Raw genomic sequence first — 112467 nt, 5'->3', positions numbered from 1 at the left:
TGGGGCCCTGGAGATCGGCGAGAATGCCGATCGGCCGGCCGACCTTTGCCTCGACACCGCGAATCGTCTCCACCAGCGCGTGGAGGCGCGGGTGGTCGGTGTGGCTCATGTTGATGCGGAAAACGTCGGCGCCGGCGGTGTAAAGCTTTTCGATCGTTTGCGGATCCGAGGAGGATGGCCCGAGTGTGGCCAGAATCTTGACCCGCCTGTCACGCTTCATTGTCCGCCAGTCCCCCCTTGAACGGGCTCTGTCAGCTGGACGGTCCAGCTGCTCTGCTCGCCCGTGTCGATCTCGAAAAATCCGGTGCGCTCGAAACCGCGCGCGACGCAGTCGTCGATGCCCGAAATGGTGAATTCCTTTTCGCGGGTGCACATGAAGGCGCGACCGCCCCATTCCCCGAACTGATCGTAATCCACCGCATAGATGTAATAGAAACGTGACACCAGCGAGCCGGCGACGAGCGTTTCGCACGAATTCGCCGGAAGGTTCCACCAGCCCTCGGTCACCCAGGACGAATCCTCGCGATATCCGATCGCGACGCCCACCTGGCTTTCCGTCTTGTTGCACAGGCGCAGTTCAGCCTGCGCCGGGCTTGCCGTGAACAGGCCGAGCATGAGTGTTGCAAGCGCTGCGACGCCGCCTGGCGTAAAACCCCATCGGACCATGCGTGTCGCCGTGGTGCGCCGTTGCCTTTCGGCTTTTTTCATCATTCGATTACTCGTGCCACGACCATGCGCGTCATCTTATGGCCGACAGCCTTCCGGCTTGTCAATGATGACGGCTCTGAAGTCATTGACGTTGGTATAGGTGGGCCCCGGTCTCAGCAGGTCGCCGAGGTGGTCGAAAAAGCCCGTGCTGTCGTTTCTCGCCAGAAATGCGGCGGCATCATGACCCGCCGCCCGGGCACGCGCCAGCGTCCCGGGATCGACGAAGGCACCTGCGGGATCGTCGGCCGCGCCGGACCCGCCGTCGGTGCCGTCCGTGTCGCCAGCGAGTGCAGCGATTCCGGGCGCGCCGTCAAGCGCGATGGCCAGCGCCAGGGCATATTCCTGGTTGGGGCCGCCGCGCCCGTCGCCGCCGATCGTGACGGTGAGTTCGCCGCCCGACAGGAGCACCGCGCGGCGACCCTCGCTCGCAAGTTGCCGCGCCCGCCGTGCGTGATTCGCGGCGACGTCGCGCGCCTCGCCCTCGAGACTGTCGCCAAGCAGCACCGGCTCAAAGCCGCGTGCCCGGGCGATCGCGCTTGCCGCCTCCAGCGACAGGGCCGGCCGCGCGACGATTTCGAACCGGGTTCCCTCGAAAAGCGCGTCGCCGGGCTTCGGCGTCTCGTTGGCGGGGTCGGCAAGTGCCGCGTGGATCGCCGCCGGGGCGTCGGCGGCGTAGCGGGCGACGAGGGCGCGGGCATCGGCAAGGGTCGTAGGGTCCGGCAGGGTCGGGCCGGAAGCGATGGCGACCGCATCGTCACGCGGCACGTCGGAGACGGCGAGCGTGGTCATGGCGACAGCGGCGGGCCGTGCGGCGGCGAGCCTGCCGCCCTTGATCCGCGACAGGTGGCGGCGCACCGTGTTGATCTCGTCGATGGTGGCGCCCGAGCGCAGCAGAGCACGGGTCACCGCCTGCTTGTCGGCGAGCGAGACGCCCTCGACCGGAGCGATCCAGTTGGCCGAGCCGCCGCCGGACAGAAGCACGACGACATGGTCGCGCGGCTCGGCGCCGGCGACGAGATCGAGGGTGCGCCGGGTGGCATCGATGCCGGCCTGGTCGGGCACCGGATGGCCTGCCTCGACGACTTCGATCATCCGGGTCGGGCGGGCATAGCCGTGCCGGGTGACGCACAGACCGCGCAACCGGTCCGGACCGAGGCCGTGGCGATCCATGTAGACGCGTTCGGCGACCTCGATCATCGCGCCGCCCGCCTTGCCGGCGGCCAGCAGCAGGATGCGGCCGCCGTCGACAGGCGCGGGCAGGCGGGGCGGCAGGCAGGTTTCCGCGCGCGCCGCGTCGACGGCCGCCGTGAACATGTCTGCCAGGGTGCCCCGCAGGGCAGCGGCGTCGGTCATCGCGGTTCCTTCCGTGTCAGGTGTCGTCGCCGGCTTCGGGCGCCGGGCTGTTCTCGATCGTGCCGCCCCTGGCCGGATTGCTCCGGGTCGGGCTGCTCACCGCGACCCCGGCATTGGAGCGGGGGCGGGCGATGTAGATGCCGGCGAGGATCACCGCGCCGCCGGCTCCTTGCGCGAGGCTGACGTTCTCGCCGAGGAAAAGATAGCCCATGGTGGCCGCCGCCACCGCCTCCAGGAAGATGACGAGGGCGGAAAAACCTGCCGACAGCGTGCCGAGCGCGTAGGCAAGCAGCCCCTGGCCGGCGGCATGGCTGAAGACGCCGAGCGCCACCAGCATGGCGATGCCTTTCAGCGAGGAGGGGAAGAGCGTCTCTTCCAGTATCAGCGCCGCGACAAGCAGGACAGCCGCCGTTACCAGCGAACTGCGGTAGACGAGCAGGCCCGGGGTCATGCCGGCGACGCCCCGGCGGGCGAAGCGCATGGCGATGAAGTAGCTGCCGAAGAAGAGCGAGGTGACGAGGCCGTAGAAATCGCCGTCGAGCCGTTCGGGCGCAAGCGCGAAACTGCTGCCGACCAGCATGGTCGCGCCGGACAGGCACACGGCAAGGCCGAGCGCCATGGCGCGGGTGACCGGCTCCTTGAGCAGCGCGCCGGAGGCGAGCATCACCCAGAACGGGGCAAGGGTGGCGAGCAGTGTGGCGTTGGCCGCCGTGGTGTTCATGATCGCCAGGTGCCAGAAGAAGAGATCGCCGGCAAAGAGCACGCCGGCAGCGAGCGTCGCCCGGTTCCAGCGGGGCGGCGCGACATCGCGGCCGCGCTCCAGCCGGGCCCACACGGCAAGGACCGGCAGCGCCAGCGCGGCGCGCCAGAAGGCGCTGGCGAAGGGGCCGACATCGGCATGGCGGACGAAGACGGGCGAGATGCCCATGGCGATCGCGCCGGCGATCAGCGCGACGAGGGCAACCAGCATGCGCCGGTCCGGCGTGGCGGCAAGGGGAGGCGTGGCGGTGGTCATGCGGAGAGCGTCTTTCAGGGTATGCGAAACCCGGCTGCCCGCGTCCGGGCCGCCTGGAAGTCAGGCAGACTAAGGTCAGGCCGGGACGGTGTCTCTTTCAAATGCCTGATAGATGATATCTCCGCAGACGATCAATATGCGGTTGAAAGGCGCTCGCGGATGTGGTGCACAGACGGGCTGCGCCGCGACGTCGCTCGCCCGCTTCCGTCATGCCTCACCTGCCGGTATCCAGATGACCGAGACCAGCCCGACCCCGCCCCTGCCGTTTGCGCCGCCGCCTGCCTCGCCTTCGCCCGACACGACGCCGTTCGAACGGTTCGCCGGCGACCGGTCGAAGGGGCTGCTGCTGTTGTGCGACCACGCCAGCAATGCGCTGCCGGCCCGCTACGGCTCGCTCGGCCTTCCCGACAGCGAGTTCCGTCGTCACATCGCCTATGACATCGGCGTGCGGGAGCTGACCCTGATGCTGGCGCAGGCTTTCGGCGTGCCGGCCCTGATGACGACCTATTCGCGGCTCTTGATCGACCCGAACCGGGGCGAGGACGACCCGACCCTGGTGATGCGGCTTTCCGATGGTGCCGTGGTGCCGGGCAACGCGGACCATGACGCGGCCGAGCGGGCGCACCGGCTGGCGACCTATCACAGGCCTTACCACGATGCGATCACGGACGAGATCGACGCGGCGATAGCCGATGGCCATCCGCCCGCCATACTGTCGATCCACAGCTACACGGCAGTGTGGCGCGGGGTGCCGCGGCCCTGGCACGCGGGCGTGCTGTGGGACAGCGATCCGCGTTTCGCCCTGCCCCTGCTGGCCGGCCTGATGGACGATCCGGATCTGGTCGTCGGCGACAACGAGCCCTATGACGGGGCCTTGAAGAATGATTGCATGTACCGGCATGGTACGGCGCGCGGCCTGGCCCACGCGCTGCTGGAGGTGCGGCAGGACCTGATCGCGGACCCGGCCGGGGTGACGGCCTGGGCGGAGCGGCTGGTTCCGTTGCTGGCGCGCATCCTGGCGAACGGCGAGGGACTGAACGAGATCCGCCACCATGGATCGCGCTGCGAGTGAGACGGATACGACGGACCGGAACAGGCGCATTGCCGCCGGCCGAGACGAGGAGAGACGACATGGCCGAACTGGACGAGGCAACCCGGACGGAACTGGAGGCGGCGGCATTTCGCCGGCTGGTCTCGCATCTGCGCAACCGCACGGACGTGCAGAACATCGACATGATGAACCTGGCCGGCTTCTGCCGGAACTGCCTGTCGAACTGGTACAAGGACGCGGCCGACGCGCGCGGCCTCGATCTCGACAAGGAAGCGGCGCGCGAGATCGTCTACGGCATGCCCTATGCCCAGTGGAAGGCCGCCCACCAGAGCGAGGCGAGCCCGGCGCAGACGGCCGCCTTCGAGAAGGCGAAGCCGCACGAGTGAGCCGCAAGGCGGCCGGTGCCTGTGAATGATGTTCTTTTTTCGTTCACAGCGCTTGCAAGCCGGCGCGTTTCCGCGCAAGGAAAACACCGACCAGATCTGCGGCGCGCCTTGCGCGTGTCGCGATACCCCCCCACCCCGTCCTGACCCCAGTTGAGGAGAACACGATAATGTCCGATCCAGGCGGCGTCGCCGGCGATCAGCTGCGCGCTTTCGTCGAGCGCATCGAGCGGCTCGAGGAAGAGAAGAAGGTCATTTCCGACGACATCAAGGATGTCTACGCGGAGGCCAAGGGCACCGGGTTCGACGTGAAGATCCTGCGCAAGATCATCTCGTTGCGCAAGAAGCAGCCGCATGAGCGCGAGGAGGAGGACGCGATCCTCGACCTGTACATGCATGCGCTGGGCATGGCCGGGCCTGCCAACGACGCCTGAGCGACGTCGATCACCACCACGGAAACGAAAAACGGCGCGCCCTCGGGTGCGCCGTTCTTGTTTGCGGCAGGCGGGGTTCGCCGGGATGTGTAGTTAACAAGATATGAACGTGTCTTTCATTTGAGGTTCAATCGGAAGCTGTTTTTGTGGCCCCGCTGAAGGCTCCTCACGATTGAGGATCGCTAGCAGGGAGAACCACGATGAACACAGTTTCCCGCAGAGGCGCCCTGGGCGTTGTGCTGGCCGGCGCACTGATCGCCGGCGCTGTTGGCTCGGGTTATGTCTCGATTGCCTCCGCCGACATCACCACGCGAACTCACTACAGATGCTACAATCATACCCTCCGTGTTTCGCCGGGGGGGTGGGTGAGCCACTATCAGACGGCCGTGAACAATTGCAATGCGCACCGCCGGGGCTACCCGAATCACCGTCTTGAGGTTCAGTCCCAAACGTACTGAGAGACGACGCACGGACATGGCTCTTTTCAAGTCGTTTCCTGGTATGCAGAATATAAAAGGCCGCGCGCCGATCCAACGGCGCGCGGCCTTTTCGTTGTTCTGATCAATTTTCTGTCCGCAAAACGTTGACTGCGGTCAGATCGCCTTGACGATGCCCTCGGTCATCTTCTTGGCATCGCCGAACAGCATCATCGTCTTGTCGAGGAAGAACAGCTCGTTCTGGATGCCGGCATAGCCGGAGCCCATGCCGCGCTTGACGAAGAGGACGGTGCCGGCCTTGTCGACGTCGAGGATCGGCATGCCGTAGATCGGCGATTGCGGATCGTCACGGGCGGCCGGGTTGGTGACGTCGTTGGCGCCGATGACGTAGACGACGTCGGCCTGGGCGAACTCCGAGTTGATGTCCTCCAGCTCGAACACCTCGTCATAGGGCACCTGGGCCTCGGCGAGGAGCACGTTCATGTGGCCCGGCATGCGGCCGGCGACCGGATGGATGGCGTATTTGACCTCGACGCCTTCCTCCTTGAGCACGTCGGCAAGCTCGCGCAGCGCGTGCTGCGCCTGCGCCACCGCCATGCCGTAGCCCGGCACGATGATGACCTTGCTGGCGTTCTTCATGATGAAGGCGGCATCCTCGGCCGAACCCTGCTTGACCGGACGCTCCTCCGCGCCGCCGCCGCCGACCGCCGCGGTCTCGCCGCCGAAGCCGCCGAGAATGACGGAGATGAAGGACCGGTTCATGCCCTTGCACATGATGTAGGACAGGATCGCGCCCGACGAGCCGACCAGCGCGCCGACGACGATCAGCGCCATGTTGCCCAGCGTGAAGCCGATGCCGGCCGCCGCCCAGCCCGAATAGGAGTTGAGCATCGACACGACGACGGGCATGTCGGCACCGCCGATCGGGATGATGATCAGGCCGCCGAAGACGAGCGACAGGATGACGATCATCCAGAAGACCGTGTGGCTTTCCGTCGCGACGAAGACGGCGATCAGCAGCACGATCAGGGCGGCGAGGCCGCCATTGATGACGTGGCGCATGGGCAGCATGATCGGCGCGCCGGACATGCGTCCGTCGAGCTTGGCGAAGGCGATGACCGAGCCGGTGAAGGTGATCGCGCCGATGGCGACGCCGAGCGACATCTCCACCAGGCTGGCGCCGTGGATCTGCCCGACCTCGCCGAGACCGAAGGCCTGCGGCGCGTAGAGCGCGCCGGCGGCGACCATCACCGCCGCCATGCCGACCAGCGAGTGGAAGGCGGCGACGAGCTGCGGCATCGCCGTCATCGGCACGCGTTTCGCGGTGACGGCGCCGATGCCGCCGCCGATCGCGAGGCCGCCGACGATCATCAGCAGGCCGCTGCCGCCGGGGGCGGCGACCAGCAGCGTCGTGACGATGGCGATGCCCATGCCGGTCATGCCGTAGAAATTGCCCTGGCGCGAGGTCTCCGGGCTGGAAAGCCCGCGCAGCGCCAGGATGAAGAGAACGGCCGAAACCATGTAGAGGACGGCCGTGACATTGGCGGAAAGCATGTGTCCGGCCTCCTATTTCTGCTTTTTCTTGTACATGGCGAGCATGCGCTGGGTGACGAGGAAGCCGCCAAAGATATTGACGCTCGCCATGACCAGGGCAAGGAAGCCGAAGCCGCGCGCGTAGCCCGCGCCCTCCGCCGCAAGATCCGCGCCGACGGCGAGAAGCGCGCCGACGACGATGACGCTCGAGATGGCGTTGGTGACCGACATCAGCGGCGTGTGCAGGGCCGGCGTCACCGACCAGACCACGTAGTAGCCGACGAAGATCGCCAGCACGAAGATGGCGAACTGGAAGACGAAGGGATCGATCGCCCCGCCGGTGGCGGCGGAAGCCGCGTGGGCGAGGCTGTCGCCCATGCCGCCGGCCAGCTGGTCGGCATAGCCCTGGGCGGCATCGGCCGCCGCCTGGGCCGTGTCGGCCGCGTCACGGGCCGCTTCCGCGGCCGCGCGGGCGCGTTCGAGCGTTTCGGTTGCGTTGAGTTCCGACATCGCGTCCCCCTTATCCGGCTGCCGGCGCGAAGGCCGGATGCACCACCTGGCCGTCACGGGTCAGAACGGTCGCCTTGACCAGTTCGTCCTCCCAGTTGACGGCGATGGCCTTGGCGTCCTTGTCGACCAGGGTCTCGGCGAAGGCGAAGAGGTTCTTCGCGTAGAGCGCCGAGGCCGAGGCGGCGATGCGCCCGGGCATGTTGAGGTGGCCGACGATGCGCACGTCGCCGATCCTGGCGATCTTGCCGGGCTCGGCGCCCTCGACATTGCCGCCGCGCTCCACCGCCAGGTCGACGATGACGGCGCCCGGCTTCATGGCGGCCACCATCTCCTTGCTGATCAGCTTCGGCGCGGGGCGTCCGGGGATCAGCGCGGTGGTGATGACGATGTCCTGCTTGGCAAGATGGGCAGCGACCAGCTCGGCCTGCTTCTTCTTGTACTCGTCGGACATTTCCTTGGCGTAGCCACCGGCGGTCTCGGCCTGCTTGAACTCGTCGTCCTCGACGGCGATGAACTTGGCGCCGAGCGATTCGACCTGTTCCTTGGCGGCCGGACGCACGTCGGTGGCGCTGACCACGGCGCCGAGGCGGCGTGCGGTGGCGATCGCCTGCAGGCCGGCGACGCCGGCGCCCATGACGAAGACGCGGGCGGCGGGAACGGTGCCGGCGGCGGTCATCATCATCGGCATGGCGCGGTCATACTCGGCCGCACCGTCGATGACGGCCTGGTAGCCGGCGAGATTGGCCTGCGAGGACAAAACGTCCATCACCTGCGCACGGGTGATGCGCGGCATGAACTCCATGGCGAAGGCGGCGATGCCGGCCTCGCCCATGGCCCTGACCGCATCCTCGTGGCCGTGCGGATCCATGGTGGCGATGACGATCGCGCCCTTCTTGGTCAGGGCGAGCTCGGCCGTCGACGGGCGGCGCACCTTGAGCACCATGTCGGCGTCGGCAAGGGTCGCCTTGGTGCTGGCGGCGATCTTCGCGCCGGCGGCCTCGTATTCGGCATCGACGATGCGCGACAGGCTTCCCGCGCCCTTCTCGACCGTGACCTCGAAGCCGAGAGCGATGAACCGCTTCACGGTGTCGGGCGTCGCGGCGACGCGTGTTTCTCCTGCCTCGCTCTCGCGGGGCACTGCGAGTTTCATCGGTTGTCTCCTCCCAGGCTTGCAGTCGGTTGTCCGCGAAGGGGACAGGTCAGGCGGTGGTCAGGATCGCGAGGAGCCCGGTGATGCCGAAGACGACGGCCGAGGGGATCCAGCCCTTCTCGCCGGCGAACAGGCCGATGGCAGCCGCCACCATGGTCGCAATGAGGGCCACCCAGCCGAAGAACGTGCCGGCACCGCCGCCGAAGGCGAACAGGGCGAGGCAGAGCATGATGTTGATGACGGCAATGGTGCCGACCTTGGAGAAGTTGATGAAGCCGGCATAGGTGCGCTCGTGCTCGGCGTAGTCCATCGACGGAGCAGTCTGGTCTGCCATGTGTCCCCCTTGCGTGGTCTGACGGGATGTTTGGCCGTACTTATAGCAGAGACGTTCCCACGGGCAACGCGATGTTTTGCGCCGCAAACGCATGCGGGGAGAACGTTATTCCGCCGCCGGCCGCTCTCCGGCAAGACCGGCGAGGGCAAGGGCGGCCGACTGCCGCCCCGCCACCGCCGCGGTGTCGAAGTCCTCGATCTGCTCGTTGAACAGGCGGTAGAAATTGAGCTCCGCGCCCAGATGCAGGAAGACGGCGCCGAGGCCGATGGCGGCGCGGTCCATGAAGACGAACTCGCGCGGCACGGTGACGGGCCCCAGTTCCTTCAGCGCCTTGTGGACGCGGAACGCCTCCTTGCGCCCGTATTCGGCCGGCTTGACGCCGTCGGCGATGGAGCGGACGCGGTCGGAGAGCAGCGGCCCGTAGATGAAGCGCGCCCAGATGTTGAGGATCCCGATCAGCTCCTTCGTCAGCCCCTTGAAGCCCCAGCGCTCATAGGCGGAGACGATGCGCGCCTCGTCCTCCTCCAGAAGGCCGCGATAAAGGTCGACGACGCCCTGGACGAAGCCGGGCGGGAAGATGCGGATGCAGCCATAGTCGAGCAGGTTGATCCCCTGCGGCGCGCCGCCTTCCGAAAACACCGTGTAATTGCCCAGATGCGGGTCGCCGTGGATGATGCCGTAATGGCTGAAGGGATGCCACCAGGCGCGGAACATCACCTCGGCCAGCCGGTTGCGGTCCTCCAGTTCCCGGTCCTTGAAGGCCAGCATCGGCTCGCCCTCGAGCCAGCCCATGGTCAGCAGGCGTCCGGTCGACAGCTCGTCGTGGATCTCCGGCACGCGGATGCGCGGCTCGTTCCGGAAGATGTGCCGGTAGACGGCGGTCTGCGCGGCCTCGCGGACATAGTCGAGCTCCTCGCGCACCCGGTCGCCGATCTCGCGGGCGATCTCGCGTGTGTCGATGGCCGGGCTCATGCGGCGATGCAGCGAAAAGAGCAGGCCGAGCTGTTTCAGGTCGGCCTCCACGGCCGAGGCCATGTCGGGATATTGCAGCTTGCAGGCGAGCGCCGCGCCGTCCTTCGACACGGCCCTGTGCACCTGGCCGAGAGAGGCGGCAGCGGCCGGCTCCTTGTCGAAGCTGGCAAAGCGCGCCTGCCAGTCGCGGCCAAGCTCGGCCGACATGCGGCGCTTGACGAAGGCCCAGCCCATCGGCGGGGCGGCCGACTGGAGCTGCGCCAGTTCGGCCGCATACTCCGGCGGGATCGCGTCGGGGATGGTCGACAGGAGCTGCGCCACCTTCATCAGCGGACCCTTGAGCCCGCCAAGCGCGGCGGCCAGTTCCGCCGCCTGCCTGCCATTGTCGATCTCGTAGCCGAAGACGCGCGAGCCGGCGAGCTTTGCCGCCAGTCCGCTCATGTTTGCGCCGACGCGCGCATAGCGGCCGACGCGGGCGCTGAGGCGGTTCTTTTCGCTGTCGCGGCCAGGAGGCTTGCTCATCGTCTCTCCGAGATAGGGTTTTCGACGCGGGTGCCGCGCGACATCAGATATAGCGGAAGATATAGCGGGTCGGGGCGGCGGCGACAGCGGACCGGTTGTCGCTGGCGCAGGTTCTCAGTCGATGCCGCCCGTGATACCGCCCGTGAAGATTGCAAGCTGGGCCGCGATGGCGTCGCGTTCCGCCGTCAGTCCCTTGTAGGCGAGCTGTGCGCCGTCGAGCGCCAGCAACTGGCGGCGCAGGCCGGCGGCAAGTTCGGCGCCGCGCGGATGGCGGGCGAAGGCGGCGACCGGGTCATGGTGGATCTTGATCGTGAAGAGGATGTCGCCGCTTTCCGGCAGGCGCCGCAGGGTCTGGCGCTCGACCCGCACATGCAGTGCCTCGCGCGTGCCGTCGACGCGGCTGGTGTCGTTGCCGTCGGCGGAGATGCGCTTGGGATAAGGGTGGTGCAGGCCGGCGCCCGAATAGAGCGACCAGTTGAGCCGCCAGCTGGGGCGCTCGACCGCGAGATTGTCGAAGATGCGGGCGACCACCGGTCCCATGCGGCCGTCGTTGAAGCCGGGAACGCTTTCGTGGATCGCGTCCATCGGCTTGCCGAATTTCTCCGCGAGCGACCAGGAGGAGGGGAAGAAGAGGGCCGCGGCGGCAAGCCGGTAGCCGGTCTCGCCCTTGCGCATCAGGACGTGATCCTCCTGCACGAGGCGCGCGGCGAGCGCCAGCGGCACCTCGCAAGGCTCGTCGAGGTCGACGGTCCGTCCCGTCCCGGCGATGGCGATCTGGGTTCCGACGCGACTGTAGAGATCCGGAAAGCGAGCGGGCAGGTGGCCGGCGAGGAGGTCGAGCACCTCGCGCTGGGCATCGACCGTGCCCTCCTCGGCAAGCAGCACCGGGGCCTGTGCCGCGCCACCGAGCAGCCGGTCCTTTTCCGCCAGATGGGCGGCGAGCAGCGCGTCCGGCTCGATCCACTCGGCAGGGTCGAGCGGCATCAGTCCGACCGTGAAGGGGCGGGCCGATCCGTCATAGGGCGTGTGGGGGAAGGGCGGCGAGGCTGAATCGGCGTTATGCCCTGCGTCCACGTTTGCGCCCCGCGCCTTCGTCATGCGTCCAATGCCTCCAGTTCGTCGATGAAGCCGGAGATTACCGACAGGCCCTTCTGCCAGAAGGCGGGATCGGTCGCATCGAGGCCGAACGGGGCGAGCAGCTCCGAATGGTGCTTGGTGCCACCGGCGGAGAGCAGCGCGAAATACTTGTCCTGGAAGCCCGTTTCCGCGTCCTCGTAGACCGCATAGAGCGAGTTCACCAGGCAGTCGCCGAAGGCGTAGGCATAGACATAGAACGGCGAATGGATGAAGTGCGGGATGTAGGTCCAGTAGGTCTCGTAGCCTTCGCCGAGGCGGATCGCCGGCCCGAGGCTTTCGGCCTGCACCGACATCCACAATTCGCACAGCGCGTCGGCGGTCAGTTCGCCCTCACGGCGGGCCGCATGGACCTTGCGCTCGAAACTGTAGAAGGCGATCTGCCGGACGACGGTGTTGATCATGTCCTCGACCTTGCCGGCGAGCAGGATCTTGCGTTTCTCCGGCGTTTCGGCGCGCTCCAACAGGGCCTTGAAGGTCAGCATCTCGCCAAAGACGCTGGCGGTCTCGGCAAGGGTCAGGGGCGTCGGCGCCATCAGCGCGCCGTTGGGTGCGGCGAGCACCTGATGGACGCCGTGGCCGAGCTCGTGGGCAAGCGTCATCACGTCGCGGGTGCGGCCCTGATAGTTGAGCAGCACGTAAGGGTGGGCGCTGGGCACCGTCGGATGGGCGAAGGCGCCCGGCGCCTTGCCGGGGCGCGACGGTGCGTCGATCCAGTTCTTGTCGAAGAAGTCGCCGGCGATCTCGGCCATCTTCGGCGAGAAGCGGCCATAGGCGCCGAGCACCATCTCGCGGGCCTCGGTCCAGGGGATCGGGCGGGTATCGGCGGAGGGGAGCGGTGCGTTGCGGTCCCAGAAATCGAGCCCGTCGCGCCCGAACCAGCGCGCCTTCATGGCGTAATAGCGATGGGAGAGGGCGGGATAGGCGCCGCGCACGGCCTCGACCAGGGCGTCGACCACTTCGCGCTCGACCCGGTTGGCGAGATGCCGGCTGTCGGCGATGTCCTCGAAGCCGCGCCAGCGGTCGGAGATTTCCTTGTCCTTGGCGAGCGTGTTGGTGATCAGGGTGAAGACCGGCAGGTTGGCCTTGAACGTCTTCGCCAGCGCGGCGGCGGCGGTCTTGCGCTTTTCGCCATCGGCATCCTGGAGCCGGTTCAGGGTCGGCTCCAGCGGCATTTGAGTGCCTTCGACATCGAACCGGAGGCCGGCCATCGTCTCGTCGAACAGCCGGTTCCAGGCGGAGGCGCCGCTGACAGACTTTTCGTGGAAGAGCTGCTCGATACGGTCCTCGAGCTGGTGCGGCCGCATCTTGCGGATGTCGTCGAGCCAGGGCCGGTAGTGGCCGAGCGCGGGATCCTCAGCCGCCGCGTCGAGCACCGCGTCGTCGATGCGGTTGAGCTCGAGCGTGAAGAAGATCAGACGGGTGCTCGCCGTGGTCAGCTTCTCCTGGATGTCGCCATAGAATTTCTGCCGGACCGGGTCGGTCGTATCGCCGGCATAGAAGAGCCCGGCGAAAGAGGCGAGGCGGCCCATCAGGTCGTCGAGCGCTTCCATTTCGCGGATGGCGCCGGCGAGGCTTGCACCGGAGGTGCGCGCCATCTCCTCAAGCCGCCCCTTGTAGCGCTCGGCGAAGACCGCCGCCTCGCTCTCCGCCCTGGCGAGGTCGGCCTTCACCTCAGGACTGTCATGGGCGGGGTACAGATCGGCAAGGTTCCACTCCGGCAACGCGCCGAGCTCGTCCTTGCGGGCGGCCGCGTCGTCGGCGGCGCGGGCGGGCATCGAGGTGAGGGCGGCGGTCATGGGCTCTCCGGCGTTTGTGTGTGGGGATGGCACCGGCAGGCGGCGCGCGATCTTTCCCTCTGGATATTGTGGATCATGCGCCAAGAGCAACGGGCAAAACGGCGATTGCGCCGAATGCGGCGAGCAAATGTGGACGTTTTGTTTACCGCTCCCGGGCTACGGTGCCCCGAATTGAGACAGTTTTCCGAAAGGCGCGCGCACGCATGATCCCGACCAGCGGACGCATCCTCATTGCCGATGACGATCCCGTCCAGCGCCGCCTCGTCGAGGAGGCGGTGAAGCGGTTCGGCTACCGCGCCCGCAGCGTGGAGAACGGTGCGGAGGCGGTGGCGTTGCTGTCATCGCCGGAAGGCGCCGACATCGACCTTTTGATCCTCGACCTGGTGATGCCGGAACTCGACGGCATGGGGGTGATCACCCGGCTGCGGGAGATGAAGAAGGCGGTGCCGATCATCGTCCAGACGGCGCATGCCGGCATCGATGCGGCGGTCAACGCGATTCGCGCCGGGGCGCAGGATTTCGTCGTCAAGCCGGTGTCGCCGGAACGGCTGGAAGTCGCCATCCGCACCTTCATGAAGATGTCGGCGCTGGAAGGCGAGATCGCCCGTATCCACAAGCAGACGAGCGGTACCTTCACCTTCGACGATATCGTCACGCGTTCCGAGGCGATGGAGCGGGTGATCCGCGTCGGCCGGCGCGCCGCCACCTCGCATATCCCGGTGCTGATCGAGGGCGAATCGGGTGTCGGGAAGGAGCTGATCGCCCGGGCGATCCAGGGCACAAGCGAGCGCCGGAGCAAGCCGTTCGTCACGGTCAATTGCGGGGCGATCCCGGAACACCTGGTGGAATCGATCCTGTTCGGCCACGAGAAGGGTGCCTTCACCGGCGCGGTCGACAAGCATGTCGGCAAGTTCCAGGAAGCCCATGGCGGCACGCTGTTCCTCGACGAGGTCGGCGAATTGTCGCTCGACATCCAGGTCAAGCTCTTGCGTGCGCTGCAGGAGGGCGAGATCGACCCGATCGGGGCGCGGCGGCCGGTCAAGGTCGATTTCCGGCTGATCTCGGCGACCAACCGGCGGCTGGTGGACCTGGTCAAGGACGGCGCCTTCCGCGAGGACCTCTATTACCGGCTCAACGTCTTTCCGCTGTGGCTGCCGCCGTTGCGCGACCGGCGCGAGGACATTCCCGATCTCGTGCGGCACTTCCTGGCGCGCTTCGCCGCCGAGGAGGGGCGCTCGCATATCTCGGCGGTGGCGCCCGACGCGGTCGCGATGCTGCAGGCCTATGGCTGGCCGGGCAACATCCGCCAGCTGGAGAACGCCGTCTTCAGGGCCGTCGTCCTGTGCGAGGGCGATCATCTTGTCGCGGCGGACTTTCCCCAGGTGCAGGCAAGCGTGGGCGGCGGCGAGGGGCAGCCGGGCACCGCGCCCGCCCAGACCCGCCCGCCCGCATCCAAGCCGGCTGGCGGAGAGGTGGCGGGCGAAGCGCCCGCGAGCGAAGTGTCCGCCAACGAAATATCCGGCAGCGAAACGCCCACCAGCGAAATGCCTGGCAGCGGGCCTGACCGGGGAGCGGGGCCGCAGGCCGGGTCGCCCTCCGGCGCGGAAGATGCAAGGTCGCGGGACCTTGCCGGCCAGGGCTTTGCCGATGCCGGGCAGGGCGCTCCCTTCGGATACCTGCGGTGCCTCGACGATCACGGCCATATCCGTGCGCTCGACGAAGTGGAGGCCGACATGATCCGCTCGGCCATCGACCACTATGGCGGCCGGATGACCGAAGTCGCGCGCAGGTTGTCGATCGGGCGTTCGACCCTCTACCGCAAGTTGAAGGACTATGGCCTCGATGCAACACAGGACGCGGAGGCGGCCGAGTAGGCCGCCGATCCTGCCGACGTGACTTGCATTGGCCGGCCGGGGACGTCTTGTTAACCTTGCGTGATGGCGAATCCGTGCGGCCGCAGGGCCGGGCGATCCCCGACCCTCTATCCGGAACAGGCGACATGGCCCGCTCGATCTTCTCCCGCCCCCTCGACCATAGCCTTGTCCTGGGCCGCATGCTGGCGCTTGCCGCGATGACGGGCCTTGCGGCATCGCCGGCCGCGGCCACGACGCAGGAGGCAGAAGCCGCCGTGCCGGGGACGGCCGTCGTCGCACCGCTGCCGGCCGGAGCTTTGGAGAGCCTGCTGTCTTCGGGCGAGGCCTTCACGGAGGCCGACCGCGCCGCGCCCTATCTGACCGGCGCCCGCCGGCAGGCGCTCGCCGCCTTCTACAAGGGACGTGGCCAGGAACCGCTGTGGACGCGCGACGACGTGCCGACGCTTGCCGCCCGCCGCCTGATCGCGCGGCTGGGACAAGCCGGTCGCGACGGCCTGAAGGAGGCCGACTACGCGCTTCCCGCCGATCTCGCGCGCACCGCCGGGCGGCTCGATGAAACGCGCGCGGCGCGTTTCGAGGTGCTGCTGTCGGCCGCGCTCATGGCCTATGCCGACCATGCGCAGGCCGGGCGTCTGGAACCGGACAGCCTGTCGAAGAACATCACGCTCGCACCCGAGCGCCCGGACCCGGCAGCGGTCATGGCAGCGCTTGCCGCCGCCGCCGACCCGGTGGCGCGGCTCGACCTCTACAATCCGCAGCATCCGGGCTTCCAGGCCTTGCGCGCCAAGCTCGCCGAACTGACCCGCCCGGGCCTTGCGAGCGAAGCGCCGCCGGTGGTGCCGGAGGGCAAGACGCTGAAGCAGGGCATGCGCGATGCGCGCGTGGTCATCCTGCGCGAGCGCCTCGGCCTGGAGGTCGCGGCGGACGCGAGCGAGGCGGTGGCGGCCGAGGCCGCGAGCGAGACGACCCTGGCCGACGCGGCCGAAGTCGCGGGCGAAGCCGTTGCCGACGCGGCGGAGGAGAACGCTGGCGGGCAGGTCGCAGACGCACAGGTCGCCGGCGCCGACGTCGCCACCGACGCGGTGGCGGATGCGACGGACGAGGACCTTTTCGACGCCGACGTGAAGGCGGCGGTGCTGGCCTTCCAGAGCGACAACGGCCTGCATCCCGACGGGGTCGTGGGGCCGCGCACGCTGCTGGCGCTGAACGCGGTTTCCGACGACGGCATGGCGGTTTCCGACATCGTCGCCAACCTGGAGCGCTGGCGCTGGATGCCGCGCGAGCTCGGCGCCTTCCACATCTTCGTCAACATCCCGGAGTTCAAGGCGCGGCTGTTCCGCGACGGGGCCCAAGTCTACGAGACGCGGGTTGTGGTCGGCAAATCGTCGAACCAGACGCCGGTGTTTTCCGACGTGATGGACCACGTCATCGTCAACCCGTACTGGAACGTGCCCTATTCGATCGCCTCGGAGGAACTGCTGCCCTCGATCGCGGCCGATCCCTCCTATCTGGCGCGCAAGAATTACGAGGTCGTCGCCGGCGGGCGGGTGGTCAATGCCGGCGCGGTCGACTGGGCCAGCGTCAACCTGCGCTCCGTGCGCATCCGTCAGCGCCCTGGCGGGGGCAATGCGCTTGGCCAGATCAAGTTCATGTTCCCCAACCGCCATTCCGTCTACCTGCACGACACGCCGTCGAAGAGCCTGTTCGCCCGTCCGAGCCGGGCCTTCTCGCATGGCTGCGTCCGGGTGCAGGACCCGTTCGACTTCGCCGACGCGCTGCTGCAGCTCGACCCGAACTGGAACGCGGCGAAGCTCAAGGCGATGGTGGGCGGGAGCGAGAAGCGCGTCGACCTGACGAAGTCCGTTCCGGTGCATCTCGCCTATTTCACCGCCTTCGTCGACGAGGCCGGCAAGCTGCAGCGGCGACCGGATATCTACGGCCACAACGCGGTGCTGACCAAGGCGCTGGAGATCGAGGGCTGGCAGGACTGGCAGCGTTTCGCGGTGGCGGCGCCGGTGAAGCGGGCACGGGCGGAAATCCGCCCCCTCGAACCCGTCCGCGAGCGCAGCCCGGCGGACATCCGCGCCGAGCGCCAGCGGATGTTCCAGCTGCGCCAGCGGGCGGCATCGGACTACTGAGCCGGGGCCTGGCAGCCAAGATCAACGCATCGCCGGCAACCGCGTGCAATTCCGCGGTTCCGTTCCCGGTGATTTGAGATACATGTTTGCAAGATCGAATCCCGCGGGGGGCTGCGGTTCGGGTTCGGGTGCTGTGACCGGCGGTGCGTGCGCGGGGACAGGTCCCTGCCGGCCTGTCGGCAACCCCGCGCAACTGAACCGGCGGGGCAGATTCAATGGCCGATGTATCGCGGGCGAAACCGCGCAACCCGATCGCGAAGCTGGCGAGGAGCCTTGCCAAGCGCGTGCGGCGGTTGCGCGAGGGCGGCGATGAGCGGCGTTTCCTCAGCCGGGCGCACGGCATTGTCCATGTCGGTGCGAACAGCGGACAGGAAGCGCCGTCCTATGCCCGGCTCGGCGTGCCGGTGTTCTGGATCGAGCCACTGCCCGACGTTTTCGCAGCGCTTCAGGAGCGCATCTCCAGCTATCGGCTCCAGCAGGCGGTCCGGGCGCTGGTGTCCGACAGCGACGGGGCGGAGGTCGATTTCCACGTGGCGGGCGAATCGTCCTCCATGTTCGCCTTTGCCGAGCACAAGAAGCTCTGGCCCGAGATCGACGCCAGCGGCATCCTGCGACTGACCACGTCGCGTCTCGACACGCTGATGCAGGCCCACGGGCTTTCCTCGCCGCCATACGATGCCCTGGTGATCGACACACAGGGAGCCGAGCTGCTGGTGCTGAAAGGTGCCGGCGACCGGCTGGCGGGCTTTGATCGGATTGTCGCCGAGGCCGCCGATTTCGAGGCCTATCGCGGGGCGACCAATGTCGAGGAACTGACGGCGTTTCTCGCCGGACACGGCTTTCAGCTGCGGCACAAGGCCTCGATGGCAAGCCTCAAGGGCGTCGGCACTTATTACAATCTCTACTTCAAGCGTTCACACTGAGCGGATCCATCACGTCCAGGCGGTCGATTGAAAATGCTGAACAAGCTTGTCGACGAAATGCGGTATTCGGGGCGCTTCGCCTGGGTCAGTGCCAAGAAAACGCTCGGCATATCGCCGAAATCGGACAAGGCGCATCTTTGCGAGCGCATCGTGCGGGGGATCGCACGCGGGCGGATCCATCCCGATAGCGCGTTCACCGCCGGCATTCGCCCGGACGGGCTCGGGGCCGTGATGATCCAGCGGCTCAGCATCCAGGCCGCAGCATCCGATATGGGCTTTGCCTACTATCACAAGCCGTTCGATTTCGTCGGGCACCAGGAGATGGAGCTCGAGGCCTGGGTCCGTCACTGCGAGGCGGAGTTCGATCTCGGACACGGGTTGCCTCAGTCTGCGGAGTGCGAGCTGCCCTACGTCGAGTTCCTCGACTACGCGGTTGACGAAAGGCTCTGGCGGGAGCCGCATCTGATCGGCTTCCGTGAAATGTTCCGCTACTGCAATGCCCGTCCACACCTGATGGACAGCCTGCCCTGGGGAGCCCGCTATCGCGCCAGGGCCCGGATGCATGTTCGATCGGCACCGGACACGTGCCGGGTCGCCGTCCATGTCCGGCGCGGCGACGTCAGCCGCGCGGAGACCACGAAGCGCTTCACGCCCAACGCCGCCATCCTGCGCAGCATCGAGGGCGTCGTGCGGGAGTTGGAGGCATGTGGCCTTGCTCATGAGGTCGAGATCCATAGCAACGGGTCGCCGGAGGAGCTCAGGGAGTTCCTTGATCGCGGCTACCGGATATCCGATGCGCCGGGGGCGATCGAGTCGTTCCGGAGCCTGGTCACCGCCGATGTCCTGGTGATGGCCAAGAGCACCTTCAGCTATGTCGCGGGACTTGCCGCCAGCGGTGTCGTTGTCTATGAGCCGCAAGACTATGCGCGCGTGCCGCGCTGGGTGGAGAGGAACGGCGACGGAACGATCGTCGACGAACAGCTTCGCGAGGCACTCGCCCGGCTCGGTCCGCGGGGCTGATTTCGGAACACGGCCGGGCCGCGCGACCGCCTTTGGGGGCCCATTGGGCGGGGCAGCGCGACGAAAACGCCTGCCACCGGTATTTTTTTCGATATTGATGCGCATTTGCCACGATTTGCGCTCATTTCGGAATACGGTAAAGGCTTCTTAACCTCGGTCCCTTACATCAGTCCATCTGGGGGGCGATGTACGGCGATACCGCCGGCAAACAAGCGAGACTGAACATTGCTCGAGGCATGGTTCTTCCGGCTGCGATATCGCGCGTTGCCAGTGCTGGCGCTTGCGGCGTTTGCCTGCGCGCTGCTGCTGCCGATTTCGATCGCCCCCGCGCTTGCCGAAACCCGGACGCTGAAGCTCTACAACACGCATACGCATGAGCGCGTGTCGATCACCTTCAAGCGCAACGGCCGCTACATCTCCGAGGGGCTGCGCGACCTGAACCGGTTCCTGCGCGACTGGCGGCGCAACGAAATCACCAAGATGGATCCCGAGCTCTTCGATCTTGTCTGGGAGGTCTATCAGGCCGCCGGCACGGGCGAGGCGATCCACGTGGTCTCCGGATACCGCTCGCCGGCCACCAACAACATGCTGCGCAGCCGCTCGCGCGGCGTTGCCAAATCCAGCCAGCATACGCGCGGCCGGGCGATGGACTTCTACATTCCCGGCGTCAGTGTCGCCAAGCTAAGGGCGCTCGGCCTGCGCAAGGAAGTCGGTGGCGTCGGCTTCTACCCGACCTCGCGCTCGCCCTTCGTGCACATGGACACCGGCTCCGTGCGTCACTGGCCTCGCATGACCCGATCGCAGCTTGCCAAGGTCTTCCCGCGCGGCGACACCATTCACGTTCCCACCGACGGCAAGAAGATGCCGGGCTATGCCCAGGCGCTTGCCCGCCACAAGAGCGGCGCCTCCAGCCGGCCGACGGCTGTTGCCAGTGCCTCGTCGCCCTCGCGTCCGCTGCGTCCGGCCGGTGAACTGGCCGAAGGCAATATCCGCGCGCCGCTTCCCGGAAGCACGCGCGGCGGTCCGGGGCTTCTCGCCCGCATCTTCGGCGGCGACGAGGACGAGGGCGAGGATACCGGTGCGTCTCCGACACCGCCCGCTGCCGTCCGGTCCACCGAACGCACGCAAGTGGCCAGCGCAACGCCGGCACCGCCTCCGGTGCCCTCGCAGGCGCCTCCGGGCGTGCGGGCGGCCGAACCGGCCCCGCAGCCTGAAGCCGTACCCGATCCCGTGGTCGTCGCCCAACTGGTGCCGCAGGCCAAGCCCGCCGGGTTCTCGGCGATCGTCGCGGCCGCGACAGCCGGTGCCGTCGCGCCAGGCACGCTCGAGGCGCAGGCCCAGCGTCTTGCCAACGGCCTGCCGCCGGTGGATCAGCCGCCGACGCAGACGGCGTCCGTTCTTGCTCCGGCCCAGCCCGTGGCGGTCGCCTCCGCGCCGCTTGCCAAGCCGGCCGAACTGCGACAGGGCCCGCTCGGCCAGGGGCAGGGGGGGAACGCCGTTCTGGCCTCTATGGTTCCGCGCCCGGCCCCGGCGGACGGGGTTTCCGCCATCGCTGCGGCAACCGGTGCGACCCAACCCTCGGCCAAGCCGCAGTCCGACATCACGGGCGCCACGCTGGCCTATGCACCGGCCGCCGTCGCGGCATCGGCAAGCGCCCCCGTGGGCGTGCCGCAACGTCGCGCCGTTCCGCCCGCAGGAGCCGCCAAGGCGGCGCGCGCCTCCGTTTCCGGCCGCGTGCCTGAGCCGGTTGTCCGCGATCCGCTTGCCCGCTTCGCCGCCTTGCCGGACCGCACCGCGCTGCCTGACCTGATTTCCGGGCGGACAACCACGCGCACGCTGACCTTCGCAAGGCTGCAGCATCCCAACCAGCGCCGACTGGAGCTTCTGCTGGCGCCCGGTGGCCGCGTTTTCGCGAACCGCTTCGGCACCACCCAGAGTGCGGCTTCGCCGCCGCGCGCGGACCGCTTCGAGGGTCCCGCCGTCGTGCTGCTGCCGGTGTTCTCGCTGCAATAGCCAACGGCGCCGGCCTGACCGGGTTGCGTCTGCGGCGAAAGTTGGCCGACAGCGGCATCAAGAGACCAACCAGACACGAAAACGCCGGCACGGACAGAGCTCCGTGCCGGCGTTTTCGTGTCTGGTCGCCCGCGAGCAAGGTGGAAGTCGGGCGGTGATCGGTGGGGCCGGGCAGGTGCCGAGCGGGCCAGGCGCAAGTCGGGCAGGCACTGCCGGAGCCGGTCCAGACCGGCGTTCCGGTGTCCCTTCCCGGTTGCGATCAGCCCCGGTCGAGACGTCCGATGCCGTCGCGGGCGATGCCGTTGGAGGCGTCGATGCCGAGCGCGCGATTGTAGGAACGGCGTGCGTCGTTGTTCTGGCCAAGCGTTTCCAGGGCAACACCGCGATTGGCCCAGGCGACGGCAGAGCGCTTGTCGCGGTTGACCGCATCGGAGAGATCGGAGAGGGCGGCCTTGGGATCGTTCAGCGCCAGATAGGATGTGCCCCGGGCGATATACGGCTCTGCCGCGTTCGGATCGAGGCCGATCGCCGTGGCGAAATTCTCCACCGCCTGCGTGTGGTTGCCCTGCGCCTGATAGATCAGCCCGCGATTGTGAAAGGCGCGCGCATTGCTCGAATCGAGCCGGATCGCCGCGTCGAAATCGGCCAGCGCCAGATCGTTGCGGCCAAGCGCGCGATAGGCATTGCCCCGGCCGACAAGGGCAAGATCGTAGTCGGGCTTGATGCGCAGGGCGGCGCTGTAATCGTTGACGGCGGCCTGCAGGTCGCCCATCCGCCGATAGACCAGCGCCCGGTTGGCGTAGGACTGGTAGGAATTGGGGGCCAGCTGCAGGGCGGTGTTGAAGTCGGCGATGGCATTCTCGAAACGGCCGGCCTGACCATAGGCGATGCCACGGGTGTTGTAGGCGGAGGCATCGCGGGGATTGGCCTCGATCACGGCATTGAGCGAATCGATGTTGGCCGCCGACCCGGCCGAGCGGTCGATGGGGACGCCGGAGGAAAAGCTCGAGGTCTGGCAACCGGAGACCAGCAGGCCGACGGCCATCAGCGCGCCGGCCACGAATGCTTCCGTCCTGGGCTCACGCCGGGATTTCGCCAACATCATCAATGCACGATACCTCGATACTGCGTTTTCAACCGTGTCCTGGACAATGGCATGGCCGGGACGAGGGTTCCACCCGTCGGATACCGGCATGCCGGCGATACGGGGACTTTTGTCCGGGTGAAAGGCAATGCCGGCGCCGAAACCCGGAGGTCGGCAGAGTGCCGGGCGATTCGGGCGGAAACCCGGCGCTGCCCGACATGGCTCACGACCTGGCTCCCGATCCGGCCCCTGCAAGGGGGGCGGACAGGGATACGCCGCTTGTCATGCATCGGCACATACGCCTTCGCCTCCGTGCCGGGCAAGGACCGCGGCAGGAGGCGAAAGACGAAACTCTTGTGGCTGAACGACCGGACCGTGCCGGCCGGGCCGGAAACTACCGGCGCGGAGCCTTGCTCGGCAGAAGGCCTTCGCGCTGGGCGCGCTTGCGCGCCAGCTTGCGGGCGCGGCGAACGGCCTCGGCCTTCTCGCGAGCCTTCTTTTCGGAGGGCTTCTCGTAGTGGCCGCGAAGCTTCATCTCGCGAAAGATGCCTTCGCGCTGCATTTTCTTCTTCAGCGCCTTGAGCGCCTGATCGACATTGTTGTCGCGGACCAGAACCTGCACGCGTCTTTTCCCATCGTGTTTGCACGGGATGCGGGAACTGCATCCTGCGCCGGAGCTATTCAATGTGATGCGGAAGCGAAGTCAGACCGCAATCGAACCCGATTGCCATCCGGAAAGGGGCTGCCACATGCACAAAGACTTGGCTGCGCCGCCCTCACGTCGCTAATCAGGCCGTTGTGTTACCAGAGGCCGTGAGGCTTGTCCACCGGCATAATCCCGTTTGAGGGCATGTTTTCCGCCTGCGGACAGGCCGGTGCGGGGCGGTCCCGGGACTGCCCGGGGCGGATGGCAGCGGGTGCGTGCAGGCATGGCTCGCCCTCTGGACAGGGTTGTGGCGGGCAGCTAGGAATGGCGCGTGCCCGCAGCGGGTCGCGGGAGCATTTTTTGCTCCTTCCGAGCCGTGTGCCGCCAGCCGCTTCCTCGCCTTACGCGGTCCACCAGAAGGCGAAACCCCGTCATTTTGCGGCAGGTCCGTACGTTTCGTGCCGCCGCCCGCAAAAATGTTTCTGGAGTTGGAATGATGAACGGTTCGTTGTCGGCAAGGCCGGCGGGCCGCACGGCCGGCCTTTGGCGCGGCGATGTGCTGCCGACGCTGAAGCTCGGAGCGCCGATTGCCGGCGCGCAGGTGGCCCAGATGGCAATCAACACCACCGACGTGCTGATGATCGGCTGGCTGGGGGCGACGGAACTGGCCGCCGCGGTGCTGGCGTTCAACCTCTTCATCGTCATCTGGCTGTTCGGCATGGGCGTGCTGCAGGCGGTGATCCCGCTTGCCGCGCGTGCGCGCGGCGAAAGGCGCGCGCGCGACCTGCGCCGTGCGGTGAGGATGGGCTTCTGGTTCGTCGCCTTCTACTGCGTGCCGGCCTGGGGGATCATGTGGTTCACGGAGGACCTGCTGGTCGCTCTCGGGCAGGACGCGCGGGTGTCGGAACTGGCGGGCATCTATGCGCGGATCATGATGTTCTCGATGCTGCCGTCGCTGATGACGATGGCGCTGCGCAGCTTCATCACGGTGATGGAGCGGGCACAGATCGTGCTGTGGGCAACGATTGTCGGCGCCGTTCTCAATGCGTTGATCGACTACCTGCTGATCTTCGGCAATCTCGGGTTTCCGCGGCTGGAGCTCGTCGGCGCGGCGGTTGCCTCGGTCGCCACCTCGAGCCTTACCTGTGCCATCCTGGTCGGCTGCGTGCTGCGCGACCGGCAGTTGCGGCGCTACGCGGTGTTCGGCCGGCTGTGGCGCTCCGACTGGTCGAAGCTCGGCGAGATCGTCAGGCTCGGCTGGCCGATCGCGGTGACGCTCCTGGTCGAGGTCGGGCTGTTCTCGGGAACCTCCGTGCTGATGGGCTGGATCGGGACGATCGACCTTGCCGCGCACGGGATCGCGACGCAGCTCGGTTCGCTCACCTTCATGGTGCCGATCGGCATCGGCCAGGCGGCGATGATCCGCATCGGCCTTGCCGCCGGTCGTGGCGACAGGTCGGCGGTCGGCCGGGCCGGCTGGACGGGCTTCGGCCTGGGGCTCGTGTTCATGAGCCTGTGCGCCATCTCGTTCTGGCTGTTTCCGCAGACCCTGGTGGGCCTGTTCCTCGATTTCGACAATCCGGATGCGGCCGAGGTGCTTGCCATCGGGGTCGGCTTCGTCGCCATCGCGGCGCTGTTCCAGGTGTTCGACGGCACCCAGGTGATCGGTTCCAGCCTGCTGCGCGGCCTGTCGGACACGAAGGTGCCGATGGTCATCGCCGTGGTCGGCTACTGGGTCATCGGCATGGGCGCCGCCTACGGGCTCGGCTTCCCGCTCGGCTTCGGCGGCATCGGCATCTGGTGGGGACTGGCGGCCGGGCTTGCCGTGGTCGCCGTGGTGGTGATGTGGCGCTTCGCGCTGCGCGAGAAGCTCGGGCTGATCTGACGAGACACTCTGGCGCCGGCCGGCGGGCGGATGCCTGCCGGCTCCCCTCGGGGGGATGGTGTTTCTCAGGGGCGCAGGAGCCGCAGCCGGTTGACATGGCCCATCTTGCGGCCCGGCCGGCTCTCCGCCTTGCCATAGAGGTGCAGGGATGCGCCCGGTTCGGCAAGGATACGCGCCCAGTCGTCGGCCTCCGCGCCGATCAGGTTCTCCATGGTGACGTCCGAGTGGCGCTCGGCGCTGCCGAGCGGCCAGCCGGCGACCGCGCGGATGTGCTGCTCGAACTGGGAGACCTGGCAGGCCGCTTCCGTCCAGTGGCCGGAATTGTGCACCCGCGGAGCGATCTCGTTGACCAGGATGCGCTGCGGCGCGCCCTCGGGCAGCACGAAGATCTCGACCCCGATCACGCCGACATAGCCGAGCTTCTCGCAGATCGTCTCGGCCATGGCGCGGGCCGCGGCGGCGAGCTCGGCATCGATGCCGGCGGGAACGGTCGAGGTCTTGAGAATGTGGTCGCGGTGGACGTTTTCCGCTACGTCATAGGCCCGCACCGTGCCATCGACGCCGCGCGCCGCGATCACCGAGACCTCACGCTCGAAGGGCACGAAGGCCTCGAGGATGGCCGGCACGCGGCCGAGTCGCGAATGGGCGTCGCGCGCCTCCGCCGCGGAGCGCAGCAGGGTCTGCCCCTTGCCGTCATAGCCGAGCCGCCGCGTCTTCAGGATGCCCTTGCCGCCGAGCCGCTCCAGCGCCGGGGCGACCTCGGTATCGGCATCGATGGCGGCGAAATCGGCGACGGGAATGCCGGCCTCGCGCAAGAAGGTTTTTTCCGACAGGCGGTCCTGGGAGACGGCGAGCGCATCCGCGCCCGGGCGTACCGGTATGCGGGCGGCGAGATGGGCGGCCGTGGGGCCGGGCACGTTCTCGAACTCATAGGTCACGACATCGACGGAGGAGGCGAAGATGTCGAGCGCGGAGGTGTCGTCGTAGCCGGCGATGGTGTGGGTGCTCGCCACCTCGAAGGCCGGGCTCTCGGGATCGGGACACAGGACATGGGTCCTGAGTCCAAGGGGCGCCGCGGCCAGCGCCAGCATGCGACCAAGCTGGCCGCCGCCGAGAATGCCGATCGTGTCGCCGGGCTTCAGGATGCGGGCGTTGGAAGACGTCATGCCGTGCTCTCGTTCCTGGTTGGTCAGGCGTCGTCGACGGGCCGTTCCGCGACGGCGGCGCTCTGGCGCTGGCGCCAGGCATCAAGCCGTCCGGCGAGTTCCGGATCGTTCAAGGCGAGCACGGAAGCGGCAAGCAGCGCCGCGTTGACGGCGCCGGCCCGCCCGATGGCCAGTGTACCGACCGGAATGCCCGCAGGCATCTGGACGATGGACAGCAGGCTGTCCTCGCCCTTCAGGGTGCGGGATTCGATCGGCACGCCGAAAACGGGGAGCGGCGTCATCGAGGCGGCCATTCCCGGCAGGTGGGCGGCGCCGCCGGCACCGGCGATCACCACCTTGAAGCCGGCGTCGCGCGCGCCCCGGGCAAAATCGTAGAGCCGTTGCGGGGTGCGATGGGCCGAAACGATACGCGCGTCATGGGGAACGCCGAGCGCGTCCAGCGTTTCGGCCGCGTGTTTCATGGTGGGCCAGTCCGACTGACTGCCCATGATGATCGCCACCTGCGGTTTGTTGTCGCTCATGCGCGCCCCTGCTTGCCCGTGCCGTACCTGCATGCAAGCCGGCCGGCGTCCTGAAAGGCTCCGCACTATAGGCAGCGCCCTGCCGGGTGCAAGTGCGAAGGAGGGGGAGCCGCCATGCACGGGGTCACCGGCACCGGCGTGTGCCGGCGATCCGGCGGGGGGTCAGGCGATGATGTCGGGAAGCAGACGGTCTTCCAGGGTGGTGATGCGGTCCTTGAGCGCCAGTTTCTTCTTCTTCAGGCGCTGCATCTGAAGGGCGTCCGCCCGGCCGGTGCCGGCCATGGCGTCGATCGCCATGTCGAGGTCGCGGTGTTCCTGCCGCAACCGCGCAAGTTCGATCCGCACGGCCTTTTCGTCGATCTCGCTGCCCATGCCCGCATCCATGCCTTGTACTCCACACTGCCGGTATGAATGCCGGGCCCTGAACACCCGGCGTGGCCGCCGGCACGCCTGTGCCCGGTCGCCGCAACAGGACCCGGCCACCCGATCCCGGCCGAAGCGGGGTCGGCGCGCCCCGGCCCGCCTGCTCCGCGCGGCCCCTGCCGCCGCGCATGAAAACCAGAATACCGCGTGCGCGTCTCCGTTGGTAGACCCTGCGGAACGCCGGGGTGCATTCTCGTGCCGTGGCGGGCCGTGCCGGGCGACCGGGGAGCGGCCGGTCATTTCGTCGCGCCTGCTCAAGAACGGCTCCGGGGCTGTTCGCGGAAGGGACGAAACGAAATGCGAACGCTGCGTAAACCGGGCGGTAACGGCGAATGCGGAACGCTTGCGCGCGGTCCCGGAACCGTTCGACAGACGCTGGCACCTATGTCACACTGATGTCGTCAAACGCGAATAGGCAAGGAGGTTATCCATGTCCCTTCAGTCGCATCTGGTCGAGTTGAAGAAGCGCCACTCGGATCTCGAGAGGAAACTGGAAGAAGCGATGCGCCATCCGAGCGCGGACTCGCTTGAGATCGCAACCCTCAAGCGCCAGAAACTCCATCTCAAGGACGAGATCGAGAGGATCCGAACCAACGAGACTTTGCACTGAAGCTCCGTGCATGACACTTGCCGGCGGGTTCGCCCGCCGGTCGACATCAGAAGCCGCGGCAGTGCCGCGGCTTTTGTCGTTTCCGGGCGGGAGGCGGTCAGATCGCCTTGGCCATCTCGCGCAGCACGAATTTCTGCACCTTGCCGGTCGAGGTCTTCGGCAGTTCGGTGAAGACGACGTGGCGGGGAACCTTGAAGCGGGCGAGGCGCCCTCGGCAGAACTCGATCATCTCCTCGTCCGTGACGCTGGCGCCGGGCCGCAATTCGACGAAGGCGCAAGGGGTCTCGCCCCACTTCTCGTCTGGCCGGGCGACCACGGCGGCGGCCATCACGTCGGGATGGCGGAACAGGGCATCCTCGACCTCGATCGAGGAGATGTTCTCGCCGCCGGAAATGATGATGTCCTTGGAGCGGTCCTTGAGCTGGATGTAGCCGTCCTCGTGCAGGACGCCGAGGTCGCCGGAATGGAACCAGCCGCCGGCAAAGGCCTCGTCGGTCGCCTCAGGGTTCTTCAGATAGCCCTTCATCACCACGTTGCCGCGGAACATCACCTCGCCCAGCGTCTCGCCGTCGGCGGGCACCGGTTGCATCGTCTGCGGATCGAGCACCGTCAGGTCCTCGAGTGCCACGTAGCGCACGCCCTGGCGCGCCTTCAGCGCCGCCTGTTCGGCCGCCGGCCGCTCGTTCCACTCGACCTTCCAGTCGTTGACGACGGCGGGGCCGTAGACCTCGGTCAACCCGTAGAGGTGGGTGACGTTGAAGCCCGCCTCCTTCATCGCGGCGAGCACCGTCTCGGGCGGCGGGGCGGCTGCGGTGAAGAACTCGACGATGCGGCCGGCAAGGTCGCGCTTGTCGGCGTCGGCTGCGTTGAGGATCGTCGACATGACCACCGGCGCGCCGCACAGATGGGTGACGCCCTCGTCGGCAAGGGCGTCCCAGATCGGCTTCTGGCGCACCCAGCGCAGGCAGACATGGGTGCCGGCCACGACCGAGATCGACCAGGGAAAACACCAGCCGTTGCAGTGGAACATCGGCAGGGTCCACAGATAGACCGGGTGCTTTGCCATCGAGGCGGTGAGGATGTTGGCCTGGGCAAGCAGGTAGGCGCCGCGATGGTGGTAGACGACGCCCTTGGGGTTTCCGGTCGTTCCCGATGTGTAGTTGAGCGAGATCGCGTCCCATTCGTCCTCGGGCAGAGACCAAGCGAAATCCGGGTCGCCGGAGGCGACGAAGGCCTCGTAGTCGAGCGTGCCGAGCCGCTCTCCCTCCTGCGGGAACTCCGGATCGTCATAGTCGATGACGAGCGGGGTGACGCTGGCCAGCGCCAGGGCCTCCTTCATGACGGGGGCGAACTCGCGGTCGGTGATGACCAGCTTCGTCTCCGCATGGTCGAGCTGAAAGGCGAGGACGGCGGCGTCGAGGCGGGTGTTGAGCGAATGCAGCACGGCGCCCGTCATCGGCACGCCGTAATGGGCCTCGAGCATCGGCGGGGTGTTGGAGAGCATCACCGTGACCGTGTCGTTCTTGCCGATGCCGCGGGCGGCGAGAGCCGAGGCGAGGCGGCGGGACCGGGCGTAGAATTCCGCGTAGGAGAAGCGCTGGCGACCGTGAACGATGGCGGTCTGGGCGGGGAACACATGGGCGGCCCGCGCCAGGAAGCTCAGGGGGGAGAGCGGCGTGTGGTTGGCCGTCGTCTTGCCGAGATCGCGCATGTAGGGATTGCCGGTTTCGGCCATTCGTTCCTCCGAGTTTCCATTGCGCCGGGGCCGCCGCGCCGGACGACCTTCCGCTGCGATCATCAAAGCTTCAAAGACGGGCGCGATCAACCGCGATGAGACGGGGGAGGGGCACGCTCATGCAAGCAGGTCGGCGAGCCCGTCCCACAGCAGCTTGACGCCGATGATGCCGACCGCGGCATAGGTGATGCGGTAGAAGAGCGCCGGCTTGATCCGGCGGACCGCCCAGGCCCCGGCCAGCGTTGCCAGCGGCGCCAGCGGCAGCAGCACGGCGGAGGTCGCGAGGTTGACCGTGTCGAACTGGCCGAGCGCGGCATAGGGCACCAGCTTGATTGCGTTCATGGTGGTGAAGAAGATCACCGTGGTGCCGGCAAAGCGCACCGGATCGAGCCTGAGCGGCAGCATGTAGATCTGGTAGGGCGGCCCGCCGGCATGGCTGACGAAACTGGTGAAGCCGGCGATCAGCCCCCAGAAGCGGCCGGTCCATGGGCGCTGGGGTTTCGGTTCGGCGCGCGCCGCGCCGCCGCGAAAGGCGTCGAGCGCGAACAGGATGGCGACGAGGCCGATCAGCAGGCGGACATGCGCATCGCTGACATAGGCCGCGGTCAGATAGCCAAGCCCGATGCCGAGAATGGCGGCCGGCAGCAGGATCTTCAGGCTCGCCGTGTCGTATTTGCCGCGATAGGCGAAGAGACCGGCCATGTCCATGGCGACGAGGATGGGCAGCATGATGCCGGCCGCCTGCACCGGGGCAATGACAAGGCTCATCATCGGCACGCCGAGCAGCGACAGCGGCCCGCCGAAGCCGCCCTTGGCGAGACCGACGAGGATCACCGCCGGAATGGCGAAGGCATAGAAGAGAGGATCGGCGATGGGATGCACGGGGCGGGTCTCGCGGAGAGAGGCTTGCAAGGGGGCGGATCGAATGTGACGGAGAGCTGGCTCGGACCGTTGCCGTCGAAGGGGTTTCGGATTTGCGGAAGCGAACCGCCGCCAGCGCCCCCTTTTCCCGCCACGCGGGTGTCGCGTCAAGCTGCCCGCGCGACGTACCCCGGAGGGCCTTGCGGCATTGCCTGCAGTTTTATACGCTATATCTTATAAAGCTAATTAAGTCGCCACAGCGTATAATTTTAATTTATACGCTATATCAAATATTTTTTTGTTATCTGTTGTGGCGTATAAGAGAGGCGGAGGTGCCCATGACCGACCTTGCACGCAGTCCCAAACAGATCGGCAGCGTCCTGCGGCGCGCCCGCAAGAAGCGAGGCATGAGCCAGGCCGATCTGGGCAGCCGGGCCGGCCTGCGGCAAGGCACGGTCTCACTCATCGAAAACGGCAATCCGGGCGTGCGGATCGAAACGCTGCTTGCCGTGCTGGCGGCGCTCGACCTGGAGTTCCGTATAGAGACGCGTGGCGCAGGCGGTGCCAGCGAGGCCGATCTTGAGGATCTGCTGGGCTAATGGCGCGTCGGCGGACATATCCTCCCTTGCGGGTGTATCTGGGCTCGCAACTGGCCGGGCTCCTTCTCAAGGAGCCGGGCGGTGCCGTGTCATTCCGCTACGAAGCCGCCTGGCTGGCGCGGGCCAATGCGATCCCCGTGTCACTGTCGCTGCCTTTGCGTGAGGAGGCCTACCGTGGAGAACCGGTCTCCGCAGTGTTCGAGAACCTGCTGCCCGATTCCGACGTCCTGCGTCGCCGGATCGCCGAAAAAGTGGGTGCGCGAGGTGTGGATGCCTTCAGTCTGCTGACCCGGATCGGACGCGATTGCGTTGGCGCCTTTCAGTTCGTTCCCGACGACGAGGAACGGGTCGACGACGGCGGAATCGACGGGGAAGCCGTCGATGAGGCGGACATCGAGAGGCTCCTGCGGAACCTTGCCCAGGCGCCTCTGGGGATCGAGAGGGACGACTCGTTCCGGATCTCCCTTGCCGGAGCGCAGGAAAAAACCGCTTTGCTCCGGAACGAGGGACGTTGGCTGAAACCTCGCGGCACGACACCGACGACGCATATCTTCAAGACGCAGATCGGTGTGCTGCCCGACGGCATCAATCTGTCCGACAGCGTCGAGAACGAATTCTACTGCCTGAAGCTGGCCGAGGCGTTCGGCCTGCCGGTCGCTGCCGCGGAGATGCAGACGTTCGGCGAGACGAAGACGCTGGTGATCGAGCGGTTCGACCGTCGGTGGACAGGCGAGGGCCGCCTGTTGCGCCTGCCGCAGGAGGATTGCTGTCAGGCCCTGTCGGTTCCCCCGACACTCAAGTATCAGCGCGATGGCGGACCGGGCATGAGCGATGTTCTGGATCTGCTGAGGGCCAGCGATACGCCTCTCGAGGACCAGGAAACGTTTCTCGCGGCACAGCTTTTCTTTTGGGTGATCGGCGCGACGGACGGCCATGCGAAGAACTTCAGCATCTTCCTGATGCCGGGCGGCGCTTTCCACCTCACGCCGCTCTACGACATCCTCACGGTCCAGCCGCTTCTGGACGCGGGCCAGATCAGGCGGCGGCAGATGAGGCTCGCCATGTCGGCCGGCGACAGCCGGCATTATCGGGTTGACGAGATCCATCCCCGCCACTTTCTCCAGACAGCCGGCCGGGCGAATGTGCCCAAGAGCCTCGTGATGCGGACCCTGGAGCGCATAGCGGACATTGGCGAGCGTGCCTTCCGTCAGGTCGAGGAAACACTGCCGGCGGATTTCCCGGAAAGGTTCCATGCCTCGGTGAGGGCCACCGCCATGCCACGCATTGCGGCGATCTCGAGCAGTCTCGGACTGCTCTAGCTGTGAAGCCTCCGGCGGTGCCGCCGGAGAGCGCTCCGCCGCCTGTCCGCCACCTACGCAAAGCTCCCATTCTCCGAATGTCTAGGCCGGCAAGGCTTGCCTTCGTCCTTTCGGTGACGGCAGATACGCAGTCAAGAATGTCCGGCAGGCGGGCGGGGGCCGGAAGGCCCCGGCGAACGGTGCGGGATGACAAGATGCCTGGCAGGCGCGCCCCGATTTGGGGGAGCGCGACGGCACGCGACAGGGAGGAGAATGTCCAGATGGCCAGCCGTTATCACGAGACCTATGAGGCATGGCGGCGCGATCCGGAGGCCTTCTGGGCCGAGGCCGCCGCCGAGATCGACTGGGTGAAGCCCTGGGACAAGGTGTTCGATCCCTCGCTCGGCGGATACGGCCGGTGGTTTGCCGGCGCCCAGTGCAACACCTGCTACAACTGCCTCGACCGGCACGTGGAGCGCGGCCGCCCGGGTCAGCCGGCGATCATCTACGACAGCCCGATCACGGGAGCGCAGGCAAGCTACACCTTCGAGGAGACGCTGGAGCGGGTGAACGCGATGGCCGCGATCCTTGTCGACCACGGCGTTGCCAGGGGCGACCGGGTGATCATCTACATGCCGATGATCCCGGAAGCGGTGATGGCGATGCTGGCCTGCGCCCGCATCGGCGCCGTGCATTCGGTCGTCTTCGGCGGCTTTGCCGCGCGCGAACTGGCAACGCGCATCGACGATGCCACCCCCAAGGCGATCATCGCCGCCTCCTGCGGCATTGAGCCGGGCCGCGTCATCGCCTACAAGCCGCTGCTCGACGCGGCGGTCGAGATGGCCGTGCACAAGCCGGACGCCTGTTTCGTGCTGCAACGGACGCAGGCGCCGGCCGAGCTCACCCGGCCGCAGGATCGGGACCTGGGCGCGCTGATGGACGAGGCGCTGGCGCTGGGGCGCAAGATCGAGTGCGTCCCGGTCGAGGCGACGGATCCGCTCTACATCCTCTACACCTCCGGCACCACCGGCCAGCCGAAAGGCGTCGTGCGCGACAATGGCGGGCACATGGTGGCGCTGAAATGGACCATGGAAAACCACTATGGCGTCGAGCCGGGCGAGGTCTTCTGGGCCGCCTCCGACGTCGGCTGGGTGGTGGGGCACTCCTACATCGTCTATGCGCCGCTGCTGCACGGGGCGACGACCGTCGTGTTCGAGGGCAAGCCGGTGGGCACGCCGGACGCCGGCACGTTCTGGCGGGTGATCGCCGAGCACAATGTCGTTGCCCTGTTCACCGCGCCGACGGCGTTCCGGGCGATCAAGAAGGAGGATCCGGAGGGCAAGCTGATCGGCGATCACGACCTTGCGTCCTTCCGAACGCTGTTCCTTGCCGGGGAGCGCGCCGATCCCGACACGCTCGCCTGGGCGGAGGACAAGCTCGGCGTGCCGGTGGTCGACCACTGGTGGCAGACGGAGACCGGCTGGCCGATCGTCGGCAATCCGGTCGGTCTCGGCATGCTGCCGGTCAAGCACGGCTCGCCGACGGTGCCGATGCCGGGCTACGACGTGCAGGTCCTCGACGATGCCGGCCATCCGCTGCCGGCGGGAACGCTGGGCAACGTGGTGGTGAAGCTGCCGCTGCCGCCGGGCTGCCTGCCGACCTTGTGGAATGCGCCGGAGCGCTTCCACGCAAGCTATCTCGAGGACTTCCCGGGCTACTACAAGACGGCCGATGCGGGGATCATGGACGAGGACGGCTATCTCTTCGTCATGGCGCGCACCGACGACATCATCAATGTCGCCGGCCACCGGCTGTCGACGGGCGCGATGGAGGAGGTGCTGGCCAGCCACAAGGACGTCGCCGAATGCGCGGTCGTCGGAATTTCCGACAGTCTCAAGGGGCAGGCACCGTGCGGCTTCGTGGTGCTGAAGGCCGGTGTCAACCGGCCGCATTCCGAGATCGAGAAGGAGCTGGTGGCGCTGGTGCGCGAGAAGATCGGACCGGTTGCCGCCTTCAAGCTGGCGATCACCGTGGAACGGTTGCCGAAGACCCGCTCCGGCAAGATCCTGCGGGCGACCATGCGGCAGATCGCCGACGGCGCCGAATACCGCATGCCGGCGACGATCGACGACCCGGCGATCCTCGAGGAGATCGAGAGCGCGCTGAAGGACCGCGGGCTGGCGGTGTAGCCCCGTTCGCGGACCTGTGGGAACGCAGCGTCCGCCTGGCTTGCGGTCGGCCGGCGGTGCGTGCGCCCGGGAGATGTCGGCGGCGCTGATCGACAGGGCGCGCTTGCCGGCCTATGTTCGCGCGCATGGGCGCGCTTCCCTTTCGCGGGACGCGTGCCCTGCCAATCATTCCGAATGACAGTTGCGAGGAACTCCGTGTCCCTGGAAAACAAGGTAGCCATCGTCACCGGCGCGGCCGGCGGCATCGGTTTCGCGATCGCCCGTCGCTTCCTGAACGACGGCGCGAAGGTGATCATTGCCGACGTGGACGACACGCGCGGCGAGGCGGCCGAGACCGAGCTCAAGGCGCTTGGCGAGGTGCGTTACGTGCATTGCAACGTGGCCGAGAAGCTCGACGTGCGCAATCTCGTCGCCGCGACGCTGGACGCGTTCGGCGACATCGACATCCTGGTGAACAATGCCGGCATCGTCATCGGCGGCGATTTCCTCGAGCTGGAGGAGGCGGATTTCGAACGCGTCCTCTCGATCAACCTGAAGGGCGCCTTCCTGTGCAGCCAGGCGGTGGCCCGGCACATGGTCGACAAGGTCAAGGAAGGCGGCAAGCCGGGCGTGATCATCAACATGTCGTCGGTGAATGCGGTCTTCGCCATTCCCAACCAGGTTCCCTACTCGGTCTCCAAGGGCGGGCTCAACCAGCTCACCAAGGTGGCGGCCCTGTCGCTCGCGCCCTATGGCATCCGCGTCAACGGGATCGGCCCCGGCTCGATCATGACGGAGATGCTGGCCTCGGTGAATTCCGACAAGGCGGCGCGCATGCGGGTCCTGTCGCGCACGCCGCTGGGCCGGGTCGGCGATCCTTCCGAGATTGCCGGCGTCGCCGCATTCCTGGCCTCGGACGATGCAAGCTACGTGACCGGCCAGACGGTCTATGCCGATGGCGGCCGCCTGCCGCTGAACTATACGGTGCCGGTCGCCGAGGACGACTGATCCAGGATACGCCCCGGTGCCCGCGAGGGCGCCGGGCGCGGCCTGATCCACACCTGACTTTCCGGACACGTGAACATGCTCGAGATACGCAAGGCCGGCGATGCCTGTGAAGAGGCGCGCCAGCGGATCCTGGACACGCTCAGCGCCCATTCGGATGCGACGGGCCATCCTTTCCGCCCGCAAACCCTCTCCCTGGAAGCATGGGACGGAGGGACCTATCTCGGCGGCATCATTGCGCGCAGCGTTTCCGACTGGACCTTCATCGAGCTCCTCGCGGTGACCGATGCCGCGCGCTCGCGCGGCGTTGGCCGCAGCCTCGTCGAGGCCGTCGAGGAAGAGGCGCGGCGGCTGGGGTCCGTCGGCCTGTGGCTCGACACGTTTTCCTACCAGGCGCCGGACTTCTACCGGAAGCTCGGTTTCGAGGAATTCGGACGCATCGGCGACCATCCCCGCGGACGCGACCGGATATTCCTCCTCAAGCGGTTCGCCTGAGCGGCGAGGCCGTCCCCGAGGCGGGCGCTTCCGGAGCGGGACGGTGTTCCGCTCATTCCGGGAGGGCGGGCGTGCGGCCGGCCGAAGAAAAGGCCTGTGCGCCGCTTTCGAACTGCAACTTGGCGAGCTTGGCATAAAGGCCGCCGCTGGCGACGAGCTCCTCGTGACGGCCGCTTTCCACGATCCGGCCGCCATCCATGACGATGATGCGGTCGGATTTCAGCACGGTGGCGAGACGGTGGGCGATGACCAGCGTGGTGCGGCCCTGCATGAGGCGTTCAAGCGCGCCCTGGACCAGCGTCTCGCTTTCCGCGTCGAGCGCGCTGGTCGCCTCGTCGAGCAACAGCACCGGCGCATCCTTGAGGATCGCGCGGGCGATGGCGACCCGTTGGCGCTGGCCGCCGGACAGCGTCACGCCGCGCTCGCCGACCGGCGTGTCGTAGCCTTGCGGCATGGCCTTGATGAACAGATCGGCGGATGCGGCGGATGCCGCCGCCTCGATCTCGGCGCGGGCCGCGTCGGGACGGCCGAAGGCGATGTTCTCGGCAATGCTTGCCCCGAAAACCGTGGTGTCCTGGGGCACCAGCGCGATCTGGCGGCGGATCTCTTCCGGGTCGCAGTCGCGCAGGTCAAGACCGTCGATGCGGACCGCGCCCGCGCTCGGGTCGTAGAAGCGCATCAACAGATGGAACAGCGTCGACTTGCCGGCGCCGGACGGACCGACGACGGCGACCGTCTCGCCGGGCGCGACCGCAAGGTCGACGCCATGTAGGACGGGCAGTTCCCCCGCCTGCCGGTAGGAAAAACCGACCTTGTCGAAACGCACCTCTCCCGCGACGCGCTTCGGCAGCGGCCTGGGATCGCGCGGGGCGGCGATCTCGGGCTCGATCCGCAACAGTTCCGACAGGCGTTCGGCGGCACCGGCGGCAAGCGAAATTTCGCCCCAGACCTGGCTGAGTTCGCCGAGCGCACCGGCGGCGAAGATCGAATAGAGAAGGAACTGGCCGAGCTCGCCCGCGGAGATGCGCCCGTTGAAGACGTCGCTGGCACCCACCCAAAGCACGGTGACGACGCTGGAGGCGATGACGAACATGGCGAAGGCAGTGAGCAGCGCCCGGGCGCCGATCGCCTTCAGCGCGGCGCCGAAGGCCTCCTCGACGGCGCCGGCGAAGCGGCGGCCGGCAAGGCGCTCGTTGGTGAAGGCCTGGAGGGTGCGGATCGCGCCGAGCGATTCCGAGGCATAGGCGGACGCGCCGGCGAGCGTGTCCTGCGCATGGCGGGAACGCCGGCGGACGGAGCGGCCGAAGGCGATCAGCGGCAGCACGATGACGGGAATCGCGCCAAGCACGAACAGCGACAGGCGAGGGCTGGTCACCACCATCATCGCGGAGGCGCCGGCGAACATCATCAGGTTGCGCATGGCGATGGATGCGCTCGCCCCGACCGCCGACTTGACCTGGGTGGCGTCGGCGGTGAGGCGGGAGACCATCTCTCCGGACTTGGCGCTGTCGAAATAGGCTGGCGACAGGCGCACCAGATGGGCGAAGACATCGGCGCGCAGGTCGGCGACGATGCGCTCGCCGAGCGAGGTGACGAGATAGTAGCGGAGCGCGGAAAAGGTCGCGAGCGCCGCCGCGACGGCGATCAGCACAGAGAAATAGTTGTCGACCAGCGAGGGATCGTCGGCGCCGAAGCCGAAGTCGATCATCCGGCGGATTGCCACGGGCAGCAGCAATGTGGTGGCGGAGGCGCCGAGCAGCGCGAGGAACGCCAGAATCACGCGGCCGCGATACTTCACCAGATAGGGGAGGAGGGAGGCCAGCGGCCGGATGTCGCGCTTGCCGCCGCGATCGGGCGATGATGGGGAACCGTATCGGGACACGTTTGTTGTTTTCTCCGTTGAGGCCCTTTCGGCGCGTGGCGATACGGGACCGCCTCTCGCAATCCGCCGGACCATAGCGGGTCGCGCAAGGCAGGCCAACCGGTTGCGCATGGTCGGATTGCCGCGCCGCCGGAGCGGGACCAAGCGAGGGCCCGAGAGATCGCGTCGCGGCCTTGTTTTCCGGGGGCGGATAGGCTATAGGCTCGCGCTCAAGGTTTCGGCTCGCCCGCGCTTCCCGTGCGGGGGACCGCAAATTCGCGCAGTCGTCATGCAATGCGACTTCCGCCAGATGGCCGGGAGAGGCGCGTGTGACAGGGTGCACGCCGACACTTCAACCAAGAACGCGCCGCGCCTCCCCAGGGCCGGTGTTTGCCGCAGGCACGGGGACGAGAAGATGAAGAAGGACATTCATCCCGCATACCACTCGATCAAGGTGGTGATGACGGACGGCAGCGAGTTCCACACGCGCTCCACCTATGGTTCGGAAGGCGACTCGCTGCAGCTGGACATCGATCCGCGCACGCACCCGGCGTGGACGGGCGGCGATCGCCAGCTGATGGACCGTGGCGGCCGCGTTTCGCGCTTCAAGAACAAGTATGCGGGCTTCCTCGGCAACTGATCGCCGGATGCGCCTGTCCCGGACTTTCCGGGCAAGAAACAAAAAACCCCGGCCGCCTGGCCGGGGTTTTTTGTTGTGCGGTTGAAGGGGTGGCGCGTGGTCGTGTCGCGTCCCGCGTCCGGATCAGCGAAGGCGGTTCTGGCCGCCTCCGGCGCCGAAGGCGGCGGTCAGGACGTTGAGCTGTGCCGCGACCGGGTTTTCCGCGCGGACCTCGCCCTGCTTGCTCTCGTGGATCATGCGGTCGAGATGGACGATGCGTTCCTGCAGGCGCACGGAACGCTCGATCAGCTCGCGAAGCTGCTCGGGCAGGTCCTGCCAGCCGGGGCCGCCACGCGTCGAGGAGAGCGTGTCGAGGCGCACCTTGTTCTTCTCGCTGCCGGCCTGCTCCGATGACATCTCGCCTTCGTTCACCGCCCGCTGCAGCAGCAGCCAGGAGGCCATCTGCATCAGGCGCGTGGTCAGGCGCATGGATTCGGTCGCATAGGCGAGCGAGGCCGCGCGCGGCAGCGACTTGGACTCCACCCGCCCGTCACCGTCGAGATAGGCGGCGGTTTCCTCGACCAGGGCCATGCCATCGCGAAACAGCGCCTGGAACATGTCCGAATTGGCCAGGCGATCGGCGAAGTCGATGGGTCCTTCCCGCCTTGTGGATGAGAACCAGTCCGTCATGTGCCAGTGCCTCCTGTTCCCTGTCTTCTTGTCTCAATGCCTGCGTGCCGCCACGCATCAGGCGTCCGGGCCGGTTCGGGGGTGTCTCTCTTGGCGACAGGGGCTTTCGATCCTGTCGCGTCCCTGGACACATGTCCCGTTTTGGGCCGCAGCCGGCGGCGTCAATCCTTGCCACGCAATCATCGTGCCACGACAGAGGGTCGCCAAAAAATCACGACCGACCCGGGATACACCGAAGTGCCGGGCAAAAAAAGAGCCGCGTGGCCGCGGCTCGAAGTCATTAACAGGGAGGCGTCAAACAGAGTGGACAGGAGCCACTCGAAATCCAGATGACTGGATACCCACAGTTATGATTTGGAAAGCTTAATAATTGGTAAATATCTAAAACCTTAATGAATCCCAAACGCTCGCGCAAAGTTGCCCGCAGCGATTTCCCAAGTAGAAATCGGGTCTTACATGAAGGTTGTTTATCGCGGCCTATTTCCGGAACAAGGCATCCGCTGCGGCAAGCACGCCTCCGCGCGCGGAGCGCTCGGCTTCCGTCCGGTCGATCTCGCCCTGGAGCAGGATGACCCTCGCGCCGAGTTCATCCACAGAAAGCCGGGAAAGGTCCTCGCCCACGACCACGGGGGTCGGCATGGTCTGGGGCGGCAGGTTGTCGTCCTGAGGCATTTGTCCTTGTCTCCTCGAGAAAGCGGCTCCTCCAGACCGGACAAGATGTCAGGCCTGTGGCCGTCCCGTCAATTGTCAGGGAGCCCGCGAACGCTTAAACCGTGGCGTGAGACAAGCCGGGGAAGGAAACACCCATGACCGAAACACCGCGCATGATGACCGCAATCGGCTTTGAAAGCCCGGGGGGGCCGGACGTCCTGGTGCCGATGGAGCGGCCGACGCCGTCGGCGCGCGCGGGCGAGGTCCTGATCGAGGTGGCGGCCGCAGGCGTCAATCGCCCGGACGTGTTGCAGCGGACGGGAAGCTACCCGCCGCCGAAAGGGGTGACGGACATTCCCGGCCTGGAGGTGGCAGGGCGCGTGGTCTCCACCGGTCCCGGGGTTTCGGGCCTTGTGCCGGGCGACGCCGTCTGTGCGCTGGTGCCAGGCGGGGGCTATGCGGACTATGTCACGGCGCCCGAAGGCAGCGTCCTTCCCGTTCCCGCCGGTCTCTCGATGGCGGAGGCAGCGGCCCTGCCGGAGACCTTCTTCACCGTGTGGACGAATGTCTTCGACCGGGTCGGCCTGACATCGGGCGAAAGGTTCCTGGTCCATGGCGGGACGTCGGGCATCGGCACGACGGCAATCCAGCTCGCCAGGGCGTTCGGCGCGGAGGTCTTCACCACCGTGGGGTCCGAAGAAAAGGCGCAGGCGGTGCGCGCGCTCGGCGCCGATCATGCGATCAACTACAACACGACCGACTTTGTCGAGGCGATCCTTGCCGCGACCGGCGGCGAGGGGGTGCATGTGATCCTCGACATGGTCGGGGGCGACTATGTCGAGCGCAACTGGAAGGTGGCGGCGGTGGAAGGGCGCATCTGCCAGATCGCCACGCTCAACGGCGTTGCCGAGCAGGTCAATTTCTCGCGGCTGATGGTCAAGCGGCTGACCCATACCGGCTCGACGCTCCGGCCGCGCGATGCCGCGTTCAAGGCGGCGATCGCCGCCAGCCTGCGTGAAAAGGTCTGGCCGCTGATCGAGGCGGGCACCGTGCGGCCCGTCATGGATTCAACCTTTCCCCTGCGTGAAGCTGCGGCGGCCCATGCCCGGATGGAAAGCTCCGGCCACATCGGAAAGATCGTGCTTTTGACTGACCGGGGCGCGTGATCCATGTTTGATTTCAGGACGGGGAGCGCGTATAAGCCTTGCAGTTCCCCTTCCATGCGACAGATTTAGGCTTTGCCGGTTCCTGCGCTTCAAGTGCGGGCCATCGGCGGAGCGAACAGGAGGCATTTACACATGGCGACCACTCCCTTGATGCCCAAGGCGACGGCCGTGTGGCTCGTGGATAACACGTCCCTCAGCTTCGAACAGATTGCGGATTTCTGCAAGCTGCACCCGCTCGAGGTCAAGGCGATCGCCGACGGCGAGGCGGCCCAGGGTATCAAGGGCCTCGACCCCGTCATGACCGGGCAGCTGACGCGCGACGAGATCGAGAAGGCGCAAGGCGACGTCGCCTACCGGCTGAAGCTCCAGGAAACCAAGACGCGGGTGCCGGAGAGCAAGCGCAAGGGGCCGCGCTACACGCCGGTGTCGCGCCGTCAGGACCGGCCGAACGCCATTCTGTGGCTGGTGCGCAACCATCCCGAACTCAAGGATGCGCAGATCATGCGCATGGTGGGAACCACCAAGCCGACGATCCTGGCGATCCGCGAGCGCACCCACTGGAACTCCAACAACCTGACGCCGATGGACCCGGTGACGCTGAGCCTGTGCAGCCAGATCGAACTCGACATGGAAGTCGAGAAGGCCTCGAAGAACCTGCCGCCGCGCCCCGAGAGCGAATATGTCGAGGAGACGCTGTTGCCGGTCGACGAGACGACGTCGGAAGACGCCATGGCGGCCGCCTTCGCCCGTCCGGCGCCCTCGCAGCCCAAGGACGAGGAAATCGACGCCGACGCCGTCTTTGCCAAGCTCAACTCGCTGAAGGGCAAGAAGAGCGACGAGGACGACGAAGACTGAGCCTGGCGCGCTTGTAAGGACAATCGGGAGGCCGTCCGAACCCGGGCGGCCTTTCTTTTTGGCTGCCGTCAGGCGCAGCCGGCCTGCTTGACCACCCGCCGGGTCGAAGCCGGATACCTGGCCAGTTTCTCGGCCGGCCGGATCGGCCGCCTGGTGAAGTTGCCGCCGCAATTCGGGCAACACCCCTTCAGCACGCCTTGCGCGCAGTCGCTGCAGAAGGTGCATTCGAACGTGCAGATCATCGCGTCCCCGGAATCCGGGGGCAGGTCGCGGTCACAGCACTCGCAGCCAGGGCGAAGTTCCAGCATGGCAAGGTTCCTCCTCGTATCACGGCTACCTGAAGGACATCCGTCCGGTAAAGAGCCGGTTGGGGAGAATATCGCCATGCCGGTCGGCGAGCGGGGCCAGCGTTCCTCACGCTTCAGTTCGATGCGGCGGTCGCGGGCCAGCGCCTCCTCGCTGCCGCCTTCCTCAAGCGGCCGGAAACTCGTCGAAGCCGGCGGCAAACAGCCGCCTCAGCTTCGTTCCCGGGCGCGATCGGCCTGGGTGCGCCCGTCGAAGCCCCAGTCCGACCCCGGCATTTCCTTGACGATCACGTAGGTGGCCGGGTCGAGACCGGGCAGCGCTGCCTTCAGCGTCCGCATGGCGTTTGCCACGAAGGCCCGTTTCTCCTCGTCGGAATTGGTGCCGGCAGTCACGCAGACCTCAAGGTGCGCAGCGGTCGCACGGGGATGCCCGCCGATGGTCCACAGGGTCTCGCCCGGCGTTTCGATCAGGACCGAGGTCAGGTCGTGTCGCTTGCCAAGACTGGCCGCGACGAGGTCGGTCAGTTCCGCGGCGAGGCGGCCTGCCCGCTCGGGGGCGAGGGCGGGTGTCAGGGTCAGTCTGGCAAAGGGCATCTGAAGTTCTCCGGTTTCGGTTTCCGTATTTTACTTCAGGGGAATTCAGTTATTATGGGAAAAATCAGAAGCCACATTTGAGTTTTGTTCATGATTCCGGACCTGCCAACGCCACTTCTGCGCAGTCTGGTCGCTGTCGTCGACTGCGGCTCCCTCGCCGCCGCGGCCGGACGCATAGGGCGCAGCGAATCCGCCCTCAGCCTGCAGATGTCTCGCCTGGAGGACATTGCGGGGCAGCCCCTGTTCGATCGCGACGGACGTTCCCTGCGCCTGAACCAGGCGGGCAGCCGGTTTCTTGGACACGCGCGCGCCATTCTCGATCGTATCGACGCGGCGAGAACCGACCTGGGTCCGACCCAGGCCCGGCCGCTCAGGGTCGGCATCGTGCAAGACTTTGTCGAAACGGTGCTGAGCCCCGTGCTTGCGGAGCTGCGTGCCGGCGAGCCCGCGACCAGCCTCGAGATCATGATCGGGGGCACGGCCGACCTGTTGCGGGCAATGGGCGAGGACCGGATCGACACCGCCCTTTGCGTCAGCGGGTTGCGCGGAGCCGGGGCGACGGCCTTTCCGATGCGCTGGTTCGGCGAAACCGGGTTGCTGGACCACGAGGTTCTGCCGCTTGTGAGCGTTGCGCGCCCCTGTCCCTTCCTCGAAGCGGCCGAGCACGCGCTCGATGCGGCCGGCCGAGCCTGGCGCATCGCAGTCGTCACGCCGAGCCTTGAGGGTGCGCGCGTCGCCGTTGCGGCCGGCTTGGGCGTTGCCTGTCGAACGGTTGCCGGTTTGGGCCTGCCGCCGCTTGGAGAGGACTGCCCGCTGCCACCGCTTCCGTCAATCCGCTATTCGGTTCTCGAAAGGCGGCAGGGGCGGTCTTCCGGCGAGCCGTCGCTCGCATCCCGGCTATCGGCCCGGCTGGCATTGCTGGCGAAGGATCACACCGCACCCCATGGCGTGGCGGCCTCGGGAGGGGTCCGGCGACGCCTGATCTGACGGGGCAAGGCCTCGTTCGGAGCTTGCCGGCGCGTCGGACAGGTGGGGGAGGCTCAGGTGATCAGCGCTCCGTCAGCTTCAGCTCGATGCGGCGGTTGCGGGCCAGCGCCTCGTCGCTGTCGCCGTCCTCGAGCGGCTGGAACTCGCCGAAGCCGGCGGCGACAAGGCGCTTGGGATCGACACCCTGGTCGACCAGATAGCGCACCACCGAGATGGCGCGTGCCGCCGACAATTCCCAGTTGTTGCGGAAGCGGCCGGTTCCCGAAAGCGGGCGCGCATCGGTATGACCGTCGACCCGGAGCACCCAGTTGATCTCCGCCGGGATCTGCACCGCCAGTTCCTTGATCGCGTCGGCGAGCTTCTGCAATTCCGCCTCGCCCTCCGGGTTGATCGTCTCGGCGCCGGAGGAGAACAGGACCTCGGACTGGAAGACGAAGCGGTCGCCGACGACGCGGATGTCGGAGCGCTGCGACAGGATCTCGCGCAGCCGGCCGAAGAAGTCGGAACGGTAGCGCGACAGTTCCTGGACGCGCTGGGCCAGCGCCACGTTGAGGCGGCGGCCAAGGTCGGCGATCTTCGCCTGGCTCTCCCGATCGCGGTTCTCGGACGCGTCGAGCGCATCCTCAAGGGCACCGATCTGGCGGCGCAGCGCGGAGATCTGCTGGTTGAGCAGCTCGACCTGGGACAGCGCGCGCTGCGAGATCCGGCGCTCCTCGTCGAGCGCGCTCTCGACCCCGGCAAGCGCGCCACCCGTCGTATCGGCGCGGTCGGAGGAGGCGGCCAGCAATCCGGCCAGGCGTTCGCGCTCGGCTTCGGAATCGCCGAGATTGGCGGTCAGCGAGGCGATCGTGTCCTGCAGGTCGCGCCCGGAGGCGCGCTCGAGCGCAAGCAACTCGGTCAGTTCGCTGATCTGGGCGTTGAGCCGGTTGAGCACGGTGTCGCGGCCGGACAATTGCTGGCCGAGGAAGAACTGGGCGAGGACGAAGATCGACAGCAGGAAGATGATGACGAGCAGCAGCGAAGCCATCGCGTCGACGAAGCCCGGCCAGTAGTCCGTGCGTGCGTCCCTGCGCCTCATCCGCGTGCCGGCCATGATCAGCCCGTTCCCTTGCGGCGCGTCATCCGGTGCCGCATCACTTCGGCTCGTCCTTGATCCGCTCGAAGGCGCTCGACATGGAGCGCAGCAGCTTCTCGATTCGCTTCTGCTGCTCCGACTGCTCGTCGGCCCAGTCGCGCATCATCTGCTGTTCGTTGCGCACATGCTGGACGAGGCCCTGGATACCTTCGGCAAGATTGGCCATCGCGACGGCGGCATTGCGGCCGGCGCCGCCACCGCCTTCGGCCACGGCCTTGCGCAGGTTGTCGATGGCAAAGCGCAGTTCCACCATGCCGGAAGCCCCGCCACCGCCCTCCTCGGGCTCGATGTCGGTGAGCGTCGACAGCCAGTCCTCAAGCTCGTTGTAGAAGCGGTTCTGGGCCTGCCCCGCCTGCAGGTCGAGGAAGCCCAGGATCAGCGATCCCGTCAGGCCGAAGAGGGAGGAGGAAAAGGCGGTGCCCATGCCGGAGAGCGGCGCTTCCAGGCCGGCCTTGAGATCCTCGAAGATGACGTTGGCGTCGCCCGAGCCGACATCGAGGCTCTGGATCGTGACATTGACGGAGCCGACGGTCTGCAGCAGGCCCCAGAAGGTGCCGAGCAGGCCGAGAAAGACGAGAAGGCCGGTCAGGTAGCGCGCCATCTCGCGCGCCTCGTCGAGCCGCATGCCGATGGAATCGAGGATCGAGCGCATCGTTGCCGGCGACAGGATCGTCTCGCCGGCCCGGTTGCCGAGCAATGTCGCCATCGGGGCGAGCAGGACCGGCGGGCGGCGGACCTCGATGCCGGGGTCGCCAAGACGGAAACTGTTGACCCAGTTGACCTCCGGCATCAGGCGAATCACCTGGCGGATGGCGAGCAGGATGCCGACGAGGCCGGTGCCGATGATCAGCCCGTTGAGACCGGGGTTGCTCATGAAGGCCGTGGCGATCTGGCGGTAGAGGATCAGCGCGATAAACGCGACCACCGCCAGGAAAATCATCATCCGGATCAGATAGACCCAGGGGCTGGACAGGCTGTACGGATCGTAGGCACGCGCCATGACGGCTTGTCTTCTCCCGGTTTTAGGACAAGCCCTTGATAGCGTGATTTTCCCTGTAGTGAAAAGCCGTAATGTGCCCGGCCATGCCGCCGGCGCGTGCCGGTCAGTCGCGGGCGTTGGCGAGCAGCTTGCGCAACTGGCCCTGGACCTGCTCGTTTCCGGCGACGATCGAGCGGGTCTCGAACATCTGCTCGCCGCCGTCGATGTCGGTCACGTAGCCGCCCGCCTCGCGTACCATCAGCAGGCCGGCAGCCATGTCCCAGGGGGACAGGCCATGCTCCCAGAACCCGTCATAGCGACCGGCGGCCGTCCAGGCGAGATCGAGGGCGGCGGCGCCGCAGCGACGCAGGCCGGCGACCTCGCCCATGATGTGGCGGATTTCCTTCAGCGAGCGGGCATGGTCGCCGACGCCGAGAAAGGGAATGCCGGTGCCGATGACGCAGTCGGGCAGCGACTTGCGCGCCGCGACCCGCAGGCGGCGGTCGTTCATGAAGGCGCCGCGGCCGCGTTCGGCCGTGAACAGCTCGTCCATCGCCGGGTTGTAGATCACGCCGGCGACGATCACGCCCTCGCGCTCGAGCGCGATCGAGACATTGAAGATCGGGATGCCGTGCAGGAAGTTGGTGGTGCCGTCGAGCGGGTCGACGATCCAGCGGTGCTGGGGATCCGCGCCCTTGATGGTACCGGACTCCTCCATCAGGAAACCGTAGTCCGGGCGTGCCTTCTGCAACTCCGTGCGGACGATCTTCTCGGCCGCGATGTCGGCGGCGGAGACGAAGTCGCTCGGGCCCTTGCGCGAGACCTGCAGGTTCTCCACCTCGCCGAAGTCGCGGGCGAGGCTGCGACCGGCCTTGAGCGCGGCCTGGACCATGACATTGAGAATAGCGGAGCGGGACATTGCGTTACCTGGCAGGTGTCGGCGCGCACCGGCGGGCGGGGCGCGGAAGAAGGGGAACGGGTGCCGGCGGTCGTTGGCCGCCGGCGGGAAGGAGAGGGCGTCTCAGTCGGCGCGGCGGACGTATTCGACGAGCTCGGTGTCGACGATGATGCGCTCGCCGGCGGTGATGAAGGGCGGCACCATGACGCGCACGCCGTTCTCGAGGATGGCGGGCTTGTAGGACGAGGACTGCGTCTGGCCCTTGACCACGGCGTCGGCCTCGGCGATCGCGAGCGTCACGTATTGCGGCAGGGTGATGCCGATCGGCTTCTCCTCGTGCAGCTCCAGCGTCACCATCATGCCGTCCTGGAGGAAGGCGGCGCGCTCGCCGACGAAATCGGCCTGCAGCTCGATCTGCTCGTAGGTCTCGGTGTCCATGAAGACGAGCATGTCGTCCTGCGGATAAAGGAACTGGAAGTCCTTCTGCTCGAGGCGGACGCGCTCGACCTTGTCGGCGGAGCGGAAACGCTCGTTGAGCTTGCGGCCGTCGATGAGGTTCTTCATCTCGATCTGCGCGAAGGCACCGCCCTTGCCGGGCTTGACGTGCTCGGCCTTGACCACCGCCCAAAGGGTTTCCTGGTGCAGAAGGACGTTGCCGGGCTTGATTTCGTTGCCGTTGATTTTCATGAATTCGGGTTCCGTCTCTGGCTGCCTTGCGGCTCCGCGCGCGGAGCGCGTGCGATCCGGCGGGGTCTTGTGTTGCTCATGCCCCTTCGGCGGGTCGCGTGCGGGTGTGCCGGATGTGGCAAAGGTCCTGACCATCGCCACGGGCCCGCGCGCCTCTCGCCGGACAGGTGCCACGCCGGTCCGTCTGCCTGCCGCAAGACGCGGACCGGCCGGGAGCGGGCACGATGTTCGGTGCGCGGCCTGTGCACCACACTTCGGGTCGCCAATCAAGCAAAAACGCGGGATGCGGGCGCGGCAGAGCGCCGAAACGGCCGGTCAGCCGGCTCAGGGGGTCTCGGACAGGGGCTCGGGGTCGGGGGCGTCGAGCACGGTCGCATAGCCCTGCGCGAAGCTCTCCGCCTTGCGCCGGGTCTCCTCGTCGATGGCGGTCAGGACGCCGTCGAGCTCCAGGTCGGAGATGCCGAGCGCACGGGCGGCGAGATGCCAGCCGGCCGCTTTTTCGAGGTCCACCGGACGTCCGCGGCCGAAGGCGTAGAGGCGGGCGAGGCGGTTCATCGCCACCGGGTTGCCGGCATTCGCGGCCCGCTCGAACCAGTCGGCCGCCTCCGCTTCGTCGGGCGCGACGCCGCGGCCGTTGAAACGCAGGATGGCATAGCGGACCTGGGCGCCGACATGGCCCTGGCGGGCGGCGCGGCCCATCCAGAAGGCGGCGCGGCCCTCGTCGCGGATGTCGGCCGGGCCGTCGAGGCGGAACTGGGCGAGCTGGAAGCGGGCGTCGACATCGCCGAGCTCGGCGGCCTTCTGCAGCAGTTCAAGCGCCTTGTCCGGGTCGAAGGGACGGCCTTCCCCGGTGCGGTGGAGACCGGCGAGATTGTAGATTGCCTCGGGAATGTCCGCCTTGGCGGCGATCTCGAACATGTCGCCGGCGGCGACATTGTCCTGCTCGACACCGATCCCGTTGAGCAGCATCAGGCCGTAGCGCAGAGCCGCGGGGACGTTGCCGGCCCTGGCGGCCAGCTCATACCAACTGGCGGCCTTGCGGGCATCGCGCGGCAGGCCGTGCCCTGTTTCGTAAAGCACGCCGAGCAGGGTCTGGGCAGCGGTGTCGCCGGCTTCGGCGCGCGGCGTGGCCAGCGACAGGGCGGTGAGGTACCAGCCGCGCTGAAAGGCTCCGTAGGCATAGTCGTTGGTTTCCCCCTCGACATCGAGCGGCAGCGGCGGTTGGACGGCGACCGGTGGAACGAGAATCGGAATGTCCTCGTCGCCGTCCTGCGCTTTTGGCACGATCGGGGGAAGGTTGATGGTCTGTTCCGACGGCGTTTCGCCGGTTCCGCCCGCGGCATCCGCTTCGCCGGCCGGATCCGCGAGGGGAGCGGGGGCCGTTTCAGGGGTTGGAACAGTCGAAGTCGCGGCCGAAGGGGCATCGCCGTCGGCGGCGGCCTGTGCCGGGGCCGACTGGGCCTGGGCAGACTGGGCCAGGACAGATTGGGCCAGGGCAGATTGGGCCAGGACAGGCTGGAGCAGGGCGAGTTGGGCCACGCCGAGCAGCGCGGCCAGCATGCCTGCCTGCAGGAGATGCCTTCCGCCGGGCCGGGTCATCCGTTGTCGACCTCACCCAGTTGGTGGCGCGAGAGGATTTCGTTGGCCGCACGCACGGCGGCCTCGGGACCGTCCGGGTGGTTCCAGATGGCGGCCCGGGCGGCGACGAAATCGGCGCCGGTGGCAGCGGCGGTCTCGATGCCGGCAAGCGCGTGCCCGCTCAGGGCCACGCATGGCGTCTCGAACATCTCCGCCCACCAGGAGGCGAAGTCGAGCGTCTTGCGATGCGGCTCCTCGTCCTCCTCGCGGGCGAGAAGGCCGAAGAAGACGTAGTCGACGCCGAGCTCGGCGGCGGTCATCGCATCATGCCTGGTGCGGATGTCGCCGACGCCGACAATGCCGCCGGGACGGAACGTTTCCAGTGCCTGCTTCAGGTCGTCCTCCGTGCCGGTGTCGACATGGATGCCGTCGGCGCGGCTGCGCCCGGCCGTGCGGCTGTCATTGTGGACGAGCACGGCGGTTCCGGCTTTCTGCGCCATGGGAACGATGCGTTCGGCGATCTTCTGGAAGCCGGTCTCGCCCCAGCCGCCGTCGGCAATCATCAGGCAGGCGACGTCGCCACCGGCAAGCGCTGCCGCGAGCTGGTCGGGGAAGCGGTCGATGTCGAGGTCTTCGGGTGTAATCAGGTACAGGCGCGGGTGCACGGCGCGTGTCCTTCCGGTTCGCGGGGCCCATCGGCGTGACCGGACCCTGAATGGCGACCGATCACGGCAAAAGAGGGGCGAAACCGCCCCTCCCGTCAAGCGTCATCAAGGAATGCGAGGCGGTTCAGGCCGTCTCCAGGGCCTTGTTCCACTCGCCCCTGGCGGCGAGACCGTTCATCCTGGCGCGGTGCAGGAAGGCGGCCTGCGCGGCGGCGACATTCTCCGGCTTGCCGCCCCAGGCCTTCAGCGCCGACTGCTGCAGGGCGCGGCCGTAGGAGAAGGTGAGCTTCCACGGCAGCGGGCCGGAGGCGTTCATCAGGTGCAGATGCTCGGTCGCCAGCTCGTCCGACTGGCCGCCGGACAGGAAGGCGATGCCGGGAACAGCTGCCGGAACCGTTGCCTTGAGGCAGCGCAGCGTCAGCTCCGCGACTTCCTCGGCCGAGGCCTGGAAGGAGGCGTTCTTGCCCGGCACGATCATGTTCGGCTTGAGGATGATGCCTTCCAGCATCACGTCCATCTGGAACAGCTCGGAGAACACCGTGTTGAGGGTCCACTCGGTGACCTCGTAGCAGGTCTCGATGTCATGCGAGGCGGCCGGGCCGTCCATCAGCACTTCCGGCTCGACGATCGGAACGATGCCGGCCTCCTGGCAGAGCGCCGCATAGCGGGCCAGCGCATGGGCATTCGACTGGATGCAGGTGCTCGACGGGTGTCCGTCTTCCTCGTTGATGTCGATCACCGCGCGCCACTTGGCGAAGCGTGCGCCGAGATCGTGGTACTCGGCCAGGCGCTCGCGCAGCCCGTCGAGACCTTCGGTGACAGTCTCACCCGGGAAGCCGGCCAGCGGCTTGGCGCCCTTGTCGACCTTGATGCCCGGCACCGCGCCGGCCTTGCGGATCATCTCGACGAAGGGCGTGCCGTCGGCGGCCTTCTGGCGCAGGGTCTCGTCGAAGAGGATGACGCCGGAGATGCAGTCGTTCATCGCCTCGGTGCCGGAGAACAGCATCTCGCGATAGGCGCGGCGATTGTCCTCGGTGTTCTGCGTTGCGATCTGGTCGAAGCGCTTCTGGATGGTGCCGGTGCTTTCGTCGGCGGCCAGAATGCCCTGACCGGTGGCCACCATGGCCTCGGCAATGTCTTCGAGACGTTCACTCATCCGATGCGTCCTCTTCTTCGCGTTCGCTTGTTGCCGCCGCGCGGCGGCTGGCGGCTTTCTATCAAAAACGCCGCGCTTTTGAAGGCGCGGCGCAGGGTGTTTCACCGAAAGGATTAATCCTGCAGCGCGACCACGCCCGGAAGGGCCTTGCCCTCGAGCCATTCGAGGAAGGCACCGCCGGCGGTGGAGACGTAGGAAAAGTCGCCGGCGGCGCCGGCGTGGTTGAGTGCGGCGACGGTGTCGCCGCCGCCAGCCACCGTGACGAGCGGGCCGTTCTTGCTGCGTGCGGCGGCATAGCGGGCGGCAGTCACCGTGGCGATGTCGAAGGGCGCGATCTCGAAGGCGCCGAGCGGGCCGTTCCACACGAGCGTCGCGGCGGCATCGATCTTCGCCTTGACGTTGACGACCGACCGGGCGCCGATATCGAGGATCATCGCGTCGGCGGGAACCGCGTCGACGGAAACGGTCTCGTTGGCGGCGCCGGCCCTGAATTCGCGCGCCACGACCGCGTCGACCGGCAGCACGATCTCGCAACCCGACGCCTTGGCGGTCTCGATGATACGGCGCGCCGTGTCGGCCAGGTCGTGTTCGCACAGCGACTTGCCGACATCCTTGCCCTGGGCGGCGAGGAAGGTGTTGGCCATGCCGCCACCGATGACCAGCATGTCGACCTTCTTCACGAGATTGTCGAGCAGCTCGATCTTGGAGGAGACCTTGGCGCCGCCGACAACGGCCAGAACCGGTCGCACCGGCGTCGTCAGCGCGGCGGCGAGCGCCTCCAGTTCGGCCTGCATGGTGCGGCCGGCACAGGCCGGCAGGCGCCGGGCGAGGCCTTCGGTCGAGGCATGGGCGCGGTGCGCGGCGGAGAAGGCGTCGTTGACATAGAGATCGCCAAGGGCGGCCAGCGCGTCGGCGAAGGCCGCCTCGTTCTTCTCCTCGCCGGCATGGAAGCGTGTGTTCTCGAGCAGCGCCACGTCGCCGTCCTTGAGCCCCTCGACGGTGGCGGCGGCAAGCTCGCCGATGCAGTCGGCGGCGAAGGCAACCGGCCGGCCGAGACGTTCGGTCAGGGCGGCGGCGACCGGGGCGAGGCTCATCTCGGGCATGACGGCGCCCTTGGGACGGCCGAAATGGGCGAGCAGCACGACGCGCGCGCCCTTGTCGGACAGCTCGCGGATCGTCGGCAGGACGCGGTCGATCCGGGTCGCGTCGGTCACCCTGTTGCCGTCCATGGGCACGTTCAGGTCGACGCGCACGAGAACGCGCTTGCCGGTAAGGCCACCCATGTCGTCGAGGGTCTTGAAGGTCATCGCTTGCTACCCGATTGCATTGCGGCGCTTCGCGCGCCTGCCATTGACCCCGTCTCGGGGGCGCCAGGGAGGCGCCGTCAGAGGCGCCTGTCGCGGTCTGTCACAGGATCGGGGCGACCTTGCGGCGGCCGCCCCGTCCGGTGTGCGTTCAGATCGTCTTCGCCAGCGCGACCGCGGTGTCCGACATGCGGTTGGAGAAGCCCCATTCGTTGTCGTACCAGGTCAGGATGCGGACGAGCGTGCCGTCCATGACCTTGGTCTGGTCCATGTGGAAGATCGACGAATGCGGATCGTGGTTGAAGTCGCTGGAGACCAGCGGCTCGTCGGTATAGCCGAGAATGCCCTTGAGCTTGCCGTCGGCCGCCGCGCGGATCGCGTCGTTGATCTCGGCGACCGTGGTCGAGCGCTTGGCGACGAACTTCAGGTCGACGACCGAGACATTCGGCGTCGGCACGCGGATCGAGACGCCGTCGAGCTTGCCGTTCAGCTCCGGCAGGACGAGGCCGACCGCCTTGGCCGCGCCGGTCGAGGTCGGGATCATCGACAGCGCCGCCGCCCGGCCCCGGTAGAGGTCCTTGTGCATCGTGTCGAGGGTCGGCTGGTCGCCGGTATAGGAGTGGATCGTCGTCATGAAGCCGGTCTCGATGCCGATGGCCTCGTTGAGGACATAGGCGACCGGAGCCAGGCAGTTGGTGGTGCAGGACGCGTTCGAGACGACCGTGTCGGCGCTGGTCAGCGTGTCATGGTTGACGCCGTAGACGATCGTCTTGTCGGCACCGGACGCCGGGGCGGACACCAGCACGCGCTTCGAACCGTTGGCAAGGTGGACGGAGGCCTTCTCGCGGTCGGCGAAGATGCCGGTGCATTCCAGCGCCACGTCGACGCCGAGCGCGCCCCAGGGCAGCTCCTTCGGGTCGCGGATCGCGGTGACCTTGATCGGGCCGGTGCCGACGTCGATCGTGTCGCCGTCGACCGTCACCGTCGCCGGGAAGCGGCCATGGACGGAGTCGTAGCGCAGCAGGTGGGCGTTGGTCTCGACCGGTCCGAGATCGTTGATGGCAACGACCTGGATGTCGGTGCGGCCCGATTCCACGATGGCGCGCAGCACGTTGCGTCCGATGCGACCAAATCCGTTGATGGCAACCTTCACGGTCATGCTTGTCTCTCCTGTGGCGGCGAACCGCATCCTTGGCGATGAACTGGTGGAGCCCGACCGTCTGGTGAGGAACTGTCCGGCTCTTGTCGTCATTGGAGCGCCGTCCGAGGGCACCCGAACGCTGGTTACAGAAGCCTCGTCAAGGATGCAACGGGGTCCGGCAACATATATCGGTCGCGGGCGCGCCTGTCGCGGGTCCGGCCGGGGTCAAACACCGCCGTCGCGCATGCGCACCGCGCCGAGCGCCTTCTCCAGCACGGCCTCGGCCTTGCGCCGCGCGTTGGCGTCGAGCTTTCCGATGTCGAGGCGGAGAAACAGTCCCTCGTTGTCCTCGGTGATCGTCTCCGGATCCGGCATGGCGAGGTCGTGAAGGCCTTCCACGGCATAGGGCACGATCTCGCCGGGAATGCCCTTCAGCGTGATCGGCTCGAGCCGGCGCACCCGCACCCGGTCCTGTACATGGGCCCAGGTCTCGTAGGAGATGACGATGCCGCCGGGCTCGGCAATGCCCTGCAGGCGCGCGGCAAGGTTCGCCTCCGCGCCGATGATCGTGTAGTCCATCCGGTCGGCGGACCCGAAATTGCCGACGTTGCAATAGCCGGTGTTGATGCCCATGCGCACCTCGAACGGCTTTTCGATGCCGCGCCGGCGCCACTGCGCTTTCAGTTCCGCCATCCGCCGCTGCATGGCGATCGCCATGTCCAGGCAGGCATTGGCGTCCTCGCGCGCGCCGCGCGTTTCCGGGTCGCCGAAAAAGGCGAGGATCGCGTCGCCGATGAATTTGTCGACCGTCGCGCCATGAGCCTGCGCGATGGTGGACATCTCCGTGAAATACTCGTTGAGCAGGCTGGTGAGCTCTTCCGGCTGGAGATGCTCGGCCGTCTCGGTGAAGTCCTTGATGTCGGAGAAGAAGATGGTGAGCTTCTTGCGCTCGGTAGAGATCACCACGTCCTTCTCGCCCGAGAAGATCGACTTGTAGATCTGCGGCGAGAGATATTTCGAGATCTTCATCGAGATGGAGGCGAGGAAGCCGTTGGCCTCCTCCAGCTCGGCGTTCATGCGCCGGAAGGCGTTGGCCTGGCGCCATTGAAGACCGGCAAAGGCGATGCCGAAGGTGCCTGCGCCGGCGAAGTAGAGGAAGAGATACTTGAAGGAGAAGAGGTTCTTCGCGATCGGCTGGTGAACCGTGATGGCCTGGATGCCGCGGACGTCGCCGACCTGCCAGTCGCGCTTGGGGCTTTCGGGATGGGTGTTGTGGCAGGAAACGCAGGCCTGTCCCATGACGACCGGCACGGCCATGCGGATCTCGCGCTCGAAGAGTGAGCCGGAGAGTTCGGAGGCGATGCCGTCCGCGGCGCGGGTCTCGCGAAAGCGGGCGAGCGCCCGCGTCTCGAAGTCGTCGAGCCGGTGTGGCGCGCGGTTGCGGAAAGCCTGGTCGGACACGAAGCGATAGTTGACATCGCCGCCGCCACGGCCGGCGATGACCCCGCCGAGCTCCAGCGACAGCGTGGCGGGAATGGGGACGGCGCCCGGTACGTCCTCGTAATTGTGCACGGCGACGGTGTCGCCGTCGAAAGCCTGGACGCGGCCGACGACATTGGCGCCGTAATAGGCGCGGATGTCCGAGATCATGGCGTTCAGGGTGCGCGCCTGCGTCGCCAGCGAGGTGTCGGAGAGGTTGCGCAGGTCAAGCCAGACGGCCAGCGGAAGCAGAACGAGAGCGGCCAGAACGGCACCGGCGAGAATCCAGGGCCGCTCGGCGACTTGCCGCCAGAGCCTGTCGACGCTGCGGTGGTTCTCCTCAGTCTGCGGCACGGCGTCGACCTCCCGATGATCGACCTGTTCTTACAGCCGACAGGCGTGCGTGCGCAACAGCGGGGACGGGCGGTCCGTGACCGCCCGTCCCCGGTTTGTCGAAGGCAGGGTCAGAGCCGCGCGTTGACGGCGGCGACGACGGCCTCGGCGGTGATGCCGAAATGGCTGTAGAGCTGCTGGTACGGGCCGCTGGCGCCGAAGCCGGTCATGCCGATGAAGATGCCGTCACGGCCGATGATGCGGTCCCAGCCCTGCCGGATGCCGGTCTCGACAGCGACGCAGACGCCGGCGCCGCCGATCATGTCGTCCTGGTAGTCCTGCGACTGGCGCTCGAAACGCTCCATGCAGGGGACCGAGACGACGCGGGTCGCGGTGCCGGCCGCCTCGAGCGCCTCGCGGGCGGCAAGGGCGATCTCGACCTCGGAGCCGGAGGCGAAGATCGTCACCGCCGGGCTCTCGCCGCTGTCGGCGACGACATAGGCGCCGCGCGCGCAGAGGTTTTCCGCCTCGTAGGTCTTGCGCACAGCCGGCAGGTTCTGGCGGGTCAGCGCCAGGACGCTTGGCGTGTCGGGGGTCTCCAGCGCCAGTTGCCAGCATTCCAGGGTCTCGGTGACGTCCGCCGGGCGGTAGAAATCGAGATTGGGAATGGCGCGCAGCGCGGCGTAATGCTCGACCGGCTGGTGGGTCGGACCGTCCTCGCCAAGGCCGATGCTGTCATGGGTCATCACATGGATGACGCGCTGGCCCATCAGGGCCGCGAGGCGCATCGCCGGCCGGGCATAGTCGGAAAACACCAGGAAGGTGCCCGAATAGGGGATCGTGCCGCCATGCAGGGCCATGCCGTTCATCGCGGCCGCCATGCCGTGCTCGCGAATGCCCCAGTGGACATAGCGGCCGGTGAAGTCGTCCGGCGTGATCGCCCTGGTGTCGGCGGTGCGGGTGTTGTTGGAACCGGTCAGGTCGGCGGAACCGCCGATCGTCTCGGGAACGACGCGGGTGATGGTGCCGAGCACGTATTCCGACGCCTTGCGGGTCGCCATCACCGGCTTGTCGTGGGCGATCTGCTTCTTCAGCTTGTCCATCTCGGTGGCAAAGGCCGCCGGCAGGTCGCCGCGCAGGCGCCGCTCGAATTCGCCGCGCATCTCCGGATCGGCGGCGGCAAGCCGCTTTTCCCATTCCTTGCGCGTCTGGCCGCAGCGCAGGCCGGCGATCCGCCAGGCGTCGATGATGTCGCTGGGAACGTCGAAGGCCTCGTGGGCCCAGCCGAGCGCCTTGCGGGTGGCGGCCAGTTCCTCGGCGCCGAGTGGCGAACCGTGTACCTTCTCCGAGCCGGCCTTGTTGGGCGCGCCGAAGCCGATGGTCGTCTTCGCCGCGATCAGGGTCGGGCGGTCGCTGTCGCGCGCCTCGTTGAGGGCGGCGGCAATGGCCACCGGATCGTGGCCGTCAATGGCGACCGTGTTCCAGCCGCTTGCCTGGAAACGTGCGATCTGGTCGGTTGAATCGGAGATCGAGACCTTGCCGTCGATCGAGATGCCGTTGTCGTCCCAGATGACAATCAGGTGGTCCAGCTTCAGGTGACCGGCGAGCGAGATTGCTTCCTGGCTGATGCCTTCCATGAGGCAGCCGTCGCCGGCGAGCACATAGGTGCGGTGATCGACGATGTCCGCGCCGAACGTCTCGCGCAGATGCCTTTCGGACATCGCCATGCCGACGGCATTGGCAAGTCCCTGGCCGAGCGGGCCCGTGGTCGTCTCGATGCCGGCGCCGTGGCCGAATTCCGGATGGCCCGCGGTCAGCGCGCCGATCTGCCGGAAATTCCTGATCTGGTCGAGGGTGAAGTCCTCGGAGCCGAGCAGGTAGTGAACGGCGTAGAGCAGCATGGAGCCGTGGCCCGCGGACAGCACGAAGCGGTCACGGTCCGGCCAGTCGGGCCGGGTCGGGTCGTAATGCATGACCTGCGTGAACAGCACGGTGGCGATGTCGGCCGCGCCCATCGGCAAGCCGGGATGGCCGGACTTGGCCGCTTCCACGGCATCGGCTGCGAGGAAACGGATCGCATTGGCCATGCGATGGTGCTTGTCGAGATCGGTCATCTGGTTCCGTTCGTCCCTGTCGGCGGCCCGCAAGGGCATGTAAGTCCTTGATACGGGCGGCTCTTCGGCCGCCCCGCTGGATCGCCCCGTGCCGCGTCCCCGGCTGTACCCGGGAGAGGCGGGTGCCGCGCCGGATATCCGGTCGCGGGCCGGGGCGCTGGGCCGCCGGCAATGTCGGTTTTTCGGTGGCCGGGACCGGCCGCCGCCGGACCCCCGCCGAGGCGGCCCGACAAATATCAGGAACCTTGGGCGAGTCAACAAAGCGGATGGCAGGAATGCGCAGACTTGCCGTTTGCGCGCGCTCGCCCGCGAAGATGCATCCGGCGGCCGGCCGATCTCGCATCGCGGACAAAGGAATGCTATAGCGGCTTTTAACAAGCGCTTCGCGCGCGTCCTTAAAGCAAGGCACGCAGTTGGCGATAACCGGGGATCGCGATGGACGACACATCGGGCATGACGACGGATGGCGAGCACCGTCTTTCGGGATCGTCCGTTTCGCCCGGCCACAGTGTCGAGGCGGCGATCGACCGGCTGGCGCGCGCGGTGAACCGGCTCGACGCCGCCGTCCAGCGCCGGCTTGAGGCGGACATGTCCTTGAACGGACTGCAGGACGAGCTGCAGCGGCTCGGCGAGGATCGCTCGTCGCTGGCAGCAACGCTCGACACGGCGGAGACGCGCGTCGCCCGCCTGGAAGACGCCAACCGGGAGGTCTCCCGGCGTCTGGTCTCGGCAATGGAATCGATCCGTTCCGTTCTTGAAACCCACGGCGGGTAAGGGGCGGGCGAGAGGAACGCGGCAATGGCGCAGATTATCGTCACGATCAACGGGCGCAGTTTCCGGATGGCATGCGACGACGGGGAAGAGGAGCGGCTGACCGCGCTCGCCCGCCGCTTCGACAGTGCCATCGACAGCCTGCGCGGCAGTTTCGGCGAGATCGGCGATTTGCGGCTGACCGTGATGGCCGGGATCATGGTGACCGACGAACTGGCGGAGCGCGAACGGCGCCTTGCGGCGCTGCAGGACGAGGTGGAAAGCCTGCGCGAGGCGCGCCGGGCGGCGCTCGAGCGCAACGCGCGCGGCGATGCGGCGATTGCCGACAAGATCGTCACGGCAGCGGAGCGGGTCGAGGCGCTGGCCGACAGTCTCGCCCAGTCGATGCGGCCGGCCGATGCCTGAAACGGGTGCGCGTGCCGTGCGTGACGGCAGCCGCGTGACGGCCGCGAAGCCGGCATGCGAAAACGTGTATTGTCAATCGGGGCGAACCATCCCTATATCGATATCGGCGTGGCTGCGCGGTTCGTCCGGAGACATATCCCCGGGGCCTTACGCATCCCTAGGGAGCTGTTCCTTTCCCGGCCCGTGGGCCGGGAGACACGGCGCCCACCTACATAGTAGGTTTCCCGGGATTGCAAACTCCAACGGCCGAGGCGGCCACGTCATGACCTCCCCCTTCCATCGGTGCGATGCGGCAGCTCCCGTTTCCGGGGCCCGTCCGCGCAAGCCGCGTCCCGGGCGCCCGCCGTCTCTCCCGCACCGGCCGTTTCCCTGCCGATCTTCCACGGAGCGCGCCGCATGACCGCCCCCGACCGTTTCCCGATCGTGCATTCCGGTGCAGCAGCGGCACGTGCCGAAGAACCCACGACCGTGACGCTGGCGAAGGCGGCGTGTCGCAAGCTGGCGCTCGGCCGGCGGGGACAGTTGCCGCCACTGGCGCGGATCGAGGCGGGTCTTTGCCTGGCGGAGGCGGTCGATGCACTCGATTTTCCTGCCGGGTCCGTTGTTTCCGGCTTCTGGCCGATCCGCGACGAGATCGATCCGCGTCCGCTGATGGACGCGCTGAGGGTGCGCGGCCACCCGCTCTGCCTGCCGGCTATTGTCGGCGGCGATCTGGTGTTCCGGAGACTGACCCGCGAGAGCGAGCTGGTGCGAGCCGGATTCGGCACGGTCGAGCCGCCGGCGGATGCGGAGGAACTCGTGCCCGACTGCATGCTGGTGCCGCTCGCAGCCTTCGACGGGCGCGGGGCCCGGATCGGTTACGGCCGGGGCTATTACGACCGCGCGATCGCCGCGATAGGGACACGCCGCGGCGCACCGCCGATGACGGTCGGCATCGCCTTTTCCGTCCAGCAGGTGGACGAGGTGCCCGAAGAGGCGCATGACCGCCGCCTGCAGCGGGTCCTGACCGAGGCAGGTTTCATCGACATCACGGAGAACGGCTGAGCATGCGGTTGTTGTTTCTTGGAGATCTTGTCGGGCGCAGCGGCCGGCAGGCGGCGATCGATGTCCTGCCGCGGCTTGTCGACCGACACAAGATCGACTTCGTGATCGTCAATGGCGAAAACGCCGCCGCCGGTTTCGGCATCACCGAGGAGATCCTGCAGGACGTGCTCGACGCCGGCGCCGACGTGGTGACGACCGGCAACCATGTGTGGGACCAGCGCGACACGCTGGTCTATATCGAGCGGCAGGACCGGTTGTTGCGTCCCCTCAACTTTCCGCCGGGCGCACCGGGACGCGGCGCCAATCTCTTCACGGCCCGCAACGGCGCGCGCATCCTGGTGATGAACGTGATGGGGCGGGTCTTCATGGACAGTCTCGACGACCCCTTCACCGCTGTCGACCGGGTGCTGGAGGCGACGCCGCTTGGCCGTGTCGCCGATGCCATCGTGATCGACATGCATGCGGAGGCGACCAGCGAGAAGCAGGCGATGGGGCATTTCGCCGACGGGCGGGCGACCCTGGTCGTCGGCACCCATACGCATGTGCCGACGGCCGATCACCAGATCCTGCCGGGCGGTACCGCCTATATGAGCGACGCCGGCATGTGCGGCGATTACGATTCCGTGCTCGGCATGGAGAAGGACGAGCCGATCTCGCGCTTCCTGCGCAAGATCCCGTCGGGGCGGTTCACGCCGGCCTCGGGCGAGGCGAGCGTGTGCGGCGTCGCGGTCGAGGTCGACGAGGCGACCGGGCTGGCCCGTGCCGTCGAGCCGCTGCGGATCGGCGGCCGCCTGTCGCAGGTCCTTCCCTCCAGCTGGGCCGAGGGCTGAACGGCGTGCCCCGGGAGGAGACGGCCGGCTTGCACGCCAATGCTGGATTTTCGAAAGGCCCGGGCCTATAACGCGCCGGTCTTGAACGATTGCAGGCGGGACAGGGCGCGCGCCAACGGCCCTGGCCGTTCCCGCCCGCAGGACCACCCCGCGCCGGCCTTGCCGGGCCAGGGTGTTCCGCAGCTTTGAACTGGATCGGTTTCGCGGCATCCCGCCGGATGCCCGCCGATCCGCGACCCACTCCAGGAGGAACGCGCCTGGATGCCGCGTCCGGTCGGCGCAAGCCCGGCCGATGCCGCCCGCGTTCCCGAGCTCGAACCAGGAAGCGACATGGCCGGACATTCCCAATTCAAGAACATCATGCACCGCAAGGGCCGCCAGGACGCGGTGCGCTCGAAGATCTTCTCCAAGCTGTCGAAGGAGATCACGGTTGCCGCGAAGATGGGCGGGCCGGACATCAACGCAAATCCGCGCCTGCGCCTTGCCGTGCAGAACGCCAAGGCGCAGTCGATGCCCAAGGACAACATCCAGCGGGCGATCAACAAGTCGCAGGCCGGTGAGGGCGACAATTACGAGGAGCTGCGCTACGAGGGCTACGGCCCGGCCGGCGTCGCGGTGATCGTCGAGATGCTGACGGACAACCGCAACCGTTCGGCCTCCAACGTGCGCTCCTATTTCTCCAAATGCGGCGGTGCGATGGGAGAGACCGGGTCGGTCGCCTTCATGTTCGACCGGGTCGGGGAGATCGTCTATCCGGCCGGGGCCGGGAGCGCCGATGCGATCCTCGAGGCGGCGATCGAAGCCGGAGCCGAGGACGTCCAGTCCGACGAGACCTCGCATGTCATTATCTGCGCCTTCGAGGACCTGGGCGATGTTTTCAAGGCGCTGGAGGCCTCGCTTGGCGAGGCGGAGACCGTCAAGGCCATCTGGAAGCCGCAGACGCTGACGCCGGTCGACGCCGACAAGGCGCAGACCATGCTGAAGCTCATCGGCCTGCTCGAGGACGACGACGACGTGCAGAATGTCTACTCCAACTTCGACGTCGACGAGGAAACCCTGGCGAGCCTGACCGCTGCCTGAGCGGGTGCGTTTTCAGCGCAGCCATGCGTCGAGCGCGGGAAGGCTCGACAGGGCGGCCAACAGGATGACGCCATAGGCGACCGGCCGGTAGACGGCAGGGGCGGCCTTGCCGAAGAGCCGTGCCCCGGCGAGGATGCCAAGCCCGTAGACCGGCGCGAGCGCAAGCGTCAGCGCCACCACGCCGAGATCGTAGAAGCCGTTGAGATAGAAGGCGGCGAAGGCGGCGAGGCTGGCGATCGCGAAAAAGGTGATCAGGTTGGCGCGGATCGTCGCCGGCTCGTTCGGACCGGCGGCCCAGAACACCACCACCGGCGGGCCGGCGACCTGAGAGACGCCCGACAGCAGGCCGGCGGCGGCGCCCACGCCGAGCGAGGCGGCAAGTCGCGGCCGGCCCTGGTAGCGCCAGCCGAGCAACAGCAGGGCGACGGCCGCCAGCACAATCGTCGAGAGCACCCATCTGAGGGCTGTCGTGTCGGCGGTGGCGAGGATCGCCGCGCCGACCGGGACCACCGCGACCGCCGCCAGGCTGACGGGCAGAACCGTCGACCAGTCGCAGCGGCGCAGCGCGCCGGCGACGAGCGGCAGGGTGACGAGGGCGTCGAGCACCAGGAAACCGGCGGCGGCCGCGCGCGGCTCGATCAGGGTCGAGGCGACCGGCATGAAGATCATCGCCGCGCCGAAACCGGAAAAACCGCGCACCATGCCGGCGATGACGATCGTGGCGGCCAGCAGGACGAGGGTCGGCGTATCCGGAAGGTGAGCCGCAAGGTCGGCAAGAAACTGGGGCATCAAGGATCGGGACCGGATTTTTGGCGGGCACGGGTCGCAAGGCGGGACCGGCGAGAGGGCGTCCGCTTTGTCGCGCGGGTCCCGACCAGCTTGCACCCTCGTGGCGAAAAGGCAAGATCGCCCGCCCCGCGACCGGCGGTTTTCCGCGCGCGGCGATTGCCGGAAGGACCTGTTCGCCATGTCGCTGCTGGTCAGGACGCGCGAATGGCGTTACCGATTTGTTCCATGGCAACGGCGATTCGCATTCTCGGCATCGATCCCGGACTTCGGCGCACCGGATGGGGCGTGATCGTCGTCGAGGGCAACCGCATGGGTTTCGTGGCGAGCGGGACAGTGGTTTCCGACAACCGCCTGGAACTCTCGGCCCGGCTGCGGCAGCTGCATGACGGCCTGCAGGAGGTGCTTGCACGGCAGGCGCCGGACGAGGCGGCGGTGGAACTGACCTTCGTCAACAAGGACGCCGGCGCGACGCTGAAACTCGGCCAGGCGCGCGGCATCGCGCTGCTGGTGCCGGCGCTCAACGGGCTCGGGGTTGCCGAATACGCGCCCAACCTCGTCAAGAAGACGGTGGTCGGCACGGGTCATGCCGAGAAGGACCAGATCCGCATGATGGTGAAGGTCCTGATGCCGAAGGCGACGTTCAATTCGGACGATGCGGCGGATGCGCTCGCCATTGCCATCTGTCACGCGCAGCACCGGGTAACCCCGGCGGCGGCGCGCATCGCGGAGAAGCTGGCGAAATGACGAGAGGGTCTCTCAGGAGCGGGTGCCGCGCATGATCGGAAAGCTGAAGGGCCGGGTCGACGAGATCGGCGACGATCACCTGATCCTCGATGTCGGCGGTGTCGGCTATCTCGTCTATGCGCCGGTCCGGGTGCTGCAGGCGCTGCCTTCTCCCGGGGAGGCGGCGGAGCTTCATATCGAGACCATGGTGCGTGAGGACATGATCCGCCTTTTCGGTTTTGGCTCACGCGCCGACAAGGCCTGGTTCCAGCTTCTGATGACGGTGCAGGGCGTCGGCGCCAAGGTGGCGCTGGCGGCGCTCGGGGTGATGAAGGCGTCCGAGATCGCCAATGCGATCGCGCTGGGCGACATGGCCCAGATCGCCCGGGCGCCAGGCATAGGCAAGCGCGTGGCGGAGCGCATCGTCACCGAGCTGAAGAGCAAGGCGCCGGCCTTTGCCAGCGTCGACACGGGCACGATTTCCGCCGCGCAGCAGGCCAAGGCGGCGGTGCCGACGGCAGTGGGTGACGCCGTCTCGGCGCTGGTCAACCTCGGTTACCAGCCGGCGCAGGCCAGCGCCGCGGTCTCTGCCGCCGTGAAGAGCGCCGGCGAGGAGGCCGAGGCCTCGACGCTGATCCGGCTCGGGCTCAAGGAATTGTCGAAATGAGCGAGGACGCGGACCGCCTCGTCACGCCGGAGGTGCGCGGCGACGAGATCGACACGACGATGCGTCCCCAGGTGCTCGACGATTTCGTCGGCCAGGCGCAGGCGCGCGCCAACCTGAAGGTGTTCATCGGTGCGGCGAAGGCGCGCGGCGAGGCGCTCGACCACGTGCTTTTCGTCGGTCCGCCGGGCCTCGGCAAGACGACGCTTGCCCAGATCATGGCGCGGGAACTCGGCGTCAATTTCCGCGCCACGTCCGGTCCGGTCATCGCCAAGGCGGGCGACCTCGCGGCCCTCCTGACCAACCTGGAAGACCGCGATGTGCTCTTCATCGACGAGATCCACCGGCTCAGCCCGGCGGTGGAGGAGGTGCTCTATCCGGCGATGGAGGATTTCCAGCTCGACCTGATCATCGGCGAGGGACCGGCGGCGCGCTCGGTGAAGATCGATCTGGCGCGCTTCACCCTGGTTGCGGCGACGACCCGCATCGGCCTCTTGACGACGCCCCTGCGCGACCGGTTCGGCATTCCGGTGCGGCTGCAGTTCTACACGGCCGAGGAACTGGAACTGATCGTCACGCGCGGCGCGCGCATCCTGGGCCTTGGCATGACCGTCGACGGGGCGCGCGAGATCGCCCGGCGCGCCCGTGGCACGCCCCGGATCGCCGGGCGGCTGCTGCGCCGGGTGCGGGATTTCGCCGTCGTCGCCGGCCAGGAGAAGGTGGATGCGGCGATCGCCGACAAGTCGCTGACACAGCTTGAGGTGGACAATGCCGGCCTCGACCAGCTCGATCGCCGCTATCTCAACCAGATCGCGCTGAAGTTCGGCGGCGGGCCGGTGGGCATCGAGACCATCGCCGCAGCGCTCTCCGAACCGCGCGACGCGATCGAGGAGATCGTCGAGCCCTACCTGATCCAGCAGGGCTATATCCAGCGCACGCCGCGCGGGCGGATCCTGACGCCGCAGGCGTTCCGGCATCTGGGCCTGGCCGTGCCGGGTGGCGAGACAATGCCGCAGATGGGGCTGTTCACCGATGACGACAACGCCTGACGACAAGGGCGACGCCTTGCCGACCGGAGACTTGCCGGCCGGAGACTCGCCGACCGGAGACTTGCCGGCTGGAGACTGGCCGGACATTTCCGGCCGGCTCGAGGCCGGGCGGCACGTGCTGGCACTGCGCGTTTATTACGAGGACACCGATTTCACCGGTCTCGTCTATCACGCCGCCTATCTGAAATTCGCCGAACGCGGACGGTCCGATTTCCTGCGGCTTTGCGGCATCCATCATCGCGCCCTGCAGGCGGGAGAGCACGGCGATCCGCTTGCGTTCGCCGTCCGGCGCATGGAGATCGACTTTCTCGCTCCGGCCCGCATCGACGACCTGCTTGAAGTGACGACGCGGCTGGAGGAGGCGCGCGGCGCGCGCATCGTGCTGGCACAGGAGGTGCGGCGCGGCGGCGCGGCGCTGTTCACCGCGCGCGTCACGGTCGCGGTGATCTCGCCCGACGGACGGCCCCGGCGGCTTCCCGAAGCGCTCGCCGCGCGGCTCTCGGCAGCCGACACGAGCGCGTCTTAACGCGGCAGTAACCTTAACGCTGGCTTAATGCCGCAGGTTATCGGCGGAAACAGTCCCAGTTTCGCCAAAATCGCTCGTCATTGAGGCGGTCGATCAGCGGACAAACCGACTGGCCCGATCGATACGGGCAACCGGCAACCGATCCGGCATGTGCGCCAATGGTATCGGGCAAGAGGTCCAGAATTAGATGAATCCCGTGGAACTAGCACAAACGACCCTCGCGGCTCCGCAGGGCGACATGTCCTTCTTCGCGCTCTTCCTGCAGGCGCATCTGGTGGTCAAGCTCGTCATGTTCGGGCTTGTCATCGCCTCGATCTGGTGTTGGGCGATCATCGTCGACAAGTGGCTTCTGTATACGCGCACCAAGCGTCAGATGAACCGCTTCGAGACGGTGTTCTGGTCCGGCCAGTCGCTCGAGGAGCTCTATCGCACGCTTTCGGGCCGCGCCAATCACTCGATGGCGGCGCTGTTCATCGCGGCGATGCGCGAGTGGAAACGCAGCCACGAGGGCGCGCGGCCGGCGATCGCCAGCCTGCAGCAGCGTATCGACCGGGTGATGGACGTCACCATCGCGCGCGAGGCCGAGCGTCTCGAGGCGCGGCTGCTGGTGTTGGCAACGGTCGGTTCGGCGGCGCCCTTCATCGGCCTGTTCGGAACCGTCTGGGGCATCATGACCAGTTTCCAGGCCATCGCCGCGTCGAAGAACACCAATCTTGCCGTTGTCGCGCCGGGCATCGCCGAAGCGCTGCTTGCCACCGCGCTCGGGCTGCTGGCCGCCATTCCGGCCGTGATCGCCTACAACAAGCTGTCCGCCGATGCCGGCAAGCTCTCCGCCCGCATGGAGGGTTTTGCCGACGAGTTCTCCGCCATCCTGTCGCGCCAGATCGACGAGAGGAGCTGAGCCGATGGGCATGCAGGCCGGGGGCGCAGGCACCCAGGGTACCGGACGCCGCCGTCGCAGGCGGCGTCAACAGCCGATGAGCGAGATCAACGTCACGCCCTTCGTCGACGTGATGCTGGTGCTGCTCATCATTTTCATGGTGGCCGCGCCGCTGCTGACGGTCGGCGTGCCGCTGGATCTGCCGGAAACGCAGGCCAAGCCGCTGGAAGGCGCCACCGAGCCGATCACGATTTCTGTCGCCGCCGACGGGCGGATCTATATGCAGGACACGGAGATCGCCGCAGAGGAGGTCATCCCGAAGCTGGAGGCGATCGCCGCCAACGGCTACGAGGAGCGCATCTTCGTGCGCGGCGACGAGAACGCGGATTACGGAACGATCATGCGGGTGATGGGGCGCATCAACGCGGCCGGCTACAAGCGGCTCGGCCTCGTGACGCTCGAGGAGCAGCAGTAAACCCATGCGCGTCGGGCTGATCGCATCGACTGCCGGCCATCTGGTCGTGCTGCTTTGGGGAGTGGTCTCCTTCCCCGATGCGAAGCCGTTCGACATCCCGCCGGTCGACAGCCTGCCGGTGGACCTTGTGCCGATCTCGGAACTGACCCGATTGCGGATCGGCGAGAAAACCGCCGAAGTCCGCGAGATCGAGGCGACCAAGCCGTCGGAGAAGCCGGTCAAGGAACCGGAGCCGCAGGAAAAGCCGGCGGAGAAGACGGCGGCCAAGCCGCGCCAGGCAACGCCCGAGCCGACGCCGCCGCCTGCCCCGACACCCGACCCCACACCCGCACCGCCGGAACCGCCGACGCCGACGCCGCCCGCGCCGACGCCGCCTGCGCCTGAGCCGCCGGCTCCCGAGCAGCCGGCGCCCAGGGCGGAGCCGGAACCTGCGCCTGCACCCGAGCCGGAGAAGAAGGTCGCGGAAGCGCCTCCGCCGCCGCCATCGGTGCGGCCGCGGTCCAAGCCGACGCCGCCGCCGCGGCAGGAGCCGAAGCGCGACGACTTCAACCCGAACCAGATCGCGGCCCTGCTCAACAAGGTCGATCCGGCGGGCGGCGCGACCTCGCAAACCGATACGCCCGCCTCGCTCGGCAGTCGCCTCGGCCAGAGCGGCGTGACGATGAGCCAGTCGGAGCTCGATGCCCTGCGCGGCCAGATCTCGCGCTGCTGGAATCCGCCCGCGGGCGCGGCCGGCGCCGGCGACCTGAACGTGCGGCTGAAGGTGTTCCTGACGCCGGCAGGCGAGGTCGACCAACGGCCCGAGGTGATGAATTCGAGCGCCAACCCGACCTTCGGCATTGCGGCCGAAAGCGCGCGTCGCGCCGTGCTGCGCTGCGCGCCCTATTCGTTGCCCGCGGAGAAATACGACGCGTGGCGCGAGGTCATCATAAACTTCGATCCGCGCGAATTGCTCGGCGGATAGGAGCGGCGACGTGGGCGAGGCAATGCCTGGAATTTCGGCTGTCTTGTGGCCTGTGCTACAGAGGCTTGCCGCCCGGTTGCGGGGAAGAGTGTCCGGATTTGCGGAGGCAATGCCCGCAAGAGGACGCGCGAAAGGCGTGAAAATGACGGATTTCAAGGCGATGGATCTGACCGCGCGTGCCCGCAGGGCGCGCCTGGAACCGACCGGGGGACCACGATTGATGGAGCTGAAAGCGATGATCAGACCGGCACCCGCCAGCCTGGCCCGGCGCGCCGCGCGCGCAGCCGTCCTTCTTCTCGCGGCGGTGCTGTGGGGCAGCGGCCTGCTGCCGGTGCCTCGCGCTGCCGCCGTGGTGGAGATCGACATCACCCAGGGCAATATCGAGCCGCTCCCGATCGCGCTCCCGGCTTTTTCCGGAGCCGGCGGCGAGGAGAAGCTGGCAAATGACATCACGGACGTTATCAAGGCCGACCTGACCCGCTCGGGCCTGTTCCGGCCGCTCGATCCGGCAAGCTTCATCGAAACGAACGTCAATGTCAGCACGCCGCCGCAATTCGCCTCATGGCGTCCGATCGGTGCACAGGCGCTGGTCGTGGGGGCGATCGAGCGCCAGTCCGACGGCCGCATCCGCGCCGAGTTCCGTCTCTGGGACGTGTTCGCCGGCCAGCAGATGCTCGGGCAGCAGTTCTTCACGACCTCCGACAACTGGAGGCGGATGGCGCATATCATCGCCGATGCGATCTACGAACGGCTGACGGGTGAAAAGGGCTATTTCGATACCCGTATCGTGTTCATCGACGAGACCGGTACCAAGGACAAGCGCGTCAAGCGGCTCGCGATCATGGACCAGGACGGCGCCAATGTGCGCTACCTCACCAAGGGTGACGAACTGGTGCTGACGCCGCGCTTCTCGCCTTCGCGCCAGGAAGTCACCTACATGGCCTATGCCGGGTCGGACCCGCGCGTCTACCTGCTCAACATCGAGACCGGGCAGCGCGAGGTGGTCGGCAATTTCCCCGGCATGACCTTCGCGCCGCGCTTCTCGCCGGATGGCCAGCGGGTGGCGATGAGCCTGCAGCAGGGCGGCAACGCCAATATCTTCGAGATGGACCTGCGCTCGCGGCGCACCACGCGGCTGACCAACACGCCGGCCATCGATACGAGCCCGTCCTATTCGCCGGACGGCCAGCGGATCGTGTTCGAATCCGACCGGGGCGGCACCCAGCAGCTCTATGTGATGGATGCCGGCGGCGGCAATCCGCAACGCATCAGCTTCGGCCCGGGCCGCTACTCGACGCCGGTCTGGTCGCCGCGCGGCGACCTGGTCGCCTTCACCAAGATGCACCAGGGCCGTTTCATGATCGGTGTGATGAAGCCGGATGGCTCGGCCGAACGCGTGCTCACCGAGGGCTATCACAACGAGGCTCCGGCCTGGGCCCCGAACGGCCGCGTGCTGGTCTTCTTCCGGGACACGCCGGGCGCCAATGGCGGGCCGCAATTGTGGACGGTGGATCTCACCGGCTACAACGAGCAGCGCCTGCCGACGCCGGCCTTCGGCTCGGATCCGGCCTGGTCTCCCTTGCTGGAATGAGGCCTGCGCGATAGGCTTGTGCGGTCCGTCCGCACATCGGAGCGCAAGAAATCGTTAACCATGCCGGTGAACGTGTGCTTAACCGGTTTCGCTGTAAAAGCGTTTACCCTGTCGGGGCGGTGGGGATCAGGAGTGTGGTTTCATGATGAATTTCGGGATGCGAAGCCGTGGCGCGCGCATTGCCTCCGTTGTCGCAGGTGCAATGCTGCTGGCAGCCTGCGCGCAGACCAAGCCGGACGGGCTGACGGGTAACGTCCAGCCCGGCACCGGCCAGGACTTCGTGGTCAATGTGGGTGACCGCGTGTTCTTCGGCAACGACCAGACGACGCTGGCGCCGCAGGCAACGGCGACGCTGGACAAGCAGGCACAGTGGCTGCGCAGCTACAGCCGCTACACGGTGACGATCGAAGGTCATGCCGACGAGCGTGGCACGCGCCAGTACAACATCGCGCTTGGCGCGCGTCGTGCCGATGCGGTGCGCAACTATCTCGTCGCGCGCGGCATTCCGGGCAACCGGATCAAGACGATCTCCTACGGCAAGGAGCGTCCGGTGGCGGTCTGCAACGACGAAAGCTGCTGGACGCAGAACCGTCGCGCGGTGACCGTGCTCGACAACGCCGGCAGCTAGGCCGGCTTTCGCGCCAGGTACGAACATGAAAAGGCCGGAGCGGGCAACCGCTTCGGCCTTTTCCCGTCCGGGGCGGCATTTGTCCCTCCAAATGGCAGGAGAGGCGGCCCGGCGCCAAAGTTTGGCCGAAGTCCCGGCGCCCTGTGCTATTGCGTTCGCACGGGCAGCCCTGCGGCACCCGCCGCGGCTGCGACGGCGGAGGACAGGTATGAAGCGATTGAAATCCATGATCTCGAGAAGTTTCCTTTGCGCGGTGGCGGTCATGTTCGCCATTTCGCTCATCCCCGCGCCGGCATCGGCGCAGCTCTTCGGTTCGCGCGATGACAGCGAGGCGGTGGTGCGGCTCAATCAGGTCGAGGATCAGATGCGCAATCTGACCGGCCAGGTCGAGCAGCTCAATTTCCAGATCCGTCAGCTGCAGGACACGATCCGCCGGATGCAGGAAGACAACGAATACCGCCTGCAGCAGCTTGAGCAGAGCGGCGGCAAGCGTTCGGATGCCGGCAGCGGCGGCGGCAACGCCGTCGCCGGTTCGGGGCCGGGCACAGGCGGGGCCGAGAGCTACGGCCCGGCGAGCGGAACCGTGAACGGAACACTGGGACAGCTGCCGGCGGATGCCGGCAGCGGCGATGCGGAATTCGCCGCCTCGGGCGGGTATGGCCAGGGGCAGGGCCAGGATCAGGGGGCGGGCACCGGCCCGCTCGACCTGTCGGCGCTGGCGCGCGGCCAGTCCGGCGGGTTTTCCGGTGGCGGCGACCCTGCCGTTCCCGGCGACATCGGCAATGCCGGGCTGCCGGGGGCCGAGCCTTCGAACGCGCCGAGCGGAACGCTCGATGCGGCGTCGCTTTCCGGTGTCTCCTCGCCGCGCGGCGACTATGACGCTGCCTATGCGATGGTGCTGTCGGGCGACTATGCGGGGGCCGAGGCCGGCTTCACCCGGTTCCTCGCCTCCCATCCCAACGACCCGCTGGCGGCCAATGCCCAGTTCTGGCTCGGCGAGAGCCATTTCGCGCGCAAGCAGTATCGCGACGCGGCGGATGCCTTCCTGAAGAGCTATACCGACTATCCCGACAGCAACAAGGTGACCGACAGCCTGCTCAAGCTCGGGCTTTCGCTCAAGGGCATCGGCCAGAATGATGCGGCTTGCGCGACTTTCAGCGAACTCCTGGCCAAGTATCCCGGTGCGCCGACCCCGATTCGCGCCGAAGCCCAGGCCCAGCAGCAGAGCGGTGGCTGCGCCTGATCGCGGCCGGCCGGTCGGTGACGACGAGGCCGACGCCGCGTTCGCTCCGCTGCTCCGGCATTCCTGTATCGCGCTCGCCGTTTCGGGCGGCGCCGACTCCACCGCCTTGCTGCTGCTGGTCGCCTCATGGCGCGCGCGCAGGCCGGACGGACCCGAAATTCACATTCTGACCGTCGATCACGAGTTGCGCCGCGAATCCGCCGCCGAGGCGCGCGGTGTCGCAGCGCTTGCGGGTCGGCTGGGTCTGCCCTGCCGGATCCTTGCCTGGTCGGGACCCAAGCCCGCCTCCAACCGCCAGGCCGGGGCGCGGGCCGCGCGGCAGGCGCTGCTTGTCACCGCTGCCCGCGAGCTTGGTGCCGAGGCCCTGGTGCTGGCCCATCATCTCGATGATCAGGCGGAAACCTTCCTGATCCGCCTGGCGCGGGGAAGCGGCGTCTATGGTCTTGCGGCCATGGACGGGATCGCGGTCTGGCAGGACGGCGAGGGGGGGCTGCCGCTGCCTGTCCTGCGGCCGCTGCTCGCCTTTGCCAAGGAGCGACTGGTGGCGACCTGCCGGGCGGCGGGCGTGTCCTGGTGCGAGGACCCTTCCAATGACGATGTCGCCTACACGCGGACCCGGATGCGTGGACTGATGCCTCAGCTTGCGGGAGAGGGGCTCGACGCGGAGACGCTCGGGCGGACCGCGGGGCGCCTGGCGCGCGCCGCCGCCGCGCTCGACGAGCTTGTCGAGCAGACGCTTGTCCGGCACGCCGCGTTTCATCCGGCCGGGCCGGTGCGTGTTGCCGTTGCGGACCTCGCCCGCCTGCCGCGGGAAGTCCTGCTGCGGCTGCTGGCGCGGCTGTTGCAGATGACCGGGGGCGAGGCCTATCCGCCGCGGCTGGAGCGGCTGGAGCGGCTGGCCGGGCGGCTTGCCGGCGGGCCTTCCGTGCAGTCGACGCTTGCCGGGGTCGTCGCACGCCGCCGCGGGGAGACGCTGTTCTTCTGGCGGGAGAGCGGACGCGGGGGGATCGCGCCGCTCGCGGCACGCGGCCCGGGACGCTATGTCTTCGACCGCCGTTTCGAACTGGTCCTGCCCGTCGGGGTCTCCGGCGAGGTCGCCGCATTGGGGCCCCTGGCGGCCTCGCCGTTCCCGCGCTCGGCCATCGCCGACTGGCCGGTCGCCGCATTCAATGCGGCACCGCTTCTGCGCCTTCGCGACGATGCGGCCTATTGTCCCGGACTGGCCGGATCGCCGCCGCCGGGCGTCCGGCTCGCCAGATTGACGGGCGAGGAAAGCCTGTGGCGGCGGGAACTTGTCTCAAATCCCTTCGATCGTGATGAAATTTAAGAAAAATGAGACCTGTTTCATGCGAATCTTCTTCGCCGCCTTGGCAGTCCCCCTTGCGGGACCTATCTTGGCTATAGAGATCATGTCCCCAGCGCAAACCGCCGAACCGGCGGGGCGAAGGAACCGCTAATGAACGCCAATTTTCGCAATTTCGCCCTCTGGGTGATCATCGGTCTGCTGCTGATCGCTCTTTTCCAGCTGTTCCAGAACCCTGGCCAGCGGGCCGAGCCGAACACCATTCCCTTTTCCCAGTTCCTGAACCAGGCGGAGCAGGGGGATGTCAGGGAAGTGACCATTCAGGGTCAGCAGGTCCTCGGCAAGTACAACAGCGGCGGCACGTTCCAGTCCTACGCACCCGAAACCGCCGGAGAATATATCGAGATCCTGCGCTCCAAGGGGGTCAGCATCACCGCGCGACCGCCGCAGGAGAGCTTCTCGTTGATCGGCGCGCTGATCTCGTGGTTCCCGATGCTGATCATTCTCGGCATCTGGATCTTCGTGATGCGCCAGATGCAGGGCGGGGCCGGCGGCAAGGCAATGGGCTTCGGCAAGTCCAAGGCGAAGCTGCTGACCGAGGCGCATGGCCGCGTCACCTTCGAGGACGTCGCCGGCATCGACGAGGCCAAGGAGGACCTGCAGGAGATCGTCGAGTTCCTGCGCGATCCGCAGAAGTTCCAGCGCCTGGGCGGCCGCATTCCGCGCGGCGTGCTCTTGGTCGGCCCTCCGGGTACCGGCAAGACGCTGACCGCGCGAGCCGTCGCCGGCGAGGCGAACGTGCCCTTCTTCACCATCTCCGGTTCCGATTTCGTCGAGATGTTCGTCGGCGTCGGTGCCAGCCGCGTGCGCGACATGTTCGAGCAGGCGAAGAAGAACGCGCCCTGCATCATCTTCATCGACGAGATCGACGCGGTCGGCCGTCATCGTGGCGCCGGCCTTGGCGGTGGCAATGACGAGCGCGAGCAGACGCTGAACCAGCTCCTGGTGGAGATGGACGGCTTCGAGCCGAACGAGGGCGTCATCATCATCGCCGCGACCAACCGTCCGGACGTGCTTGATCCGGCCCTGCTGCGCCCGGGCCGTTTCGACCGCCAGATTGTCGTGCCGAACCCGGACGTCACGGGCCGCGAGAAGATCCTCAAGGTGCATATGCGCAAGGTGCCGCTGGCACCGGACGTAAATGTGCGCACGCTGGCGCGCGGCACGCCCGGTTTCTCGGGCGCCGACCTGATGAACCTCGTCAACGAGGCGGCGCTGCTGGCCGCCCGGCGCGGCAAGCGTCTCGTCACCATGGCCGAATTCGAGGACGCCAAGGACAAGGTCATGATGGGCGCGGAGCGTCGCACCCTGGTGATGACCGAGGAAGAGAAGAAGCTCACCGCCTATCACGAGGCCGGCCATGCGCTGGTCGCGTTGCACATGCCGGCTTCCGACCCGATCCACAAGGCGACCATCATTCCGCGTGGACGGGCGCTCGGCATGGTCATGCGCCTGCCGGAAAAGGACCAGGTGTCGCTCACCCGGGCCAAGTGCAAGGCGGATCTCGCCGTTGCCATGGGCGGGCGCGTCGCCGAGGAGATGATCTTCGGCTACGAGAAGGTGACATCGGGCGCGTCGGGCGACATCCAGATGGCTACCAAGCTGGCGCGGGCGATGGCGACCCAGTTCGGCATGTCCGACAAGCTCGGCCCGCTGCTCTATGGAGAGAACCAGGAAGAGGTGTTCCTCGGCCATTCGGTCGCCAAGAACCAGCATGTGTCGGAGGATACGCAGCGCATCGTCGATACCGAGATCAAGGCCTTCGTCAACACCGGCTATGAAACGGCCAAGCGGGTGCTCACCGAGCACGAGCAGCAGCTCCATGTCATCGCCAACGGCCTGCTTGAATACGAGACGCTGTCCGGCGACGAGATCAAGGACCTGCTCGATGGCAAGCCGCCGGTGCGCGACACCGATGACGACCAGCCGACGGCGCGGGCCTCGGCCGTGCCCAAGACCGGCGCCAAGCGCCGCGACGAGGGCGATGCCCCGACCGGCGGCATGGAGCCCCAGCCGCAAGGCTGACAAGCCCGCAGCGAGCGATGATCGCGACAACGCCCGGCAGGCTTTCTGCCGGGCGTTTGCGTTGTGCGGACTGTTACGAACGAAAACAAATTTTGAACCTCTTCATGCGAGCATGGTGATACATGGAGGGTCCGCGTGATGCCGGCAGACGTGGCGCGCGTGGAGACAGGAGCCGGCGGTTCGTCCGGCATCGCGCGCGAGCGCGAAGGGCGGACCGGAATGCCAGCAAGCGCTTGTGAGCGCTGAGGCATCCGGAGCCACGGGAAACGACAGGGTCGACATGACACGCAAGTATTTCGGAACCGACGGCATTCGCGGCACGGCCAATCGCGCACCGATGACGCCGGAAATCGCGCTCAAGGTGGGCATGGCTGCGGGGCTTTGTTTCCGCAACGGTTCGCACCGCCACCGGGTGGTGATCGGCAAGGACACACGGCTCTCCGGTTACATGATCGAGAACGCGCTGGTTGCCGGCTTCACCGCCGTTGGTCTCGATGTGCTGCTGCTCGGTCCGATGCCCACCCCTGCGGTCGCGATGCTGACGCGCTCGGTGCGTGCCGATCTCGGCGTGATGATCTCCGCCTCGCACAATCCCTATCACGACAACGGCATCAAGTTCTTTGGCCCGGACGGCTACAAGCTGTCGGACGGGGTGGAGAAGGAAATCGAGGCGCTGATCGACCAGGACCTGTCGCGACAGCTCGCCGCGCCGTCCGACCTCGGCCGCGCCAAGCGCATCGACGGCATGCGCGACCGCTACGTGGAATTCGCCAAGCGCACGTTGCCGCGCGAGATGAGCCTGGCGGGTCTGAGGATCGTCGTCGATTGCGCCAATGGCGCCGCCTACAAGGTGGCGCCCGAAGTGTTGTGGGAACTGGGCGCGGAAGTGATCGCCATCGGCGTGGATCCGGACGGCTACAATATCAACCTCAAATGCGGCTCCACCGATACGGAAGCCCTGTGCCAGAAGGTGCATGAGGTGCGCGCCGATATCGGCATCGCGCTCGACGGCGATGCCGACCGGGTGATCATCGTCGACGAGAACGGAAGGGTCGTCGACGGCGACCAGCTGATGGCGGTTGTGGCCCAGTCGTGGCTGGAGGATGGTCGCCTGGCCGCCTCCGGCATCGTCGCGACGGTGATGTCCAATCTCGGCCTGGAACGCTACCTGGGCGGCCTCGGCCTGACGCTGGCCCGCACCAAGGTCGGCGATCGCTACGTGGTCGAGCACATGCGCCAGCACGGCTACAATGTCGGCGGCGAGCAGTCCGGCCATATCGTCCTGTCCGATTTCGCGACGACCGGCGACGGCCTCGTTGCCGCGCTGCAGGTTCTGGCCTGCGTGTCGAAACTCGGCCGGCCGGTCTCCGAAGTCTGCCGACGCTTCGATCCCGTTCCCCAGATCCTCAAGAACGTGCGCTATGCCGGCGCCACCCCGCTGGACAATCCGTCCGTGCAGGCGGCCATAGAAGAAGGTCGCAAGACGCTCGGCAATTCCGGGCGCCTGCTCATACGTGCCTCCGGCACCGAACCGTTGATCCGCGTGATGGGCGAGGCCGACAACCAGGATGTGCTGGCCGGTGTCGTCGACCGGATCGCCGATGCGGTTGCCCACGCGGCCGCCTGAGCAGGCGATCCGGGCGGGAAGCGCGCGGGCACACGGACCCTCCCGGAGAGGTTCGGCGTGCCCGACCTCACCCTCATGGTTAACGATTTCCAAAGAACGGTGGACAGTTGTTGCCAACTGCCAAAGCAAGGAGGGTGATTTACTCTTTGTTAAGGTAAAAAATCACGGTTAAATATTACGGTTAAGCCCGTCTTAAGCATTTTCAGCAAATCTACTCTCGTGTTTCACGTGCGCGGCCGGCAGGAAAAGAGTGTTCGGACGCATTCAACGAGGACCGAGACATGAGCAGCCATATCAAGAAACTTTGCCTGGCTGGCGTCGCGATGATCGTCTCGTCAGCCGTCCATGCAGCAGACATGCCGATCCCCGTGATCGAGCACGTTCCGCAGGTGCCGGTTGTTACGGGCGGCTGGTATTTGCGCGGCGACATCGGCTACAAGGTGTACCAGTCACCGAGCGTCGCCTACGGCCCGACGGCCTTTTCCAACGAGAAGCTGAACAACACCGGCATGGTCGGTGTCGGCGTCGGCTACAAGTTCAGCGACTACCTGCGCGGCGACCTGACGCTGGACTATGAATTCCCGGCACGTGTCAAGGGCTACGCGCCCTGTCCCGCCCCTTGCGGCGGACCCGGCCTTGGCGGGTTTTCCACGGAGACGGCCGATATCGACGTGCTGACCCTTCTGGTCAACGGCTATATCGACATCGGCACCTGGGGCGGTTTCACGCCCTATGTCGGCGCCGGCGTCGGCACGTCCTACGTGACGACCAGCAACATCAAGTTCGCCAACCCGAACGGTGTCTCCGGCACCTATCCGGGCGACAGCACCTGGAACTTCTCCTGGGCGCTGATGGCCGGCGGTTCCTACGCGGTCACCCCGAACTGGTCGATCGATGCGGGCTACCGCTACCTGAACATTGGCAATGCCTACTCCAAGAGCTTCTCGACGGGCGGCGGCAACCCGTCCTACAAGATCCGCTACGAGGATCTTGCCGCTCACGAGTTCCGCGTCGGCATGCGCTACACGTTCAATTCCGGCCCTTCCTTCATCGAAGAGCCGATCATCACGCGTTACTGATCCCGGCCTGCGGCCGCCGGCCCGCCGGCGGCGCGGCACGGCGGGACCCGTTTCGCGACACGTTCCCGCCAGGAACGCCATATCCAGGGGGACCGGGTGCAAACCCGGTTCCCCGTTTTTGTTTCGCCTTTGCAATCAAAGGGAAAAGACAGGCGCGGTGTTATGCGCGGCCCGGCATGCGTCTCCCGGACCGGCCATTCCGTGCGCCCGAACCGGACCTGCCTGCCGCTGCCTCCGTCTTTTTCACCGCTTGCAGGCCCGTGTCACTTCGGCTATCTCCGTCCGTGGGACACCCCTCCCCAACGAGGGGCACCTATCTGGAAGGATAGTTCATGACACTGCATATCGAACCGGCCGTGCGGCCGGAGAATCCCCGTTTTTCCTCAGGTCCCTGCGCCAAACGCCCCGGCTGGTCTGCCGAAGCGCTGTCCGACGCGCCGCTCGGCCGCTCGCACCGGGCCAAACCCGGCAAGGCGAAGCTTGCCGAGGCCATCGACCTTACCCGCCAGATCCTGCAGGTTCCCGACGACTATCGCATCGGCATTGTTCCGGCGTCCGACACGGGCGCCATGGAAATGGCCATGTGGTCGCTTCTGGGAGCCCGCGGCGTCGACGTCCTGGCGTGGGAGAGCTTCGGTTCGGGCTGGGTTACGGATGTCGTCAAGCAGCTCCGCCTCAAGGACGTGCGTGTCCTGGAGGCCGGTTACGGCGAGATCGTCGATCTTTCGACACCGGATTTTTCCCGTGACGTGATCTTCACCTGGAACGGCACCACCTCGGGTGTACGGGTGCCGGATGCGGAGTGGATTGCGGCGGACCGCGAGGGCTTGACCATCTGCGACGCCACCTCGGCCGCCTTCGCCCAGCCGCTCGATTTCGACAAGCTCGATGTCGTTACCTTCTCCTGGCAGAAAGTGCTGGGCGGCGAGGCGGCACATGGCATGCTCATTCTCAGCCCGCGTGCCGCCGAACGGCTGGAGAGCCATACGCCGGCCTGGCCGATGCCGAAAGTCTTCCGCCTGACCAAGGGCGGCAAGCTGATCGAGGGCATCTTCAAGGGCGAGACCATCAACACCCCGTCCATGCTCTGCGTCGAGGACTATATCGATGCGCTGAAATGGGCACGGGATCTTGGCGGACTCCCGGCACTGATCGCCCGGGCGGACGCCAATGCGGGTGCGGTCGCCGATTGGGTGGCACGCACCGGCTGGGTGGATTTCCTGGCAAGCGACCCGGCAACGCGGTCCAACACCTCCGTCTGCCTGCGGATCGTCGATCCGAGGGTTGCCGGTCTTGAGGCCGACGCGCAGGCTGCCTTTGCCAAGGCAATGGCCGGTGCGCTCGACAAGGCCGGCGTCGCCCACGACATCGGCGCCTATCGCGACGCGCCGAGCGGTTTCCGCATCTGGTGCGGGGCGACCGTCGAGACCTCCGACGTCACGGCATTGCTGCCGTGGCTCGACTGGGCGTTCGAGCGTGAACTGCAGGCGCTCGGCAAGGCTGCCTGAGCGGGCTCGACGCTTTCATTTCCGACAATGCATGGCAACAGATCCGGTCGCAATCCGGCATGTCCCTTTCGGGACATGTCCGGGCGGCGATCAGTCAGGGAGACAAGCCAATGGCCCCGAGGGTCCTGATTTCCGACAAGCTTTCGGCTGCGGCCGTCGAGATTTTCAAGTCGCGCGGCGTCGAGGTCGACTACCTGCCTGACCTGGGCAAGGACAAGGACAAGCTTCTCGCCGCGATCGGCCAGTATGACGGCCTGGCAATCCGCTCGGCGACCAAGGTCACCGACAAGCTGCTCGCCGCAGCCGACCGGCTGAAAGTCGTCGGCCGCGCCGGCATCGGCGTCGACAATGTCGACATCGCGGCGGCTTCGGCCAAGGGCGTGATCGTCATGAACACGCCGTTCGGCAACTCGATCACCACGGCCGAGCACGCCATCGCGATGATGTTCGCGGTTGCCCGCCAGGTGCCGCGCGCCGATGCCTCGACCCAGGCCGGCAAGTGGGAAAAGTCGAAGTTCATGGGCGCGGAGATCACCTCCAAGACGCTCGGCCTGATCGGTTGCGGCAATATCGGCTCGATCGTCGCCGACCGCGCCATCGGGTTGAAGATGCGCGTTGTCGCCTACGATCCGTTCCTGTCCGACGAGCGGGCCATCGACCTGGGGGTCGAGAAGGTCGACCTCGACACGCTGTTTGCGCGCGCCGACATCATCTCGCTGCACACGCCCTTGACCGACAAGACGCGCAACATCGTCGACGAGGCGGCGATCGCGAAGATGCGCGACGGGGTCATCCTGATCAATTGCGCGCGCGGCGGGCTGGTCGACGAAGAGGCCCTGCGGGCGGCACTGGAAAGCGGCAAGGTCGGCGGCGCGGGCGTCGACGTCTTTGTCGACGAACCGGCGACCGAGAACGTCCTGTTCGGCGCGCCGAACCTTGTGTGCACTCCGCATCTGGGCGCCTCGACCAGCGAGGCGCAGGAAAATGTCGCCCTGCAGGTCGCCGAGCAGATGTCCGACTACCTGGTCAAGGGTGCGGTTTCGAACGCGCTCAACATGCCCTCGATCACGGCCGAGGAAGCGCCGCGCCTGACGCCCTTTGTCAAGCTTGCCGAACTGCTCGGTTCCTTCGCCGGTCAGTTGACGGAAACGGGTCTGTCCGGCATCCGGCTGGAATACGAGGGCGAGGTCGCGGAGATGAACGTCAAGGCGCTGACGGCGGCAGCGCTCACGGGCATTCTCCAGCCGCTCCTGCAGACCGTGAACATGGTCTCCGCGCCGATCATGGCGCGCGAGCGCGGCATTCCGGTGGAGGAGGTGCGCCGTGGCCAGGCAGGTGCCTATGAGAGCTATATCCGGCTGACGGTGAAGACCGAGCGCCAGGAACGCTCCGTTGCCGGCACGGTCTTCGCCGACGGCAAGCCGCGCGTCATCCAGGTGAAGGGCATCAACATGGAGGCCGAACTCGGCCCCCACATGCTTTATGTCACCAACGAGGACAAGCCCGGCTTCATCGGCCATCTGGGCACGTTGCTCGGCGAGGCGGGCGTCAACATCGCGACATTCAATCTTGGCCGCACCGCACCGGGCGAGGACGCGATCTGCCTCGTCGAGGTTGACGGTGAAGTGCCGGCAGCCGTGCTTGAGCGCATCACCGGCCTGCCGCATGTGAAGCAGGCAAAGCCGCTGCGTTTCTGACAGCAGGCGGTTGGCCGCTGCAATATGAAAAGGGCCGGAGCGCTGCCGCTCCGGCCCTTTTTCGTTCACATCCCCGGGTGCTCCGGAATGCAGTGCGCACCCGGGCGCAGCCCGCTCTTCCGGTTCAGCCGGCCCGCCAGGCGGTTGTCGCCTGTTCGACGGCTCGGGCGCCAGGCGTGCCCTTTTCCAGCGTCAGGATGGCGCGCTTGCCGTTCTCGTAGAGCATCGGAATGTCGATCCAGCCGCGGTCGCGCAGCAGCGTCAGGTTGCGCTCCTGCTCGTCGGGAATGTTCGACAGCGCGACCCAGAAATAGCCATCGGCGACCTTGACCGAAGCGCCGATCAGCGCGTCGCCGCGGGCTTCCTCCGTGGTCTTCATGACGAGGCCGGGTACCTCCGCGACGCTGCTGCCGCTGAAGTTCGGCGGCAGGTCGAACTGCACCTCGAGGAGGTGGCTGGCCGGCAACGTGTCGTCTCGGTTGGGCCTCAGCGTGAGGTTGGCGGCGATGTTGCGTTCGGGAACCTCGATGCGCATCTTCAGCACCGTCTCGGTGCGCCCGTCGACGGATTCCTGTGAAACGCTCCACACGGCGCGGCCGGTGGATGCCTGACCGGCGCTACCTGCCTGGGCGCCCTCTTCGTAGAGGATGGCGCGCTGCGCCACCGGCGCGTCGGATCCGGCGGCACTGTCCGTACCGGGCGCGCCGGCCTGCGGGGTCGCCGAGGCGACCTGGTCCTGCTGGCTGGGCTCCGGATCGGCCGGCGTCTCGTCCGTGGCAGTCTCGGTTTGCGTTTCCTCGGGCTCTTCCGTTCCTTCCGCTCCGCCGGCTGGCGGTGTGGCGGGCGCGGACGGCGCCGGCTCGACGCTGCGTACCGGTGGTGGCGTGCCTTCCGGCGCGCGCGGCGCGGCGGTGTCGGTCTGCGGTTCGGCCGGCGTGATCCGCGTCGTGGTGACGCTGCGCGCGTCCGGAGCGGCTCCGGTCTCGCCGCCGTCGAGCAGCCGGGCGCTGTTCTTGCGCGAGGCCGATGTTTCTTCCTGTGTCGGCGTGCTTGTCGGCGCGGGGTCCGCAGGCCTGGCGACCTGCGGTTCCTCGCCGCCTTCGAAGAGGCCCATCAGGGTGTCGCGCTGGGAATAGCCGACGGCACCGACGCCGATGACCAGCATCAGGAGCGCCACGCCGCCGAGGATCGCCGGCAGGCGGGAGGTCCGCATCGATCCGTCGATGGGCGGCAGGGGGCGGCCGTGATCGCGGCCGCCATGGGCGCTGAGCGTATCGTCCGGCGCGTCGTCCCGGCCAAGCGTCGGTTCGCGCTTCTGGGGCGGGCCGGAGCTCTCGCCGTCCAGCGCGCCCCTGGCGCTGCGCGTTGCCTGATCGGCGGCCTCGCCGAGCTTGCGGGCGTCGTCGATGGCGGTTTTCAGAAGGTCACGGTTTTCCGGTGCCGCGGGGGCCTGCTTGGCCTCTGGAGCTGGCGCGTTTCTGGTCGGGGTCGGAGACGGAGACGAGGCGGAGGTCGGTGCCTGTACTTCCCGCATTGCGGGCTTCGGCTCGCCCCTGGCCCCGGCAGCGACGGTCGGTGCAGTCCGCTCCCCTGCCTCGGTCTGTCGGGGCTGGGGACGGGGAGGGGCGACCGGCTGCTGGCTGGCCGAAAAGCCCAGCGTCTCGCGCGCCGCCTCGGCCTCGACCTTGCGGATCGATTCCTCCAGGCGAAGCTGTTCGCTGGTGATCTCCGACGGCGAAAGCGGCGGATCATAGGCTTTCAACTGCGCGACAATGGCTTTTCGGGCGCGCTGGTATATTTCGCGCCGCGCCGCTCCCGTGTTTTCCGGGAGCGCAGCAACGGTTTTCTTCAAAACCGGATAGTAATCTGCCATGTCATCAACTCATGATCGCCGCACACAGGGTCGCGCATGGACGCGAACCCCGTTCTAACGCTTAATCCTGAAAAGGATTCTGGACAAGGATTGTGTCATCCCGCTCCGGAGAGGTCGAGAGCAGCGTGACCGGCGCACCGATCAACTCCTCGACATGGCGTACGTATTTTACCGCCTGCGCGGGAAGGTCAGCCCATGTTCTCGCACCTTCCGTCGATTCCTTCCACCCGGGAAGCGTTTCGTAGATCGGTTTGACCCGCGCCTGGGCCCCTTGCGAGGCCGGCAGGTGGTCGATCCGCTCGCCGTCGAGCTCATAGGCCACGCAGATCTTGATCTCATCAAGGCCGTCAAGCACGTCCAGCTTGGTCAGCGCAATGCCATGGATGCCATTGATGCAGCAGGACTGGCGCACGAGCACCGCGTCGAACCAGCCGCAGCGGCGCTTGCGTCCCGTCACCGTACCGAATTCGTGGCCGCGCGTACCCAGGAAATTGCCGACCTCGTTGTCCTGCTCGGTCGGGAAGGGGCCTTCGCCGACCCGGGTCGTGTAGGCCTTGGTGATACCGAGCACATAGCCGATCGAACCCGGACCGAGGCCGCTGCCGGCAGCCGCCTGGCCGGAGACGGTGTTGGACGAGGTAACGAACGGATAGGTGCCGTGATCGATATCGAGCAGGGTGCCCTGGGCGCCCTCGAAGAGGATGCGCTTGCCCTCGCGCCGGCACGTGTCGAGCAGCGACCAGACCGTCTGCATGTAGGGCAGCACCTGGCCGGAAACGCTTTCCAGCTCGGAAAAGATCGCACCGGGTTCGATTTCCGGCTCGCCGAGACCGCGCCGGAGGGCGTTGTGATGGGTCAGCAGTCGTTCGATCTTCGCCGGCAGGGTCTTGAGATTGGCAAGATCCATCACGCGGATCGCGCGCCGGCCGACCTTGTCCTCATAGGCAGGCCCGATGCCGCGCTTGGTGGTGCCGATCTTGGTGCCGGCGGCCGCGGCCGTCTCGCGCAATGCGTCGAGTTCGCGATGCAGCGACAGGATGAGTGTCGCGTTTCCGGCGATGGCAAGCGTCTCCGGCGATACGCTCACGCCCTGCTCGGCAAGACGGGCGATTTCGGCGACCAGCGCATGCGGGTCGATCACCACGCCATTGCCGATCACCGAGAGCTTGCCGCGCACCACGCCGGAGGGCAGCAGTGACAGCTTGTAGCTGACCCCGTCGATCACCAGCGTGTGACCGGCATTGTGCCCGCCCTGGAAGCGCACGACGACGTCTGCCTGTTCCGACAGCCAGTCGACGATCTTGCCTTTTCCCTCGTCACCCCACTGTGATCCGACGACGACGACATTGGCCATGCCTGTAAGTTCCCTTGCATCCGGCGGTGCCGGCAAAACCCCGTGCCGGCCTTGCGCCGCGCACACGAAAAACCCCGGTCTCGCTAACCGGGGCAAAGCGAGCGGACTATAGCGGTCCGAAGCGGGGTTGACGAGCCCTCAGCCGGTCTTTCCACCAGCGCCCGGACCGTTTGCCGCTTGCAGGGCCTCACGGTTGGCCGTCGGTCGGGCCACGCTTGCCGGTCAGTCCGGCGAAGGCCTGTCCTTGTCCGGCCGCGCGGCTTTTTGTCCTCCGGCCATGCGGTGGATCGCCGGCGAGTTGCGCAACAGCCAGACGAAGCGCTTGCGGTGCTCGGCGGGCACGGCGCCCCGGGCCAAAAGCCGCGCGCCGACAAAGGCGACGAAGGCGAGATGCAGTCCGCCGGTGTAGAGGAAGAAGGCGGAGGGGCCGAACCTGTCCATGACAGCCGAGGCGAGGAGCGGCCCGATGACGGCGCCGATCGCGAAGAACATGGTCAGGCCGGCGGCAAGCTCGACAAACTGGCCGGGGCCGGCATGGTCGTTGGCATGGGCGGCGGAGAGCGAATAGAGCGGCAGGGCGAAACCGCCGAACAGGAAGGCGCCCAGGAAGATCGCGGCCTGGAAACTGACGCCGGACAGGAACAGGCAGGAGAGGCCGGCGCCCGCGGTTGCCAGGATGAGCACGTAGCGCCGGTCCGTGCGGTCCGAGGCCCAGCCGAGCGGATACTGGAAGATGGCACCGGCGATGACCCACAGGCTGATCAGCAGCGCCAGCCCGTCGGCATCGAGGCCGACCCCTTCCGCGTAGACCGGACCGACCGTCCGGAAGGCGCCGTTGGTCAGGCCGATGGTCAGGCAGCCGACGGCGGCGACCGGCGAGATCGCCCAAATGGCGAGGTAGTTGACGCCCCTGGAATCGGAAACGGGAGGATTGCCTTCCCGGGCAAGCGAAACGGGGATCAGGGCGGCGCAGAACACGATGCCGATGACGACGAGAATCGCCGCTCCGCCGGCGCCGAAAGCCGGCAGCAGGAACTGTCCGCCGGTCACCGCGCCGAGATCGACGATCCGGTAGATGCTGAGGATGCGGCCGCGCTCGGCATTGGAGGCAAGCGCGTTGAGCCAGCTTTCCAGCACCATGGCCGTGCCGCAGAATGCGATGCCGCTTGTGAAGCGCAACCCGGCCCAGCCAAGGCCCGGCGGGGTGAGAAAGAGGCCCAGCACCGCGATCGCACTCAGGGCGGCGAGCGCGGAGAAGACACGGATATGCCCGACCCTGCGGATCAGCAGGGGCGTCACCAACACGCCCAGGATGAAGCCGGCATAATAGGCGGAGCCGAAGACGCCGATCATCGTGTCGGAGAGGCCGGCGAGGCGACCGCGCACCGCAATCACCGTCATCGCAAGGCCGTTGGCGCCAAGCAGGAGCGCTGCGGCGACAAGCAGAGGTACGAGGCGGAAGAGCAGTGGCCGGGAGGTCAGCGGGGCAGGATTGTCGGGCATCTGGACCAAGGGTCGGAAAGCGCGCGGCGGGACCTTGATCCTGACCGCTCGCGGGGGTGCTCACAAGCATTGTTTTCCCCTCACCAACAGAACCTGGCTTTGCGTGCGGGGGGGGAGGCGTCGCGAAACGGGTGGTGACCCTGAAGGGCCGGTGCTACCGAAGGCGGGCGGGCTGTCATGCCGCCCTCTTGCTTGCCTGCCCCGGAAGGCCGGATGTGCCACACCGGATTTTGCCTGAACAAGCTGGAAGACCTGAATGACCTGGAAGAACTGGCTGCTGCTTGCCCTCCTGTCACTGATCTGGGGGGCGACCTTTCCCTTTGCCAAGGTCGCCGTCGCCGAAATACCGCCGATGACGCTGGCCTTCCTGCGGGTCGCGATCGCGGCCGGCGTGCTGCAGGCCGTGCTGCGGGTGACCGGCCAGGCGTTTCCCCTGTCGCGAGGGATGCTCGGGGCATTCCTGCTGATGGGGCTCCTGAACAACGCCATTCCGTTTTCGCTGATCTTCTGGGGCCAGACCGCGATCCCGGCGAGCCTTGCCTCGATCCTCAACGCGACGACGCCGATCTTCACGGTGCTGGTGGCCTCGCTGCTGTTCTCGCAGGAAGTGCTGCGGGCGCACCGGGTCGCCGGGATCGTCATCGGGTTCGCGGGCGTCGCGCTGTTGATGGCGCCGGCGCTGGATTTCGGACCGCTCGCCGCTTTTTCCGGTGCGCCGCTCTGGGCGCAGGCGCTGTGCCTTGGGGCGGCTCTTTCCTATGCCTTTGCCGCCGCCTTCGCGCGGGTCTTCAAGGGCGTGCCGGTGATGATCTCGGCAGCCGGCCAGCTCACCGGCTCGAGCCTGCTGCTGCTGCCGCTGGCGATCTGGCAAGCCTTCGCGTGGCAGGGAGAGGGCTGGTCGCCGGCGGCGACGGGCCCGGCCGCGTGGATCTCGGTGGCGGCACTTGGCACCGTCTGCACAGCCTTTGCCTATCTCATCTATTTCCGGCTGCTGAGCGAGGCCGGCGCGACCAATGCTTCCCTGGTCACCCTGCTCATCCCGCTCAGTGCGAGCCTGATCGCCGCGCTTTTCCTGGACGAGGTGCTGACGTTGCCGCAACTGGGCGGCATGGCGCTGCTGCTGCTGGGGCTGGCCGTGCTGGACGGGCGCGTTCTCGCCCTGCCGGGGCGTCTCCTGAAAGCCGTACGCGCGTCCTGACCGGACGCCGGCAGGGTCGCTTTCCCCGCCGACAGGATCAGGCAGGGGCCGTTGCCGGCAACGCCTCGATGCGCTCCTGAAAGCGGTCATAGAAGTCGGCAAGACGGGACGGCGCCTTGGCGCGGCAGTCCTTGAGGCCGGCAAGGGCACCGGCCCGGTCCCCGCCATCGATGGCCGCGACCATTTGCGCATGGGCCCGGGCAAGGGTCTGGAAGGCGGTGCCTGCGGCATAGTCCGGCTCGCCAACGAGCGCGAAAAGCTTGATCGGCACGCTCTTGCCCTTTAGCGGGATCGCGCCGGCCTCGAGGAAGGCAAAGTCGGGCGCCGCGCGTGCCGTGTCTTCGGAGACGACGCAATCGGCGCCGACCGCCTTGCAGCTCGATTCGATCCGGGCCGCGACATTCACCGCATCGCCGATCACCGAATAGTTGAAGCGGCGGTTGGACCCCATGTTGCCGACACAGGCCTCGCCCGTGTTGAGACCGACGCCGATGCGCACCGACTGGATCGGCAGATCGCGGGCGCGAAAGCCGAAGGCGTCCTCGGCGTTCAGGCGCTCGGTGATGCGGACCATCTCCAGCGCCGCCCGGCAAGCCTGTGCGGCGTGGGCCTCGACATCCATGGGGGCATTCCAGAAGGCCATGATGCTGTCGCCGATATACTTGCGATGGTGCCGTCGCGGTTCTGGATCTCGTCGGACAGCGGTGACAGGAGCGCGTTGAGGAAGGCGACGAGGTCGGTCGGGGTGAGCTGCTCGGAGATCGGCGTGAAGCCGCGCACGTCCATGAACAGGATGGTCATGTCGCGCATTTCGCCGCCGAGCTTGAGCGAATCCGGCGCCGTCTCCAGCCGCTTGACCATCTCGGGCGCCAGATACTGGCCGAAGGCGGCGCGCACGAAGCGCTTTTCCCGTTCGGTCAGGAAGTAGAGCAGGGCGGTCGCCGCCGCATAGACGACGAAGAGATTGACAGCGGTCGGATAGACGGGATCGAGGAGCAATCCCTCCGTGCGGAAGAGATGGATGGCGCCGGCGTAGAGGCCGAAGGCGATGACGCCGCCGATGGCTGCCGCCCAGATGGAACCGAGGCTGAGAACGAGGGCGATGACGATCAGGCCGAGCACGAAGGTAACGATGACCTCTGTGCCGTCGGCCCAGTCCGGCCGGCTCAGGAAGGTGCCGGCGAGGATCTGTTCCGCTGCCTGGGCATGGACGGAAACGCCGGGCACCAGATCACCCAGCGGCGTTGCCCGAATATCGTAGAGGCCAACCGAGGAGGTGCCGACGAAAACAACGTGCCCCTCGATCAGCGCGACGGTTTCAGCCCGCCTGGCAGGGTCGAGCACATCAGCGACGGAGACGTAGCGGTCGGCCCGATCCTCGTTGAAATAGACCCAGAATTCCCCTTGCGCGGTGGTCGGGAAGGGAATGGCACCGACCTTGATGTCGGTCACTCCCGCTGTGCCGACATCGATCTCCCCGCTGGCATCCGAGGAGCGTACAATAAAGCCGCTGGCCCCTTGCGCAACGCGCAGGGCCTCCATGACGAGGCTTGGGAAAAGCGTCTTGCCGTCGGTGAAGACCATCGGGATGCGGCGCACGATGCCGGCCGTGTCGCGGCTCGACAGGCTGACGCCGCCCGAGCCGGCGGCAGGCGCCTCCAGGACGGTCAGGCTGTTCAGCGTCGAGGCGAAGGCCGGCACGCTGGCGACAGGGTCGCTTCCGGCGTAGGAAACACCGGCTTTCACCGGTGGTTTTCCGCCGCTGGCGTCGGGAAGCACGGCGTAGCCAAGGACCACCGGCGCCTCGGCGATGGCGGCCGCGAACACCTTGTCCGTGTCGGGCAGCTTTCCGGCGAGACTGGCAGCGGTGATATCGCCGCCGAGATCAAGGTCGGGCACGTAGCGATGCGGCGACAGGCGGTCGGGCTCGGCGAAGATCACGTCATAGGCGATCGCAGCCGCTCCCATGTCCGCAAGAGCCTCGGTGAGCTTGGCCAGCATGTCGCGTCGCCAGGGCCATTGACCGTGGACGGCGAGCGAACGCTCGTCGATATCGACGATGCGGACCGGAAACTCTCCCTGCTCCCTTGGCCAGAAGCGCTGGTAGCCGTCGAAACCGAGGAGACGGATGGAGGAGACGAAGCCGGGATCGAAGGCCCGCAGAGCGGTTACCAAGAGGAGAAAGAAGCACGCGACACTTGCCACCAACAGATGCTTGCGTCGGGTGATGCGCATGGTTCCCCTCGCCCCTTGTTCCTGACCGCGGCCGGGCAGCGCTTTGTCGCACCGACCGTCCGGGCAAGGTTAGAGCACGGGTGGGAAAAAGGGAAAAGCATCCGGTTGCAGCTAACCGGCGGGTCGGTTGCGGGCAGGACGCCCGCCCGCCGGATCCCGGCGGTCCGGACGGCAGCGCGCCGGTGCTGCCTGGCTCAGCGCTGGTCGGCGAGCTGCGCCGCCGGCTGCTCCAGTTCACGAGCGCCGCGCTTCACCGCCTTTTGCACCTTCTCGAAGGCGCGTACCTCGATCTGGCGGACGCGCTCCCGGCTGACGCCGAACTCGCTCGACAGGTCCTCCAGCGTGATCGGGTCCTCCGACAGGCGCCGGGCCTCGAAAATTCGCCGCTCGCGTTCGTTGAGCACGTCCATCGCGTCGCCAAGCAGCTTGCGCCGCTGGTCGAGTTCCTCCTGGCGGGCAAAGACCGCTTCCTGGCTGTCGCTCTCGTCGACGAGCCAGTCCTGCCACTCACCACCGCTGTCGGCTTCCGCGCGGATCGGCGCGTTGAGCGAGGCATCGCCGGCAAGGCGCCGGTTCATCGACACGACCTCTTCCTCGGAGACGCCGAGCTTGGTGGCGATCTGGGTGACGTGCTCGGGCCGCAGGTCGCCCTCGTCAAGTGCCTGGATCTTGCCCTTGAGACGGCGGAGATTGAAGAACAGCCGCTTCTGGTTGGCGGTCGTTCCCATCTTCACCAGCGACCAGGAGCGCAGGATGTATTCCTGGATCGCCGCCTTGATCCACCACATGGCGTAGGTGGCGAGGCGGAAGCCCTTGTCCGGCTCGAAGCGTTTGACCGCCTGCATGAGGCCGACATTGCCCTCGGAGACAACCTCGGAAATCGGCAGGCCGTAGCCGCGATATCCCATGGCGATCTTGGCGACGAGGCGCAGATGCGAAGTCACCAGCCGTTCGGCCGCGCGCGGGTCGTCATGCTCCTTGTAGCGCTTGGCGAGCATGTATTCTTCCTGCGGCTCCAGCATCGGAAACCGCCGGATTTCGTCCAGGTAGCGGCTGAGGCCGCCTTCTCCGGAACTCAGCATCGGTATGTTCTGGGCCATGAAGCAGCCTTTCTCCCTAACGATCCCTCCGGACCGACGCGGCCGTCGCCGCCCCGGACCCTCGCCGGGCATCCATGTTCCGGCGCCCTGACGGCACGCCGAACCCCCAATATAGGTGTCATTTCGACAATATCAGGGCCTGATCCTCGAAATTATGTGGCAGGGATTGTCCGGATTGCGCCGATCAGGCCGGCCAGGTCCTCGGGCAGCGGACTTTCGAAGCGCAGCGTCTCGCCACTCACCGGATGGGCGAAGGCCAGCAGGCCGGCATGCAGGGCCTGGCGAGGGAAGGCGTCGACGACGGCGCGGATGTCTTCGGGCAGGCGCGCCGACTTGGTCTTGAAATGCGCCCCGTAGTCGGCATCGCCGATGAGCGGATGGCCGATATGGGACATGTGAACGCGGATCTGATGGGTGCGCCCGGTTTCCAGGCGGCAGGTCATCAGCGCTGCCAGCGGAGCCGCACCCATGGGGCCGAAGCGCTCTCGCACCTGCCAGTGGGTGATGGCGTTGCGCCCGCCGGACTTGGTCACGGCGATCTTCTGGCGGTTGGCGGCGGAGCGGGCGAGATCGGCGTCGACCGTGCCGCGCAGCTGCATCGGCGCGCCCCAGACAAGGGCGGTGTATTCCCGTTCCAGCGGTCCGGTGCGGCCATGATCGGCGAATTGCGCGGCAAGGCCCTGATGCGCGCGGTCGGTCTTGGCGACCACGAGCAAACCGCTGGTGTCCTTGTCGAGCCGGTGGACGATGCCCGGCCGCTTGACCCCGCCGACGCCGGACAGGCTGTCGCCGCAATGGTGAAGCAGGGCGTTGACCATTGTGCCGCTCCAGTTGCCGGGACCGGGATGGACGACAAGGCCGGCCGGCTTGTCGATAACGATCAACTCGTCATCCTCGAAGACGACGGCAAGCGGGATTGCCTCGGGTTCGGGCTCGGCAACGTCCGGTTCGGGCATGTCGAGCATCAAGGCCTCGCCCGAATTGACCCGGTATTTCGGCTCGACTATGGTCCGCCCGTCGACACGGACCCGGCCCTGGCGGATCAATGTCTGGAGGCGGTTCCGGCTGAGTTCTGCCAGATGGCGTGCAAGGCAGGCATCGAGCCTGATGCCCGCATCTTCCTCCGCAACGACAACGGTCTTCATTGCGACGGCATCCGCGTCGCTTGCATCTTCATTGGACATTGACATGACACATCCGGCTATGGACGACGAACGCGACCAGGAGGCTCCGCTAGACCCCGCGATGGAGCGGGTCCAGGTCAAGCTCAAGCGGCTGCTGGCGGTTTCGAGCCTCGTGATGGTGCTCGGTTTCCTGGCAGTGCTGGCGGCGATCGTCTACAAGCTGTCCGAAGGCGGCACGCGTCCGGATGCCAGCGATATAGCCGCTACCGTCGCGATCGGCAAGGACGGCCGGGTGGAGGGCATGGCGCAGGCCGACGACCGGCTGATCCTGCTGGTGCGTTCCGGGGTGCAGAGCAAGCTTCTCTATCTGGATGCCGCAACCGGCCGTGTGCTGGGCGAAACGGTTTTCGTCGCGCAGTAACACGTGGCGGTTTTCCGCCTCGCGCGGGGAGCGGCGAGCGCACGCACGGAAGATCTCCACAGGTGAGGGCTGAAATGGGGCTTGCATTCCCCGTTCGGGCGTTCTATTTACGCGGCTCTTCGTCGAAGACCAGCCGATGCCCCCATCGTCTAGCGGTCTAGGACGCCGCCCTCTCACGGCGGAAACAGGGGTTCGAGTCCCCTTGGGGGTGCCATTCCTTTCCGCAGCGCGCGGGAGGCGAGCCGGCCGGCATGACGGAAGACGCGGCACCGACATGGTGCGATGCGATGAACTTCCCCCTCCCTTCAGTTGCCTTTCCGTAGTTTTGCGCGCAGCGCTCGCGCCGAAGTTCCTGAAGCGGATGCGTATATCGGTTCGACACCGCGCGACGTGACGGGAGCGGCCCTGCCCGCCGGCATGGAGCGAATCAAAAACCCCGCCGGCGCGAGGTCACGCAGGCGGGGCTGGATCGTTGCAGAAGCAGGTGGCCGGTCTTCTCAGCCGGCGACCTGGAAACGGGGGCGGACAACGCCCTGGGCACCGGCGGCGGCGGTCTGGTAGAGACCGCGCAGGTCCTGCACCGGCCGGAAGGCATCGGTGAGGCCGACGACTGTCTCCGCCGCGCCGAGCACAAGATAGCCGTCGGAGGGCAACTGCTTCGCCATCCGCTGCAGCACATCGACCTTGGTCGGCTGGTCGAAGTAGATCAGCACGTTGCGGCAGTAGACGATGTCGAAGGACCCGAGCGAGGAGAAATTCTCCAGAAGGTTCAGCTTGCGCCACTGCACCATTGAACGCAGCTCGGGATTGACCTGCCAAAGATCGCCCTTTTGGGTGAAGTATTTGAGCAGCATCTGGATCGGCAGGCCGCGCTGCACCTCGAACTGGCTGTAGATGCCGTTCTTCGCCTTCTCCAGAACCTCGTTGGACAGGTCCGTGCCGATGATCTCGACGCGGAAGCCGGCAAGCTTTGCCGCGGCTTCCTTCAGGCAGATCGCCAGCGAATAGGGTTCCTGGCCGGTGGAGGCAGCAGCGCACCAGATGCGGATCGTGCGGCGGTCGGCACGCGCCTTCAGCATCGCCGGAAGCATCACTTCCTTGAAGTGCTGGAAGGGCGTTCCGTCACGGAAGAAGAAGCTCTCGTTGGTGGTCATCGCCTCGACCACGTCGGAGCAGATCTGGGTGGAGCCCGGCTTCTGCATCGCCTGGACGAGTTCGGAAAGCCCGGCATGGCCGTGCCGGCGAGCCACCGGCAGGAGCCGGCTCTCGACCAGGTACTGTTTCTCGTTGGTGAGCACCAATCCGGACTTCGCCTTCAGGTACTGCTTGAGATACTCGAACTGGGACGCAATCACCTGAGGCCTCCACTCAACAATCCGGCGATTTTCGGCCCAATCCGGGTGATTGGCAGAATATCGCAACACAATCCGGTCTGGGCCGCCGCTCCCGGCATCCCCCACACGACGCTCGTCGCCTCGTCCTGGGCGATGACGCTGCCGCCACCGGCCGAGATGGTGCGAATTCCGGCGGCGCCATCATGGCCCATGCCGGTCAGCACCACCGCCAGGACAGCGGAGCCGTAGACCTTGGCCACGCTGTCGAACAGGGGATCGACGGCAGGCTTGCAGAAATTCACCGGCGCGCTGTCGGTCAGGCGGGCGACCGGCTGGCCGCCATCCTTGACGATGGTCATGTGCAACCCGCCCGGCGCCACGTAGATGTGACCGGGCTTCAGCACCTCGCCATCCGCTGCTTCCTTGGCCGGCCGGAGCGCGGCCTTGGCGATGTGCTCGGCCAGGATCGCGGTGAAGGTCGGCGGCATGTGCTGGGTGACGACGACCGGCACCTCGCGAATGGCGGTGCCGATGTCGGTGAACACCTGCTGCAGCGCCTGCGGTCCGCCGGTCGAGGAGCCGATGGCGACGATGCGCGGGCGGACGCTCGAATAGGGGCGTGTCTTCAGGGCCGGCGCGGCAGCCTGGGCCGGTGCCGCGGCAAGGCGGCTGTAGCCGGCGGAGGCGGTCGCTGCGCGCGACACGGGGCCCTGCGAGATGGTCTGTCCGGCAGCCGTCTGGGCGCGCATCTGGCGACCGCCGAAGCCGCCGCTCGCACGCCTGCGCTGCCCGAGCGCCTTGACCTTCTCGATCAATTCGCGGCGGAAGTCGACGGAGGTGGTGACCTCGCTGGAGGATTCCGGCTTGGGCACATAGTCCTGCGCGCCCAGCGACAGGGCCCGCAGGCTGATCTCGGCATTGCGCCTCGTCAGCGTGGAGGCCATCACGACGATCAGGTCGCGCTTTTTCCAGAGCATCAGGGGAAGGGCGGTCAGCCCGTCCATCTCCGGCATCTCGATGTCGAGCACGACGACATCAGGATTGCTGCGCTCGATGTCCTCGACGGCGAGCCGGCCGTTCCGATGGGACGCGACCAGCTGGAGCGCCGGATCTGCTTCGACCCAGCGGCTCAGAAGCCCGCGAATGACGACGGAATCGTCCACCACCATGACGCGGACACAGTCTGCCCGTGCACCGTCCCGGGGGGCCGGCGCTGTAGAACTGGCGATCATCTTGACATGTCCCGTAAGGGGTTACAGCAGCCCGGCTTCCTGGAACTTCGCTTCCACGATGTCCTTGTCGAAAGGCTTCATGATGTACTCATTGGCGCCAGCCCGCATTGCGCGGGTGATGTGCGCCACATCGTTCTCGGTCGTGCAGAAGACGACGATCGGCTTGTTGCCGCCGTCTTCCTTGCGCAACGACAGCAGGAATTCCAGGCCGTCCATTTCCGGCATGTTCCAGTCGAGAAGGATCGCGTCGGGCATCCGCTCGCGGCAGGCCGTGAGGGCCTTGAGGCCGTCTTCCGCCTCGGAGATCTCGAAGGAGAGATCTTCCAGGATGCGTCGGGCCACCTTGCGGATCACGCTGGAATCGTCGACGACGAGACAGTGTTTCATTTCATTTGCTCCCGAGTGCCGTAGATCGGCATTTCGTTCCAACGCGCGCGCCTCAGGCGGCCGCCAGCGGCTCAGAAACCATCGCGCCGAACAGGCGGGCGACATCGAGGATGATCATCAGCTTGCCGTCGAGGCGATGGACACCGCCCGAGATCTCGGCCCAGCGCTTGTCGAGGTTGGACGGATTGGCCTCCATCGAGTCGCCCGACAGGCGGAGCACTTCGCCCACCTGGTCGATGACCAGGCCGTAGCTTTCGCCCTTGTGCTCGATCCCGACTGCCATGACCTGGGCATTTCCGTCCCGGTTGGGCAGGTGCAGGCGCTTGCGCATGTCGATGGCGGTGACGATGCGGCCGCGCAGGTTGAGCACGCCGGCGACTTCCGGCGCCGCGAGCGGCACGCGGGTGACGCTCTCGGGAACGAAGACGTCGTGCACCTGGCTGATCGGGAGGCCGAAAAGCTGGCCGCCGATGATGACCGTCACATACTGGATGGTATCGTCGATACCGGCCGCGAGGTTGTCATTGTGCTTCATGCCGCAATCCCCATTTCACCGGCGAAGAGATCCTTGAGCGAGGCGATCAGCCCCGGACGGTCGAATTTCGCCACATAATCGTCGAAACCTGCCTGGCGTCCGCGCTCGATCGAGGCCGGCGAGACGACCGCCGACAGGGCGAGGATCGGCATCTTGCGGAAGCGCGGATCGCGACGAAGCGCCTCGCAGAACTCGAAGCCGTTGATTTCCGGCATCTCGATGTCGCTGACGATGGCCTGGAAGCGGTCGCCGTTTTCCAGCAGCTCGAACGCCTGGTTGGCGCCGGTGCAGGCGGTCACGTCGTAGCCGGCGGCCTTGAGAACCGGCGTCAGCATGTTGCGGAAGAAGGCGCTGTCGTCGACCAGAAGGACCTTCTTGGTCAGCGCGGCGATGTCCATCTCCTTGCGCATGAACCAGTCCTCGAAGGCCTGCGGCAGGTAGTAGCCAAGATCGATGATCTCGGTTGCCTTGTCCTTGATGACGGCCGAGCCGAGGACGCCGGCGCGGTCGGATCCGACCTCGATGTTCATGCGATCCTCGACGATGTCGACGATCTCGTCGACCACGAGGCCCATCGAACGCCCGGCATCGGAGAAGACCAGCATCGGCTGGGTGCCTTCGCCGCGATGCGCCTGCGAGGGGTCGATATAGACCAGCGGCATCAGCGCGCCGCGATACTGCACCAGGTCGCGACCGTTGGAATGCTCGATCTTGGAGACATCGAATTCCTCCAGACGGGTGACCAGCGACAGCGGCACGGCCTTGGGCTCGGGCGAACCGGCGCGGAAGAGCAGCATGGATACGCTCGACTGGCCGTCGATGGCGGAGGTCATCGCTGCCTCGGCCTCCTTGCGCTCGCCTTCGGCGACGACGCTGGAGGCATGGCTTGCCATGGCCGAAGCGACACCGTTCGGGTCGATGATCATGATCACCGCGCCGTCACCCAGAATGGTGTTGCCGGAGAACATGGTCAGGTTGCGCAGCATCGTCGACATCGGCTTGACGACGATTTCCTCGGTGTGGAAGACGCCGTCGACGACAACGCCGAAGGTCTGGCTGCCAACCTGCATGACGACGATGAAACCGGTGTCGGCCTCGATCTCCGTCTCGCCGTCAGGTCCGTCGAAGCCGAGCAGGTGCGACATGTGGACCAGCGGCAGCAGCTTGTTGCGCAGGCGCAGGACAGGCGTGTCCTTGATGCGCTCGATCCGGTGCTCGGAATTCGACTGCACGCGAACGAGCTCGACCACGGAAAGCTGAGGGATCGCGAAACGGTCGCCACCGGCCTCGACGATCAGCGCAGAGACAATGGCCAGCGTCAGCGGGATCTTGATGATGAAGCTGGAACCGCGACCGGGGGTCGAGCGCAGGTCGATCGACCCGCCGATCAACTCGACATTGTTGCGGACCACGTCCATGCCGACGCCGCGGCCCGAGACGCTGGTGATGTTCTGGGCGGTCGAGAAGCCGGCGTGGAAGATGTATTTGTGGATCTGCTGATCCGTCATCTTGTCGAGCTCGGCCTCGGAGGCCAGCCCGCGCTCCAGCACCTTGGCCCTGACGCGGTCGACATCGATGCCGCGACCGTCGTCCTTGACCTCGATGATGATGTGACCGCCTTCATGATAGGCGGACAGCGTGATCGTGCCCTTCTCCGTCTTGCCGGCGGCCTTGCGGTCGCTCGGCATCTCCAGGCCGTGGTCGGCGGAGTTGCGGATCATGTGGGTGAGCGGATCCTTGATCAGCTCCAGCACCTGACGGTCGAGCTCGGTCTCGGCGCCAATCATCTCCAGCTCGATCGGCTTGTCGAGCTCCTGGCTGAGGTCGCGCACGATGCGCGGCAGCTTCTGCCAGGCATTGCCGATCGGCTGCATGCGCGTCTTCATGACGCCTTCCTGCAGCTCGGCCGTGACGTTGGACAGGCGCTGCAACGGCACCTTGAATTCGGAATCCTCGTGGCGACGGGAGATCTCGAGCAGCTGGTTTCGGGTGAGGACCAGCTCGGAGACCATCGTCATCAGGTGTTCGAGCGTTTCGACCGCAACACGGATCGACTGGCTCGACACGGATGCCTTCTTCTCGCCCTTCTCGGCCGGCTCGCGGGCGACGGTCTCGCCACCGCGGGCGCGGGCCTTGACTGCGAGAGCCGGGGCAGGGGCCGTTTCGGCCTCGATCTCCGCGTCGGCGGCAAGTTCGGCCGCGTCGAGATCGGAGACCGGATCCGAAACCGGAAGGTCGACTTCGCACTCGGCTTCGCGGAAGGCACGCTCGAGATCGTCAAGCGAGACCTCGCCGGGGCGCAGGGGGCGTTCGAGCACCTGCTCGACCAACTCGCCGCGCGCCATCGCCTCGTCCTCGGCGGTCGGCGCCGCAGCCTTGCCACCGGTGGTGTCGGCGGAGAGCGACATGCGCTCGAGCTCGGAAATCAGATCGTCGTCGCTGCCCTCGGGCTCGGCACCGCCGGCCGCCTCGAGATCGGCGAGGATCTCCTTGATGCGGTCGATCGACGACAGAATGAGAGACACCGCATCGGGCGTCACCTTGGCGCCGTCGCGGAACTTGCCCATCAGGGTCTCGCCGGCATGGGCGAGAGCCTCAAGCCGGGGCAGACCGAGGAAACCGCAGGTGCCCTTGATCGTATGGACGAGACGGAAGACGTTATCGAGAATCTTCGCGTTATTCGGTTCTTGTTCGAACTTGACGAGCTCGACGTCGACGACGTCCAGGCTCTCGTTCGTTTCTGTGAGGAACTCGCTAAGCAAGTCGTCCATGGCCAAACTCACCCGACTGGTTACTGGTACACGACCCGGACGTTGTGTCCGGGCAACCCATCCCTGCCAGTGAGCATGCGTCTTAAACAGTTAAGATAGACTGAAACGGAACGATGGCCTTTGAAGTCAGTTTATCCTGCTGACGATGCAGTAATTTTCACCCCATCATCTTCCTTAACGACTTCTAAATCCATGCCCGACTCCCGAGCCAGCAAGACCGCGTAGACCGGCTGGACGGTGTGAGCGTCGATTCTCTCGGGTTCCTTGCCGGATGTCATGTCAAGAACGAGGGCGGGAACCTTGGTTGTTGATCCTGTTACTTTCAACCGGAAGGTGGGCGACTGTGCCTCGCCGTCCATGCTGACGGTGATCAGTCCGCCACGGGGAACGCACTGGTTGGCGAGAAGAATAAGGTTGAGCAGCAACTTGACCCTGTTCTTCGCCATCAGGAGGCGGGGAACCTGCCAGTCGAGATCGGCCTTTTCGTTGGCAAGGAAACCGGCGGCGACCGAGTGGGCATCGCCCAGGTCGATCTCGGCGCCGGCGGACCCGGCCGCGCCAAAGGCAAGGCGGGCGAACTGGAGCTTGGCCGAGGCCTGCCGCGCGCTCTTGCGGATCAGGTCCATGGCGAAGTCCTTCATGTCCTCGTTGTCCTCTTCATCGAGAACCTCGAGGCCATTGGTAATGGCGCCGACGGGGGAGATGATGTCGTGGCAGACGCGGCTCGCCACGAGGGCGGCCAGGTCCAGGGCGCTGAGTTCGTCGATGGCGGTCATGCGGTCGTCCTTAGGCGGGCGTGGCGTCGGTCGTTCCAAATGGCAGTCCTGCGCGATTCGCGGATTTGCGAAAGGGTTACACTCCTCGTCCCGCACTGCCAAGCGGTGGCGCCGGCGCAAACCCGGTCACCGGGGGCAGTTGGCCGCGATTTACCGGGCACAGCCCAGCCGCACGGCAGCGTCGCGCGCGGTATCAAGCAGCGTTTGCGGGTCGGCGAGGAAGAGGAAGCGATTGATTTCGGAGTGAAACAGAAGCAGGCGGCCGTCATGAAGGGCAAAGATCGCCGGATTTCCGATGGTGACGAAACCGCCGGCAAGCGCGGTCGGGTCGCAGCCTGTCAGATGGGGTGCGTAGATCCGCGGGGCCTTTTCGAAGGCCGCGCGGTTGCCCTCATTGACGAACATCCAGACGGTATCGCCCCAGCGCAGCTCGTGTTTCTGTTGCCCGCGCCGGGGCTTCCTGTCGATGAAGTAGGCGACCGGATCATTGCCGCCGAGCGCATAGCCGCTGACGGGGTCCGTGGCGTAGTCGAGGGCTGCTGCCAGTTGCGGAGCGGCAAGGGCGAGCCATGACGCGAGCGCGAGCCGGGCCAAGGTGGTCGACCATAATCTCTTCCGATTTCGACTACACTCTGACATCGAATCAGTCCTGACGCCCGAAAGGCATGTGACTGTGCCCGCATCCCGGGCCGGCGGGCAACCGCAGATCTTCCGCAAGGTCGACGGGAACCGCCGGCTGTCACCGCCCGGAGCGGACCGGGAGACCCTGCCTCCGCAACCGGAGGCGCCATGACCATGCGCCCGGGAACGCAATCGGGGCCACCTACCTGCGAAGGACCAGACCGAGATGATATCAGCCCTTTCCGTCCGCCTTGCCAATGTCATTCGCAGAAGCGCACGCGCGGCACTCGTGCCGGCGGTCGCCATCGTGCTGGGCCTTGCAAGCGCGGTGTCGCCAGCCACGGCACAGCAGCCGGAACAGTACAGCCAGGACGAACTGGTCGGCGCGGGGCATCGCTTCTTCGGCCAGATTTCCGGCGGTCTTGCCTCGGTCGTCGAGCGCGCCGTACAGCAATACGGCCAGCCGAACGGCTATATTCTCGGCGAGGAAGGCTCGGGCGCGCTGCTGGCCGGGGCGCGCTACGGCGAGGGACAGCTCTTCACCCGCAATGCCGGCACGCACAAGGTGTTCTGGCAGGGACCCTCGTTCGGATGGGACATCGGCGGCGACGGTGCCCGTGTGATGATGCTGGTCTACAATCTGCCGGACACTTCGGCGATCTACCGGCGCTATGTGGGCGTCAACGGCTCGGCGTATCTGATCGGCGGTTTCGGCATGACGGTGCTGTCCAACCACGACGTCTACGTGGTTCCGGTGCGGGCCGGCGTCGGCGCCCGGCTTGGGGTCAATGTCGGCTATCTGAAGTTCACGCAGCAGCCGACCTGGAATCCTTTTTGACAAGGGCAATGCCGTCGCGCTTGGCGCGGGACCTTGCGTCTTGTATCAGGGAGGGAGCGTAGCGCCCGGGCAGCGCCGCGCTGCCGGACGCGTATCCGGGCAATTATACGGGAAAGCCCGTCGGGTGCAGACGGGCTCAGGCAGTATGGCCAGGGACATGGACGGTCGAGGCGATCAGGGTTCCAGACGGTTGGTGAGCGGTCTTGATTGAATCGGCAATGTATGTGGCGCTCGGCTTTTGCCTCGCCGGCCTTCTGGCGGTGGCTCTTGTGCCGTCAATATGGCGGCGTGCGGTGCGGCTGACACGAAGGGCGGTCGAGGCGACCACGCCGATGACCCATGCCGATGTGCGGGCCGAGATAGCGGCCCTGCGCGCAAGCCATGCTGTCGAGTATCGGCGGCTTGAATCCGGGCTCGAGCGGCTGCAGCAGCAGGCGACGGCAAACCGCATCGCCCGGGATCGGGCGGAGGCGCTGTCGGGCGATCTGCGCAAGGAATTCATCTCCCGCGAACAGGCTCTTGCCGACGCGATGAGCCGCGAGGCGGACCTGCGCCGGGAAATCCAGGAAAACCAGGAGACGATTGCCCGCTCGGGAGCGCGTATCCGCGATCTCGAGCGCCTGTTGAAGCGGTTGATGAGTGCACAGGCCGGGGAAACGCCGGAGGCGGTGGCCGGCAGCGTATCGCTGGGTGAACCGGGTGAGGCCGTGGTCCCGGCGGATGCCGCGGAGCAGAGCGCTGCCGCGCCGGCCGGTGCGCAGGATGACGACGCGCTCGGCAGGGCATCGCATGCGATGCGGGTGACGGCGCTGGAGACCGAGATCGCGGCATTGCGCCGACGGCTCAAGCGGTCGGAAGAACGCAATGCACGCACCTCGGACGAAGAGACGGGAGAGGACGGCGGCGGCGATGAAACGGAGCGTGCCGCGACACAGCTCACCCGGCAGGAGCTGCGCGCCCGCGACGACCGGCTTTTCGAAACGGAATCGAAGCTCATTGCCGCTCGCGCGGAAATCACCCGCCTGTCGGTGCTTGCCGAGGGAACCGGGTCCGACAGCGAGGCTCCGGCGGCCGAGGCGGCGCGGCTTGCGGCGGAAAACGAGCGGTTGCGGGGCGAGCTCGGTGCCAATGCCGATTTTCTCGCACTGCGCTCGGAACTGGCCGACCTGGCATCCGCCGTGGTTGCCTCGCTCGGTACCGAGGAAGACCTGGAGCCGATTGCCGCCGCCGGGCAGGATGGCGCGGACACGCCCGGCGTGCCCGATACCGTGACCCAGTCGCTGGCCGCCCGCATCCGCGCGGCGCGCGGCCGCATCGGTGCCGGCACGCCGGAGACCGCCAGAAACGGGACACCGGAGTCCGGCAAGGGAGGCGCGTCGACGCCGCCGATCCTGCCGGGGCCCGCCCGTGCCAGTTCCCGCGGCAAACGCAAGGCCGGGGGTTAGGGCATTGGCCTTGCCGCCGTGACGCGCAAGGCCTTTCAGCCGGTGGCGGTGCTCTTTGCGGCGAGACGCGCGCGGATGCTCTCGACGTCGGCGCGCGGCGTCGCGGCGAAGAGGGTGCGCGTGTATTCGTGGGCCGGGGCCGTGAACACCTCGTCACGGGTGCCGTATTCAACTGCCTCGCCGAAATACATCACCATCACCTTGTCGGCGATGTAGCGCACCACCGAGAGGTCGTGGCTGATGAAGACATAGGTGAGGTTGAACTCCTCCTGCAGGTCGGCAAGGAGGTTGAGGATCTGTGCCTGAACGGAGAGATCCAGTGCGGAGACCGGCTCGTCGAGCACCAGCAGCTTGGGACGCAGCATGATCGCCCGGGCGATCGCCACGCGCTGGCGCTGACCGCCGGAGAACATGTGCGGATAGCGGCCGTAATGCTCGGGCTTCAAGCCGACCTTTTGCAGCATGGAAAGCGCGGCATCGCGCCGTTCGGCCGCGCCCATGCTCGTGTTGAGGAGCAGCGGCTCCTCGAGCACCGCACTGATCTTCTGGCGCGGATTGAGCGACCCGTAGGGGTTCTGGAAGACGATCTGCACCGCCTGGCGCATCTCGCGCGTTATGCCGTGCCGGGCGATGTCGATCTGCGCGCCGTCGATCTCGATCGTGCCGGAGGTCGGCGCGTCGATCATTGTCAGCATGCGGGCGAGCGTCGACTTGCCGCAACCGCTTTCGCCGACGACCGCGAGCGTCGAGCCGCGCTCGACATCGAAGCTGACGTCCTTGACGGCGTGGAGCAGGCGCGGCGCGGCGAACAGGCCTGAACTGATGACGTAGTCGCGCTTCAGGTTGCGGACCTTGAGGATCGGATCGCTCACGGGCGTGCCTCCGTGCCGCCGGCCGTCCCGGCCGCGAAGGTCTCGGCGAAATCGGCTACGGTGGGCAGCCGGTCGCCGGTGGCGTTTTCCGGCAGCGCCGAAAGCAGAGCCTTCGTGTAGGGGCTGGACGGGTTCTCGAACAGGGTCAGCACGTCGGCGGTTTCCATCTGCCGTCCCTGATACTGGACGACCACGCGGTCGGCCGTCTCGGCAACGACGCCCATGTCGTGGGTGATCATGATCAGCCCCATGCCGTGGTCGCGCTGCAGCGCCGTCAGAAGATCGAGGATCTGTTTCTGGATGGTCACGTCGAGCGCGGTGGTCGGCTCGTCGGCGATCAGCAGCTTGGGATGGCAGGCGGTGGCGATGGCGATCATCACGCGCTGGCACTGGCCGCCGGACATCTGGTGCGGAAAAGCCTTCGCGCGGCGCTCCGGCTCGGGGATGCCGACGGAGGTGAGCAGCTCGATCACGCGGTCGTGCCGCTGCCGGCGGGTCATGTCCGTATGCGCCTGGAGCGCCTCGTCGAGCTGGAAGCCGACGGTGAAGCAGGGATTGAGGCTGGCGATCGGCTCCTGGAAGATCATCGAGATGTCCTTGCCGATGACCTTGCGGCGCTGGGCCGCGGTGAGGGTGCGCAGGTCGATACCTTCGAAGGCCATGCGATCGGCGGAGACGGTCGCGGTGTCGGGCAGGAGGCCCATCAGGGCCAGCATGGCGACCGACTTGCCGGAACCGCTTTCGCCGACAATGGCAAGCACCTCGCCCGCCTCGACGGAGTAGTCGACCCCGTCGAGCGCACGGAACGCACCGCCGGCCGTGTCGAACTCGACCCTGAGATTGCGGATTTCAAGCAGGCTCATGGTCTCAGCTCCGCTTCAGCTTGGGATCGAGGGCATCGCGCAACCCGTCGCCGACAAGGTTGATGGCAAGCACCGTCACCAGAATGGCAATGCCGGGAAAGGTGACGACCCACCAGGCCCGCAGGATGAACTCGCGCGCTTCCGCCAGCATCGTGCCCCATTCGGGCGTCGGCGGCTGCGCACCCATGCCGAGGAAGCCGAGAGCGGCGGCGTCGAGGATGGCGGTGGAGAAGGAAAGTGTCGCCTGGACGATAAGCGGTGCCAGGCAGTTGGGCAGGATCGTCCTGAACATCAGCCGGATATTGCCTGCCCCGGCAAGCCGGGCGGCGACGACATAGTCGCGACCACGTTCCGACAGCACGGCTGCGCGGGTCAGGCGGACGAAATGCGGCTGCAGCACGACCGCGATGGCGATCATCGCGTTGACGAGACCAGGGCCCAGAACGGCGACGAGCACGAGCGCCAGCAGCAGCGAGGGGAAGGCGAGGATGACATCCATCACCCGCATGATGAGGGTGTCGGCCCAGCCGCGGAAATAGCCGGCGACGAGCCCGAGAACGATGCCGCCCGAAAGGGCGATGGTGACCACGATGAGGCCGATGAACAGCGAGAAGCGGGCGCCGTAGATCAGCCGGGAGAGAATGTCGCGTCCGACCGCGTCGGTGCCGAGCAGGAAGGCGGTCTTGCCGCCCTCCGACCACACAGGGGGCGTCAGGAAGCTGTCGCGATATTGCAGGTCGGGATTGTGGGGAGCGACCAGGGGAGCGGCCAAAGCGACGATGATAAGGGTCACGAACACGACGAGGCCGATCACGGCGCCGCGGTTCTGCGAGAAGTAGAACCAGAACTCGGCCAGCATCTTGCGTGTCGCGTTGCGGCTTTCGGCCGCGACGGAGGCGGCGATGGCGGGAGCTCCGGTGGACGGTTCGGTCATTGTCTTGTCTCCGGCGCTCAGTTGTGGCGGATGCGCGGATTGACGAGGCCGTAGAGCATGTCAACGGTCAGGTTCACCAGCATGACGATGGCGGCGATCATCAGCAGGCCGCCCTGCACGACCGGGTAGTCACGCCGCGAAATGCTGTCGACCATCCACTTGCCGATCCCCGGCCAGGAAAAGATCGTCTCGGTCAGGATCGCACCGGCAAGCAGCACGCCGACCTGCAGGCCGATCGTCGTGATCACCGGAATGAGGGCGTTGCGCAGCGCATGCAGGCCGATGACGCGCGAAGGTGCGAGGCCCTTGGCGCGCGCGGTGCGGACATAGTCTTCGCCCAGCACCTCGAGCATCGCCGAGCGGGTCTGCCGGGCGATCACCGCAAGCGGGATCGTCGCCAGCACGATGGAGGGCAGCACGAGATGGCTGAGGGCCGAGGTGAAGGCGCCCTTCTGTCCCGACAGGAGACTGTCGATGAGCATGAAGCCGGTCACCTGAGGGAAGAAGAACATCAGCGAGATGCGACCCGAAACCGGTGTCCATTGCAGGATGCCGGAAAACAGGATGATGAGCAGCAGGCCCCACCAGAAGATCGGCATGGAATAACCGACAAGCGCCGTTCCCATGAGCGCCTGATCGGCGACGGAACCGCGGCGGACTGCGGCGAAGATGCCGACGGGCAGGCCGATCGCGACGGCAAGGAGGATGGCGCACAGCGCCAGCTCGACGGTTGCCGGGAACAGGGCCAGAAACTCGGTGACGACAGGTTTCTTGGTAACGATGGAGTTGCCGAGATCGCCGGTGAGCACGCCGCCGAGATAGTCGAGATACTGCTCCCAGATCGGACGGGAGAAGCCGAACTGCTCCATCAGTTGCCGGTAGCGCTCCTCGGAAACGCCGCGTTCGCCGGCGAGCAGCAGAACGGGGTCGCCAGGCAGCAGGCGGATGAAGCCGAAGGAGACGATGGTCACGCCGAGAAAGGTCGGCACGAGCAGCAGCAGCCGGCTGAAGAGAAAACGGATCATCTTGATGCATCCAGACGACCGCACCGGCCGGTAAGGGCCGGTGCGGGAACTCGACGGGCTGCCGCCGGACCCCAACGGGGTCGCGGCGGCGCTTCGATGCGAGGATTACTCGGCGATGTCGACGCCGTCGAACCAGTGGCCGCCGAGCGGGTCCATGACATAGCCGCTGACCTTCGAGGACATCGGCATGAACACGACCGAATGGGCGATGGTCGCCCACGGGGCCTGCTCCTTGAACACGATCTGGGCCTGTTCGTAGAGCTTGGTGCGCTCGTCCTTGTCGGAAACCACCTTGGCCTTCTGGATCAGGTCCTCGAAGGGCTGGTGGCACCACTGGGCGCGGTTGGAGCCGCCGACGCCGTCGCAGCCGAGCAGCACGGCGAGGAAGTTGTCCGGGTCGCCATTGTCGCCGGTCCAGCCGAGCAGAACGGCGCCGTCACGGTCCTTTTCCTTGGAACGGGAGAGATACTCGCCCCATTCGTAGGAAACGATCTCGACATCAACGCCGACCTTGGCGTAGTCGGCCTGAATCACCTCTGCCATGCGGCGGGCGTTCGGGTTGTAGGGCCGCTGCACCGGCATTGCCCAGATCTTCATCTTGAGATCGGAAACTCCGGCTTCGGCAAGCATCGCCTTGGCCGCATCCGGATCGTAGGCGTCGTCCTCGACGGCCTCGTTATACGACCACATCGTCGGCGGGATCGGGTTCTTGGCTGCCTGGCCGGAGCCCTGGAACACCGCGTCGAGAATGGCCTGCTTGTTGATGGCCATGTTCAGCGCCTTGCGGACCTTCGGATTGTCGAAGGGCGCCATCTGGGTGTTGTAGGCAAGGTAGCCGACATTGAGGCCCTGCTGTTCCATCAGGGTCAGGTTGCCGTCAGCCTTGATGTCGGAGATATCGGCCGGGGCCGGATAAGGCGCCACGTGGCACTCGCCCGCCTTCAGCTTCTGCAGGCGCACGGCCGCGTCCGTCGTGATGGCGAAGACGAGATTGTCGATCGGCTGCTTGCCGCCCCAATAGTCGGCGAAGGCCTGGTAGCGGATGACCGCGTCCTTCTGGTAGCCGACGAACGAGAAGGGACCGGTGCCGAGCGGCTCCTGGTTCATCATCTCCATCTTGCCGTCCGCGGCGAGCTTGTCGGCATATTCGGCGGAAAGGATCGAGGCGAAATCCATCGCGAGGTTGGCGATCATCGGCGCTTCCGGCCGGTTGAGCACGAACTTCACGGTGTGGTCGTCGACCTTGACGATCTCCTTGATGAGATCAGGCATCGACATGCCGTTGAAATATTCCCAGGAGGCGCCGGCCGTATAGGCGTGCCACGGGTGATCCTTGTCGAGCTGGCGGCCGAAGGAGTAGATCACGTCGTCGGCGTTGAAATCGCGCGTCGGGGTGAAAAAGGACGTGGTGTGGAACTTTACGCCCTTGCGCAGGTTGAACGTGTATTCCAGGCCGTCGTCGGACACGCTCCAGCTTTCACCAAGACCCGGCAGGACCTCGGTGGTGCCGCGCTTGAACTCGACAAGGCGGTTGTACACCGGCTTGGAAGACGCGTCGAAGGTGGTGCCCGCGGTGTAAAGCGCGGTGTCGAAGCCCTCCGGCGAGCCTTCCGAGCAATAGACCAGGGTTTTGGATTGCGCGGCGGTAGCCGCCATAAGGGCGAGACTGACGCCCAATAGCGCAGCCTTCATGGTGCGGCGAATGATCATTGGAAATCTCCCATTTGTATCTTCGGCCGCACCCCAGACTTCCCGGTATTTTACCTTGTGGAAGCCGTATTTGCGTGGCAGCGGCCTTGGGCGCACGATAAAGCCGCGCTCTATCGCTTACAATAGAACGCATTGTTCTATTTTACCTGCCGGAATGGAATTTTCTTCCTGAAGGCGTCGATTGCAGAACTGCTTTCGCCACTTGTTGCTTGCATGCGTGTGCAAGCAAAGGCGGGCCCGCAAGGGGGCGCGCAGAGGGCGATATCGTGGTGGTGCGATGCCATCCTGCGCCGCCGGACAAGCGGAGCGGAAACAAAAAGGCCCCGATCAGGCGGGCTGAACGACAAAAACCCCGCCGGTGGCGGGGCTTTTGACAGGCGTTCCGGTGAACCGTCCGGGGCATTTGCCGACGCGGGGACCCGCAGGAAGCGGGGCCGGGCAGACGGCCAGTGCCGACGGGCAGGCTCGGGTCGAGGGCCGGAGGAACCGACAAGGCAGACGCGGGAGGCGTATGCCTCAGGCGGCCTTCTCCTCGGGTTCGCGCAGCACGTAGCCGCGGCCCCAGACGGTCTCGATGTAGTTCTTCCCCGACGTGGCGGCCGCGAGCTTCTTGCGGAGCTTGCAGATGAACACGTCGATGATCTTCAGTTCCGGCTCGTCCATGCCGCCGTAGAGATGATTGAGGAACATCTCCTTGGTGAGCGTCGTTCCCTTGCGCAGGGAAAGAAGCTCGAGCATCTGGTATTCCTTGCCGGTCAGATGCACGCGCTGGCCGGAAACCTCGACGGTCTTGGTGTCGAGATTGACGATCAGGTCGCCCGTGGTGATGACCGACTGTGCATGACCCTTGGAGCGGCGCACGATCGCATGGATGCGGGCCACGAGCTCGTCCTTGTGGAACGGCTTGGTCATGTAGTCGTCGGCGCCGAAGCCGAGACCGCGTACCTTGTCCTCGATGCCGGCAAGACCGGACAGGATAAGGATCGGTGTCTTCACCTTGGACACGCGAAGCGTGCGCAGGACCTCGTAGCCCGACATGTCGGGCAGGTTGAGATCCAGCATGATAATGTCGTAGTCGTAGAGTTTGCCGAGGTCGATACCTTCCTCGCCAAGATCCGTCGTGTAGACGTTGAAATTTTCGGACTTAAGCATCAACTCGATGCTCTGCGCCGTGGCGCTGTCATCCTCGATCAACAGGACACGCATGCCAATCCCCTATGTCTGCCTATCCTGGGCAAGCCGCGCCGGCCGATACGCTCCCGGTGCTCTAAGGACTGCAGTTAACCTCGACTCACTGTGTGAGACAATGGTTAACAAATTCTGATTCACACCTGCAAGCTCCGATGAGGGTAGATTGGAAATCTTTTCCAATCACTTGAAAAATATATGGAAATCCTTTCCATAGAATCTTCAAGTTTCACATTAACGAGCCGCTACAAACGACTCACGTGACTCACCTCTACGCCGAACGCGGGTCCCAGGCTGGCTTTCCATCCATGAACCCTCGCAATTAAGATTAACCAAACTCGTAAATGATAGGTTACCGTGAGGTCGCTTTCTGGGACCTTCTTTACCGACCCTTGAGGATCAGATGGACCCGCTGTTTGCAGAACTGGAAGCGCTCATGCCCGCGGAGGTCTATGGCCGGGTGGTCTCCGTGCAGGGTTTGCTGCTGGAAATCGCCGGTCCGATCCACGAGATGAGCGTCGGCGCGCTGCTCGCTGTGGAAAGCGGGGAGGGCGGTCTGCCGGTTCATGCGGAGGTCGTCGGTTTTCGCGAGGAGCGTGCGCTTTGCATGCCCTTTGCCGGTCTGGAAGGGGTGCGAATGGGCTGCCGGGCGGTGCTGGTGGCGCGCGAAAGCCTCTCCTATCCCTGCGACGCCTGGCTCGGACGGGTGGTCAACGCCATGGGCGAGCCGATCGACGGCCGCGGTGCGTTGCCGGCGGGAGGTGAGCCACGCCGGCTCAGGACGACGCCGCCGCCGGCCAACGAGCGCGGCCGTGTCGGCCCGCCGCTTGATCTCGGCGTCAGGGCGCTCAACACGTTCGTCACCTGCTGCGAAGGCCAGCGGATGGGCATCTTCGCCGGTTCGGGTGTGGGCAAGTCCGTGCTGATGTCGATGATCGCGCGCAACATGGCGGCTGACGTCGCCGTTATCGGTCTCATCGGGGAACGTGGCCGCGAGGTCCAGGAATTCATCGAGGACGATCTCGGGCCGGAGGGTCTGGCCCGTTCGGTGGTGGTGGTCGCCACCTCGGACGAAAGTGTGCTGATGCGTCGTCAGGCCGCCTATCTGACGATGACCGTGGCCGAGCACTTTCGCGATACGGGCAAGAATGTCATGTGCATGATGGATTCCGTCACGCGCTTTGCCATGGCGCAGAGGGAGATCGGGCTGTCGGTCGGCGAGCCGCCGACGTCGAAGGGATACACGCCGACCGTCTTTACGGAACTGCCGAGGCTGCTGGAGCGCGCCGGACCCGGGCGTACCGGTTCGGGCTCGGTGACCGGGCTGTTCACGGTGCTGGTCGAGGGCGACAATCACAACGAACCCGTTGCCGATGCCGTGCGCGGCATTCTTGACGGGCATATCGTGATGGAGCGTGCCATCGCGGAGCGCGGCCGCTATCCGGCGATCAATGTGCTGAAATCCGTGTCGCGCACCATGCCGCGCTGCGTGCCGGACAATGTGCAGCCTTTGCTGCGCAAGGCCCGGGCCCTGATGGCGACCTACACCGACATGGAGGAACTGATCCGGCTTGGCGCCTACAAGCGCGGGTCGGATGCGGTTGTCGACGAGGCCATCCGGCGGCATGACGCGCTTGAAACGTTTCTCGGGCAATCGAAAGGAGAGGCGAGTTCGATCGAAACGGGCTATGTTGATCTTGCCAACCTTTTGGAAATGACTCTCGCGTAGGTTGGCATCGGTAACGGGAGTATCGAGTAATGAAGTCGCGTGAGAGTCTCATTCGCCTGAAGCAGTTCCAGGTCGACGAGCGCCGCCGCCAGCTGGCCCAGATTGAGTCAATGGTCGACGAGTTCAAGCGCATGGCCCGTGAATTGGACGACCAGATCGTTGCCGAGCAGCAGCGGGTCGGGATCACGGATGTCGGTCATTTCGCCTATCCGACCTTCGCCAAGGCAGCCGCGCAGCGTCGCGACAACCTGCTGAATTCGGCCGAGGAACTGACCGACCAGCTGGAAGCCGCGCGCGAGGACCTGCGTGCCGCGCTCGAGGAATTGAAGAAGTTCGAGCTGCTGGAAGAGCGCGACCAGATCCGCGAGCGCAACGAGCGCGAGGCAGCCGAGCAGGACGCCCTGGACGAGATCGCCTCGCGTCGCAAGACTGGCGGAACCTCGCGCTAGGAGTTCGATTTCTCTGTGTCTGTCTTGGGGTGGACGCCGGTCCGGTGCGCGCCCTTTTCGCGTTTTGCCGATGTCTGAGGCCGGAGGGTTTGCCATCGATATCTGGCTGGCCGCCGTGGACGGAACCCGGTGCCTGTCCGACCGGGTTGCTTGTGGATGCGGCGCAGGCCGGGCACTCGCCGCCCGTGAACCGGAGTGCTTTCCAATCCTTGCCAATGCTTTCAACGAGCAGACTGCGGAGTAGCTGACGCGTGCGCCGTCTTGTTCTCGCCCTTGTGCTTCCCGCTGCCACGATTGCTTTCGTGCTCGGCCTGACGCTGCCCCTGATGGAGCTGGAGCGGCTCTTCTTCCTCACTGATCGACCATCCCTGATCGAAATCGTCAACGGGCTCTGGCGCGACGGAGAGGCCGTGCTTGCGGTGATTGTGGGAGCCTTGTCTATCGCCTTTCCGGCGGCCAAGATCCTGGCCCTGCATGTCGCCGCCGTTGCCGGCCGGTCTGGACTGGGACTTGCGCTCATGCACGGGCTTGGCAAATGGTCGATGATGGATGTGATGCTGGTTGCCCTGGTCGTCTTCGCGGCGAAGACCAGCGGTCTTGCCGCGGCGGCGACACTGCCCGGCCTGTGGTGTTACGGCGCCGCCACGCTGCTGACAGCCTGTGGGGCCTGGCTCGCCCATCGCGGTTAGCTTCGGGAACACAGGTCGCCATAGCGTGGCCGGATGATTGCGCCGGGTGTCGCAAGAACGCCGTTTCAGCGATTGGGGCGGTGATCGCGCTTCTGGGGAGATGAGGACGGGCTCTTGTCTGAAGGGTCGCTTGACGAGGCGTCTTGCGTTGACCGGGCCGGCCTGGAGCGCCGGTATGCATCGAGCCAGCGCATGGCCTGGCTTTCGGGGATCCGCAGGTGCTTGCAGCGCAGATGGGCCAGAGCGAGAAAGACCTGGTCCGAGGTGCCGGCCGCGTGACAGAGCGAAATGAGTTCGTCGATGCCATCCTGGAAGACCGCCTTCTGGACGGCACCGAGGCTGCGACGGGTCTGCCGGGCAAGCAGGTCAAAGGCGTCGTTGGTGCGTCCCTCGGCAAGCAGGACCAGCAGCATGGAGCCGAGCCCGTAGTCGCCGGACTGGACGAGACGCCAGGCTTCCTCCACGTCGCAGGTTTCCATGAACAGGTTGAAGCGCCGCCGCATGTCCTGGCGCACGACGTCGGCCGCTGTCAACTCGCGCGGGTCCGCGCCGCTCATGATGGCCTCGAGCCGCACCCGGGTGCTGGCGTTGACATGCGGGATCAGCCATTCGCAGATCAGCGGGGTCAGATCAGAGCGCGCGGCCATCTTGTTGCGCAGCGGCATGTCGGAGAGCGAACGCTTGGCCAGCGTCCGCAGGGCCCAGTCGGACAGGTCGCTATTGGTGTTCTCCGCCACGGCGCGCCAGACCCTGGTGGGGCCCCGTTCGACCAGCGCGTCGGAGACCCGGCCGGGAAGGTCGGCCCGCCTGGCAACGGAGACAAGGTGGGATTGCGGCATCCGCCTGGCGATCTTGACCAGATCGGCCTCCGTCAGGGCGGGGCTGAGCTCAAGCATCGGCTGGGCGACGGTGATTTCGTCGGTGGCGAGGCGATAGGCAATGGGATGCGGTGTTTCGCTCCACGGCGCCATGCGCTGCGACAGGCGGGCGCGATCCTCGATCTGGCTGCCGTCCAGAAGTTTCATGATGACTTCGCAGAACAGGCGAAGCTCCTCGTCACTGTGATGCCCGACGCGGTCCAAAAAAAGGTCGGCGACGCGCTGCAACAACTTGCGGCGCGCCTCGCGGGTCGGATTGCGAGCGAGCTTCAACAGTTCGTTGAGCATCCAGTGTCCTTCTCAGGACGCGAAGGGTAACAGCCGCCCGTTACCAATCAGTTGCACTGAAATGACGGTCGCGTCGCTGATTTCACTCTGATATATCACATGTCGAAGTCATGTCGCACTTTTGGCGGCCTGCCGGTGCCCGGTGCGGGCGTACCCCGATATCAATCAAGGAGCCTATCATGCCAAGCGGCCAGCATCTCGTCGACGGAACCTGGATCGCGGGAACCGCCACCTTCCAGGCTGGCAATCCTGCCACCGGGGAGTTGCTTGCGCCCGCCTTCGCGGAGGCCGATGCAGCGGTTGTCGGCCATGCCGTGTCAGCGGCCGAGGCCGCCTTTGCCGACTATGCCGCCCGTCCGATCGCGGAGCGTGCCGCCTTTCTGCGCAGCATTGCCGGCGAAATGGAGGCGGCCGGTGCGGCGATCGTCGCGCGGGCACAGGCGGAAAGCGCCTTGCCGGAGGTGCGGCTGACCGGTGAACTCGGCCGAACCACCGGACAACTCCGGTTCTTCGCCGACTGGATTGAGGCCGGACATTGCTTCGATGCGCGGATCGACAAGGCCCTGCCGGAGCGCAAGCCGGCGCCGCGTCCCGATATCCGCTCCATCCTGCGCCCGATCGGGCCGGTGGCCGTCTTCGGAGCGTCGAATTTTCCGCTCGCCTTCTCGACCACTGGCGGCGACACGGCCTCCGCGCTGGCCGCCGGCTGTCCGGTCGTGGTCAAGGGGCACCCCTCTCATCCCGGGACGGCCGAACTGGTCGCCCGCGCCGTGCTGGCGGCGATCCATGCCTGCGGCATGCCGGCCGGCGTGTTCTCGCTGATCCAGGGCGCCGGGCACGCCTCGGGAGCTGCGCTGGTCGCCCATCCGCTGATCCAGGCGGTGGGGTTCACCGGCTCGCTGAAGGGCGGGCGGGCCCTCTTCGATATCGCTGTGACGCGGGCGCAGCCAATCCCCTTCTACGGGGAACTGGGCAGTATCAACCCGGTTTTCGCCCTGCCGGGCGCCCTTGCCGGGCGCGCAGCCGAGCATGGTGCGGCGTGGGCGCAGTCGCTGACGCTCGGGGTCGGCCAGTTCTGCACCAACCCCGGTGTCGTGGTGGCGCTGGACGGGGCGGATCTCGACACGTTCCTGGCGGC

The 112467-nt window shown here is 66.7% G+C and carries 104 protein-coding genes, 1 tRNA gene and 1 other RNA gene (2 of these 106 cut by a window edge); 50 read left to right on the top strand and 56 right to left on the bottom strand.

Going from position 1 to position 112467, the window contains the following annotated elements; translation table 11 throughout:
- The 4 genes from pyk to ACQY46_RS01015 all read right to left on the bottom strand — a co-directional run.
- Window positions 1–220 carry the start of a pyruvate kinase gene (pyk, locus tag ACQY46_RS01030; protein WP_428698470.1) on the bottom strand. It extends 1217 nt beyond the left edge of the window, so the window shows 220 of its 1437 coding nt (coding positions 1–220); the start codon lies at window positions 218–220; the stop codon falls past the left edge of the window.
- Window positions 217–615 (bottom strand): DUF1036 domain-containing protein, encoded by a 399-nt coding sequence (locus ACQY46_RS01025; RefSeq protein WP_428700381.1) that lies wholly within the window; start codon window positions 613–615, stop codon window positions 217–219. Before ACQY46_RS01025 ends, pyk begins: the two co-directional genes overlap by 4 nt.
- Before the next feature lie 129 nt (window positions 616–744).
- Window positions 745–2061 (bottom strand): glycerate kinase type-2 family protein, encoded by a 1317-nt coding sequence (locus ACQY46_RS01020; protein WP_428698469.1) that lies wholly within the window; start codon window positions 2059–2061, stop codon window positions 745–747.
- A gap of 16 nt (window positions 2062–2077) precedes the next feature.
- Window positions 2078–3076: a DMT family transporter gene (locus tag ACQY46_RS01015; protein WP_428698468.1), complete on the bottom strand. Its 999-nt coding sequence runs from the start codon at window positions 3074–3076 to the stop codon at window positions 2078–2080.
- A 232-nt stretch (window positions 3077–3308) separates the two neighbouring features.
- On the opposite strand from ACQY46_RS01015, the gene ACQY46_RS01010 reads away from it, so the two are divergent.
- From ACQY46_RS01010 to ACQY46_RS01000, 3 genes are all read left to right on the top strand, one after another.
- Complete coding sequence (locus tag ACQY46_RS01010; protein WP_428698467.1) at window positions 3309–4148, top strand: N-formylglutamate amidohydrolase; 840 nt, start codon at window positions 3309–3311, stop codon at window positions 4146–4148.
- A 59-nt stretch (window positions 4149–4207) separates the two neighbouring features.
- Window positions 4208–4513 carry a DUF1244 domain-containing protein gene (locus tag ACQY46_RS01005; RefSeq protein ID WP_428698466.1) on the top strand — a complete coding sequence of 102 codons (306 nt, stop codon included), beginning with the start codon at window positions 4208–4210 and terminating at the stop codon, window positions 4511–4513.
- A gap of 167 nt (window positions 4514–4680) precedes the next feature.
- Entirely contained in the window at window positions 4681–4944 is a 264-nt protein-coding gene (locus ACQY46_RS01000) for a DUF2312 domain-containing protein (protein ID WP_428698465.1), read from the top strand.
- Window positions 4945–5537: 593 nt separating this feature from the next.
- Here the strand turns inward: ACQY46_RS01000 and ACQY46_RS00995 are convergent.
- The 7 genes from ACQY46_RS00995 to ACQY46_RS00965 all read right to left on the bottom strand — a co-directional run bounded on the left by ACQY46_RS00995 (window position 5538) and on the right by ACQY46_RS00965 (window position 13335).
- Window positions 5538–6935, bottom strand: a complete 1398-nt coding sequence (locus ACQY46_RS00995) for an NAD(P)(+) transhydrogenase (Re/Si-specific) subunit beta (RefSeq protein ID WP_428698464.1) — start codon at window positions 6933–6935, stop codon at window positions 5538–5540.
- A gap of 12 nt (window positions 6936–6947) precedes the next feature.
- Window positions 6948–7424 (bottom strand): NAD(P) transhydrogenase subunit alpha, encoded by a 477-nt coding sequence (locus ACQY46_RS00990; RefSeq protein WP_306027933.1) that lies wholly within the window; start codon window positions 7422–7424, stop codon window positions 6948–6950.
- Window positions 7425–7434: 10 nt separating this feature from the next.
- A complete protein-coding gene (locus ACQY46_RS00985) occupies window positions 7435–8574 on the bottom strand; it encodes a Re/Si-specific NAD(P)(+) transhydrogenase subunit alpha (protein ID WP_428698463.1) in 1140 nt (379 codons plus the stop codon).
- A gap of 49 nt (window positions 8575–8623) precedes the next feature.
- Window positions 8624–8908: an aa3-type cytochrome c oxidase subunit IV gene (locus tag ACQY46_RS00980; RefSeq protein ID WP_428698462.1), complete on the bottom strand. Its 285-nt coding sequence runs from the start codon at window positions 8906–8908 to the stop codon at window positions 8624–8626.
- Window positions 8909–9013: 105 nt separating this feature from the next.
- Window positions 9014–10402, bottom strand: coding sequence for an ABC1 kinase family protein (locus ACQY46_RS00975; RefSeq protein ID WP_428698461.1), 1389 nt, complete (start codon window positions 10400–10402; stop codon window positions 9014–9016).
- 114 nt (window positions 10403–10516) lie between these two features.
- A complete protein-coding gene (locus tag ACQY46_RS00970; protein ID WP_428698460.1) occupies window positions 10517–11500 on the bottom strand; it encodes a heme-dependent oxidative N-demethylase family protein in 984 nt (327 codons plus the stop codon).
- Window positions 11497–13335 carry a M3 family oligoendopeptidase gene (locus ACQY46_RS00965; protein ID WP_428698459.1) on the bottom strand — a complete coding sequence of 613 codons (1839 nt, stop codon included), beginning with the start codon at window positions 13333–13335 and terminating at the stop codon, window positions 11497–11499. Before ACQY46_RS00965 ends, ACQY46_RS00970 begins: the two co-directional genes overlap by 4 nt.
- Before the next feature lie 203 nt (window positions 13336–13538).
- On the opposite strand from ACQY46_RS00965, the gene ACQY46_RS00960 reads away from it, so the two are divergent.
- From ACQY46_RS00960 to ACQY46_RS00940, 5 genes are all read left to right on the top strand, one after another.
- On the top strand, window positions 13539–15209 hold the full coding sequence (locus tag ACQY46_RS00960; protein ID WP_428698458.1) for a sigma 54-interacting transcriptional regulator: 1671 nt from the start codon (window positions 13539–13541) through the stop codon (window positions 15207–15209).
- 125 nt (window positions 15210–15334) lie between these two features.
- On the top strand, window positions 15335–17347 hold the full coding sequence (locus ACQY46_RS00955; RefSeq protein WP_428698457.1) for a L,D-transpeptidase family protein: 2013 nt from the start codon (window positions 15335–15337) through the stop codon (window positions 17345–17347).
- Window positions 17348–17562: 215 nt separating this feature from the next.
- Window positions 17563–18270: an FkbM family methyltransferase gene (locus ACQY46_RS00950; RefSeq protein WP_428698456.1), complete on the top strand. Its 708-nt coding sequence runs from the start codon at window positions 17563–17565 to the stop codon at window positions 18268–18270.
- Between the two features lie 33 nt (window positions 18271–18303).
- A complete protein-coding gene (locus tag ACQY46_RS00945; RefSeq protein WP_428698455.1) occupies window positions 18304–19290 on the top strand; it encodes a hypothetical protein in 987 nt (328 codons plus the stop codon).
- A gap of 225 nt (window positions 19291–19515) precedes the next feature.
- Window positions 19516–21303 (top strand): DUF882 domain-containing protein, encoded by a 1788-nt coding sequence (locus ACQY46_RS00940; protein WP_428698454.1) that lies wholly within the window; start codon window positions 19516–19518, stop codon window positions 21301–21303.
- A 259-nt stretch (window positions 21304–21562) separates the two neighbouring features.
- Here the strand turns inward: ACQY46_RS00940 and ACQY46_RS00935 are convergent, their stop codons facing one another.
- Together ACQY46_RS00935 and rpsU are read right to left on the bottom strand one after the other, a co-directional pair.
- A complete protein-coding gene (locus ACQY46_RS00935; RefSeq protein ID WP_428698453.1) occupies window positions 21563–22363 on the bottom strand; it encodes a tetratricopeptide repeat protein in 801 nt (266 codons plus the stop codon).
- Window positions 22364–22781: 418 nt separating this feature from the next.
- Window positions 22782–23009, bottom strand: a complete 228-nt coding sequence (gene rpsU, locus ACQY46_RS00930; protein ID WP_029059436.1) for a 30S ribosomal protein S21 — start codon at window positions 23007–23009, stop codon at window positions 22782–22784.
- 517 nt (window positions 23010–23526) lie between these two features.
- Here rpsU and ACQY46_RS00925 point away from each other — a divergent pair.
- The gene (locus ACQY46_RS00925; RefSeq protein ID WP_428698452.1) at window positions 23527–24918 is read left to right on the top strand and encodes an MATE family efflux transporter; all 1392 of its coding nucleotides are present in this window, start codon (window positions 23527–23529) and stop codon (window positions 24916–24918) included.
- Between the two features lie 65 nt (window positions 24919–24983).
- On the opposite strand, the gene ACQY46_RS00920 is transcribed toward ACQY46_RS00925, so the two are convergent.
- From ACQY46_RS00920 to ACQY46_RS00910, 3 genes are all read right to left on the bottom strand, one after another.
- Window positions 24984–26084, bottom strand: a complete 1101-nt coding sequence (locus ACQY46_RS00920; RefSeq protein WP_428698451.1) for a 5-(carboxyamino)imidazole ribonucleotide synthase — start codon at window positions 26082–26084, stop codon at window positions 24984–24986.
- Window positions 26085–26107: 23 nt separating this feature from the next.
- On the bottom strand, window positions 26108–26605 hold the full coding sequence (gene purE, locus ACQY46_RS00915) for a 5-(carboxyamino)imidazole ribonucleotide mutase (RefSeq protein ID WP_428698450.1): 498 nt from the start codon (window positions 26603–26605) through the stop codon (window positions 26108–26110).
- 162 nt (window positions 26606–26767) lie between these two features.
- Window positions 26768–26989, bottom strand: a complete 222-nt coding sequence (locus ACQY46_RS00910; RefSeq protein WP_306027946.1) for a YdcH family protein — start codon at window positions 26987–26989, stop codon at window positions 26768–26770.
- Window positions 26990–27458: 469 nt separating this feature from the next.
- Between ACQY46_RS00910 and ACQY46_RS00905 the strand changes: the two genes are divergently transcribed.
- Window positions 27459–27638, top strand: coding sequence for a YdcH family protein (locus tag ACQY46_RS00905; protein ID WP_428698449.1), 180 nt, complete (start codon window positions 27459–27461; stop codon window positions 27636–27638).
- Between the two features lie 97 nt (window positions 27639–27735).
- On the opposite strand, the gene ACQY46_RS00900 is transcribed toward ACQY46_RS00905, so the two are convergent.
- Window positions 27736–29373 (bottom strand): acyl-CoA synthetase, encoded by a 1638-nt coding sequence (locus ACQY46_RS00900; RefSeq protein ID WP_428698448.1) that lies wholly within the window; start codon window positions 29371–29373, stop codon window positions 27736–27738.
- A 117-nt stretch (window positions 29374–29490) separates the two neighbouring features.
- Window positions 29491–30285, bottom strand: coding sequence for a sulfite exporter TauE/SafE family protein (locus ACQY46_RS00895; RefSeq protein WP_428698447.1), 795 nt, complete (start codon window positions 30283–30285; stop codon window positions 29491–29493).
- Window positions 30286–30572: 287 nt separating this feature from the next.
- Here ACQY46_RS00895 and ACQY46_RS00890 point away from each other — a divergent pair, with 287 nt between their 5' ends.
- The 5 genes from ACQY46_RS00890 to ACQY46_RS00870 all read left to right on the top strand — a co-directional run bounded on the left by ACQY46_RS00890 (window position 30573) and on the right by ACQY46_RS00870 (window position 35799).
- Complete coding sequence (locus ACQY46_RS00890) at window positions 30573–30833, top strand: helix-turn-helix domain-containing protein (RefSeq protein ID WP_428698446.1); 261 nt, start codon at window positions 30573–30575, stop codon at window positions 30831–30833.
- Between the two features lie 86 nt (window positions 30834–30919).
- Entirely contained in the window at window positions 30920–32152 is a 1233-nt protein-coding gene (locus tag ACQY46_RS00885; protein ID WP_428698445.1) for a type II toxin-antitoxin system HipA family toxin, read from the top strand.
- A gap of 260 nt (window positions 32153–32412) precedes the next feature.
- A complete protein-coding gene (locus tag ACQY46_RS00880) occupies window positions 32413–34320 on the top strand; it encodes a propionyl-CoA synthetase (protein WP_428698444.1) in 1908 nt (635 codons plus the stop codon).
- A 174-nt stretch (window positions 34321–34494) separates the two neighbouring features.
- Window positions 34495–35307 carry an SDR family NAD(P)-dependent oxidoreductase gene (locus ACQY46_RS00875; protein WP_428698443.1) on the top strand — a complete coding sequence of 271 codons (813 nt, stop codon included), beginning with the start codon at window positions 34495–34497 and terminating at the stop codon, window positions 35305–35307.
- Window positions 35308–35382: 75 nt separating this feature from the next.
- The gene (locus ACQY46_RS00870) at window positions 35383–35799 is read left to right on the top strand and encodes a GNAT family N-acetyltransferase (protein ID WP_428698442.1); all 417 of its coding nucleotides are present in this window, start codon (window positions 35383–35385) and stop codon (window positions 35797–35799) included.
- Window positions 35800–35851: 52 nt separating this feature from the next.
- Here ACQY46_RS00870 and ACQY46_RS00865 read toward each other — a convergent pair whose 3' ends face one another.
- Window positions 35852–37756 (bottom strand): ABC transporter transmembrane domain-containing protein, encoded by a 1905-nt coding sequence (locus ACQY46_RS00865; RefSeq protein WP_428698441.1) that lies wholly within the window; start codon window positions 37754–37756, stop codon window positions 35852–35854.
- 319 nt (window positions 37757–38075) lie between these two features.
- On the opposite strand from ACQY46_RS00865, the gene rpmE reads away from it, so the two are divergent.
- Complete coding sequence (gene rpmE, locus ACQY46_RS00860) at window positions 38076–38300, top strand: 50S ribosomal protein L31 (protein WP_306027956.1); 225 nt, start codon at window positions 38076–38078, stop codon at window positions 38298–38300.
- 123 nt (window positions 38301–38423) lie between these two features.
- Here rpmE and ACQY46_RS00855 read toward each other — a convergent pair whose 3' ends face one another.
- Entirely contained in the window at window positions 38424–38969 is a 546-nt protein-coding gene (locus tag ACQY46_RS00855) for a DUF1465 family protein (protein ID WP_428698440.1), read from the bottom strand.
- A 477-nt stretch (window positions 38970–39446) separates the two neighbouring features.
- A complete protein-coding gene (locus tag ACQY46_RS00850) occupies window positions 39447–39641 on the bottom strand; it encodes a DUF1192 domain-containing protein (protein WP_428698439.1) in 195 nt (64 codons plus the stop codon).
- Window positions 39642–39775: 134 nt separating this feature from the next.
- On the opposite strand from ACQY46_RS00850, the gene ACQY46_RS00845 reads away from it, so the two are divergent.
- The gene (locus ACQY46_RS00845; RefSeq protein WP_428698438.1) at window positions 39776–40786 is read left to right on the top strand and encodes an NAD(P)H-quinone oxidoreductase; all 1011 of its coding nucleotides are present in this window, start codon (window positions 39776–39778) and stop codon (window positions 40784–40786) included.
- Window positions 40787–40918: 132 nt separating this feature from the next.
- Window positions 40919–41641, top strand: a complete 723-nt coding sequence (locus ACQY46_RS00840; RefSeq protein WP_428698437.1) for a DUF1013 domain-containing protein — start codon at window positions 40919–40921, stop codon at window positions 41639–41641.
- 68 nt (window positions 41642–41709) lie between these two features.
- Here ACQY46_RS00840 and ACQY46_RS00835 read toward each other — a convergent pair whose 3' ends face one another.
- Together ACQY46_RS00835 and ACQY46_RS00830 are read right to left on the bottom strand one after the other, a co-directional pair.
- The gene (locus tag ACQY46_RS00835) at window positions 41710–41949 is read right to left on the bottom strand and encodes a DUF1272 domain-containing protein (protein ID WP_428698436.1); all 240 of its coding nucleotides are present in this window, start codon (window positions 41947–41949) and stop codon (window positions 41710–41712) included.
- A gap of 207 nt (window positions 41950–42156) precedes the next feature.
- Window positions 42157–42540, bottom strand: a complete 384-nt coding sequence (locus ACQY46_RS00830; protein WP_428698435.1) for a tautomerase family protein — start codon at window positions 42538–42540, stop codon at window positions 42157–42159.
- A 90-nt stretch (window positions 42541–42630) separates the two neighbouring features.
- Here ACQY46_RS00830 and ACQY46_RS00825 point away from each other — a divergent pair, with 90 nt between their 5' ends.
- The gene (locus ACQY46_RS00825) at window positions 42631–43527 is read left to right on the top strand and encodes a LysR family transcriptional regulator (RefSeq protein WP_428698434.1); all 897 of its coding nucleotides are present in this window, start codon (window positions 42631–42633) and stop codon (window positions 43525–43527) included.
- A 61-nt stretch (window positions 43528–43588) separates the two neighbouring features.
- Here the strand turns inward: ACQY46_RS00825 and ACQY46_RS00820 are convergent, their stop codons facing one another.
- The 11 genes from ACQY46_RS00820 to tkt form a co-directional block, all read right to left on the bottom strand.
- On the bottom strand, window positions 43589–44620 hold the full coding sequence (locus ACQY46_RS00820; protein WP_428698433.1) for a peptidoglycan -binding protein: 1032 nt from the start codon (window positions 44618–44620) through the stop codon (window positions 43589–43591).
- Between the two features lie 40 nt (window positions 44621–44660).
- Window positions 44661–45662 (bottom strand): flagellar motor protein MotA, encoded by a 1002-nt coding sequence (locus tag ACQY46_RS00815; RefSeq protein ID WP_428698432.1) that lies wholly within the window; start codon window positions 45660–45662, stop codon window positions 44661–44663.
- 103 nt (window positions 45663–45765) lie between these two features.
- A complete protein-coding gene (locus ACQY46_RS00810) occupies window positions 45766–46560 on the bottom strand; it encodes an inositol monophosphatase family protein (RefSeq protein ID WP_428698431.1) in 795 nt (264 codons plus the stop codon).
- Between the two features lie 102 nt (window positions 46561–46662).
- Window positions 46663–47226 (bottom strand): elongation factor P, encoded by a 564-nt coding sequence (efp, locus tag ACQY46_RS00805; RefSeq protein WP_428698430.1) that lies wholly within the window; start codon window positions 47224–47226, stop codon window positions 46663–46665.
- Window positions 47227–47550: 324 nt separating this feature from the next.
- Window positions 47551–48825 carry a tetratricopeptide repeat protein gene (locus ACQY46_RS00800; RefSeq protein WP_428698429.1) on the bottom strand — a complete coding sequence of 425 codons (1275 nt, stop codon included), beginning with the start codon at window positions 48823–48825 and terminating at the stop codon, window positions 47551–47553.
- Window positions 48822–49469, bottom strand: coding sequence for a thiamine phosphate synthase (locus tag ACQY46_RS00795; RefSeq protein ID WP_428698428.1), 648 nt, complete (start codon window positions 49467–49469; stop codon window positions 48822–48824). Before ACQY46_RS00795 ends, ACQY46_RS00800 begins: the two co-directional genes overlap by 4 nt.
- Before the next feature lie 124 nt (window positions 49470–49593).
- Window positions 49594–50625, bottom strand: a complete 1032-nt coding sequence (locus ACQY46_RS00790; RefSeq protein ID WP_428698427.1) for a class I fructose-bisphosphate aldolase — start codon at window positions 50623–50625, stop codon at window positions 49594–49596.
- 113 nt (window positions 50626–50738) lie between these two features.
- Complete coding sequence (locus ACQY46_RS00785) at window positions 50739–51932, bottom strand: phosphoglycerate kinase (protein WP_428698426.1); 1194 nt, start codon at window positions 51930–51932, stop codon at window positions 50739–50741.
- A gap of 148 nt (window positions 51933–52080) precedes the next feature.
- Entirely contained in the window at window positions 52081–53088 is a 1008-nt protein-coding gene (gene gap, locus ACQY46_RS00780) for a type I glyceraldehyde-3-phosphate dehydrogenase (RefSeq protein ID WP_428698425.1), read from the bottom strand.
- 207 nt (window positions 53089–53295) lie between these two features.
- The gene (locus tag ACQY46_RS00775) at window positions 53296–54720 is read right to left on the bottom strand and encodes an adenylate/guanylate cyclase domain-containing protein (protein WP_428700380.1); all 1425 of its coding nucleotides are present in this window, start codon (window positions 54718–54720) and stop codon (window positions 53296–53298) included.
- Window positions 54721–55013: 293 nt separating this feature from the next.
- Window positions 55014–56996, bottom strand: coding sequence for a transketolase (gene tkt, locus ACQY46_RS00770; RefSeq protein ID WP_428698424.1), 1983 nt, complete (start codon window positions 56994–56996; stop codon window positions 55014–55016).
- Window positions 56997–57431: 435 nt separating this feature from the next.
- Here tkt and ACQY46_RS00765 point away from each other — a divergent pair, with 435 nt between their 5' ends.
- The 6 genes from ACQY46_RS00765 (at window position 57432) to ACQY46_RS00740 (ending at window position 61126) form a co-directional block, all read left to right on the top strand.
- Window positions 57432–57770 (top strand): DUF4164 domain-containing protein, encoded by a 339-nt coding sequence (locus ACQY46_RS00765; RefSeq protein ID WP_428698423.1) that lies wholly within the window; start codon window positions 57432–57434, stop codon window positions 57768–57770.
- 24 nt (window positions 57771–57794) lie between these two features.
- Window positions 57795–58172 (top strand): cell division protein ZapA, encoded by a 378-nt coding sequence (locus tag ACQY46_RS00760; RefSeq protein WP_428698422.1) that lies wholly within the window; start codon window positions 57795–57797, stop codon window positions 58170–58172.
- Between the two features lie 106 nt (window positions 58173–58278).
- A non-coding RNA gene (ssrS, locus tag ACQY46_RS00755) (6S RNA) lies at window positions 58279–58434 on the top strand.
- A gap of 134 nt (window positions 58435–58568) precedes the next feature.
- Window positions 58569–59216, top strand: a complete 648-nt coding sequence (locus ACQY46_RS00750; protein ID WP_428698421.1) for a 5-formyltetrahydrofolate cyclo-ligase — start codon at window positions 58569–58571, stop codon at window positions 59214–59216.
- A 2-nt stretch (window positions 59217–59218) separates the two neighbouring features.
- Window positions 59219–60046: a TIGR00282 family metallophosphoesterase gene (locus ACQY46_RS00745; RefSeq protein WP_428698420.1), complete on the top strand. Its 828-nt coding sequence runs from the start codon at window positions 59219–59221 to the stop codon at window positions 60044–60046.
- Window positions 60047–60376: 330 nt separating this feature from the next.
- Window positions 60377–61126, top strand: coding sequence for a YebC/PmpR family DNA-binding transcriptional regulator (locus tag ACQY46_RS00740; RefSeq protein ID WP_428698419.1), 750 nt, complete (start codon window positions 60377–60379; stop codon window positions 61124–61126).
- Window positions 61127–61138: 12 nt separating this feature from the next.
- Here ACQY46_RS00740 and ACQY46_RS00735 read toward each other — a convergent pair whose 3' ends face one another.
- On the bottom strand, window positions 61139–61915 hold the full coding sequence (locus ACQY46_RS00735; RefSeq protein ID WP_428698418.1) for a TSUP family transporter: 777 nt from the start codon (window positions 61913–61915) through the stop codon (window positions 61139–61141).
- Window positions 61916–62140: 225 nt separating this feature from the next.
- Between ACQY46_RS00735 and ruvC the strand changes: the two genes are divergently transcribed.
- From ruvC to serA, 16 genes are all read left to right on the top strand, one after another.
- Complete coding sequence (gene ruvC / locus ACQY46_RS00730) at window positions 62141–62659, top strand: crossover junction endodeoxyribonuclease RuvC (RefSeq protein WP_428698417.1); 519 nt, start codon at window positions 62141–62143, stop codon at window positions 62657–62659.
- A 31-nt stretch (window positions 62660–62690) separates the two neighbouring features.
- Entirely contained in the window at window positions 62691–63305 is a 615-nt protein-coding gene (gene ruvA / locus ACQY46_RS00725; RefSeq protein WP_428698416.1) for a Holliday junction branch migration protein RuvA, read from the top strand.
- Complete coding sequence (gene ruvB / locus ACQY46_RS00720) at window positions 63302–64351, top strand: Holliday junction branch migration DNA helicase RuvB (RefSeq protein ID WP_428698415.1); 1050 nt, start codon at window positions 63302–63304, stop codon at window positions 64349–64351. The genes ruvA and ruvB overlap by 4 nt, the downstream gene beginning before the upstream one ends.
- Window positions 64335–64877 (top strand): tol-pal system-associated acyl-CoA thioesterase, encoded by a 543-nt coding sequence (gene ybgC / locus ACQY46_RS00715; protein WP_428698414.1) that lies wholly within the window; start codon window positions 64335–64337, stop codon window positions 64875–64877. Before ruvB ends, ybgC begins: the two co-directional genes overlap by 17 nt.
- A 187-nt stretch (window positions 64878–65064) precedes the next feature.
- Window positions 65065–65778, top strand: a complete 714-nt coding sequence (tolQ, locus tag ACQY46_RS00710) for a protein TolQ (protein WP_306029088.1) — start codon at window positions 65065–65067, stop codon at window positions 65776–65778.
- Window positions 65779–65782: 4 nt separating this feature from the next.
- Window positions 65783–66232 (top strand): protein TolR, encoded by a 450-nt coding sequence (tolR, locus tag ACQY46_RS00705; RefSeq protein ID WP_428698413.1) that lies wholly within the window; start codon window positions 65783–65785, stop codon window positions 66230–66232.
- Between the two features lie 4 nt (window positions 66233–66236).
- Window positions 66237–67196 carry a cell envelope biogenesis protein TolA gene (locus tag ACQY46_RS00700; protein WP_428698412.1) on the top strand — a complete coding sequence of 320 codons (960 nt, stop codon included), beginning with the start codon at window positions 66237–66239 and terminating at the stop codon, window positions 67194–67196.
- Between the two features lie 235 nt (window positions 67197–67431).
- Window positions 67432–68787 carry a Tol-Pal system beta propeller repeat protein TolB gene (gene tolB, locus ACQY46_RS00695; protein WP_428698411.1) on the top strand — a complete coding sequence of 452 codons (1356 nt, stop codon included), beginning with the start codon at window positions 67432–67434 and terminating at the stop codon, window positions 68785–68787.
- Between the two features lie 142 nt (window positions 68788–68929).
- Window positions 68930–69415: a peptidoglycan-associated lipoprotein Pal gene (gene pal, locus ACQY46_RS00690; protein ID WP_428698410.1), complete on the top strand. Its 486-nt coding sequence runs from the start codon at window positions 68930–68932 to the stop codon at window positions 69413–69415.
- A 226-nt stretch (window positions 69416–69641) separates the two neighbouring features.
- The gene (ybgF, locus tag ACQY46_RS00685) at window positions 69642–70658 is read left to right on the top strand and encodes a tol-pal system protein YbgF (protein ID WP_428698409.1); all 1017 of its coding nucleotides are present in this window, start codon (window positions 69642–69644) and stop codon (window positions 70656–70658) included.
- The gene (gene tilS, locus ACQY46_RS00680) at window positions 70645–71985 is read left to right on the top strand and encodes a tRNA lysidine(34) synthetase TilS (RefSeq protein ID WP_428698408.1); all 1341 of its coding nucleotides are present in this window, start codon (window positions 70645–70647) and stop codon (window positions 71983–71985) included. The genes ybgF and tilS overlap by 14 nt, the downstream gene beginning before the upstream one ends.
- A 129-nt stretch (window positions 71986–72114) precedes the next feature.
- Complete coding sequence (ftsH, locus tag ACQY46_RS00675; protein ID WP_428698407.1) at window positions 72115–74046, top strand: ATP-dependent zinc metalloprotease FtsH; 1932 nt, start codon at window positions 72115–72117, stop codon at window positions 74044–74046.
- 280 nt (window positions 74047–74326) lie between these two features.
- Window positions 74327–75673 (top strand): phosphoglucosamine mutase, encoded by a 1347-nt coding sequence (gene glmM, locus ACQY46_RS00670; protein ID WP_428698406.1) that lies wholly within the window; start codon window positions 74327–74329, stop codon window positions 75671–75673.
- A 281-nt stretch (window positions 75674–75954) separates the two neighbouring features.
- Window positions 75955–76752 (top strand): outer membrane protein, encoded by a 798-nt coding sequence (locus tag ACQY46_RS00665; RefSeq protein ID WP_306029081.1) that lies wholly within the window; start codon window positions 75955–75957, stop codon window positions 76750–76752.
- Between the two features lie 332 nt (window positions 76753–77084).
- A complete protein-coding gene (locus ACQY46_RS00660) occupies window positions 77085–78260 on the top strand; it encodes a phosphoserine transaminase (protein ID WP_428698405.1) in 1176 nt (391 codons plus the stop codon).
- Between the two features lie 110 nt (window positions 78261–78370).
- Complete coding sequence (gene serA / locus ACQY46_RS00655) at window positions 78371–79957, top strand: phosphoglycerate dehydrogenase (protein ID WP_428698404.1); 1587 nt, start codon at window positions 78371–78373, stop codon at window positions 79955–79957.
- 124 nt (window positions 79958–80081) lie between these two features.
- On the opposite strand, the gene ACQY46_RS00650 is transcribed toward serA, so the two are convergent.
- From ACQY46_RS00650 to ACQY46_RS00640, 3 genes are all read right to left on the bottom strand, one after another.
- Window positions 80082–81830 (bottom strand): hypothetical protein, encoded by a 1749-nt coding sequence (locus ACQY46_RS00650; RefSeq protein WP_428698403.1) that lies wholly within the window; start codon window positions 81828–81830, stop codon window positions 80082–80084.
- Between the two features lie 61 nt (window positions 81831–81891).
- Window positions 81892–83184, bottom strand: coding sequence for an adenylosuccinate synthase (locus ACQY46_RS00645; RefSeq protein ID WP_428698402.1), 1293 nt, complete (start codon window positions 83182–83184; stop codon window positions 81892–81894).
- A gap of 222 nt (window positions 83185–83406) precedes the next feature.
- Entirely contained in the window at window positions 83407–84687 is a 1281-nt protein-coding gene (locus ACQY46_RS00640) for an MFS transporter (protein WP_428698401.1), read from the bottom strand.
- A 256-nt stretch (window positions 84688–84943) separates the two neighbouring features.
- Between ACQY46_RS00640 and ACQY46_RS00635 the strand changes: the two genes are divergently transcribed.
- A complete protein-coding gene (locus ACQY46_RS00635; protein ID WP_428698400.1) occupies window positions 84944–85885 on the top strand; it encodes a DMT family transporter in 942 nt (313 codons plus the stop codon).
- 37 nt (window positions 85886–85922) lie between these two features.
- Here the strand turns inward: ACQY46_RS00635 and ACQY46_RS00630 are convergent, their stop codons facing one another.
- The 4 genes from ACQY46_RS00630 to ACQY46_RS00615 all read right to left on the bottom strand — a co-directional run bounded on the left by ACQY46_RS00630 (window position 85923) and on the right by ACQY46_RS00615 (window position 90410).
- On the bottom strand, window positions 85923–86507 hold the full coding sequence (locus ACQY46_RS00630; RefSeq protein WP_428698399.1) for an adenylate/guanylate cyclase domain-containing protein: 585 nt from the start codon (window positions 86505–86507) through the stop codon (window positions 85923–85925).
- On the bottom strand, window positions 86435–88120 hold the full coding sequence (locus ACQY46_RS00625; protein ID WP_428698398.1) for a CHASE2 domain-containing protein: 1686 nt from the start codon (window positions 88118–88120) through the stop codon (window positions 86435–86437). Before ACQY46_RS00625 ends, ACQY46_RS00630 begins: the two co-directional genes overlap by 73 nt.
- Before the next feature lie 194 nt (window positions 88121–88314).
- The gene (gene rpoH, locus ACQY46_RS00620; protein WP_306029073.1) at window positions 88315–89220 is read right to left on the bottom strand and encodes an RNA polymerase sigma factor RpoH; all 906 of its coding nucleotides are present in this window, start codon (window positions 89218–89220) and stop codon (window positions 88315–88317) included.
- Between the two features lie 152 nt (window positions 89221–89372).
- Complete coding sequence (locus ACQY46_RS00615; RefSeq protein ID WP_428698397.1) at window positions 89373–90410, bottom strand: RluA family pseudouridine synthase; 1038 nt, start codon at window positions 90408–90410, stop codon at window positions 89373–89375.
- On the opposite strand from ACQY46_RS00615, the gene ACQY46_RS00610 reads away from it, so the two are divergent.
- Window positions 90409–90765, top strand: coding sequence for a hypothetical protein (locus ACQY46_RS00610; RefSeq protein ID WP_428698396.1), 357 nt, complete (start codon window positions 90409–90411; stop codon window positions 90763–90765). The two genes, ACQY46_RS00615 and ACQY46_RS00610, sit on opposite strands and share 2 nt — an antisense overlap.
- 138 nt (window positions 90766–90903) lie before the next feature.
- Window positions 90904–90979, top strand: a tRNA-Glu gene (locus ACQY46_RS00605).
- 283 nt (window positions 90980–91262) lie between these two features.
- On the opposite strand, the gene ACQY46_RS00600 is transcribed toward ACQY46_RS00605, so the two are convergent.
- The 7 genes from ACQY46_RS00600 to ACQY46_RS00570 form a co-directional block, all read right to left on the bottom strand.
- Window positions 91263–92120, bottom strand: coding sequence for a CheR family methyltransferase (locus ACQY46_RS00600; protein WP_428698395.1), 858 nt, complete (start codon window positions 92118–92120; stop codon window positions 91263–91265).
- Complete coding sequence (locus tag ACQY46_RS00595) at window positions 92117–93331, bottom strand: protein-glutamate methylesterase/protein-glutamine glutaminase (protein WP_428698394.1); 1215 nt, start codon at window positions 93329–93331, stop codon at window positions 92117–92119. The genes ACQY46_RS00600 and ACQY46_RS00595 overlap by 4 nt, the downstream gene beginning before the upstream one ends.
- Window positions 93332–93352: 21 nt before the next feature.
- Window positions 93353–93718: a response regulator gene (locus tag ACQY46_RS00590; RefSeq protein ID WP_306029069.1), complete on the bottom strand. Its 366-nt coding sequence runs from the start codon at window positions 93716–93718 to the stop codon at window positions 93353–93355.
- A gap of 52 nt (window positions 93719–93770) precedes the next feature.
- Window positions 93771–94253, bottom strand: a complete 483-nt coding sequence (locus tag ACQY46_RS00585; protein WP_428698393.1) for a chemotaxis protein CheW — start codon at window positions 94251–94253, stop codon at window positions 93771–93773.
- Window positions 94250–97024, bottom strand: coding sequence for a hybrid sensor histidine kinase/response regulator (locus tag ACQY46_RS00580; RefSeq protein ID WP_428698392.1), 2775 nt, complete (start codon window positions 97022–97024; stop codon window positions 94250–94252). The genes ACQY46_RS00585 and ACQY46_RS00580 overlap by 4 nt, the downstream gene beginning before the upstream one ends.
- Before the next feature lie 131 nt (window positions 97025–97155).
- Entirely contained in the window at window positions 97156–97800 is a 645-nt protein-coding gene (gene chpT / locus ACQY46_RS00575) for a histidine phosphotransferase ChpT (RefSeq protein WP_428698391.1), read from the bottom strand.
- A gap of 150 nt (window positions 97801–97950) precedes the next feature.
- Window positions 97951–98439: a YHS domain-containing (seleno)protein gene (locus ACQY46_RS00570; RefSeq protein WP_428698390.1), complete on the bottom strand. Its 489-nt coding sequence runs from the start codon at window positions 98437–98439 to the stop codon at window positions 97951–97953.
- A gap of 208 nt (window positions 98440–98647) precedes the next feature.
- On the opposite strand from ACQY46_RS00570, the gene ACQY46_RS00565 reads away from it, so the two are divergent.
- On the top strand, window positions 98648–99259 hold the full coding sequence (locus ACQY46_RS00565) for a DUF1134 domain-containing protein (RefSeq protein ID WP_428698389.1): 612 nt from the start codon (window positions 98648–98650) through the stop codon (window positions 99257–99259).
- Window positions 99260–99462: 203 nt separating this feature from the next.
- Window positions 99463–100704, top strand: coding sequence for a hypothetical protein (locus ACQY46_RS00560; protein ID WP_428698388.1), 1242 nt, complete (start codon window positions 99463–99465; stop codon window positions 100702–100704).
- Window positions 100705–100739: 35 nt separating this feature from the next.
- Here ACQY46_RS00560 and ACQY46_RS00555 read toward each other — a convergent pair whose 3' ends face one another.
- From ACQY46_RS00555 to ctrA, 6 genes are all read right to left on the bottom strand, one after another.
- Complete coding sequence (locus tag ACQY46_RS00555) at window positions 100740–101576, bottom strand: dipeptide ABC transporter ATP-binding protein (RefSeq protein WP_428698387.1); 837 nt, start codon at window positions 101574–101576, stop codon at window positions 100740–100742.
- Window positions 101573–102439, bottom strand: a complete 867-nt coding sequence (locus ACQY46_RS00550; RefSeq protein WP_428698386.1) for an ABC transporter ATP-binding protein — start codon at window positions 102437–102439, stop codon at window positions 101573–101575. Before ACQY46_RS00550 ends, ACQY46_RS00555 begins: the two co-directional genes overlap by 4 nt.
- Window positions 102440–102443: 4 nt before the next feature.
- Window positions 102444–103298, bottom strand: coding sequence for an ABC transporter permease subunit (locus ACQY46_RS00545; RefSeq protein ID WP_428700556.1), 855 nt, complete (start codon window positions 103296–103298; stop codon window positions 102444–102446).
- A gap of 92 nt (window positions 103299–103390) precedes the next feature.
- Window positions 103391–104398 carry an ABC transporter permease subunit gene (locus ACQY46_RS00540; protein ID WP_428698385.1) on the bottom strand — a complete coding sequence of 336 codons (1008 nt, stop codon included), beginning with the start codon at window positions 104396–104398 and terminating at the stop codon, window positions 103391–103393.
- Window positions 104399–104503: 105 nt separating this feature from the next.
- Window positions 104504–106108: an ABC transporter substrate-binding protein gene (locus ACQY46_RS00535; protein WP_428698384.1), complete on the bottom strand. Its 1605-nt coding sequence runs from the start codon at window positions 106106–106108 to the stop codon at window positions 104504–104506.
- A 516-nt stretch (window positions 106109–106624) separates the two neighbouring features.
- Entirely contained in the window at window positions 106625–107314 is a 690-nt protein-coding gene (gene ctrA, locus ACQY46_RS00530) for a response regulator transcription factor CtrA (protein ID WP_306029058.1), read from the bottom strand.
- Window positions 107315–107699: 385 nt separating this feature from the next.
- Between ctrA and fliI the strand changes: the two genes are divergently transcribed.
- From fliI to ACQY46_RS00515, 3 genes are all read left to right on the top strand, one after another.
- Complete coding sequence (gene fliI / locus ACQY46_RS00525) at window positions 107700–109025, top strand: flagellar protein export ATPase FliI (protein WP_428698383.1); 1326 nt, start codon at window positions 107700–107702, stop codon at window positions 109023–109025.
- A 29-nt stretch (window positions 109026–109054) separates the two neighbouring features.
- Window positions 109055–109474: a flagellar export protein FliJ gene (gene fliJ / locus ACQY46_RS00520; RefSeq protein ID WP_428698382.1), complete on the top strand. Its 420-nt coding sequence runs from the start codon at window positions 109055–109057 to the stop codon at window positions 109472–109474.
- A gap of 251 nt (window positions 109475–109725) precedes the next feature.
- Window positions 109726–110163 carry a paraquat-inducible protein A gene (locus ACQY46_RS00515; RefSeq protein ID WP_428698381.1) on the top strand — a complete coding sequence of 146 codons (438 nt, stop codon included), beginning with the start codon at window positions 109726–109728 and terminating at the stop codon, window positions 110161–110163.
- 65 nt (window positions 110164–110228) lie between these two features.
- On the opposite strand, the gene ACQY46_RS00510 is transcribed toward ACQY46_RS00515, so the two are convergent.
- Window positions 110229–111329, bottom strand: coding sequence for a DUF2336 domain-containing protein (locus ACQY46_RS00510; RefSeq protein WP_428698380.1), 1101 nt, complete (start codon window positions 111327–111329; stop codon window positions 110229–110231).
- 179 nt (window positions 111330–111508) lie between these two features.
- Between ACQY46_RS00510 and ACQY46_RS00505 the strand changes: the two genes are divergently transcribed.
- A protein-coding gene (locus tag ACQY46_RS00505; RefSeq protein WP_428698379.1) for an aldehyde dehydrogenase (NADP(+)) crosses the window boundary here: on the top strand, window positions 111509–112467 show its 5' portion. Its footprint extends 616 nt past the window's final position; the window shows 959 of its 1575 coding nt (coding positions 1–959); it begins with the start codon at window positions 111509–111511; its stop codon lies off the right edge, out of view.

Source organism: Stappia sp., from assembly GCF_965276915.1.
Lineage (GTDB): Bacteria > Pseudomonadota > Alphaproteobacteria > Rhizobiales > Stappiaceae > Stappia.
The sequence above is the reverse complement of the archived record's forward strand: the minus strand, read 5'-3'. Positions and strand labels throughout refer to the sequence as shown.

What these genes read in the sequence shown, in the direction of transcription:
- ACQY46_RS01025 (WP_428700381.1), bottom strand. Translation starts at nt 615, where the DNA reads ATGCTCGGCCTGTTCACGGCAAGCCCGGCGCAGGCTGAACTGCGCCTG.
- ACQY46_RS01020 (WP_428698469.1), bottom strand. Translation starts at nt 2,061, where the DNA reads ATGACCGACGCCGCTGCCCTGCGGGGCACCCTGGCAGACATGTTCACG.
- ACQY46_RS01015 (WP_428698468.1), bottom strand. Translation starts at nt 3,076, where the DNA reads ATGACCACCGCCACGCCTCCCCTTGCCGCCACGCCGGACCGGCGCATG.
- ACQY46_RS01010 (WP_428698467.1), top strand. Translation starts at nt 3,309, where the DNA reads ATGACCGAGACCAGCCCGACCCCGCCCCTGCCGTTTGCGCCGCCGCCT.
- ACQY46_RS01005 (WP_428698466.1), top strand. Translation starts at nt 4,208, where the DNA reads ATGGCCGAACTGGACGAGGCAACCCGGACGGAACTGGAGGCGGCGGCA.
- ACQY46_RS01000 (WP_428698465.1), top strand. Translation starts at nt 4,681, where the DNA reads ATGTCCGATCCAGGCGGCGTCGCCGGCGATCAGCTGCGCGCTTTCGTC.
- ACQY46_RS00995 (WP_428698464.1), bottom strand. Translation starts at nt 6,935, where the DNA reads ATGCTTTCCGCCAATGTCACGGCCGTCCTCTACATGGTTTCGGCCGTT.
- ACQY46_RS00990 (WP_306027933.1), bottom strand. Translation starts at nt 7,424, where the DNA reads ATGTCGGAACTCAACGCAACCGAAACGCTCGAACGCGCCCGCGCGGCC.
- ACQY46_RS00985 (WP_428698463.1), bottom strand. Translation starts at nt 8,574, where the DNA reads ATGAAACTCGCAGTGCCCCGCGAGAGCGAGGCAGGAGAAACACGCGTC.
- ACQY46_RS00980 (WP_428698462.1), bottom strand. Translation starts at nt 8,908, where the DNA reads ATGGCAGACCAGACTGCTCCGTCGATGGACTACGCCGAGCACGAGCGC.
- ACQY46_RS00975 (WP_428698461.1), bottom strand. Translation starts at nt 10,402, where the DNA reads ATGAGCAAGCCTCCTGGCCGCGACAGCGAAAAGAACCGCCTCAGCGCC.
- ACQY46_RS00970 (WP_428698460.1), bottom strand. Translation starts at nt 11,500, where the DNA reads ATGACGAAGGCGCGGGGCGCAAACGTGGACGCAGGGCATAACGCCGAT.
- ACQY46_RS00965 (WP_428698459.1), bottom strand. Translation starts at nt 13,335, where the DNA reads ATGACCGCCGCCCTCACCTCGATGCCCGCCCGCGCCGCCGACGACGCG.
- ACQY46_RS00960 (WP_428698458.1), top strand. Translation starts at nt 13,539, where the DNA reads ATGATCCCGACCAGCGGACGCATCCTCATTGCCGATGACGATCCCGTC.
- ACQY46_RS00955 (WP_428698457.1), top strand. Translation starts at nt 15,335, where the DNA reads ATGGCCCGCTCGATCTTCTCCCGCCCCCTCGACCATAGCCTTGTCCTG.
- ACQY46_RS00950 (WP_428698456.1), top strand. Translation starts at nt 17,563, where the DNA reads ATGGCCGATGTATCGCGGGCGAAACCGCGCAACCCGATCGCGAAGCTG.
- ACQY46_RS00945 (WP_428698455.1), top strand. Translation starts at nt 18,304, where the DNA reads ATGCTGAACAAGCTTGTCGACGAAATGCGGTATTCGGGGCGCTTCGCC.
- ACQY46_RS00925 (WP_428698452.1), top strand. Translation starts at nt 23,527, where the DNA reads ATGATGAACGGTTCGTTGTCGGCAAGGCCGGCGGGCCGCACGGCCGGC.
- ACQY46_RS00920 (WP_428698451.1), bottom strand. Translation starts at nt 26,084, where the DNA reads ATGACGTCTTCCAACGCCCGCATCCTGAAGCCCGGCGACACGATCGGC.
- purE (WP_428698450.1), bottom strand. Translation starts at nt 26,605, where the DNA reads ATGAGCGACAACAAACCGCAGGTGGCGATCATCATGGGCAGTCAGTCG.
- ACQY46_RS00910 (WP_306027946.1), bottom strand. Translation starts at nt 26,989, where the DNA reads ATGGATGCGGGCATGGGCAGCGAGATCGACGAAAAGGCCGTGCGGATC.
- ACQY46_RS00905 (WP_428698449.1), top strand. Translation starts at nt 27,459, where the DNA reads ATGTCCCTTCAGTCGCATCTGGTCGAGTTGAAGAAGCGCCACTCGGAT.
- ACQY46_RS00900 (WP_428698448.1), bottom strand. Translation starts at nt 29,373, where the DNA reads ATGGCCGAAACCGGCAATCCCTACATGCGCGATCTCGGCAAGACGACG.
- ACQY46_RS00890 (WP_428698446.1), top strand. Translation starts at nt 30,573, where the DNA reads ATGACCGACCTTGCACGCAGTCCCAAACAGATCGGCAGCGTCCTGCGG.
- ACQY46_RS00880 (WP_428698444.1), top strand. Translation starts at nt 32,413, where the DNA reads ATGGCCAGCCGTTATCACGAGACCTATGAGGCATGGCGGCGCGATCCG.
- ACQY46_RS00875 (WP_428698443.1), top strand. Translation starts at nt 34,495, where the DNA reads ATGACAGTTGCGAGGAACTCCGTGTCCCTGGAAAACAAGGTAGCCATC.
- ACQY46_RS00870 (WP_428698442.1), top strand. Translation starts at nt 35,383, where the DNA reads ATGCTCGAGATACGCAAGGCCGGCGATGCCTGTGAAGAGGCGCGCCAG.
- ACQY46_RS00865 (WP_428698441.1), bottom strand. Translation starts at nt 37,756, where the DNA reads ATGGTCCGGCGGATTGCGAGAGGCGGTCCCGTATCGCCACGCGCCGAA.
- rpmE (WP_306027956.1), top strand. Translation starts at nt 38,076, where the DNA reads ATGAAGAAGGACATTCATCCCGCATACCACTCGATCAAGGTGGTGATG.
- ACQY46_RS00855 (WP_428698440.1), bottom strand. Translation starts at nt 38,969, where the DNA reads ATGACGGACTGGTTCTCATCCACAAGGCGGGAAGGACCCATCGACTTC.
- ACQY46_RS00850 (WP_428698439.1), bottom strand. Translation starts at nt 39,641, where the DNA reads ATGCCTCAGGACGACAACCTGCCGCCCCAGACCATGCCGACCCCCGTG.
- ACQY46_RS00845 (WP_428698438.1), top strand. Translation starts at nt 39,776, where the DNA reads ATGACCGAAACACCGCGCATGATGACCGCAATCGGCTTTGAAAGCCCG.
- ACQY46_RS00840 (WP_428698437.1), top strand. Translation starts at nt 40,919, where the DNA reads ATGGCGACCACTCCCTTGATGCCCAAGGCGACGGCCGTGTGGCTCGTG.
- ACQY46_RS00835 (WP_428698436.1), bottom strand. Translation starts at nt 41,949, where the DNA reads ATGCTGGAACTTCGCCCTGGCTGCGAGTGCTGTGACCGCGACCTGCCC.
- ACQY46_RS00830 (WP_428698435.1), bottom strand. Translation starts at nt 42,540, where the DNA reads ATGCCCTTTGCCAGACTGACCCTGACACCCGCCCTCGCCCCCGAGCGG.
- ACQY46_RS00825 (WP_428698434.1), top strand. Translation starts at nt 42,631, where the DNA reads ATGATTCCGGACCTGCCAACGCCACTTCTGCGCAGTCTGGTCGCTGTC.
- ACQY46_RS00820 (WP_428698433.1), bottom strand. Translation starts at nt 44,620, where the DNA reads ATGGCCGGCACGCGGATGAGGCGCAGGGACGCACGCACGGACTACTGG.
- ACQY46_RS00815 (WP_428698432.1), bottom strand. Translation starts at nt 45,662, where the DNA reads ATGGCGCGTGCCTACGATCCGTACAGCCTGTCCAGCCCCTGGGTCTAT.
- ACQY46_RS00810 (WP_428698431.1), bottom strand. Translation starts at nt 46,560, where the DNA reads ATGTCCCGCTCCGCTATTCTCAATGTCATGGTCCAGGCCGCGCTCAAG.
- efp (WP_428698430.1), bottom strand. Translation starts at nt 47,226, where the DNA reads ATGAAAATCAACGGCAACGAAATCAAGCCCGGCAACGTCCTTCTGCAC.
- ACQY46_RS00800 (WP_428698429.1), bottom strand. Translation starts at nt 48,825, where the DNA reads ATGACCCGGCCCGGCGGAAGGCATCTCCTGCAGGCAGGCATGCTGGCC.
- ACQY46_RS00790 (WP_428698427.1), bottom strand. Translation starts at nt 50,625, where the DNA reads ATGAGTGAACGTCTCGAAGACATTGCCGAGGCCATGGTGGCCACCGGT.
- ACQY46_RS00785 (WP_428698426.1), bottom strand. Translation starts at nt 51,932, where the DNA reads ATGACCTTCAAGACCCTCGACGACATGGGTGGCCTTACCGGCAAGCGC.
- gap (WP_428698425.1), bottom strand. Translation starts at nt 53,088, where the DNA reads ATGACCGTGAAGGTTGCCATCAACGGATTTGGTCGCATCGGACGCAAC.
- ACQY46_RS00775 (WP_428700380.1), bottom strand. Translation starts at nt 54,720, where the DNA reads ATGATCTCGGACATCCGCGCCTATTACGGCGCCAATGTCGTCGGCCGC.
- tkt (WP_428698424.1), bottom strand. Translation starts at nt 56,996, where the DNA reads ATGACCGATCTCGACAAGCACCATCGCATGGCCAATGCGATCCGTTTC.
- ACQY46_RS00765 (WP_428698423.1), top strand. Translation starts at nt 57,432, where the DNA reads ATGGACGACACATCGGGCATGACGACGGATGGCGAGCACCGTCTTTCG.
- ACQY46_RS00760 (WP_428698422.1), top strand. Translation starts at nt 57,795, where the DNA reads ATGGCGCAGATTATCGTCACGATCAACGGGCGCAGTTTCCGGATGGCA.
- ACQY46_RS00750 (WP_428698421.1), top strand. Translation starts at nt 58,569, where the DNA reads ATGACCGCCCCCGACCGTTTCCCGATCGTGCATTCCGGTGCAGCAGCG.
- ACQY46_RS00745 (WP_428698420.1), top strand. Translation starts at nt 59,219, where the DNA reads ATGCGGTTGTTGTTTCTTGGAGATCTTGTCGGGCGCAGCGGCCGGCAG.
- ACQY46_RS00740 (WP_428698419.1), top strand. Translation starts at nt 60,377, where the DNA reads ATGGCCGGACATTCCCAATTCAAGAACATCATGCACCGCAAGGGCCGC.
- ACQY46_RS00735 (WP_428698418.1), bottom strand. Translation starts at nt 61,915, where the DNA reads ATGCCCCAGTTTCTTGCCGACCTTGCGGCTCACCTTCCGGATACGCCG.
- ruvC (WP_428698417.1), top strand. Translation starts at nt 62,141, where the DNA reads ATGGCAACGGCGATTCGCATTCTCGGCATCGATCCCGGACTTCGGCGC.
- ruvA (WP_428698416.1), top strand. Translation starts at nt 62,691, where the DNA reads ATGATCGGAAAGCTGAAGGGCCGGGTCGACGAGATCGGCGACGATCAC.
- ruvB (WP_428698415.1), top strand. Translation starts at nt 63,302, where the DNA reads ATGAGCGAGGACGCGGACCGCCTCGTCACGCCGGAGGTGCGCGGCGAC.
- ybgC (WP_428698414.1), top strand. Translation starts at nt 64,335, where the DNA reads ATGACGACAACGCCTGACGACAAGGGCGACGCCTTGCCGACCGGAGAC.
- tolQ (WP_306029088.1), top strand. Translation starts at nt 65,065, where the DNA reads ATGAATCCCGTGGAACTAGCACAAACGACCCTCGCGGCTCCGCAGGGC.
- tolR (WP_428698413.1), top strand. Translation starts at nt 65,783, where the DNA reads ATGGGCATGCAGGCCGGGGGCGCAGGCACCCAGGGTACCGGACGCCGC.
- ACQY46_RS00700 (WP_428698412.1), top strand. Translation starts at nt 66,237, where the DNA reads ATGCGCGTCGGGCTGATCGCATCGACTGCCGGCCATCTGGTCGTGCTG.
- tolB (WP_428698411.1), top strand. Translation starts at nt 67,432, where the DNA reads ATGATCAGACCGGCACCCGCCAGCCTGGCCCGGCGCGCCGCGCGCGCA.
- pal (WP_428698410.1), top strand. Translation starts at nt 68,930, where the DNA reads ATGATGAATTTCGGGATGCGAAGCCGTGGCGCGCGCATTGCCTCCGTT.
- ybgF (WP_428698409.1), top strand. Translation starts at nt 69,642, where the DNA reads ATGATCTCGAGAAGTTTCCTTTGCGCGGTGGCGGTCATGTTCGCCATT.
- ftsH (WP_428698407.1), top strand. Translation starts at nt 72,115, where the DNA reads ATGAACGCCAATTTTCGCAATTTCGCCCTCTGGGTGATCATCGGTCTG.
- glmM (WP_428698406.1), top strand. Translation starts at nt 74,327, where the DNA reads ATGACACGCAAGTATTTCGGAACCGACGGCATTCGCGGCACGGCCAAT.
- ACQY46_RS00665 (WP_306029081.1), top strand. Translation starts at nt 75,955, where the DNA reads ATGAGCAGCCATATCAAGAAACTTTGCCTGGCTGGCGTCGCGATGATC.
- ACQY46_RS00660 (WP_428698405.1), top strand. Translation starts at nt 77,085, where the DNA reads ATGACACTGCATATCGAACCGGCCGTGCGGCCGGAGAATCCCCGTTTT.
- serA (WP_428698404.1), top strand. Translation starts at nt 78,371, where the DNA reads ATGGCCCCGAGGGTCCTGATTTCCGACAAGCTTTCGGCTGCGGCCGTC.
- ACQY46_RS00650 (WP_428698403.1), bottom strand. Translation starts at nt 81,830, where the DNA reads ATGGCAGATTACTATCCGGTTTTGAAGAAAACCGTTGCTGCGCTCCCG.
- ACQY46_RS00645 (WP_428698402.1), bottom strand. Translation starts at nt 83,184, where the DNA reads ATGGCCAATGTCGTCGTCGTCGGATCACAGTGGGGTGACGAGGGAAAA.
- ACQY46_RS00640 (WP_428698401.1), bottom strand. Translation starts at nt 84,687, where the DNA reads ATGCCCGACAATCCTGCCCCGCTGACCTCCCGGCCACTGCTCTTCCGC.
- ACQY46_RS00635 (WP_428698400.1), top strand. Translation starts at nt 84,944, where the DNA reads ATGACCTGGAAGAACTGGCTGCTGCTTGCCCTCCTGTCACTGATCTGG.
- ACQY46_RS00630 (WP_428698399.1), bottom strand. Translation starts at nt 86,507, where the DNA reads ATGGATGTCGAGGCCCACGCCGCACAGGCTTGCCGGGCGGCGCTGGAG.
- ACQY46_RS00625 (WP_428698398.1), bottom strand. Translation starts at nt 88,120, where the DNA reads ATGCGCATCACCCGACGCAAGCATCTGTTGGTGGCAAGTGTCGCGTGC.
- rpoH (WP_306029073.1), bottom strand. Translation starts at nt 89,220, where the DNA reads ATGGCCCAGAACATACCGATGCTGAGTTCCGGAGAAGGCGGCCTCAGC.
- ACQY46_RS00610 (WP_428698396.1), top strand. Translation starts at nt 90,409, where the DNA reads ATGACACATCCGGCTATGGACGACGAACGCGACCAGGAGGCTCCGCTA.
- ACQY46_RS00615 (WP_428698397.1), bottom strand. Translation starts at nt 90,410, where the DNA reads ATGTCAATGTCCAATGAAGATGCAAGCGACGCGGATGCCGTCGCAATG.
- ACQY46_RS00595 (WP_428698394.1), bottom strand. Translation starts at nt 93,331, where the DNA reads ATGATCGCCAGTTCTACAGCGCCGGCCCCCCGGGACGGTGCACGGGCA.
- ACQY46_RS00590 (WP_306029069.1), bottom strand. Translation starts at nt 93,718, where the DNA reads ATGAAACACTGTCTCGTCGTCGACGATTCCAGCGTGATCCGCAAGGTG.
- ACQY46_RS00585 (WP_428698393.1), bottom strand. Translation starts at nt 94,253, where the DNA reads ATGAAGCACAATGACAACCTCGCGGCCGGTATCGACGATACCATCCAG.
- ACQY46_RS00580 (WP_428698392.1), bottom strand. Translation starts at nt 97,024, where the DNA reads ATGGACGACTTGCTTAGCGAGTTCCTCACAGAAACGAACGAGAGCCTG.
- chpT (WP_428698391.1), bottom strand. Translation starts at nt 97,800, where the DNA reads ATGACCGCCATCGACGAACTCAGCGCCCTGGACCTGGCCGCCCTCGTG.
- ACQY46_RS00570 (WP_428698390.1), bottom strand. Translation starts at nt 98,439, where the DNA reads ATGTCAGAGTGTAGTCGAAATCGGAAGAGATTATGGTCGACCACCTTG.
- ACQY46_RS00565 (WP_428698389.1), top strand. Translation starts at nt 98,648, where the DNA reads ATGATATCAGCCCTTTCCGTCCGCCTTGCCAATGTCATTCGCAGAAGC.
- ACQY46_RS00550 (WP_428698386.1), bottom strand. Translation starts at nt 102,439, where the DNA reads ATGAGCCTGCTTGAAATCCGCAATCTCAGGGTCGAGTTCGACACGGCC.
- ACQY46_RS00545 (WP_428700556.1), bottom strand. Translation starts at nt 103,298, where the DNA reads ATGCTGGCCGAGTTCTGGTTCTACTTCTCGCAGAACCGCGGCGCCGTG.
- ACQY46_RS00540 (WP_428698385.1), bottom strand. Translation starts at nt 104,398, where the DNA reads ATGATCCGTTTTCTCTTCAGCCGGCTGCTGCTGCTCGTGCCGACCTTT.
- ACQY46_RS00535 (WP_428698384.1), bottom strand. Translation starts at nt 106,108, where the DNA reads ATGATCATTCGCCGCACCATGAAGGCTGCGCTATTGGGCGTCAGTCTC.
- ctrA (WP_306029058.1), bottom strand. Translation starts at nt 107,314, where the DNA reads ATGCGTGTCCTGTTGATCGAGGATGACAGCGCCACGGCGCAGAGCATC.
- fliI (WP_428698383.1), top strand. Translation starts at nt 107,700, where the DNA reads ATGGACCCGCTGTTTGCAGAACTGGAAGCGCTCATGCCCGCGGAGGTC.
- fliJ (WP_428698382.1), top strand. Translation starts at nt 109,055, where the DNA reads ATGAAGTCGCGTGAGAGTCTCATTCGCCTGAAGCAGTTCCAGGTCGAC.
- ACQY46_RS00510 (WP_428698380.1), bottom strand. Translation starts at nt 111,329, where the DNA reads ATGCTCAACGAACTGTTGAAGCTCGCTCGCAATCCGACCCGCGAGGCG.